105 protein-coding genes, 1 tRNA gene, 1 pseudogene and 1 riboswitch (2 of these 108 running past the window's edge) are annotated in these 112,861 nt (G+C 71.1%); of the genes and pseudogenes, 71 read left to right on the plus strand and 36 right to left on the minus strand.

The window, feature by feature from the left end:
- Positions 1–806 carry the 3' portion of an NUDIX hydrolase gene (locus OG866_RS38610; RefSeq protein WP_329342037.1) on the plus strand. Its footprint begins 238 nt before the window's first position, so only the last 806 of its 1,044 coding nucleotides appear in the window; its start codon lies beyond the left edge, outside the window; the stop codon is at positions 804–806.
- Here the strand turns inward: OG866_RS38610 and OG866_RS38615 are convergent.
- A complete protein-coding gene (locus OG866_RS38615) occupies positions 803–1,831 on the minus strand; it encodes a protein kinase family protein (RefSeq protein ID WP_443063607.1) in 1,029 nt (342 codons plus the stop codon). The genes OG866_RS38610 and OG866_RS38615 overlap by 4 nt on opposite strands.
- The gene (locus OG866_RS38620) at positions 1,828–3,183 is read right to left on the minus strand and encodes a dipeptidase (protein WP_329342040.1); all 1,356 of its coding nucleotides are present in this window, start codon (positions 3,181–3,183) and stop codon (positions 1,828–1,830) included. The genes OG866_RS38615 and OG866_RS38620 overlap by 4 nt, the downstream gene beginning before the upstream one ends.
- Before the next feature lie 132 nt (positions 3,184–3,315).
- Here OG866_RS38620 and OG866_RS38625 point away from each other — a divergent pair, with 132 nt between their 5' ends.
- Positions 3,316–4,575, plus strand: coding sequence for a geranylgeranyl reductase family protein (locus tag OG866_RS38625; RefSeq protein WP_329342041.1), 1,260 nt, complete (start codon positions 3,316–3,318; stop codon positions 4,573–4,575).
- 457 nt (positions 4,576–5,032) lie between these two features.
- Here OG866_RS38625 and OG866_RS38630 read toward each other — a convergent pair whose 3' ends face one another.
- Positions 5,033–5,488 carry a nitroreductase family deazaflavin-dependent oxidoreductase gene (locus tag OG866_RS38630; RefSeq protein WP_329342043.1) on the minus strand — a complete coding sequence of 152 codons (456 nt, stop codon included), beginning with the start codon at positions 5,486–5,488 and terminating at the stop codon, positions 5,033–5,035.
- A gap of 167 nt (positions 5,489–5,655) precedes the next feature.
- Between OG866_RS38630 and OG866_RS38635 the strand changes: the two genes are divergently transcribed.
- The 3 genes from OG866_RS38635 to OG866_RS38645 all read left to right on the plus strand — a co-directional run bounded on the left by OG866_RS38635 (position 5,656) and on the right by OG866_RS38645 (position 8,472).
- Positions 5,656–6,366 (plus strand): TetR/AcrR family transcriptional regulator, encoded by a 711-nt coding sequence (locus OG866_RS38635; protein WP_329342044.1) that lies wholly within the window; start codon positions 5,656–5,658, stop codon positions 6,364–6,366.
- Between the two features lie 205 nt (positions 6,367–6,571).
- On the plus strand, positions 6,572–7,810 hold the full coding sequence (locus OG866_RS38640) for a sensor histidine kinase (protein WP_329342046.1): 1,239 nt from the start codon (positions 6,572–6,574) through the stop codon (positions 7,808–7,810).
- Positions 7,807–8,472: a response regulator transcription factor gene (locus tag OG866_RS38645; protein ID WP_329342048.1), complete on the plus strand. Its 666-nt coding sequence runs from the start codon at positions 7,807–7,809 to the stop codon at positions 8,470–8,472. Before OG866_RS38640 ends, OG866_RS38645 begins: the two co-directional genes overlap by 4 nt.
- Here OG866_RS38645 and OG866_RS38650 read toward each other — a convergent pair.
- Positions 8,433–8,720: a DUF6332 family protein gene (locus tag OG866_RS38650; RefSeq protein ID WP_329342049.1), complete on the minus strand. Its 288-nt coding sequence runs from the start codon at positions 8,718–8,720 to the stop codon at positions 8,433–8,435. The genes OG866_RS38645 and OG866_RS38650 overlap by 40 nt on opposite strands.
- 93 nt (positions 8,721–8,813) lie before the next feature.
- Complete coding sequence (locus OG866_RS38655; protein WP_329342050.1) at positions 8,814–10,301, minus strand: MFS transporter; 1,488 nt, start codon at positions 10,299–10,301, stop codon at positions 8,814–8,816.
- 85 nt (positions 10,302–10,386) lie between these two features.
- Here OG866_RS38655 and OG866_RS38660 point away from each other — a divergent pair, with 85 nt between their 5' ends.
- Complete coding sequence (locus OG866_RS38660) at positions 10,387–10,782, plus strand: MarR family winged helix-turn-helix transcriptional regulator (RefSeq protein ID WP_329342051.1); 396 nt, start codon at positions 10,387–10,389, stop codon at positions 10,780–10,782.
- 38 nt (positions 10,783–10,820) lie between these two features.
- Here OG866_RS38660 and OG866_RS38665 read toward each other — a convergent pair whose 3' ends face one another.
- Positions 10,821–11,555: a maleylpyruvate isomerase family mycothiol-dependent enzyme gene (locus OG866_RS38665; RefSeq protein WP_329344504.1), complete on the minus strand. Its 735-nt coding sequence runs from the start codon at positions 11,553–11,555 to the stop codon at positions 10,821–10,823.
- Between the two features lie 263 nt (positions 11,556–11,818).
- Between OG866_RS38665 and OG866_RS38670 the strand changes: the two genes are divergently transcribed.
- Positions 11,819–12,271 carry a hypothetical protein gene (locus tag OG866_RS38670; protein WP_329342053.1) on the plus strand — a complete coding sequence of 151 codons (453 nt, stop codon included), beginning with the start codon at positions 11,819–11,821 and terminating at the stop codon, positions 12,269–12,271.
- Between the two features lie 24 nt (positions 12,272–12,295).
- Here the strand turns inward: OG866_RS38670 and OG866_RS38675 are convergent, their stop codons facing one another.
- Complete coding sequence (locus tag OG866_RS38675; protein ID WP_329342055.1) at positions 12,296–13,336, minus strand: zinc-dependent alcohol dehydrogenase; 1,041 nt, start codon at positions 13,334–13,336, stop codon at positions 12,296–12,298.
- 290 nt (positions 13,337–13,626) lie between these two features.
- Here OG866_RS38675 and OG866_RS38680 point away from each other — a divergent pair, with 290 nt between their 5' ends.
- Positions 13,627–14,130: a MarR family winged helix-turn-helix transcriptional regulator gene (locus tag OG866_RS38680; protein ID WP_329342056.1), complete on the plus strand. Its 504-nt coding sequence runs from the start codon at positions 13,627–13,629 to the stop codon at positions 14,128–14,130.
- A 46-nt stretch (positions 14,131–14,176) separates the two neighbouring features.
- The gene (locus tag OG866_RS38685; RefSeq protein ID WP_329342057.1) at positions 14,177–14,893 is read left to right on the plus strand and encodes a response regulator transcription factor; all 717 of its coding nucleotides are present in this window, start codon (positions 14,177–14,179) and stop codon (positions 14,891–14,893) included.
- 43 nt (positions 14,894–14,936) lie between these two features.
- Here the strand turns inward: OG866_RS38685 and OG866_RS38690 are convergent, their stop codons facing one another.
- On the minus strand, positions 14,937–15,839 hold the full coding sequence (locus OG866_RS38690) for an EamA family transporter (protein WP_443063608.1): 903 nt from the start codon (positions 15,837–15,839) through the stop codon (positions 14,937–14,939).
- 68 nt (positions 15,840–15,907) lie between these two features.
- On the opposite strand from OG866_RS38690, the gene OG866_RS38695 reads away from it, so the two are divergent.
- The 7 genes from OG866_RS38695 (at position 15,908) to OG866_RS38725 (ending at position 22,527) form a co-directional block, all read left to right on the plus strand.
- Positions 15,908–16,762: a LysR family transcriptional regulator gene (locus OG866_RS38695; protein ID WP_329342058.1), complete on the plus strand. Its 855-nt coding sequence runs from the start codon at positions 15,908–15,910 to the stop codon at positions 16,760–16,762.
- A 117-nt stretch (positions 16,763–16,879) separates the two neighbouring features.
- A complete protein-coding gene (locus OG866_RS38700) occupies positions 16,880–17,530 on the plus strand; it encodes a GntR family transcriptional regulator (RefSeq protein WP_329342059.1) in 651 nt (216 codons plus the stop codon).
- A gap of 52 nt (positions 17,531–17,582) precedes the next feature.
- The gene (locus tag OG866_RS38705) at positions 17,583–18,332 is read left to right on the plus strand and encodes a PIG-L deacetylase family protein (protein WP_329342060.1); all 750 of its coding nucleotides are present in this window, start codon (positions 17,583–17,585) and stop codon (positions 18,330–18,332) included.
- Positions 18,329–19,033 carry a 4-carboxy-4-hydroxy-2-oxoadipate aldolase/oxaloacetate decarboxylase gene (locus OG866_RS38710; protein WP_329342062.1) on the plus strand — a complete coding sequence of 235 codons (705 nt, stop codon included), beginning with the start codon at positions 18,329–18,331 and terminating at the stop codon, positions 19,031–19,033. Before OG866_RS38705 ends, OG866_RS38710 begins: the two co-directional genes overlap by 4 nt.
- A complete protein-coding gene (locus OG866_RS38715; protein WP_329342063.1) occupies positions 19,030–20,124 on the plus strand; it encodes a 4-oxalomesaconate tautomerase in 1,095 nt (364 codons plus the stop codon). The genes OG866_RS38710 and OG866_RS38715 overlap by 4 nt, the downstream gene beginning before the upstream one ends.
- Positions 20,121–21,071: a VOC family protein gene (locus OG866_RS38720; RefSeq protein ID WP_329342065.1), complete on the plus strand. Its 951-nt coding sequence runs from the start codon at positions 20,121–20,123 to the stop codon at positions 21,069–21,071. The genes OG866_RS38715 and OG866_RS38720 overlap by 4 nt, the downstream gene beginning before the upstream one ends.
- A 124-nt stretch (positions 21,072–21,195) precedes the next feature.
- Positions 21,196–22,527: an MFS transporter gene (locus OG866_RS38725; RefSeq protein ID WP_329342067.1), complete on the plus strand. Its 1,332-nt coding sequence runs from the start codon at positions 21,196–21,198 to the stop codon at positions 22,525–22,527.
- Positions 22,528–22,600: 73 nt separating this feature from the next.
- On the opposite strand, the gene OG866_RS38730 is transcribed toward OG866_RS38725, so the two are convergent.
- Together OG866_RS38730 and OG866_RS38735 are read right to left on the minus strand one after the other, a co-directional pair.
- Positions 22,601–23,341: an MBL fold metallo-hydrolase gene (locus tag OG866_RS38730; protein WP_329342069.1), complete on the minus strand. Its 741-nt coding sequence runs from the start codon at positions 23,339–23,341 to the stop codon at positions 22,601–22,603.
- Between the two features lie 59 nt (positions 23,342–23,400).
- Positions 23,401–23,811 (minus strand): cupin domain-containing protein, encoded by a 411-nt coding sequence (locus OG866_RS38735; RefSeq protein ID WP_329342071.1) that lies wholly within the window; start codon positions 23,809–23,811, stop codon positions 23,401–23,403.
- 233 nt (positions 23,812–24,044) lie between these two features.
- On the opposite strand from OG866_RS38735, the gene OG866_RS38740 reads away from it, so the two are divergent.
- From OG866_RS38740 to OG866_RS38795, 12 genes are all read left to right on the plus strand, one after another.
- Entirely contained in the window at positions 24,045–24,602 is a 558-nt protein-coding gene (locus tag OG866_RS38740) for a carboxymuconolactone decarboxylase family protein (protein WP_329342073.1), read from the plus strand.
- Positions 24,599–26,086, plus strand: a complete 1,488-nt coding sequence (locus OG866_RS38745) for a sugar ABC transporter ATP-binding protein (protein ID WP_329342075.1) — start codon at positions 24,599–24,601, stop codon at positions 26,084–26,086. Before OG866_RS38740 ends, OG866_RS38745 begins: the two co-directional genes overlap by 4 nt.
- Positions 26,083–27,090, plus strand: a complete 1,008-nt coding sequence (locus OG866_RS38750) for an ABC transporter permease (protein WP_329342076.1) — start codon at positions 26,083–26,085, stop codon at positions 27,088–27,090. The genes OG866_RS38745 and OG866_RS38750 overlap by 4 nt, the downstream gene beginning before the upstream one ends.
- 78 nt (positions 27,091–27,168) lie before the next feature.
- Positions 27,169–28,131, plus strand: coding sequence for a sugar ABC transporter substrate-binding protein (locus OG866_RS38755; protein WP_329342077.1), 963 nt, complete (start codon positions 27,169–27,171; stop codon positions 28,129–28,131).
- Positions 28,132–28,143: 12 nt separating this feature from the next.
- Positions 28,144–29,052, plus strand: a complete 909-nt coding sequence (locus OG866_RS38760; RefSeq protein WP_329342079.1) for a LysR family transcriptional regulator — start codon at positions 28,144–28,146, stop codon at positions 29,050–29,052.
- Positions 29,053–29,160: 108 nt separating this feature from the next.
- A complete protein-coding gene (locus OG866_RS38765; RefSeq protein WP_329342081.1) occupies positions 29,161–30,072 on the plus strand; it encodes a VOC family protein in 912 nt (303 codons plus the stop codon).
- Positions 30,073–30,086: 14 nt separating this feature from the next.
- Positions 30,087–31,535 (plus strand): NAD-dependent succinate-semialdehyde dehydrogenase, encoded by a 1,449-nt coding sequence (locus OG866_RS38770; RefSeq protein WP_329342082.1) that lies wholly within the window; start codon positions 30,087–30,089, stop codon positions 31,533–31,535.
- Positions 31,532–32,302, plus strand: coding sequence for a fumarylacetoacetate hydrolase family protein (locus OG866_RS38775; protein WP_329342083.1), 771 nt, complete (start codon positions 31,532–31,534; stop codon positions 32,300–32,302). The genes OG866_RS38770 and OG866_RS38775 overlap by 4 nt, the downstream gene beginning before the upstream one ends.
- Positions 32,299–32,670 (plus strand): VOC family protein, encoded by a 372-nt coding sequence (locus OG866_RS38780; protein WP_329342084.1) that lies wholly within the window; start codon positions 32,299–32,301, stop codon positions 32,668–32,670. Before OG866_RS38775 ends, OG866_RS38780 begins: the two co-directional genes overlap by 4 nt.
- A 25-nt stretch (positions 32,671–32,695) precedes the next feature.
- Entirely contained in the window at positions 32,696–33,481 is a 786-nt protein-coding gene (locus tag OG866_RS38785) for an alpha/beta fold hydrolase (protein WP_329342085.1), read from the plus strand.
- Complete coding sequence (locus OG866_RS38790; RefSeq protein WP_329342087.1) at positions 33,478–33,936, plus strand: GlcG/HbpS family heme-binding protein; 459 nt, start codon at positions 33,478–33,480, stop codon at positions 33,934–33,936. Before OG866_RS38785 ends, OG866_RS38790 begins: the two co-directional genes overlap by 4 nt.
- 6 nt (positions 33,937–33,942) lie before the next feature.
- Positions 33,943–34,920 (plus strand): methionine synthase II (cobalamin-independent)-like protein, encoded by a 978-nt coding sequence (locus OG866_RS38795; protein ID WP_329342088.1) that lies wholly within the window; start codon positions 33,943–33,945, stop codon positions 34,918–34,920.
- Between the two features lie 41 nt (positions 34,921–34,961).
- Here OG866_RS38795 and OG866_RS38800 read toward each other — a convergent pair whose 3' ends face one another.
- Positions 34,962–35,249: a putative quinol monooxygenase gene (locus tag OG866_RS38800; RefSeq protein ID WP_329342090.1), complete on the minus strand. Its 288-nt coding sequence runs from the start codon at positions 35,247–35,249 to the stop codon at positions 34,962–34,964.
- A 136-nt stretch (positions 35,250–35,385) separates the two neighbouring features.
- Between OG866_RS38800 and OG866_RS38805 the strand changes: the two genes are divergently transcribed.
- The 5 genes from OG866_RS38805 to OG866_RS38825 all read left to right on the plus strand — a co-directional run bounded on the left by OG866_RS38805 (position 35,386) and on the right by OG866_RS38825 (position 41,812).
- On the plus strand, positions 35,386–36,840 hold the full coding sequence (locus OG866_RS38805; RefSeq protein WP_329342092.1) for an aldehyde dehydrogenase family protein: 1,455 nt from the start codon (positions 35,386–35,388) through the stop codon (positions 36,838–36,840).
- Positions 36,833–38,041: an L-2-hydroxyglutarate oxidase gene (gene lhgO, locus OG866_RS38810; RefSeq protein WP_329342093.1), complete on the plus strand. Its 1,209-nt coding sequence runs from the start codon at positions 36,833–36,835 to the stop codon at positions 38,039–38,041. Before OG866_RS38805 ends, lhgO begins: the two co-directional genes overlap by 8 nt.
- Before the next feature lie 134 nt (positions 38,042–38,175).
- Complete coding sequence (locus tag OG866_RS38815; protein ID WP_329342096.1) at positions 38,176–39,036, plus strand: amidohydrolase family protein; 861 nt, start codon at positions 38,176–38,178, stop codon at positions 39,034–39,036.
- Positions 39,037–39,049: 13 nt separating this feature from the next.
- The gene (locus OG866_RS38820; RefSeq protein ID WP_329342098.1) at positions 39,050–40,759 is read left to right on the plus strand and encodes a thiamine pyrophosphate-dependent enzyme; all 1,710 of its coding nucleotides are present in this window, start codon (positions 39,050–39,052) and stop codon (positions 40,757–40,759) included.
- Positions 40,760–40,768: 9 nt separating this feature from the next.
- The gene (locus OG866_RS38825) at positions 40,769–41,812 is read left to right on the plus strand and encodes an Ldh family oxidoreductase (RefSeq protein WP_329342100.1); all 1,044 of its coding nucleotides are present in this window, start codon (positions 40,769–40,771) and stop codon (positions 41,810–41,812) included.
- A gap of 94 nt (positions 41,813–41,906) precedes the next feature.
- On the opposite strand, the gene OG866_RS38830 is transcribed toward OG866_RS38825, so the two are convergent.
- Positions 41,907–42,497, minus strand: coding sequence for a TetR/AcrR family transcriptional regulator (locus OG866_RS38830; protein WP_329342102.1), 591 nt, complete (start codon positions 42,495–42,497; stop codon positions 41,907–41,909).
- Positions 42,498–42,672: 175 nt separating this feature from the next.
- Between OG866_RS38830 and OG866_RS38835 the strand changes: the two genes are divergently transcribed.
- Together OG866_RS38835 and OG866_RS38840 are read left to right on the plus strand one after the other, a co-directional pair.
- Positions 42,673–44,100: an MFS transporter gene (locus tag OG866_RS38835; protein ID WP_329342104.1), complete on the plus strand. Its 1,428-nt coding sequence runs from the start codon at positions 42,673–42,675 to the stop codon at positions 44,098–44,100.
- An 81-nt stretch (positions 44,101–44,181) separates the two neighbouring features.
- Positions 44,182–44,255, plus strand: a tRNA-Pro gene (locus tag OG866_RS38840).
- Here OG866_RS38840 and OG866_RS38845 read toward each other — a convergent pair.
- From OG866_RS38845 to OG866_RS38855, 3 genes are all read right to left on the minus strand, one after another.
- Positions 44,237–45,085, minus strand: a complete 849-nt coding sequence (locus tag OG866_RS38845; protein ID WP_329342106.1) for an NPP1 family protein — start codon at positions 45,083–45,085, stop codon at positions 44,237–44,239. The two genes, OG866_RS38840 and OG866_RS38845, sit on opposite strands and share 19 nt — an antisense overlap.
- Before the next feature lie 15 nt (positions 45,086–45,100).
- Complete coding sequence (locus tag OG866_RS38850; RefSeq protein ID WP_329342107.1) at positions 45,101–46,216, minus strand: glycoside hydrolase family 19 protein; 1,116 nt, start codon at positions 46,214–46,216, stop codon at positions 45,101–45,103.
- A 142-nt stretch (positions 46,217–46,358) separates the two neighbouring features.
- Positions 46,359–46,646 (minus strand): DUF1905 domain-containing protein, encoded by a 288-nt coding sequence (locus tag OG866_RS38855; protein ID WP_329342109.1) that lies wholly within the window; start codon positions 46,644–46,646, stop codon positions 46,359–46,361.
- A gap of 143 nt (positions 46,647–46,789) precedes the next feature.
- On the opposite strand from OG866_RS38855, the gene OG866_RS38860 reads away from it, so the two are divergent.
- From OG866_RS38860 to OG866_RS38900, 9 genes are all read left to right on the plus strand, one after another.
- Complete coding sequence (locus tag OG866_RS38860; protein WP_329342110.1) at positions 46,790–46,912, plus strand: putative leader peptide; 123 nt, start codon at positions 46,790–46,792, stop codon at positions 46,910–46,912.
- 127 nt (positions 46,913–47,039) lie between these two features.
- A complete protein-coding gene (locus OG866_RS38865; protein ID WP_329342112.1) occupies positions 47,040–47,906 on the plus strand; it encodes a glutathione S-transferase C-terminal domain-containing protein in 867 nt (288 codons plus the stop codon).
- A 39-nt stretch (positions 47,907–47,945) separates the two neighbouring features.
- A riboswitch (SAM riboswitch) is annotated at positions 47,946–48,054 on the plus strand.
- 31 nt (positions 48,055–48,085) lie between these two features.
- Positions 48,086–48,235 (plus strand): hypothetical protein, encoded by a 150-nt coding sequence (locus tag OG866_RS38870; RefSeq protein WP_159059550.1) that lies wholly within the window; start codon positions 48,086–48,088, stop codon positions 48,233–48,235.
- 166 nt (positions 48,236–48,401) lie between these two features.
- Positions 48,402–49,394: an amino acid ABC transporter permease gene (locus tag OG866_RS38875; RefSeq protein ID WP_329342113.1), complete on the plus strand. Its 993-nt coding sequence runs from the start codon at positions 48,402–48,404 to the stop codon at positions 49,392–49,394.
- Positions 49,391–50,176 (plus strand): amino acid ABC transporter ATP-binding protein, encoded by a 786-nt coding sequence (locus tag OG866_RS38880; RefSeq protein WP_329342114.1) that lies wholly within the window; start codon positions 49,391–49,393, stop codon positions 50,174–50,176. The genes OG866_RS38875 and OG866_RS38880 overlap by 4 nt, the downstream gene beginning before the upstream one ends.
- A gap of 40 nt (positions 50,177–50,216) precedes the next feature.
- On the plus strand, positions 50,217–51,236 hold the full coding sequence (locus tag OG866_RS38885) for an ABC transporter substrate-binding protein (RefSeq protein ID WP_329342116.1): 1,020 nt from the start codon (positions 50,217–50,219) through the stop codon (positions 51,234–51,236).
- Between the two features lie 19 nt (positions 51,237–51,255).
- Positions 51,256–52,029, plus strand: coding sequence for a GNAT family N-acetyltransferase (locus OG866_RS38890; protein ID WP_329342118.1), 774 nt, complete (start codon positions 51,256–51,258; stop codon positions 52,027–52,029).
- Positions 52,030–52,220: 191 nt separating this feature from the next.
- Complete coding sequence (locus tag OG866_RS38895; protein ID WP_329342120.1) at positions 52,221–53,453, plus strand: LLM class flavin-dependent oxidoreductase; 1,233 nt, start codon at positions 52,221–52,223, stop codon at positions 53,451–53,453.
- 21 nt (positions 53,454–53,474) lie between these two features.
- Positions 53,475–54,848: an NtaA/DmoA family FMN-dependent monooxygenase gene (locus tag OG866_RS38900; protein WP_329342122.1), complete on the plus strand. Its 1,374-nt coding sequence runs from the start codon at positions 53,475–53,477 to the stop codon at positions 54,846–54,848.
- Positions 54,849–54,861: 13 nt separating this feature from the next.
- On the opposite strand, the gene OG866_RS38905 is transcribed toward OG866_RS38900, so the two are convergent.
- Positions 54,862–55,233: a hypothetical protein gene (locus OG866_RS38905; protein ID WP_329342124.1), complete on the minus strand. Its 372-nt coding sequence runs from the start codon at positions 55,231–55,233 to the stop codon at positions 54,862–54,864.
- A gap of 91 nt (positions 55,234–55,324) precedes the next feature.
- Between OG866_RS38905 and OG866_RS38910 the strand changes: the two genes are divergently transcribed.
- The gene (locus tag OG866_RS38910; protein ID WP_329342126.1) at positions 55,325–56,260 is read left to right on the plus strand and encodes a helix-turn-helix transcriptional regulator; all 936 of its coding nucleotides are present in this window, start codon (positions 55,325–55,327) and stop codon (positions 56,258–56,260) included.
- A gap of 22 nt (positions 56,261–56,282) precedes the next feature.
- Here OG866_RS38910 and OG866_RS38915 read toward each other — a convergent pair whose 3' ends face one another.
- Both OG866_RS38915 and absR1 read right to left on the minus strand, forming a co-directional pair.
- Positions 56,283–56,531: a hypothetical protein gene (locus tag OG866_RS38915; protein ID WP_329342128.1), complete on the minus strand. Its 249-nt coding sequence runs from the start codon at positions 56,529–56,531 to the stop codon at positions 56,283–56,285.
- A gap of 180 nt (positions 56,532–56,711) precedes the next feature.
- A complete protein-coding gene (gene absR1 / locus OG866_RS38920; RefSeq protein WP_329342129.1) occupies positions 56,712–57,797 on the minus strand; it encodes a beta-glucuronidase AbsR1 in 1,086 nt (361 codons plus the stop codon).
- Positions 57,798–57,894: 97 nt separating this feature from the next.
- Between absR1 and OG866_RS38925 the strand changes: the two genes are divergently transcribed.
- Positions 57,895–59,673, plus strand: a complete 1,779-nt coding sequence (locus OG866_RS38925) for a LuxR family transcriptional regulator AbsR2 (RefSeq protein ID WP_329342130.1) — start codon at positions 57,895–57,897, stop codon at positions 59,671–59,673.
- Between the two features lie 75 nt (positions 59,674–59,748).
- On the opposite strand, the gene OG866_RS38930 is transcribed toward OG866_RS38925, so the two are convergent.
- A complete protein-coding gene (locus OG866_RS38930; protein ID WP_329344507.1) occupies positions 59,749–62,316 on the minus strand; it encodes a CHAT domain-containing protein in 2,568 nt (855 codons plus the stop codon).
- 148 nt (positions 62,317–62,464) lie between these two features.
- Between OG866_RS38930 and OG866_RS38935 the strand changes: the two genes are divergently transcribed.
- From OG866_RS38935 to OG866_RS38945, 3 genes are read left to right on the plus strand one after another with little or no spacing between them, the layout of a single operon-like run.
- Entirely contained in the window at positions 62,465–63,895 is a 1,431-nt protein-coding gene (locus OG866_RS38935; protein ID WP_329342131.1) for a S8/S53 family peptidase, read from the plus strand.
- Between the two features lie 59 nt (positions 63,896–63,954).
- Positions 63,955–64,530, plus strand: a complete 576-nt coding sequence (locus OG866_RS38940) for an RNA polymerase sigma factor (protein ID WP_329342133.1) — start codon at positions 63,955–63,957, stop codon at positions 64,528–64,530.
- An 8-nt stretch (positions 64,531–64,538) separates the two neighbouring features.
- Positions 64,539–65,015, plus strand: coding sequence for a hypothetical protein (locus OG866_RS38945; RefSeq protein ID WP_329344508.1), 477 nt, complete (start codon positions 64,539–64,541; stop codon positions 65,013–65,015).
- A gap of 19 nt (positions 65,016–65,034) precedes the next feature.
- On the opposite strand, the gene OG866_RS38950 is transcribed toward OG866_RS38945, so the two are convergent.
- The 3 genes from OG866_RS38950 to OG866_RS38960 all read right to left on the minus strand — a co-directional run bounded on the left by OG866_RS38950 (position 65,035) and on the right by OG866_RS38960 (position 69,562).
- Complete coding sequence (locus tag OG866_RS38950; RefSeq protein WP_329342134.1) at positions 65,035–66,252, minus strand: cytochrome P450; 1,218 nt, start codon at positions 66,250–66,252, stop codon at positions 65,035–65,037.
- Positions 66,253–66,310: 58 nt separating this feature from the next.
- The gene (locus OG866_RS38955; RefSeq protein WP_329342136.1) at positions 66,311–67,099 is read right to left on the minus strand and encodes an N-formylglutamate amidohydrolase; all 789 of its coding nucleotides are present in this window, start codon (positions 67,097–67,099) and stop codon (positions 66,311–66,313) included.
- A gap of 243 nt (positions 67,100–67,342) precedes the next feature.
- The gene (locus OG866_RS38960; protein WP_329342137.1) at positions 67,343–69,562 is read right to left on the minus strand and encodes an NADP-dependent isocitrate dehydrogenase; all 2,220 of its coding nucleotides are present in this window, start codon (positions 69,560–69,562) and stop codon (positions 67,343–67,345) included.
- Positions 69,563–69,769: 207 nt separating this feature from the next.
- On the opposite strand from OG866_RS38960, the gene OG866_RS38965 reads away from it, so the two are divergent.
- Both OG866_RS38965 and OG866_RS38970 read left to right on the plus strand, forming a co-directional pair.
- Positions 69,770–71,305, plus strand: coding sequence for a M1 family metallopeptidase (locus OG866_RS38965; RefSeq protein ID WP_329342139.1), 1,536 nt, complete (start codon positions 69,770–69,772; stop codon positions 71,303–71,305).
- A gap of 101 nt (positions 71,306–71,406) precedes the next feature.
- Positions 71,407–72,480, plus strand: a complete 1,074-nt coding sequence (locus OG866_RS38970; RefSeq protein WP_329342141.1) for a preprotein translocase subunit SecD — start codon at positions 71,407–71,409, stop codon at positions 72,478–72,480.
- A gap of 9 nt (positions 72,481–72,489) precedes the next feature.
- Here the strand turns inward: OG866_RS38970 and OG866_RS38975 are convergent, their stop codons facing one another.
- The 3 genes from OG866_RS38975 to OG866_RS38985 form a co-directional block, all read right to left on the minus strand.
- Positions 72,490–73,545 (minus strand): mechanosensitive ion channel family protein, encoded by a 1,056-nt coding sequence (locus OG866_RS38975; protein ID WP_329344509.1) that lies wholly within the window; start codon positions 73,543–73,545, stop codon positions 72,490–72,492.
- A gap of 160 nt (positions 73,546–73,705) precedes the next feature.
- Positions 73,706–75,223, minus strand: coding sequence for an amino acid permease (locus tag OG866_RS38980; protein ID WP_329342142.1), 1,518 nt, complete (start codon positions 75,221–75,223; stop codon positions 73,706–73,708).
- A gap of 31 nt (positions 75,224–75,254) precedes the next feature.
- Entirely contained in the window at positions 75,255–76,232 is a 978-nt protein-coding gene (locus OG866_RS38985; protein WP_329342143.1) for a hypothetical protein, read from the minus strand.
- Between the two features lie 277 nt (positions 76,233–76,509).
- Here OG866_RS38985 and OG866_RS38990 point away from each other — a divergent pair, with 277 nt between their 5' ends.
- The 3 genes and pseudogenes from OG866_RS38990 to OG866_RS39000 form a co-directional block, all read left to right on the plus strand.
- Positions 76,510–77,949 (plus strand): FGGY family carbohydrate kinase, encoded by a 1,440-nt coding sequence (locus OG866_RS38990; RefSeq protein ID WP_329342144.1) that lies wholly within the window; start codon positions 76,510–76,512, stop codon positions 77,947–77,949.
- Positions 77,946–79,337, plus strand: a complete 1,392-nt coding sequence (locus tag OG866_RS38995; RefSeq protein ID WP_329342145.1) for an FAD-dependent oxidoreductase — start codon at positions 77,946–77,948, stop codon at positions 79,335–79,337. Before OG866_RS38990 ends, OG866_RS38995 begins: the two co-directional genes overlap by 4 nt.
- Positions 79,334–80,236, plus strand: a pseudogene (locus tag OG866_RS39000) (NAD(P)/FAD-dependent oxidoreductase); the annotation flags it as partial. The gene OG866_RS38995 and the pseudogene OG866_RS39000, both read left to right, overlap by 4 nt.
- Here OG866_RS39000 and OG866_RS45310 read toward each other — a convergent pair.
- Positions 80,138–80,413 carry a YxiG-like protein gene (locus OG866_RS45310; RefSeq protein WP_443063609.1) on the minus strand — a complete coding sequence of 92 codons (276 nt, stop codon included), beginning with the start codon at positions 80,411–80,413 and terminating at the stop codon, positions 80,138–80,140. The pseudogene OG866_RS39000 and the gene OG866_RS45310 overlap by 99 nt on opposite strands.
- Positions 80,414–80,448: 35 nt before the next feature.
- Positions 80,449–81,408 (minus strand): lysylphosphatidylglycerol synthase transmembrane domain-containing protein, encoded by a 960-nt coding sequence (locus OG866_RS39005; protein WP_443063610.1) that lies wholly within the window; start codon positions 81,406–81,408, stop codon positions 80,449–80,451.
- 219 nt (positions 81,409–81,627) lie between these two features.
- On the opposite strand from OG866_RS39005, the gene OG866_RS39010 reads away from it, so the two are divergent.
- Together OG866_RS39010 and OG866_RS39015 are read left to right on the plus strand one after the other, a co-directional pair.
- Entirely contained in the window at positions 81,628–83,553 is a 1,926-nt protein-coding gene (locus OG866_RS39010; RefSeq protein ID WP_329344511.1) for an ABC transporter ATP-binding protein, read from the plus strand.
- Between the two features lie 103 nt (positions 83,554–83,656).
- Positions 83,657–87,529, plus strand: a complete 3,873-nt coding sequence (locus tag OG866_RS39015; RefSeq protein WP_329342148.1) for a glycoside hydrolase family 2 TIM barrel-domain containing protein — start codon at positions 83,657–83,659, stop codon at positions 87,527–87,529.
- Here OG866_RS39015 and OG866_RS39020 read toward each other — a convergent pair.
- The gene (locus tag OG866_RS39020; RefSeq protein WP_329342150.1) at positions 87,457–87,948 is read right to left on the minus strand and encodes a hypothetical protein; all 492 of its coding nucleotides are present in this window, start codon (positions 87,946–87,948) and stop codon (positions 87,457–87,459) included. The two genes, OG866_RS39015 and OG866_RS39020, sit on opposite strands and share 73 nt — an antisense overlap.
- 153 nt (positions 87,949–88,101) lie before the next feature.
- On the opposite strand from OG866_RS39020, the gene panD reads away from it, so the two are divergent.
- Positions 88,102–88,521 (plus strand): aspartate 1-decarboxylase, encoded by a 420-nt coding sequence (panD, locus tag OG866_RS39025; protein ID WP_329342152.1) that lies wholly within the window; start codon positions 88,102–88,104, stop codon positions 88,519–88,521.
- A gap of 32 nt (positions 88,522–88,553) precedes the next feature.
- Complete coding sequence (locus OG866_RS39030) at positions 88,554–88,898, plus strand: GNAT family N-acetyltransferase (protein WP_329342154.1); 345 nt, start codon at positions 88,554–88,556, stop codon at positions 88,896–88,898.
- Positions 88,899–89,292: 394 nt separating this feature from the next.
- Here OG866_RS39030 and gndA read toward each other — a convergent pair whose 3' ends face one another.
- From gndA to OG866_RS39045, 3 genes are all read right to left on the minus strand, one after another.
- Entirely contained in the window at positions 89,293–90,732 is a 1,440-nt protein-coding gene (gene gndA, locus OG866_RS39035; RefSeq protein WP_329342156.1) for an NADP-dependent phosphogluconate dehydrogenase, read from the minus strand.
- Positions 90,733–90,845: 113 nt separating this feature from the next.
- The gene (locus OG866_RS39040; protein ID WP_329344512.1) at positions 90,846–92,687 is read right to left on the minus strand and encodes a KGGVGR-motif variant AAA ATPase; all 1,842 of its coding nucleotides are present in this window, start codon (positions 92,685–92,687) and stop codon (positions 90,846–90,848) included.
- A complete protein-coding gene (locus OG866_RS39045) occupies positions 92,687–93,286 on the minus strand; it encodes a TIR domain-containing protein (protein WP_329342158.1) in 600 nt (199 codons plus the stop codon). The genes OG866_RS39040 and OG866_RS39045 overlap by 1 nt, the downstream gene beginning before the upstream one ends.
- Before the next feature lie 164 nt (positions 93,287–93,450).
- On the opposite strand from OG866_RS39045, the gene OG866_RS39050 reads away from it, so the two are divergent.
- Positions 93,451–94,566: a transglycosylase family protein gene (locus tag OG866_RS39050; protein ID WP_329342159.1), complete on the plus strand. Its 1,116-nt coding sequence runs from the start codon at positions 93,451–93,453 to the stop codon at positions 94,564–94,566.
- 22 nt (positions 94,567–94,588) lie between these two features.
- Here OG866_RS39050 and OG866_RS39055 read toward each other — a convergent pair whose 3' ends face one another.
- Complete coding sequence (locus OG866_RS39055) at positions 94,589–95,821, minus strand: DMT family transporter (RefSeq protein WP_329342161.1); 1,233 nt, start codon at positions 95,819–95,821, stop codon at positions 94,589–94,591.
- A gap of 210 nt (positions 95,822–96,031) precedes the next feature.
- On the opposite strand from OG866_RS39055, the gene OG866_RS39060 reads away from it, so the two are divergent.
- From OG866_RS39060 to OG866_RS39085, 6 genes are all read left to right on the plus strand, one after another.
- Positions 96,032–96,787: a (2Fe-2S)-binding protein gene (locus OG866_RS39060; RefSeq protein ID WP_329342163.1), complete on the plus strand. Its 756-nt coding sequence runs from the start codon at positions 96,032–96,034 to the stop codon at positions 96,785–96,787.
- 40 nt (positions 96,788–96,827) lie between these two features.
- Complete coding sequence (gene glgA / locus OG866_RS39065) at positions 96,828–97,979, plus strand: glycogen synthase (protein WP_329342165.1); 1,152 nt, start codon at positions 96,828–96,830, stop codon at positions 97,977–97,979.
- A 53-nt stretch (positions 97,980–98,032) separates the two neighbouring features.
- On the plus strand, positions 98,033–99,253 hold the full coding sequence (gene glgC / locus OG866_RS39070) for a glucose-1-phosphate adenylyltransferase (RefSeq protein ID WP_329342167.1): 1,221 nt from the start codon (positions 98,033–98,035) through the stop codon (positions 99,251–99,253).
- 148 nt (positions 99,254–99,401) lie between these two features.
- The gene (locus tag OG866_RS39075; RefSeq protein ID WP_329342169.1) at positions 99,402–100,721 is read left to right on the plus strand and encodes a wax ester/triacylglycerol synthase family O-acyltransferase; all 1,320 of its coding nucleotides are present in this window, start codon (positions 99,402–99,404) and stop codon (positions 100,719–100,721) included.
- A 104-nt stretch (positions 100,722–100,825) separates the two neighbouring features.
- Positions 100,826–102,331, plus strand: coding sequence for an SDR family NAD(P)-dependent oxidoreductase (locus OG866_RS39080; RefSeq protein ID WP_329342170.1), 1,506 nt, complete (start codon positions 100,826–100,828; stop codon positions 102,329–102,331).
- A gap of 76 nt (positions 102,332–102,407) precedes the next feature.
- On the plus strand, positions 102,408–102,638 hold the full coding sequence (locus OG866_RS39085) for a hypothetical protein (RefSeq protein WP_329342171.1): 231 nt from the start codon (positions 102,408–102,410) through the stop codon (positions 102,636–102,638).
- 9 nt (positions 102,639–102,647) lie between these two features.
- On the opposite strand, the gene OG866_RS39090 is transcribed toward OG866_RS39085, so the two are convergent.
- Positions 102,648–103,451, minus strand: a complete 804-nt coding sequence (locus OG866_RS39090; RefSeq protein ID WP_329342172.1) for an SDR family oxidoreductase — start codon at positions 103,449–103,451, stop codon at positions 102,648–102,650.
- Between the two features lie 25 nt (positions 103,452–103,476).
- Entirely contained in the window at positions 103,477–103,872 is a 396-nt protein-coding gene (locus OG866_RS39095; protein ID WP_329342174.1) for a hypothetical protein, read from the minus strand.
- 470 nt (positions 103,873–104,342) lie between these two features.
- Here OG866_RS39095 and OG866_RS39100 point away from each other — a divergent pair, with 470 nt between their 5' ends.
- Positions 104,343–104,516, plus strand: a complete 174-nt coding sequence (locus OG866_RS39100; protein WP_329342176.1) for a hypothetical protein — start codon at positions 104,343–104,345, stop codon at positions 104,514–104,516.
- A gap of 100 nt (positions 104,517–104,616) precedes the next feature.
- Positions 104,617–105,180, plus strand: a complete 564-nt coding sequence (locus tag OG866_RS39105; RefSeq protein WP_329342178.1) for an SMI1/KNR4 family protein — start codon at positions 104,617–104,619, stop codon at positions 105,178–105,180.
- A gap of 6 nt (positions 105,181–105,186) precedes the next feature.
- Here the strand turns inward: OG866_RS39105 and OG866_RS39110 are convergent, their stop codons facing one another.
- Positions 105,187–106,530 carry an amidase gene (locus tag OG866_RS39110; protein WP_329342180.1) on the minus strand — a complete coding sequence of 448 codons (1,344 nt, stop codon included), beginning with the start codon at positions 106,528–106,530 and terminating at the stop codon, positions 105,187–105,189.
- A 257-nt stretch (positions 106,531–106,787) separates the two neighbouring features.
- Between OG866_RS39110 and OG866_RS39115 the strand changes: the two genes are divergently transcribed.
- Both OG866_RS39115 and OG866_RS39120 read left to right on the plus strand, forming a co-directional pair.
- Positions 106,788–108,626: a family 20 glycosylhydrolase gene (locus OG866_RS39115; RefSeq protein ID WP_329342182.1), complete on the plus strand. Its 1,839-nt coding sequence runs from the start codon at positions 106,788–106,790 to the stop codon at positions 108,624–108,626.
- A gap of 15 nt (positions 108,627–108,641) precedes the next feature.
- A complete protein-coding gene (locus OG866_RS39120) occupies positions 108,642–110,186 on the plus strand; it encodes an alpha-L-fucosidase (RefSeq protein WP_329342184.1) in 1,545 nt (514 codons plus the stop codon).
- A gap of 69 nt (positions 110,187–110,255) precedes the next feature.
- Here the strand turns inward: OG866_RS39120 and OG866_RS39125 are convergent, their stop codons facing one another.
- Complete coding sequence (locus OG866_RS39125) at positions 110,256–111,266, minus strand: LacI family DNA-binding transcriptional regulator (protein ID WP_329344513.1); 1,011 nt, start codon at positions 111,264–111,266, stop codon at positions 110,256–110,258.
- A gap of 218 nt (positions 111,267–111,484) precedes the next feature.
- On the opposite strand from OG866_RS39125, the gene OG866_RS39130 reads away from it, so the two are divergent.
- Positions 111,485–112,771 carry an ABC transporter substrate-binding protein gene (locus OG866_RS39130; protein ID WP_329342186.1) on the plus strand — a complete coding sequence of 429 codons (1,287 nt, stop codon included), beginning with the start codon at positions 111,485–111,487 and terminating at the stop codon, positions 112,769–112,771.
- A gap of 2 nt (positions 112,772–112,773) precedes the next feature.
- Positions 112,774–112,861, plus strand: the 5' end (the start) of a protein-coding gene (locus OG866_RS39135) for a carbohydrate ABC transporter permease (protein WP_329342188.1). The gene runs 824 nt beyond the window's last position; only the first 88 of its 912 coding nucleotides appear in the window; its start codon is at positions 112,774–112,776; its stop codon lies beyond the right edge, outside the window.

The raw sequence follows: 112,861 nt of genomic DNA on the forward strand, positions 1-112,861 counted from the left end.
TCGTGGTCCCCATGACCCTGCTGCGCCAGGAGTACCGCGACGAGATCTTCGGCGGCCTCGCGGCCCGCCGCATCAGTGTCCAACACCTCCTCCTCGCCCCGGCGGAAACGATCCTGCGCGAGCGAATAGCCGGGCGGGAGATCCCGCCCGACCTCCCGGACGGCGAGATACGGGTACGGCAGTGGTCGTACGACCACATCGAGCCGTACCGCGCCGCCCTCGCCTCCTGGCTCACCGCCGACGCCCATCTCGTCGACAACAGCGCCCTCACCCCCTACGAGACGGCTGCCCGGATCGCCGAGGCGGTCGGATCCGGCACCATGCCCGTCTGCGACATCGTGCAGACCCCCGAGCCGACCGCCGAGACGGTCGCCGCCGGCGTCCTCCTCTTCGACGAGCGGGACCGGGTGCTGCTCGTCGACCCCACCTACAAGGCCGGCTGGGAGTTTCCCGGCGGAGTCGTCGAACCCGGCGAGGCTCCCGCGCGCGCGGGCATGCGCGAGGTCACCGAGGAGACCGGGATCGAGCTGGACGACGTACCGCGCCTGCTGGTCGTCGACTGGGAACAGCCCGCGCCACCCGGATACGGCGGTCTGCGCCTCCTCTTCGACGGCGGCCGGCTCGATGCGGCCGAGGCCGGACGGTTGCTGCTGCCGGGGCCCGAACTGCGCGCATGGCGTTTCGTCAGCGAGGAGGAGGCCGCCGATCTGCTGCCTCCCGTCCGCTACGAGCGGCTGCGGTGGGCGCTGCGGGCGCGGGAACGCGGGGCGGCGCTGTACCTGGAGGCCGGTGTTCCGGTGGGTTAGGCGCTCGCCAGTCTCAGTTCGTCCGTCGGATACGGGGTCGTCCTGCTCTCCCACTGGAACCGGCGGTCGAAGTCACCCATCAAGGACGCTACGCGCGCGTGCCGGACGAGGATGCTCGCCGCGGCCCGGGGGATGCCCCTGGGCCGCATGCCCTCGGCACAGGCCTCGATGAACGACCGCCGGTCGTCCGGACCGTAGCCGTGCAGCGCGACGGTGAGCCAGTTCACCAGGTAGCTCGCCGTGTAGGCGCGGTCGTAGTGACGGTGCCGCGCGAAGAAGTCGCGCTCCTGCGGGGCCAGTTGGAAGCGGGCGGAGAGGGAGAGGCCGTAGTCGGCGAGGTAGAGCTGCCGGCCGTCGGTGAGGATGTTCTTGAAGTGGGCGTCGAAATGCAGGAGTTCGCGCGCGTGGAGGAAGTCGGTGACGGACCGCAGGCCCCGCTCCACGAGGGAGCAGGCGCGGTCGGCGTGACTGGTGCGCAACTGGGCGTCGAACCAGTCGTGCAGGGTGTACGGCACGTACTCCAGGAAGAGCGTCAGACTCGCGGACGCCGTCCGCAGCCCTTCGACGCGCTCGCGCACGCCCGGACCCCAGTACGCCACCGTCCGCTCCACATCGGCCAGTTCGGCCGGAAGCGGCTGGGGCGAGTCGGGCAGCACCCGCCAGTGGTGCAGCAGCGGGAACCCGGTGTACTTGCCGGACAGCACCCAGTCGGTCGTCATCGTGTGCACGGCCAGCTCACGCCACGCCCCGAAGCCCGGGGCTCCGACCGTTCCGATGCCGTAGTGGCAGTAGGTCGGCATGGCGAAGACGTTCGCCGTGGACCGCACATGGTTCGGGTGCCGCTCGATGTCGGTGAGCGGCACCCGTTTCACGAACACCGGTCTGCCGGCCACCTCGACGAGCGTGGCCCGGCCGCCGATTCCGGTGCCCAATGGCCGCCCCGACTCCACGAGGCCGGTGAGGTCGTGGTCGTCGAGGCGGGCCAGGGACAGGCCGATGTCGGAATGCGCGGTCAAGCGGTTCACATCGCCGCGTAGTTGCGCAGGAACAGGGCCTCCGCCACCGACAGCCGCTCCAACTCCTCAGGAGAGACGCTCTCGTTGACCGCATGGATCTGCGCCTCCGGCTCGCTCAGGCCGATCAGGAGGATCTCCGCGCCCGGGTAGAGCGCGGCGAGGGTGTTGCACAGCGGGATGGAGCCGCCCTGGCCGGCGTACTGCATCTCCTGACCCGGGTACGCCACCGACATCGCCTCGGCCATCGCCGTGTACGCCGGGCTGGTCGGGTCGGCGCTGAAGGGCTGGCCCTGGCCGACCTGCTCGGTGCGCACCCGGGCGCCCCACGGCGTACGCGTCTCCAGATGCGCCTGGAGCAGCTTCGTCGCCTCGGCGGCGTCCGTGCCCGGCGGCACCCGCAGGCTCACCAGCGCCCTGGCGCCCGCCTGCACGGACGGGGTGGCGCCGACGACCGGCGGGCAGTCGATGCCGAGGACCGTCACGGCCGGGCGCGCCCAGATACGGTCGGCGACCGTGCCGGAGCCGATCAGCTCCACTCCGTCCAGCACCTTCGCGTCCTGCCGGAACTGCTCCTCGTCGTACTGCAAACCGTCCCACGCCGTCTCGGGGGCGAGCCCGTCGACCGTCGTCGAACCGTCCTCCGCCCGCAGCGAGTCCAGTACGCGGATCAGCGCGGCCAGCGCGTCGGGCGCCGCGCCGCCGAACTGGCCGGAGTGCAGGTTGCCCGCGAGGGTGTCTACCTGGACGCGGACCAGGGTCATGCCGCGCAGGGTGGTCGTCACCGTCGGCAGGCCGACGCGGAAGTTGCCCGCGTCCCCGATCACGATGGTGTCGGCCTCCAGCAGGTCCGGGTGTGCCTCGGCGTACCGCTCCAGACCGCCCGTGCCCATCTCCTCCGAGCCCTCGGCGATCACCTTGACGTGCACCGGCACGCCGCCGTTCGCCTTCAGGGCGCGCAGGGCCAGTAGGTGCATGATCACGCCGCCCTTGCAGTCGGCGGCCCCGCGCCCGTACCAGCGGCCCTCCCGCTCGGTCAGCTCGAACGGCGGAGTCGTCCAGGCGTTCTCGTCCAGCGGCGGCTGCACGTCGTAGTGCGCGTACAGCAGGACCGTCTTCGCACCCTCGGGGCCGGGCAGGTAGCCGTACACGGACTGGGTGCCGTCCGGGGTGTCGAGCAGCGCCACGTCCTGGAAACCCTCGGCGGTGAGCGCGTCCGCGACCCAGCGGGCGGCGCCCTCGCTCTCGCTCCGAGGGAACTGGTCGAAGTCCGCCACCGACTTGAACGCCACCAGTTCGGTGAGCTCCGCCTTCGCCCGGGGCATCAGCGAGGCGACGGTCTCGGCGACCGGATTCGACGACATGGGCACGCTCCTTGTAGGTGCGACGTTGTACGTATGGGTGGGGAGATCCTCCCACAGTGGCCTGCGGCGATGGCGGTCGTAGGATGCACAAGGCAGCAGCGGCAAGCGGCTTGATCGGAGCAGTAGACCATCGTGACCAGCGAGAACTCTTCGGCGGACGACGCCCGGCAGGTGTGGGACGTCGTCGTGGTGGGCGCGGGACCCGCGGGGGCCTCGGCCGCCTATGCGGCGGCCGTCGCCGGGCGGCGTGTGCTGTTGCTGGAGAAGGCGGAGCTGCCCCGTTACAAAACGTGCGGCGGCGGCATCATCGGTCCCTCGCGCGACTCCCTGCCACCGGGCTTCGAACTGCCCTTCAGGGACCGGGTGCACGCGGTGACGTTCTCGCACAACGGCCGCTTCACCCGCACCCGCCGCTCCAAGCAGATGCTGTTCGGGCTGATCAACCGGCCCGAGTTCGACCAGCAGCTCGTCGAGCACGCCCAGAAGGCGGGCGCCGAGCTGCGTACGGGCGCCACCGTCCAGCGCGTCGAGCAGCACGGCTCGGCGGTCCCGGACCGGCGCACGGTCGCCGTCGTCCTCCAGGGCGGCGAGACGCTGCTCGCCCATGCCGTGGTCGGTGCGGACGGCAGCGCCAGCCGCATAGGAGCACATGTCGGGGTGAAGCTCGACCAGGTCGACCTCGGCCTGGAGGCGGAGATCCCGGTGCCGGACACCGTCGCGGAGGACTGGCGCGGGCGGGTGCTCATCGACTGGGGGCCGATGCCGGGCAGTTACGGCTGGGTGTTCCCCAAGGGCGACACCCTCACGGTCGGGGTCATCTCCGCGCGCGGTGAAGGCGCCGCCACCAAGCGGTACTTGGAGGACTTCATCGCCCGGCTCGGCCTCGCCGGCTTCGAACCGAGCATCTCCTCCGGGCATTTGACCCGCTGCCGCGCCGACGACTCGCCCCTGTCGCGGGGGCGGGTGCTGGTGTGCGGGGACGCGGCCGGGCTCCTTGAGCCGTGGACCCGCGAGGGCATCTCGTTCGCGCTGCGTTCGGGGCGGCTCGCGGGGGAGTGGGCGGTGCGGATCGCCGAGGCGCACGACGCCGTGGACACCCGGCGCCAGGCCCTGAACTACGCCTTCGCGATCAAGGCCGGGCTGGGCGTGGAGATGAGCGTCGGCAGGCGTCTGCTGCTGGCGTTCGAGCGTCGTCCGGGGCTGTTCCACGCCGCGCTGACCGGGCTCCGGCCGGCCTGGCGGGCGTTCATGGAGATCACCCGCGGGTCGACTTCGCTGGGTGAGATGGTGCGGGGGCGTCCGATGGCGCAGCGGGCGCTGGCGGCGCTGGACCGGCGGATCGGTCTTGCTGCGCCGACGGCTGCTCCCGCCGACGGTGAGGCGGGCTCCTGACGTACGGGGCCTGTGGGTGAGGTGGGGCGCCGGCCGGTGAGGCGGGCGCTGTGGCGCCGACCAGTGAGGCGGCGTCCGCCGGGGACGGGTGGGGTCAGCGGTGACGTGGTTGGTGCCGACCGCTGAAGCGTCGTACCGGCGGTGAAGCGTCGTGCCAGCGGTGAAGCGGCACGTCGGCCTCTCGTGCGGGGCGTCAGACTCGGCGCGTGGCGGCGGCCGAGGGTGGCCGGGGTCGGTGGCGGAGCGTGGTTCTGGCCGACTGGGGGCGCTTGGCCGGTGGCTGGGTGTCGAACACGCTGGACACGGCAGCCGGGCCGGTGGGCGTCGTCGCCCGTCCTTTGCCTGTCCCCGGTTTGGTCGGCCTGTTGTAGTGCGGGGTGTCGGCCTGTGGTGCGTACGCGTCCGCCGTGGAGGGGGCGTCACCGGCGGAGCGTCGCGGCGGTCGTGGTGAGCGGTGTCAGCTCGTGATCGTGATCCGGAAGACCGGGTGGTCGGGGGCGATGCGGCGCATGTCGGCGTCGGGGGAGTCGGGGCCGACGCCGTCGAAGAAGACGCCGACCTCGGCCTTCCAGCGCTTGAGGTAGGCGCGCAGCAGCGGGACCTTGTCGTCGTCGGCGACCTCGACGGCGGTGAACACGTCGACGTTCTTGCCGAGGTGCAGCTCTCCGCCGCCGGCGGCGCGCATGTTGTGCGTCCACTGGACGTGACCGCGCGGGGCGAGGAGGTACTGCTGTCCGTCGACGGTCAGCAGGTTCACGGGGGTGGTCCGCCATTCGCCGCTCTTGCGGCCGCGGACGGCGAGGACCCGGGAGCCCCAGACGCTGAGGCCGCGGCGGGTCAGCCAGGCCACGAGGCGGTTGAAGACGTTGACGGTGAACCAGCCGGGCTTCTTGACGTGCGTGGACTCGGACATGAGGTCCCCCAGGGTTTTGTGGAGCACCGCTCTCTTTTGTGAGCGGTGCTCTCGCTTGGCCTTCAGTCTGCACCGGATCGGTGCTCCAAAGCAAGAGCAGTGCTCTCGATTTATATCGGTGCTCTCGTTTGTGTGCACTGCTCTCCTTTCATGGGACACTTGCACTCATGAGCCCCGCAGACGACAGCACCCCCCGCGGCGCCCGAGCGCGCGCCCGCATCGAAGTCACCGCGGCCATCAAGGACGAGGCGCGCAGACAACTCGCGGTCGACGGCGCCGCCAAGCTCTCGCTGCGGGCCGTGGCACGCGAGCTCGGCATGGTCTCCTCCGCGCTCTACCGCTACTTCCCCAGCCGCGACGACCTCCTCACCGCGCTCATCATCGACGCCTACAACTCCCTCGGCGAGAGCGCGGAAGCCGCACATCACAAGACCGCGGGCGCCGCGCCCGCTCAGCGCTGGGTCACGGTCTGCGAGGCGGTGCGCGGCTGGGCGCTCGGGAACCCACACGAGTACGCGCTGATCTACGGTTCCCCGGTGCCCGGATACAGCGCCCCCCAGGCGACCGTCCCGGCCGCCTCCCGCGTCGGGCTGCTCCTCATCGCCATCACCCGCGAGGCGTATCAGGGCCGCGGCCTCGCCAAGCCCCGGCTGCCCGCCGAACTGCGCCCCGAGGCCGAGCGCATGACCGCCGACCTCGCCCCCGACCTCCCCCCGGAGACGGTCACCGCACTCGTGGCGGCCTGGGCCCAGCTGTACGGACTGATCGGGTTCGAACTGTTCGGGCAGTTCAACCGGGTGGTCGAGGACCGGGCGACGTTCTTCCGCCACGCGGTGGGCGAACTCGCCCATGGAGTCGGGCTGGTGTACGCCGCCTAGGGGACGTGGACCGGGCGCGGCCGAATGAGGGCGGTGGGTCCTGGAGGGCGGGGCCGAGGCCGCCGTACCTCGTGGTGATGACCGTCGTACTTCGTGGTCTGACCGCCGTACCTCGTGGTCAGACCCCCGTACTTCCCCGGGAGTACCCGTGATGACCTCGCCCGGCTGACGCCCCGCGCGGGCGGTGGCGTCTAGCGTGGCGGGCATGGACGAGCAGCGCGTGCGCGGAGGCGGTCCGCCGCTGTGGTGGCGGCACGGGCCGCCGTGGTGGAACCGGTGGGGCGACGAGGGCGGCGCCTCCCGCTGGCCCTGGCCCTCCACCGTGCTGATCACGGCCTTCGTGCTCGGCGGGTCCCGTTTCGCGGCCCAGGAGCAGATGGGCGACCGGGCGCCGCTCGACACCTTCGCGCGCGTGCTGCTCGTCCTCGCGGCGGGGCTGCTGCTGTGGCGGCACCGGTACCCGGTGGTCGTCGTGTTCGGCACGGCCGCCGCCACGATGCTCTATCTCGGCGCCGGATATCCCTATGGTCCCGTCTTCGTGGCCGTCGCGGTGGCCTGCTTCAGCGCCATCGTCGCCGGACACCGTACGGCCGCCTGGACCGCGCTCGGCCTGCTCTGGGTGGGGCATGTGCTGGTGGCCCACTGGCTCTACCAGTGGCTGCCGCCGTCCGGGGACGCGGCCGCCTCCTGGGGGTCGCAGGGCGTGGTCGCGGCGTGGGCCGTCGCGATCGTGGCGGTGGCGGAACTGGCCCGGACCCGGCGGGAGCAGCGGGCGCGGGAGCGGGCCGAGCGGGCGCAGGCGGCGCGGCGGCGGGCCGACGAGGAGCGGCTGCGGATCGCCCGCGAACTGCACGACGTCCTCGCCCACAGCATCTCCGTGATCAATGTGCAGGCCGGCGTCGGCCTCGCCCTCCTGGACAGTGATCCCGAACAGACCCGCACCGCGCTCACCACCATCAAGGCCGCCAGCAAGGAGGCGCTCGGCGAGGTCCGCCAGGTCCTCGACACCCTGCGCACGCCCGGAGACGCGCCCCGCGCCCCCGCCCCCGGGCTCGGCCGGCTGCCCGAGCTGGTGGAGCAGGCCGCGCGCACCGGCCTGACCGTGGCGGTCGAGGGCACGACGCCCGAGCTGCCGCCCGGCATGGACCTCGCCGCGTTCCGCATCGTCCAGGAAGCCCTCACCAACGTCGTACGGCACTCGGGATCGCGGCACGCGCGCGTGCGCCTCGATTCGGGGGACGGTACGGCGCTACGGCTGTGTGTCGACGACGACGGTCCCGCGACCGGCGCCGAGGCGGGCGGCAGCGGCAACGGGCTGGCCGGAATGCGGGAGCGGGCCGCCGCGCTGGGTGGCACGATCGAGGCGGGACCGCGGCCCGACGGGGGCTTCCGGGTGCTCGCCGTACTGCCGTTGCAGGTCAACGCCAAGGAGGACGACCGGTGATCCGCGTACTGCTCGCCGACGACCAGTCACTGGTACGGGCCGGATTCCGCGCGCTGCTCGACGCGCAGCCGGACATCGAGGTGGCCGGGGAGGCGTCCGACGGTGAGGAGGCGCTGCGGATGGTGCGCGAACTCCGCCCCGACGTCGTCCTGATGGACATCCGCATGCCGGTGCTCGACGGGCTCGCCGCGACCCGTGGGATCACGGGTGACGGCGAGCTGGGGGACGTGAAGGTGGTCATGCTGACGACCTTCGAGCTCGACGAGTACGTCTTCGAGGCGATCCGGTCGGGCGCCTCCGGGTTTCTGGTCAAGGACACCGAGCCGGAGGAACTCCTGCGCGCCGTACGGGCGGTGGTCGAGGGCGACGCGCTGCTGTCGCCGGGTGTGACGCGCCGGCTGATCGCCGAGTTCGCGGCCCGCTCCAAGGAACCCGCGGCCGAGGGCGCCCTCGCGGGGCTCACGGAACGGGAGCGTGAGGTGATGGCCCTGGTCGGCATCGGGCTGTCCAACGAGGAGATCGCCCGGCGCCTGGTGGTCAGCCCGCTCACCGCGAAGACCCATGTGAGCCGGACGATGGTGAAGCTGGGCGCCCGCGACCGGGCCCAACTCGTGGTGCTGGCCTACGAGTCGGGGTTGGTGCGGCCGGGCTGGCTGGGCTGAGAGGTGTCCCGGCGGAAGCGGAGCAGCACGCTGATGACCCGGGCCGCGAACAGCACGGGGGCGATCCCGAGTCCGAGGTGGATCAGCACCTTCTCCAACATCTCCGGCAGCTCGAAGAGCAACGCCGGCCCCGCGACCGCCCCGAACACGACGGCCGCCGCGAACACCGCGCTGAACAGGGCGTAACCGATCTCGACCGTGATCGCGTCGCGCCTGGCCTTGTCCGGCCGTCCCCCGTATGTGGTCATACGACGAGTCTCACAGCCGTGTGCCCGGCAGAGCAAGCAGGCTCCGCCGGGCACTCCGAAGGACACGGCCGACGCCTGTCCGCCGGACAGGTCCTAGTCGCGTACGACGACGCGCTCCGCCTCTTCCTGGGAGGTGGACTTGGCGACCACCACGGACGGCTGCCGCGGGCGACGGACGCGCAGACCCGTGAGGGAGATCAGCAGGCCCGCGACCGCGATGCCGGTGACGACGACCAGGCCGGGCAGATAGCCGTCGAGGACGGCCTGCTTCGAGGCGGCGGGGTCCTTCGGGGCGTTGGCGGTCATGACCGCTGCGACCACGGCCAGGAACAGCGCGCCGCCCACCTGCACCGAGGTGTTGAGCAGACCCGACACCATGCCCTGCTCGTGTTCGCCGACCCCGTTGGTGGCCTGGACGTTGAGGGAGGGGAAGGTCAGCGCGAAGGCTGCGCCGACGAGGAGCATGGTCGGCAGGATCACCGCGGCGTAGGCGGGGTCGAGATCGATGCGCAGGAAGAGCAGATAGCCGACGACCATCAGCGCGAAGCCGAGCACGATCAGCCGCGGGGTGCCGACACGGTCGATGACGGTGCCCACCTTCGTCGCGGAGAGCGCCACGAGCGCGCCCGCCGGCAGGAAGGCCAGGGCGGTGTGCAGCGCCGACCAGCCGAGCAGTTGCTGCATGTACAGCGTGACCAGGAACTGGAAGCCGATATAGCTGCCGAGGAACGTCAACGCGCCGAGCTGGGCGCGGACTTGAGGGCCGGAGCGCAGCACGCCGAGCCGGATCAGCGGGCTCGGGCTGCGCCGTTCGACGGCCACGAAGGCGGTGAGGAGGGCGGCAACCGTGAGGAAGGAAAGGATGGTTCGGGCGGAGCCCCAGCCGATTTCGGCCGCCTCTACGACGGTGAAGACCAGCAGCAGCATCGAGGCGGTGCCGAGAACGGCGCCCGGGATGTCGTAGCCACCCCTGTCCTTCTCGCGTGCGGTGCGCGGCAGCAGCTTCATGCCGACGACGAGGGCGATGAGCGCGACGGGGGCGGGCAGCAGCATCGTGTACCGCCAACTGGCCTCCGTCAGCAGGCCGGAGAAGACGAGGCCCATCGAGTAACCGGTGGCGCCGCAGGTGGTGTAGATCGACAGGGCGCGGTTGCGCAGCGGGCCCTCGGCGAAGGTCGTGGTGATGATGGACAGGCCGGCGGGCGCGGTGAACGCGGCGCTCAGGCCCTTGACGAAACGGCTGGCGATCAGCAGCGGCCCGGAGTCGACGAGTCCGCCGAGCAGCGAGGCGAGGGCGAAGACGGCGAGGGCGACCAGGAAGACCTGGCGGCGGCCCAACAGGTCGGCGGCGCGTCCACCGAGCAGCAGCAGCCCGCCGTAACCCAGGATGTAGCCGCTGACGATCCATTGCAGGGTCGAGGTGGACAGGCCGAGGTCGGCGCCGATGGACGGGAGGGCGACGCCGACCATCGACACGTCCAGCGCGTCCAGGAACATCGCGGCGCAGAGCACCAGCAGGGTGCCCCACAGCCGGGGGGTCCAACGCCCTTCGGGCGCGGGGGTGGTGAGCGGAGAGGTCATGCCGGAGACACTACATGCGCATGCATTGAATGCAAGGGCATTTAATTACGATGCAATAATTCATCGTCTCTGCTACGGTGCGCCCATGGCGGCGAAGAAGGCCGAGCAGGCGCTCGCGGAGCAGTGGCGGGACATCCTGGCGCTGCATGCGCGCACCCAGTGCGAGCTCGACCGCGCACTCCATCAACACGGCCTGTGCGCCAGCGACTTCGAGGTCCTCGACGTGCTCGCCGACGGGCGTGCGAAGGACGATGCCTGCTTCTACCGCGTCCAGGAGATCTCCGACCGGGTCCATCTCAGCCAGAGCGCGCTGTCGCGGCTGATCGCCCGCCTGGAGAAGGACGGACTCGTCGAGCGGGGCATGTGCCCCGAGGACCGGCGCGGTGTCCGGGTGGGCCTCACGGACAAGGGGCGCACGCTGCACGGCGAGGTGCTGCCGGTGCAGCGTGCGGTGTTGACGCGGATGTTGAACGCGGGCTGAGCCCGGCCTGGTTGAGGGCGGGCCGGGCTCGCCCCGGCTCAGCCGACGGCGGACCGATGGCGCCAGAGGTCGGCGAGCGATCCGTCACCGCTCACGTCCGGGAACGGCACACGGTTCCACAACGACAGGTACAACTCCCCTGCGGGCCCGGCGATCTCACACTCCGCGTCCCCCGCCTCACCCCGCTCGGCCTCGGGCGGCTCCTGAGTCAGCCGTACGGTCCACACGGCGTCGTCCACATCCGTCGCCCGCACCCGCAGCACGCGGGGCTCCTCGCTGCGCACCCTGCTCTTGGGCCGAGCGTGGAAGCCGCGCAGCAGTTCGTCGATGCCGTCGGCGGCGAACCGGGGGCTGAGGTCGCTCGGGGTGCCGCCGCGGGCGCTCTGCGCGTCGAACCGGTGCACGGCCGTCTCGTGCGCCTGCCTGCGCGCCCAGAACGCGAGCGGGGACGGGGCGGGCAGGAAATGCCAGCACTGCACGTCAGAGGGTGCGGCGGTCAGGGTGCGCACGAGGTTCGCGTGGCCCTCCCGGAACCACGTCATGAGTTCGGTGCCGTCGAGGTCGGGTCCGTCGCCGAGCGGGCGGGGGGACGGGTTCGCCTCGGCGACGAAAGCGGTCGCCCAGCGGTGCACCGCGCCGGTGTGCCGTACGAGATCCCGCACCTGCCACTCCGGGCAGGTCGGCACCTTGGCGTCCGTGCCGGCCTCCTCCGCGGCGTCGGCCAACAGGCGGCCCTCCCGGTCGAGGATCCGGATGAACTCGGCAGTGCCCAAGGGGGCGTCGGAGGGGGTGTCCATGGAGATGTCCATGGGGGTGAGTCTGCCGTATGCGGTGCGGAGTGTGCTCGAGAGACTGCTCGAAGGACGGTTGGGGACAATTACGGGGCCGACGTGCTCCAAGGGTGGGCCGGGCCGGGACTTTTGGGCACCTACGAGACGGAACGGCAAAGGACGCGTGAGGGGAGGAGTTCGGCCCCGCATTCGGCAAGCCGCCTCCAGGGGTGGCGTGTCCGAGGCGGCCAGTAGCCTCACGCGGTATGGGCATTGAGATCGACGTAGTGGTGGGGCAACCGGTCGACGACGAGATGGAGAGGGTGCTCGGGCTCGCCGAGGCGGTCGGTGAGCCCGTCACCGTCACGTTCCAGTTGGAGGGACGCGAGGAGGCGGAACGCGCGGTGCTCGTGCCCGCGGCGACGCTCGCGCTCTGGGAGCACTGGGCGCCCGCCGCCTACCCGGGGAGCGACGCGGGGGAGGAGCCTGAACTGGCCCACCCGTTGGAATTCGGCGCGTTCACGTTGTTCCGGCGCCGTGTGGGGGGACGTACGGCGGTCGCTCGCCGGGGCGTGGTGGTGGCCGAGCTGCTGGACCCCGAGGAGGCGTACTGGCTCCGGCAACAGGCCGACCGCGTCCGCCACGGCTTCATGGATCCGAAGCAACGGGCGGCGTTCGAGGAGTTCCTGGCCCGGCAGGAAGCTCTTGACGATCAGTGAAGCCCTCCACCGCCACGGCGGCGGTCATGCGCGGTCGTCGAAGGTGACCACGACCTTCTCCGCGGCGCCCGGGGCGAGGGCGAGTTCGAAGGCTCGGTGGACCTCGGTGAACGGCACGCGGTGGCTGATGAGGCGGGCGAAGCGTTCGTGGTGCTCGACGAGTTCGGGCGTCACCTCGAAGATCTCCGTGGGGTAGCCCTGCGAGGCGATCAGCGTGAGTTCGCTGCGCAACATGCCGCCGAGGTCGATCACGTCGGACTTCTTCTGTACGGCGACCATGACCAGCGTGGCGTGCCACTTGGCGTTGTCGACGACGGCCTGGAAGACGGCGGGCGCGCCGGCGGCGTCGATGTAGATGTCGGTGCCGGGGCGGGGCTGGCCGAGGGCGTTGGCGGCCTGGCCGTGGAGTTCGGTGAGACGCTCGGTGATGTTCTCGGTCGCCGAGTTGATGACGGCGTCGGCGCCGACGGCCAGCGCGGTTTCCAGCCGCTCGGGGATGACGTCGGCGACGACCACGTGCTCGACGCCGCGCAGCTTCAGCCAGATCGTCGCGCCCAGCCCGATGGGCCCGGCACCGAAGACCACGACCTTGTCGGCGGGCTTGGCCTCGGAGCGGTTGACGCAGTGCCGGGCCACCGCCATCGGCTCGTTGAGGGAGGCGACCTCGAAGGGGACGGTGTCGGGGAAGACGGTGACGTTCTTGCCGGTCTCGACGCCCTCGATCAGCAGATACTCGCTCATCGCCCCGTGCGCGCCGCCGCAACCGATGATGCCCGAGGGCACGCCCTGCGGATTGACGACGACCCGGTCACCGACCGCGACGTCAGTGACCTCGGCGCCGACCTCGACGATCTCGCCGGCCGGCTCGTGGCCCAGCGGGATGGCCCGCATGGACCCGTCGGCGCCGGCGGGCATGCCGCCCAGATGGAGGAAGAAGGTGTCGGTGCCGCAGATGCCGCAGGCGCGGATCCGCACGAGCGCGTCCTGGGGGCCGGGCGCGGGGCGCTCCACGTCCTGGACGTCGACCTTGTCCTTGGCGGTCAGGACGGACTTCATGGTGGCCATGGGCGGGGCTCGCTTTCTGGAGTGCCGGGACCTCTGGAAGTCCCGTGACGGACGTCGTCGGGACCTTCTGGCGTCCCGCGATGGATGTCACCGGGAACCGGCGGCGGACGGGGGAGTGTCCGGCCGCCGGCCCGGTGACCGCGCCGTACCCCGTCCCCACGGGCTGGGCGCGAGGGTCGCATCCGCTCAATGCGACCCCGTTACTTGAGTTAGGCAAACATGGGAGTGTTACTTAAGTCAAGCAATCAAATGCGTTGCTTAAGTTAGGCAAGCACCTCTAGGCTGGGGACATGACCGCAGAGCCGCCCGCCGCAGCGCCCGCGTCCACCACCCTGACCGAGATCGAGCGCGTGCTGACCCGCGTCGCCTATCTGGCGGGCCGGTCCCGACGGCACGAGCGGCTGATGGCGGTGACCGGTCTGCGCCTCGACCGGGCGGCCGTGGGGATCCTGCGGCACATCGCCGAGAGCGATCCGATGCGGCCCGGCGTGCTGGCTGTCCGGCTCTCCGTGGAGGCCTCCCATGTCACCCGCCAGCTACGGCAGTTGGAGCGGGGAGGGTATGTGATCCGGGTCGCCGACCCCGACGACCGGCGTGCCCAGCGCGTCCAGATCACCGACGAGGGACTCGCCGCGGTCGCCCGTATCCGCGAGGTCGGCCGTCGCACGCTCGAAGTGGCCCTGGCCGACTGGTCCGACGACGACCTGTGCCGACTGGCCGCGCTCTTCCGTCGGCTCGTCGACGACTTCGTCGGCCATGCCGAGGTCCGTGTCGATCCCACGCCCTCCGCCTGACCCCACCGGCGTCCAGGCGTCCGCCCCCCCCACGATTGGTCATGCCATGTACGCGGATCTCATGGAGAAACCGTCGCCGCACCGCGGCAGCGGGCAGCATGTCCTGGTCGTCGCCGACGACCCCGGCGACACCGAACTGCTCACCACCACCCTGGAGTTGGCCGGCTACCAGGTCGGCACCGCGGGCAGCGGCACCGAGGGCATGGCCCGCCTCACCCGGCAGCGGTTCGATCTGGTGGTCCTGGACGCCGCGCTGCCGGACCTCAGGCACCTCGCCCGGGGCCGCCGTATCGCCCCCGCCGACCGCCCTCCGCTCCTCTACCTCGCCTCCTGCGACTCCCTCCACCGTCTGCTGCCCGAACTCGGTCTGGGCGGGGAGGACTACGTCGTCAAACCGGTGCGCGTCGCCGAGGTCCTGGCCAGGGCGCAGGTGCTGCTGCGCCGGCGTGGCCCTGGATCGCGCGACGCCATGCGGGGCCACGGCGGCCTGGTCCTGGACGACATCACGTGCCGGGCCCGCCGCGGACCGCGGCCGCTCGACCTCACCCCCGCCGAGTACCGACTGCTGCGCCACCTGCTCGCCAACGCGGGACGGGTGCTGTCGAAGGAGCAGATCAGCCGGCATGTGTGGGGGGAGTTCCGTGGGCACCAGGCGATCGAGAAGCTCGTCTCACGGCTGCGGCACAAGGTGGACCTGGAGGAGCCCGCGCTGATCCACACCCGGCGGGGATTCGGTTACTGGCTGGGGAGTTGGACCCTCTGAGGGGCGGTAGCACAGCCGACCACGCGGTCGCTCACGCAGCCGTTCACGCAGTCGGGCGTGCCGTGAGAATCCCGGTCGCGTTCGCCCCGACCACCGCCGCGATGCCCGCCCACTCGGGCCACCCCAGCCCTTCCCCGAGGATCACCCACCCGACCACGGCCGCCAGGACCGGGTTGACGCTCATGAACAGGCCGAACACCGGGGCCGGCACCCGCCGCAGGGTGAACAGGTCGGCGAGGTAGGGGACCGCCGAGGACAGGAGACCGGCGGCCACCGCGCACCCCGCCGCCCCCAGGGTCGGCGGATGGCGCAGGGCGACCACGATCCCGACCGGCAGGAACAGCAGGGCCGACACCGCCGCCGCGGCCGCCGAGCCCTGCGCTCCGGGCAGGCGGCCGCCGACGGTGCGGTTGAGCAGGATGTACGACGCCCAGCAGACCGCGGCGAGCAGACCGAGCCCCATGCCGAGGTAGTCCGTGGAGGGCTGCGGTCGCATTAGCGTCACGACCCCCGCGGTCGCGAGGAGCGCGCAGAACGCGTCCACGCGCCGCCGGGTCGCCGCCAGGGCGATGCCCAGCGGACCCAGGAACTCCAGGGCCACCGCCAGCCCCAGGCCGACGCGGTCGACGGCCGTGTAAAGCGACAGGTTCATCGTCCCGAACACCACGGCCAGCAGCAGCACCGGCCACCACTGGCGCCAGGTGAACGAGCTCAGGCGTGGTCTTCCGACCGCCAACAGGACGGCTGCCGCAACATACTGACGTACCGTCACGACACCCACGGGGCCGATGACGGGGAAGGCGAGCGAGCCGATCGCGGCGCCGACCTGGTTCGACAGACCGCTGCCGGCCATCGTGGCCACCCCGGCGACGGAGACACCGGAGCGCTCCCGGGCGGTGACGGGCAGGGGAGGGGCTGCGGCGGGGCGTGCGGGGGCTCCTTGCATACGCCGATCGTGGGTGCTCGACATGCTTGCGCAAAATGCATCCGATCAGGGATCTATACGATTGCGTCATGGATGTGGAGCTCCGGCAGCTGCGCTGTCTCGTCGCCATCGTCGACGAGGGCACCTTCACCGACGCCGCCCTCACCCTCGGCGTCTCCCAGGCGGCCGTCTCCCGCACCCTGGCCTCCCTCGAACGCGCCCTGGGCGTACGGCTGTTGCGGCGCACCTCGCGTGAGGTGACCCCGACCGGGACCGGCGTACGGGTCGTCGCGCACGCCCGCCGGGTGCTCGCCGAGGTGGACGACCTGGTCCGTGACGCCACCTCGGGCCACGCCCAGCTGCGGATCGGCTACGCCTGGGCGGCGCTCGGCCGGCACACGCTGCCCTTCCAGCGCCGCTGGGGGAGGGAGCGTGCGGAGACCGAGCTGCACCTGGTGCGCGTCAACTCGACGACGGCCGGCCTCGCGGAGGGCGCGTGCGATCTGGCCGTCGTACGCCGCGCCCTGGACGACCGGCGGTTCGAGTCGGCCATCGTCGGCCTTGAGCGGCGGCTGTGTGCCATGGCCGCCGATGATCCGCTGGCCCGGCGCAGGTCGGTGCGGATGGCCGACCTCGCGGGGCGGACGTTCCTGGTCGACCGGCGTACCGGCACCACCATCCCGGACCTGTGGCCGCCCGAGACCCGGCCGGCCACCGAGGAGACGCATGACGTCGACGACTGGCTGAACGTGATCTCCACCGGCCGGTGTGTCGGGATGACGGCCGAGTCGACCGCCAACCAGTACCCGAGGCCCGGGGTCGTCTACCGGCCGGTGCGCGACGGCGAGCCGATCGCCGTGCGGCTCGCCTGGTGGCGGGACGATCCGCATCCGGCGACGCAGGCCGTGATGGAGCTGCTCACGGCGTTGTACCGGGAGGGCTGAGCGCGGGGTGGGCCGGGTATCGGTCCGCGTGATGCAAGCAATACGGCAGACAAAATTGTTGACAATCTTGTTTGGCTAGATTTAGGTTCGACAGGCACTCACTCAGGGAGGGCAACGATGCCGAAAGAAGCCCGTCCGAGCACCGGGGAGCAGGCCAAGCAGCATGCGCTCGCGCAGCTGCGGCAGGCGATCCTGCACGGCGAGATGGCACCGGCACAGCGGCTGGTGGAGAACGAGCTCGCCGAGCAGTTCGGTGTGACACGGGCCAGCATCCGGGCCGCACTCATCGATCTGGAGGCCCAGGGTCTCGTCGAGCGGATCCGCAACCGGGGTTCCCGGGTGCGGGTGGTGACCGTGGAAGAAGCGGTCGCCATCACCGAGTGCCGGATGGTCCTCGAGGGGCTCTGCGCGGCCAAGGCCGCCGTCGCCGCCAGCGACGAGCAGCTCGCCGAGCTGACCGAGCTGGGCACGGCGATGACCAAGGCCGTGGCCGACGGCGAGCCGGTGACCTACTCCGAGCTCAACCAGGAGCTCCACGCCAAGGTCCGGGAGTTCTCCGGCCAGCGGACCGCATTGGACCTGCTGGAGCGGCTCAACGCCCAACTGGTGCGCCACCGGTTCCAGTTGGCGCTGCGGCCCGGGCGTCCCCAGCACTCCCTGAACGAGCACCTGGCGATGATCGAGGCGATCAGGACCAGGGACCCGCAGGCGGCCGAGGAGGCCGTCCGCGCCCACCTCACCAGTGTGATCGAGGCGCTGCGCGACTGATCGCGACGGACCCGGGGCGGGCGCTCACCTGTTACCAAGGGAGATTGCAGCAATGACCCAGGCCAACGCGCCCGCCCCCCCACGCTCCACGCTCGTGGTCACCGCGCACGCCGGCGACTTCGTGTGGCGGGCCGGCGGGGCCATCGCCCTCGCGGCCTCGCGCGGCGAGAAGGTCACCATCGCCTGTCTGACCTTCGGTGAACGCGGCGAGTCCGCCAAGGCGTGGCGCGAGGGGAAGAAACTCGAGGAGATCAAGGCGATACGCCGCGACGAGGCCGAGCGCGCCGCCGCCACCCTGGGCGCCGAGGTCCGCTTCTTCGACGCCGGCGACTACCCGCTGCTGGTCACCCCGGAGCTGACCGACCAACTCGTCGAGGTGTACCGCGACACCCAGCCCGACGTCGTGCTCACCCACCCCACCGACGACCCGTACAACGGCGACCACCCGGCCGCCAACCGTATGGCCCTGGAGGCCCGGGTCCTCGCCCAGGCCATCGGCTACCCCGGCCCCGGCGAGATCATCGGTGCCCCGCCGGTGTTCTTCTTCGAGCCGCACCAGCCCGAGATGAGCGGCTTCAAGCCCGAGGTCCTCCTCGACATCACCGAGGTGTGGGACACCAAGCGCAAGGCCATGGAATGCCTCGGCGCCCAGCAGCACCTGTGGGACTACTACACCGACCTCGCCGTCCGCCGTGGCGTCCAGCTCAAGCGCAACGCCGGTCCGAACCTGGGCCTCGCGCACAAGACCATGGCCGAGGCGTACATGCGCCCCTACCCGCAGATCGCGAAGGAGCTGGCATGAGCGGCGTGATCGTCACCGACCCGCCGAAGGCGGAGCTGAAGGACGTCGACGCGCTGGCCGGGTACGGCGTGGCGACGGTGAGCGAGGCGATGGGGCGAACGGGCCTGCTGGGCCCGGCCATTCGCCCCGTGCAGCAGGGCGTACGGGTCGCGGGTACGGCGGTGACCGTGCTCAGCTGGCCGGGCGACAACCTCATGATCCACGCAGCCGTCGAGCAGTGCGGCGAGGGCGACATCCTGGTCGTCACCACCACCTCCCCGTGCACGGACGGCCTGTTCGGCGAGCTGTTCGCGACCGCCCTCCAGCAGCGCGGCGTTCGTGGCGTCGTGACGAACACCGGCATCCGGGACACCCAGGAGCTGCGGGACATGGGCTTCGCCGCCTGGTCGCGCGCCGTCTCCTCGCAGGGCACCGTCAAGGCCACCGGCGGCTCGGTCAACGTGCCGATCGCCGTCGACGGCCAGGTGATCCGCCCCGGCGACGCGATCCTCGCCGACGACGACGGTGTGGTGGTCGTCCCGCGTGAGCGCGTCCGGGAGACGGTCGAGAGGTCCGAGGCCCGCGAGGCCAAGGAGGCCGCCACTCGGGCCGCCTTCCTCGACGGCCAACTCGGCCTGGACCGCTACGGGTTGCGGGAGACCCTCACACGGCTCGGCGTCGAGTACCGGACGTACGAGGAGTACGAGGGAGAGCGGCCGTGACCTCCGTGCCCGAGGAGGTGCCCTGTCTGCTGATGCGCGGCGGCACCTCCAAGGGCGCCTACTTCCTGGCCGACGACCTCCCCGCCGACCCCGTCGTCCGTGACGAGCTGCTCCTGCGCATCATGGGCAGCCCCGACGAGCGGCAGATCGACGGCCTCGGCGGGGCGCACCCGCTCACCAGCAAGGTGGCGGTGGTCTCCCCCTCGTCCGAACCGGACACCGACGTCGACTACCTCTTCCTCCAAGTAGCCGTGGACGTACCCGAGGTGAGCGACCGTCAGAACTGCGGGAACATCCTCGCCGGCGTCGGCCCGTTCGCCGTCGAGCGCGGACTGGTCCCGGCGGGTCAGGAGCGCACCTCCGTCCGTATCCGCATGGTCAACTCCGGTGATCGCGCCACCGCGACCTTCCCCACGCCGGGCGGGCGGGTCGACTACACGGGCGAGGCACAGATCTCCGGGGTGCCGGGTACGGCCGCTGCGGTGACCATCGAATTCCCGGGCGGGGCGGGGGAGTTGCTGCCCACCGGCAACGTCCGTGACGTCATCGCCGGGGTCCCGGTCACATGTGTGGACAACGGCATGCCGACCGTGCTGATCGCCGCCACCGAACTGAAGGTCACCGGGTACGAGACGCCCAAGGACCTGGAGGAGGATCTGACGCTCGCCGACCGGCTGCGGGAGATCCGCCTGGCGGCCGGGCGGCTGATGGGGCTCGGTGATGTGTCGAACACGACCGTCCCCAAGCTCACCCTGCTCGCCCCGCCCCGCGAGGGCGGCGCGGTCTGCACCCGCACCTTCATACCGGTCCGCTGCCACACCTCGATCGGTGTCCTCGGCGCCGCCAGCGTGGCCTCCGGGCTGCGGATCACCGGCGGGGTGGGCGCGGACCTGGCGGAGCTTTCTGGTGAAAGTGACCGAATTCGCATAGAGCATCCCACCGGATTCCTGGATATCGAAAGTAGCCTCGGCGTCACGTCCGACGGCCTGCCCTCCGCCCGCCGCACCGCCGTGGTGCGCACGGCCCGCAAGATCTTCGACGGCACCGTCTTTCCCCGGGCCGCCTCACGACCCCAAGGAGGTCACCGATGACTCCGCCCCTCGGCGACATCGCGCACATCGGACACGCCCAGCTGTTCACCCCCGACCTGGACGCCAGCGTCGCCTTCTTCACCGGCTATCTGGGCCTCACGGTCAACGGTCAGGACGGTGACACGGTCTATCTGCGGACCTTCGACGACTACGAGCATCACAGCCTTGTCCTGACCGCCCGCGAGCAGCCCGGCCTCGGCCGGCTCGCCCTGCGCACCTCCAGCGAGGAGGCCCTCCACCGCCGTATCAAGGCGAACGAGGAGGCGGGCGGCACCGGCACCTGGGTCGAGGACGAACCCGGCCTCGGGAAGCTCTATGTCACCACCGACCCGGACGGGCATGAACACGCCCTCTACTGGGAGAGCGAGCACTACCGGGCGCCCGAGGAGCTCAGGCCAGCGCTGAAGAACCAGCCGCAGGCCAAGCCCAACAGGGGAGTGGGCGTACGGCGGTTGGACCACATCAACTTCCTCGCCGCCGACGTCCTCGCCAACGCCGAGTTCCAGCGACACGTCCTCGGCGCCCGGCCCACCGAGCAGATCCAGCTCGACAGCGGGAAGATCGCGGCGCGCTGGCTGACGTACACGAACAAGTCGTACGACGTCGTCTACACCTCGGACTGGACCGGGAGCGAGGGGCGGCTGCACCACATCGCCTTCGCGACCGACACCCGCGAGGACATCCTGCGCGCGGCCGATCTCGCCATCGACAGCGGGGTGTTCATCGAGACGGGGCCGCACAAGCACGCCATCCAGCAGACGTTCTTCCTCTACGTCTACGAGCCGGGCGGCAACCGGATCGAGCTGTGCAACCCGCTCACGCGGCTGGTGCTCGCGCCTGACTGGCCGCTGATCACCTGGACCGAGGAGGAGCGGAAGAAGGGGCAGGCCTGGGGCCTGAAGACCATCGAGTCGTTCCATACGCACGGGACACCGCCGGTCGCCTGAGCTGGGCAAAAGGGCATCCGCCAAGGGGCGTCGGTGATTGTCGATGAGATTGTTGACAAAAACGTTGACTCTTGGCGGACGGCTCCTTAGCGTCTAGCGCACCAAGTACGAGAGGTAACCAACGATGTCTTCCTCCCCCTCCCCCGTCGCATCCGCTCGCGGCGCCAGACTCGCCAAGCTGGTCGTCGGACTGTGCTGGCTGGCTGTCCTCTTCGACGGCCTCGACATGTTCATCTACGGCTCCGTGCTGCCGCACCTGCTCGCCACCAAGACCTTCGGCCTCACCGCCGACCAGGCCGGCGACCTCGGCTCCTACGCCACCTTCGGCATGCTGGTCGGCGCGCTGACCGCGGGCACCGTCGCCGACCGGATCGGCCGCAAGAAGCTGATGGTCGTCTGCGTGACCCTCTTCTCGCTCGCCTCCGGCCTGTGCGCCGTCTCCGGCAGCGTCGAGGTCTTCGGCCTCGGCCGCACCCTCGCCGGCGTCGGCCTCGGCGGTCTGCTGCCCACCGCGATCAGCATGGTCTCGGACTACGCCCCGCGCGGCCGCGGCGCCATCATCATCGGCGTCCTGATGACCGCCCACCACGCGGGCGGCATCCTCTCCGCCTACGTCGCCAAGTGGCTCATCGACCCGGTGGGCTGGCGCGCGGCGTTCTGGGTCTGCGTGCTGCCGCTGCTGTTCGCGCCGGTGCTCGCCAAGTTCCTGCCCGAGTCACTGAGCTTCCTGGTCGCCAAGGGCCGCACCGACGAGGCCGCCGCGCTGGCCGCCAAGTACGACGTCGAACTGCCCGCCGCGGCCGGCAAGAAGTCCGCCGCCGACCGCTGGGACGCGCTGGTCGGCCTGTTCCGCGGCGGCGAGTGGTTGCAGACCCTGCTGTACTGGTTCGCCTCCTTCGGCGGACTGCTCCTGGTCTACGGCGTCGCCACCTGGCTGCCGACCCTGATGCGCACCGAAGGCTACGCGCTCGCCGACGCCCTCACCTTCGTGGTCGTCTTCAACATCGGCGGCATCGTGGGCATGCTGGTCGCCGGCCGGGCCGCCGACAAGTTCGGAGCCCCGCGCATCTCGGCGCTGTGGTTCGCGCTGACCGCGGTGGGCGTCTTCCTCCTCGGCACCCACATGAACCAGACCCTGACCATGGTCGTCGTCTTCCTCACCGGCGTCTTCCTCAACAGCGCCCAGACGATGATCTACGCGACGGTCTCGATCCGTTCCCAGCCGGCCAACCGCGCCACCGCCGTGGGCTGGACGTCCGGCATGGGCCGCTTCGGCGCCGTCTTCGGCCCCTGGCTCGGCGGCCAGCTGCTCGCGGGCGGCCACGGCGACTGGGGCTTCACCGCCTTCGCCATCACCGGCGTCTGGTCGATGTGCTTCATCGGCTTCGCCGCGCTGCGCAGCGCCAAGCAGAGTGCGCAGCCCGTCAGCGAGCAGGAGCTGGTCGGCTCGCACTGACCTGAGTCACCACAGGGGGAAGGCCGAAGCCGGCCACCGCGGAGTCAGGGGCGGTGGCCGGCTTCCTTCGTGCTCAGAGGGTGATCATGAGGTCGGGGCCGGCGATGTCGATGGCGCCGGGGAAGACCTCGGCGGCGGTGCGGAGCGCGGCTGCGCGGTCCGTGCCGGGCCACAGATGGGTCAGCAACAGCCTTTGAACGCCGGCCTGTTGGGCGTACTCACCCGCGAGGCGTGCGGTGAGGAGATACGGCTCGTCGGCGTCCGGCACCTTGTCCACATACGTCGCCTCCGACACGAACAGGTCCGCGCCCGCCGCCAGGCGCGGGATGTCGGGGCTCGGGCCGGTGTCACCGGTGTACGCGAGCACGGCGTCCGGGGTGGCCAGCCGCAGGCCCGCGTCGGGCACGAAGTGCGGCAGGAGGCAGGTCTCGGCCGTGAACGGGCCGATGGCCAGCCGGTCGCCCGGCCGGAACGCGTGGAGGTCGTACGCCGCCGCCAGCATGCCCGGCCTGTCGAGCGCGAGGACGGCGTCCAGCGCCCCGTGCGGGGCGTACACCGGCAGCGCGGGTGGCGGAACGTCACTCAACCCCCGTGCACGCAGCAGGGGGTTGAGGTCGGCGCAGTGATCGGGGTGCCCGTGGCTGACCCACACGGCGTCGACCGCGTCGACCTGGATGTGCCGGAGCAGCCTGGGCATCGTCGCGTAACCGGGATCGATCAGCAGGCGGAAACCCTCGTACTCGACGAGATAACCGCTGCACGCCTGCTCCGCGGTGGGCCAGGCACCGCAGCCGCCGAGAACCGTCAATCGCATGCCACGGCAGCTTAGTTGTGGTCAGTGCACGGAGTTGCGGTCAGCCCTCGGAGTTGCCGTCAGTCCTTGCCCATCTGGTCCTCGGCCGACAGGTGTTCCACCGTCTTGCCCGTCTCGGTGAACGTCCGGGTGACGTGGCCCGAGGAGTACACCCACAGGATGCGCAGCGGGGTGTCCCCGACGTTGCGGAACAGGTGAGGGACGGGGGAGGGGATGTACGTGGTGTCGAAGCGCTCCAGCTTCGTCACCTCGCCGTCGACCCACACCTCCGCCTCGCCGTCGAGGATCGTCACGTGCTCGTCGCAGTTGTGCGAGTGCAGCGGCGCCCCGGAGCCGACCGGATACACGCTCATCCCGCTGGTGATCAGGTTCTCCCCGTCGGCCGAGGGCGTGGTGATCAGCGGTGTCGTCACCACGGCCCCGCCCCGGTCGAGCAGGGGTACCGACGCGGCCTTGATGATCGTGGTCATCCGGAGTTCCTCTCCACATCACGGTGCTGTGTCGACCGACGTTAGGTCGCGCGCGCTCCGACCGGTGCCCTCTGGCGTGCACCTTTACCTTGCGTTTCGGGAGGGGTGAGCTTCGCGAACCCGGCTGTACGGTCGGCTCGCATCGCACGGCTTTCGGATCCGTGCCGGAAACGCGCCGGAAAGAAAAGGCAGGTATCGGCCACATGAGGCTCCCCGTTCTCAGCCAAGAGGAAATGGACCAGCGGCAGCAGGAGCTGGCCGCGCGCATCGCCGGCCGCCGAGGTGCCGTCCGTGGGCCGTTCCGGGTCTGGCTGCACAGCCCGGAGATGTGCGAGCGGGCCGAGTCGCTCGGCGCGTTCGCCCGGTTCGATTGCAGCCTGCCCAAGCATCTGCGCGAGCTGACGCTGCTGATGGCCGCCCGCAACTGGGACGCCCAGTACTCCTGGAACGCGCACGTCCACCAGGCGATCGAGGCCGGCATCCCGGAGTCCGCCGTCAAGGCCATCGCGGAGAAGCGCGAAGCGGTCCTCGACAGCGAGGCCGACCAGGCGTTCTACCAGTTCTGCCGGGAAGTGCTCGAAGAGCACTTCGTCAGCGACGAGACCTTCGCCCGGGCGCTTGAGTACTTCGGCTCCAAGGGGCTCGTGGACGCCATCGGCGCGCTCGGCAACTTCACGATGCTCGGCATGTGTCTGAACACCTTCCAGGTGGACCTCCAGGCCGACAAGGAGCCCCCGTTCCCCGACGTCCGCGGCTACGGACGCGTGGCCCCCGAGGGTGACCGGCCGTGACTGCGGTACTCCGCGTCCGGGGTGTCACCAAGAGCTTCGGCGGGGCCGCCGCCCTCAAAGGAGTCGACCTCGACCTGTACCCCGGTGAGATCCACGCCCTGATGGGCATGAACGGCGCCGGCAAGTCGACCCTGGTGCAGATCCTCTCCGGCGCCCACCCGGCCGACGGCGGCACGATCGAGGTCGGCGGCGAGCGGTACTCCGCGCTCACCGTCCGCAAGGCGCGCAAGCTCGGCATCGCCTGCGTCCCGCAGCGCCGCGAGCTGGCCATGGGGCTGACCGTCGCCGAGAACGTCCTGCTCGGCGACCTGCCCACCCGGGGCCGTACCGTCCACTGGAAGGCGGTGAAGGACGGCGCTCGCGCCGCCCTGTCCGGGCTCGGCATCGACATCGACGTGGAGCGTGTCGCCGGCACCCTCACCGTCGCCGAGCAGACCATGGTCGAGGTGGCCCGTGAGGTCCGCCGCGGCGGACGCATCCTCATCCTCGACGAGCCGACTGCCTGTCTGAGCGCCAAGGACGCCGACCGGATACGGGAGTTGGTGCGGACGCTGCGGGACGACGGGGTCGCCGTCGTCTACATCTCGCACTACATCGACGAGGTCATGGCGGTCGCCGATCGGCTCACCGTGCTGCGCGACGGCGCGGTGGTGACCAGCGCCCCGGCCGCCGAGATGGACCCCGCTTCACTGGTGCGCAGCATGGTCGGGCGCGACGTCGTCTCGCGGCGTCCGGAGCGGCCCGCTCCGAAGCCGGAGAGCGGCCTCACCGTCCGTGGGCTGAGCCATGGCCGGGCCATCGAGGACTTCACCGTCGACGTCCGCAAGGGCGAGATCGTCGCCGTCCTCGGGCCCGCGGGCGACGCCCAGTCGCGGCTGTTCGACCTGCTGTCGGGACGCCAGCGCCCCGACGCCGGTGAACTGCGGGTCGACGGGCGGGCCGTGCCCTTCGGGCGGGTGCCGGCCTCGCTCGCCAGCGGGCTGCGCTGTGTCACCGGTGACCGTCGCACCCTCGGCCTGGTCCAGGGCATGACGGTCGACGAGAACCTGATGCTGGCCGGTGACCGCTTCGCCGGGCGCCGACTCCACCGTCGTGGCGAACTCGCCCGCCGGGCCGCCCCGTTGCGCGGCAGCTACGGTGTGGTCGCCCTCACCGGCAACCCGCCCGTCGGCACCCTGTCCGGCGGCAACCAGCAGAAGGTGCTGCTCGGCAAGTGGCTGGAGACCGAGCCGGTCGCCTGCTTCCTCGAAGACCCCACCAACGGGGTCGATGTCGCGGCCATGGCCGACATCCACACCCTCGTCGACGAACTCGCCTCGCGAGGCGTCGCCGTGCTGCTCGCCTCCTCCTCCGCCGAGGAGGTCATGCGCCTCGCCGACCGGGTCGTCGTCGTCAGCGCCGGGCGCACCGTCGCCGCACACGACATCACCGCCATCACCCGCGACGAGCTCGTCGCCACCGCACTCGGAGGTCAGCCGAAGTGAGCCTCAAGACCCCCTCGGCCGCCCCGGACACCACGGTCGAACCCACCGCACCCCGCAGGTCCCCCCGGGCACTGCTGCACATCCCGCACGGCGGACTCGTCGTCGTCCTGGTCCTGGTCGCCGTGTTCACCGCCGTCCAGGCCGACTCCTTCACCACCTCTCAGAACCTGCTCAACGTGCTCCGCCAGATCAGCGTGAACGCCGTCATCGCGGCCGGACTCACCCTGCTGATGACGGCCGGCGGCATGGACTTCTCCATGGGCAGCAACGCCGCCGTCACCCTCTCGGTCGCGGCCCAACTCCTGCACGACGGCTGGTCCACGACCGCCGCCGTCCTGGTGAGCCTGCTCCTGGCGACCCTGATAGGCCTGGTCAACGGCCTCGTCGTGACCTTCACCCGGGTCGCGCCCTTCGTCGCCACCCTCGCCTCCGCCATGCTGCTCGACGGGGTCGCCCTGCTTGTCCTCGACGGTATGAGCGTCACCATCGGGGACAAGCTCACGTCCCTCGGCAACGACAAGCTCCTCGGCATCCCCTATCTGACGGTCGTGGCCGTCCTGGTGCTCACGGGCGTCGGCCTGTCCATGCGGTTCACCACCTTCGGCCGCGACGCCTACGCCATGGGCGGCAACGAACACGTCGCCCGGCTCAGCGGCATCAACGTCGTCGGCCGCAAACTCGCGTTGTACGCCCTCGCCGGTGTCCTCGCGGGCCTGGCCGGTCTGATGCTGCTGTCCCGGCTGGGCGCCGCCGCCCCCAACACGGCAGGTCTGATGACCCAGTTGACGGCCGTCGCCGCGGTCGTCATCGGCGGCACCTCGCTGGCGGGCGGGCACGGCAGCATCGTCGGCACGGTCCTCGGCGTGGTGCTCCTCGGCGTGGTCGCCAATGCCCTCAACCTCCTTCAGGTCGACGGCAATTACCAGTACGTCGTGACCGGCGGCGTGCTGCTCGTCGCGGCCGTCATCAACGAGTTCCAGCGGAAGTCGTCGCCGGGCCATTGAGCCCCCGCTGCCGCAACTCCCCTTGATTTCCCCCCACGTGTCGCCCCTTCTCTTCAACGTTGCAGGAAAGGCGTACCCATGAACCGCACTCCCCGCAGGCGCCGAGCCGCCGCGGTCTCCCTCCTCGGCGCCGCCGCGCTGATGCTCTCCGGCTGCGGCACCGAGGACGACGCCGCGGGCGCCGCCGACGGCGCGGTCACCCTCGGATTCGTCAACGGCGCCGCCACCCACTTCCACACCTGTCTGCTGAAGTCGGTGGAACAGACGGCCAAGGCCGAGGACGCCAAGCTCTACTCGGCCAACTCCAAGCAGGACGCCGGGACCGAGCTGTCCAACATCGAGGACATGATCTCCCGCAACGTGGACGCGCTCATCGTCCAGACCGTCAACGTCGATGCCCTGGAAGGCGACATAGCCAAGGCCAAGAGCGCCGGCATCCCGGTCTTCCTCACCTCCGTCGCCACGGACGACATGTCCGACGTACTCGGTGCCGCCAAGGTCGACCTGAAGAAGGTCGGCGCGCTGGACGCCGACTGGGTCGAGAAGGACGCCGCCGGCAAGGACGTCAAGGTCGGGATCGTCGCCGGTGCGCCCGGTGCGGCCTCCGATCTGCTGGTGGGCGGCTTCAAGGACGCGCTGCCGAGCACCGCGAAGGTGGTCGCGAACCAGCCGGGCATGTTCAACCCGGTCAAGGCCCAGGACGTCGCCGAGAACATGATCCAGGCGCACCCGGACCTCGACTACGCCTTCGTCGCCAACGAGGAGATGGCCTTCGCGGTCCGCAAGGCCTTCGACGCGGCCGGCGCCAAGGATGTGAAGATCGTCACCGTCAACGGCACGGAGGACGGCGTCGCCGCGGTGAAGAGCGGCGAGTTCTCCGCGACCGTCGCGAACTCGGCGATGGCCATCGGGCAGACAGCGGTCAAGAACACGATCGCCCTGCTCAACAAGGACAAGACCGTTGACAAAATTGCCAACATTCCTCTTGTCTTGGTCACCAAGGACAACGTGGACGAAGCGCCGCAGTACTGCCCCAAGTAAAAGGAGCCACCCATGGACCGCCTGCTCCTCATGCACAGCTTCGTCACCGTCGCACAGGTGGGCAGCTTCAGCGGAGCCGCCAAGAAGCTGGGCTCCTCCGGCTCGCTGGTGTCCCGGCACGTCGCCGAGCTGGAACGGCAGGTGGGCGTCCGACTGGTCAACCGTACGGCCCGCTCGGTGAGCCTCACCGAGCCGGGCCAGCGGTACGCCGAGTTCGCCGCCCGCATCCTCGACGAGATCGAGGCCGAGGACGCGGGAATCGCGCAGTCGCACGACCGCGCCGAGGGCACGCTCAGCATCATCTGCCCGAAATGGATAGGCAGCCTGGATCTCGGTGATGCCATAGCGGCGTTCTCCGCCGCTTATCCCAAAATCCAGGTGCGTTTCGAACTCGGCGGTATGTCGGACCGGACGTACGACTTTCTGGACAGCGGATTCGACATCGCGTTCCACACCCGGGATCTACGGGATTCGAGCGTCCGCCTGAAAAAGATCTCGTCCCTGCCGTTCGTCCTGTGCGCCTCGGAGGCGTACATCGAGCGGCACGGGGCGCTCACCCACCCCAACGACCTCGCCGGCCACGACTGCCTGGTCCACGTCAACGACCCGGTCTGGCGCATCGGCCACGGCCACGCGAGCACCCTGCACAAGATCCGTAACATCGCGTTCTCGTCCAACTCCTACATCGCCCTGCAGAAGGCCGCCGTCCACGGCCGCGGCATCGCCCTGCTCCCGCAGCGCCCGGCCTACGACGACCTCGTCTCCGGCGCCCTCCAGGTGCTGCTGCCGGAGCTGGCGGTCCCGGACCGCCCGCTGTACGCGATCTACGGCCCCGGGCAGGACACGCCCCGCAAGGTCAGCGTCTTCCTGGACTTCCTCGCCGACTGGTTCTCGCAGAACCCCATTCCAGCCCTGCATTAATCCGGCGCCGACTGCAAGAAACGATTGCGCACCTCGTGAAGCTCGGGCCATTGAGGCCCGGGCGTACGGAAACCTACGCTCACGAGGCGACCCGGAAACGAGGAATCCATGGGAATCCAGAGAATCGAATCGGTCATCTACAGCATCGCCGACCTCGACGAATGCGTCCGGTTCTACGACGATTTCGGACTGTTCCTGGTGGAGCGGACCGACGATCACGCGGTGTTCGAGACCCGCACCGGGCAGACCCTGCTCCTCGACGCCTGGCCGAGCCCGCTGCTGCCTCCCCCGGTGGAGGACGGGCCGACCCTGCGCGAGGTCGTGTGGGGCGTCGACACCCAGGAGGAGCTGGACCGGCTCGTCGCCGCCGCCGGCAAGGACCGCGAGGTCCGCGCGAGCGCCGACGGCGTCCACCACACCGTCGACGAGACGGGCTTCGGCGTCGGACTGACCCTGGCCCGCCCGAAACCGGCGCCGGTCACCCCACGCCCCGCCAACGCCCTGGGCAGCGTCACCCGCTGGAACACCGCCCTGGAGCCGATCGAGCGGGTCCGCCCGCTGAGGATGTGCCACGTCGCCCTCAACATCCCGAAGCCCGGCAAGGACGAGGCCATCGCCTTCTACACCGACCGCCTCGGCTTCCGGCCCACGGACGTCGTCGAACCCATGGGCGTCTTCATGCAGGCCCCCGGCGACGACGACCAGCACACCGCGCTGCTGTGCCACCGCCCCGACCGGGCCGGGATCAACCACATCGCCTACGAGGTGCCCGGCTTCGACGACGTCATCGAGGGCGGCAACTACATGATCGAGCACGGCTGGCGCGAGGCCCGCAGGCTCGGTCGGCACACCGTCGGCTCCAACGTCTTCCGCTTCCTGCACGCCCCGAGCGGCGGCCGCGTCGAGTACGCCGCCGACATGGACCGGGTCGACGACTCCTACGAGACCCGTGTGCACGCCACCACCCCGCCCCATCACATCTGGGCCCTGCGCACCAACCGCGACAACGAAGCCTCTTGAGAGGGCACCCACCCATGACGACCGACCACGGCTACCCCGCCGTCCGCATGTACATAGCGGGCGAGTGGTGCCAGGGCGGCACCGGACGTACCGCCCCGATCGTGAACCCGGCCACCGAGGAGGTGATCGGCGAGGTACCCCTCGCCACCACCGCCGACCTGGACCGCGCGCTCGCCGCCGCCGACGAGGGTTTCCGCGTCTGGCGTGCCACGCCGATCGCGCGACGTACCGCGATCCTGCACGCCGCCGCCGACCTGATCGCCGAGCGCGCCCCCGAGATCGGCCGCGTCAGCACCCTGGAGCAGGGCAAGCCGCTCGCGGAGTCCACCGACGAGGCCCGCCGCACCGCCGACACCCTGCGCTGGCACGCCGACGACGCCCGCCGCGCCTACGGCCGCATCATCCCGGCGGAGCCCGGCACCGTACTGACCGTACGGCGCGAGCCCATCGGCCCGGTCGCCGCCTTCGTACCGTGGAACTTCCCCGTCGGCGGCCCCAACCGCAAGATCTCCTCGGCCCTTTCGGTAGGCTGCTCGATCATCATCAAGGGCTCCGAGGAGACGCCCGCCACCGCCGCCGCGCTGGTCAGGTGCTACGAGGACGCGGGCCTGCCCGCCGGTGTCCTCAACCTCGTCTTCGGCGAGCCCGCCGAGGTCTCCGCGCACCTCATCGCCTCACCCGTCACCCGGCTGATCGCCTTCACCGGCTCGGTCCCGGTCGGCAAGCTGCTCGCGGCCCAGGCCGGCGAGGTCATGAAGCCCTCGCTGATGGAGCTCGGCGGCCATGCCCCGGTGATCGTCTGCGCCGACGCCGACCCCGTGCGGGCCGCCCGCAAGGCCGCCCAGGCGAAGTTCGCCAACGCCGGCCAGGTGTGCACCTCGCCGAGCCGCTTCTTCGTCCACGAGAGCCTCGTCGAGGAGTTCACCGCCGAGTTCGTGAAGGCCGCCGAGGCGGTGGTCGTGGGGGACGGGCTGGCCGAGGGCACGAAGATGGGACCGCTGGCCAACGAGCGCCGCCTCAAAGCGCTGGAGCGGCTCGTCGCCGATGCCGTCGCGCGTGGTGCCAGGATCCTGACCGGCGGCGCCGCCCTCGACCGCGCAGGCTACTTCTTCGCGCCGACCGTCCTGATCGACGTGCCCGAGGACGCAGAGCTGCTGCACGAGGAGCCGTTCGCGCCGGTCGCCCCGATCGTGCCCTTCAGTGACCTGGACGAGGTGCTCACCCGGGCGAACGCGCTGCCCTACGGCCTCGCCGCCTACGGCTTCACCGGCTCCTCCGCCACTGCCGAGAAGCTCTCCGCGGAGCTGGAGGCCGGCATCCTCTCGATCAACCACTGCGGCGGCTCCGTGCACGAGGCGCCGTCCGGCGGGGTCAAGGAGAGCGGCTACGGCCGTGAGGGCGGCCCCGAGGCCCTCGACGCCTACCTGGTCACCAAGCGCGTCTCCCACCTGCTGGTGCCATGAGGTACGCACGCCTCTCGGTGGGCGGACGGCCGGTCTGGGGCCGGGTGGGGGAGACGGACGTCGAGCTCCTGTCCGGCTCCCCGCTGGAGGACGCTCCCGACGTCATCGGCACGGTGCCGCGGGCGACGGCCGTCTGGCTGCCGCCGGTCGTGCCCGGCGTCTTCTACGCGGTCGGCATGAACTACCCCCGGCACATCACCCACGCCGGAGTCGCCACCCCGGACCGCCCCGAGGTCGGCTACCGCGCCAACAACGCGCTCACCGGGCACCTTTCGCCGATCGTCAAACCGCGCGAGGTGACGGGACGGTTCGAGGCCGAGCCCGAGCTCGTCGCCGTCATCGGCCGGACGCTGCGCCACGCGAGCTACGACGAGGCCCGCAAGTCCGTCTTCGGCTGGACGATCGGCAACGACGTCAGTGCCCGCACCTGGCAGCACCAGGACCGCACCTTCTGGCGCAGCAAGAACAGCGACACGTTCAAGCCGATGGGCCCCTGGATCGAGACGGACGTCGACGCGCTCGCCCAGACGACGACGCTGCGGGTCAACGGGGAGACACGCGCCTCCTTCCCCACCGGCGACATGGTGTTCGACCCCTTCGACTACCTGGTCGAGATGACCAAGCACGTCACCGTCCATCCCGGGGACGTGCTCTGGACGGGCGCCGAGTCCACCTGCCAGCTGGAGCCGGGCGACACCGTGGACGTCGAGATCAGCGGCATCGGCGTGCTCTCCAACCCCGTACACCTCGAAGGGAATCAGCAATGACCGCAGCACCTCGCTACATCCACCACGTCAACTTCCCCACCACCGACCCCGACCGCACCGCCGAGTGGTACGCGAAGGTCTTCGGGATGAAGCGGATCATGCCCAAGTCCAACACCCGTGTGGTGCTGATGACCCGGGGCAACTTCGACCTCCACTTCACGCCCGTGGAGGAGATGGAGCGCATGGCGCCCTATCACTTCGCCGTCGAGGTCGACGACTGGGACGACTTCCTGGCACATCTCAAGGAGCTGGGCATCCGGCACACCCGCCCGATCCAGCGCCCCGAGAACCAGTCCAAGTTCTGCTACATCCACGACCCCGACCACACCATGATCGAGCTCGTCTACCACGCCAAGCGCCCCAACTGAGCCTGCACCCACGGGAGTTCACCCCATGCCTATTGCCGACTCCGACGGCACCTCCATCTACTACGAGCGCCACGGCAGCGGTCCGGCGATCCTCTTCGTGCACGGCAGCGGCGGCCACCACGCCGCCTGGTGGCAGCAAGTCGCCGCACTGCGCGACGAGTTCACCGTCGTCACCATCGACCTGCGCGGCTTCGGCAAGTCCGACTCGTCCATGACGGAGTTCGACGGCCAGGACTTCCCCGGTGACGTCGTCGCCGTCCTGGACCAGGAGGACCTCACCGACGCGATGCTCGTCGGCCAGTCCATCGGCTCCGTCGCCGCACTGCGCGCCGGCCTCCTGCGCCCCGAGCGCGTCTCCTCGGTCGTCCTCGGCCACTCCCTGGGCGGCATCAGCCACCCGGAACTCAAGGAACTGGCGGCGGCCGACCGCGCCGAAGCCGTCAAACTCCCGGTCATCGACCGCCTGCTGACCAAGGAGTTCCAGGCCGGCCGCGCCGATCTGACGTTCCTGTTCCAGCAGATGGGGACGTTCAACGTCGCCCGGATGCAGGACCTGCGCAACCTCGACACCGACGGCCCGTCCCTGGAGGACATCCAGGCCTCCGGAGTGAAGGTCGCCTTCCTCGCCGGCGAGAAGGACGCGGTGCTCAGCGTCAAGACCGTCACCCGCGCCCACGAACTGCTGCCCGGCTCGCACCTGGAGATCGTCGAGGGCGCCCCGCACTCCATGTACTGGGAGACGCCCGGCCCCTACAACGCGGCGATCGCCCGTCTGCGCCGCACCCTCACCGCACCGAAGGACTCCGCATGACCAGCCTCACCCTGGACGCCGCCGAGAAGATCCTCGACGCCGCCCATCAGCGCGCCCAGGCGATCGGCAAGGCGGTGAGCGTGGCCGTGGTCGACGCCGGCGGCTTCCCCATCGCCATCCGCCGCCCCGACGGCGCCCGCCCCCTCACCCCCGACATCGCCCGCGCCAAGGCCTACACCGCGGCGATCATGCAGCGCCCCGGCACGATGCTGAAGAAGTGGCAGGAGAGCCAGCCCGTCTTCTTCTCCCAGCTCTCCCAACTCCCCGGCGCCGCCATGCCGATCATGGCGACCGAGGGCAGCGTCACCATCAAGAAGGACGGCGAGATCATCGGCGGCCTCGGCATCGCCGGCGGTACCGCGGCCGAGGACCAGCAGATCGCCGAGGACGTCCTCAAGTCCCTCGGCTACGAACTGGAGTTCGCCGCGTGGGGCGTCTCGGGCGGAAAGGGCTGAGGAACCATGGCAGACACGTTCAACTACCGCATCGACCACCACGGCAGCCTGGTCCGTCCGGCCGACCTCGCGACGATCGGCGCGGAGCAGGGGGTCCAGGACGCGGTGGTCTTCCAGCGCAAGCTGCGCTCCACGGTCGTCACCGACGGCGACTTCCCGCGAGAGGACTTCCGCAGCGCGGTCCTTGACGGAGTGTCAGGATTCCGCCGCACGGACGAGACGAACGCCGACGGTATGGTCCGCTGGGTGGCCGAGTCCCTGCCCAAGGCCAACGGCCCGCTGGTGGCGGACTGGGCCGCCAAACTCTCCGAGCTGACGGTGATCGCCCCGAAGGTCTCCCTGCCGTCCCCCGCGTACCTGGCCGCCACGACGTTCCAGCCAGGCCTCGGAGTCGCCTCCGCACGCGAGTTGGGGGAGGCGCTGGCCGAGATCATCGCGACGGAGATCGCGCTGCTGGTCTCGAAGGGCGTCCGCCTGATCCAGCTCAGCAACCCGCTCCTGCTCGACGCCGACCTCGGCCCCCTGTCCTTCGGGGACGCCCTGGCGGTCGACGCGCTCGCGGTACGACTCGACGAACGCCCCGAGGGCGTACGCATCGGCGTCTGCCCCGGCTGGACGGCCCCGGCGGAGGTGGACCGGTCGCGACTGGAGAAGCTGTACGGCGAAGTCCCCGCCGACCGCTGGATCCTGCCCCTCCTGGAGGGCACCGAGGCCGAGCTGGCCCTGGTCAGGGCCCTGCCGGAGGACCGGGACGTCTGCCTGGGAGTGGTCGACGCGACGGTGCCCGATCTGGAGGACCTCGACACCGTACTGACCCGCATCGACGCGGTGGGCGAACTGAAGGACCTGGAGGACGCGGCCCTGTCCCCGTCGAGGGGGTTCGCGGACGTGGCGAACAGCCCCCTGCTCACCACCGAGGAACAGCGCAAGAAGCTGGTCCTGGTCGAGACACTCGCCCGGTACGTCTGGGGCAACGAGTTCTGACACATGCCGGGCAACTCGAGGGAGTTGCCCGGCATGTCGTTTCACAGCACTTCGGCGAACGTCACCGACCGCTCGGTGAGCAGGGGCCACACCGTCTCCACGATCAGCTCCTTGAAGTGGCTCGCCACCTTGTGTGCCTCGAAGCCCGCCTGGTCGGCGTACTGCTCGTACAGCACAAAACTTCCGGTCCCGCCCGCTTCCGTGTGCACCTCGTACGCCAGATTCGCGGGCTCGGCACGGGTCTGCTCGCGCACCTTCAGCAGCGCGGCACGCACGGTCGCCTCGTCGGCGGGAGCGCAGTGGTACCGGGCGATGACTGCGTAGGCCATCGGGTTCCTCCTCAGAGTTCGTCCAGCCCGCCGATTCCACCATGAATGCCCTGATCAGCGGCTCGCGCGGCGTGCAACCAATGTCTGCCGCCCCGGGGCTGGTCCCCTTACCGTCCAGTGAGGTGTCGTGAACGGCATGCGTACTCTCGAAACCCTGTCGGGCGGCGAGTGGGTGACGACCGGCGAGTGGATCGACGTCCACGACCCGGCCGACGTCCGCACCCCGTTCGCCCGCGTCCCCGCCCTCGCCGCCAAGGACGTCACCCGCGCCTACGACCACGCGGAGCGCGCCTTCGCCCGCTGGAAGCGCACCAGCCCCTTCGAACGGGCGCAGGTCTTCACGGACGCGGCCCGGCTGATCCGCGAGCGCGTCGACGAGATCGCCGCCGACGTGACCGCCGAGAACGGCAAGACGCGCGCCGAGGCCCGCGGTGAGACCCTCAAGGCCGCCGACTTCCTCGACTACTACGCCGGTCTGGCCCGCCAGGGCTACGGCACCCTGCTGCACGACGTACGCCCGAACCACCGTACGCACACCCAGCGCGAGCCCCTCGGCGTGATCCTGGTGATCAGCCCGTGGAACGACCCGCTGATCACCCCGGCCCGCAAGCTCGCCCCGCTGCTCGCGGCCGGCAACGCCGCCGTGTTCAAGCCGGCCGGCGAAACCCCCGTCTCCGGCCTGCACTTCGCCCGCGCCCTGCATGACGCGGGTCTGCCGGCCGGGGTCCTCAACGTCGTCACGGGCCGCACCTCCGAGCTGGAGGAAGCCCTCCTCGACGACCCGCGGATCACCGGCATCACCTTCACCGGCTCCAACGCCGTGGGCAACCGCATCCGCCGCCGCCTCGCCGACCGCAACGTCCGCTTCCAGGGCGAACTCGGCGGCAAGAACGCGTCCGTGGTCCTCGCGGACGCCGATCTGGAGGCCACCGCGAAGGCCGTGGTCGCCGCCTCCTTCGGGCAGGCGGGCCAGCGCTGCACCGCCACCAGCCGGGTCGTCGTCGAGCGTCCCGTGTACGACGAGTTCGCCCGCCTGCTGCTCGCCGAGGTCGAGGCGCTGACGGTCGGCCCGGGCAGCGACCCGGCGACGACCCTGTGTCCCCTGTCGAGCCCGAGGCAGCGCGACAGTGTCCTCGCCGACATCGACAAGGCGATCGAGGAAGGGGCGACCCTCTTCACCGGTGGCACGGCCGACACCGACCGCCCGCACGGCTGTTACGTCCGGCCGACCGTACTGGCCGACGTCACACCGGACATGGCGATCTGGCGCGAGGAGGTCTTCGGGCCCGTCCTCGCCCTCCGCGCGGTGGACGACTTCAGCGCGGCCGTCGACGCGGTCAACGACTCCGACTTCGGGCTCGCGGCGGCCGTGTTCACCCGCGACCTGGGCAACGCGTACCGGTTCGCCGACGAGGTCGAGTGCGGGCAGGTCGCGGTCAACACGACCACCACAGGCTGGGACGTCCACCTGCCCTTCGGCGGCTTCCGCGACTCCGGTACGGCGTACAAGGAACAGGGCGACGAGGTGCTCCGCTTCTCCACCCGGGTGAAGACCGTCGCCGTCCATTTCGGGGAGGCGGCGCGTGGCTGACGAGACCGTCGGCGTCGTCGGCGCCGGGATCGTGGGGCTGGCCACCGCCCGGGAGATCGCCCTGCGCCGCCCCGGCACCCGGGTCGTGGTGCTGGAGAAGGAACAGGAAGTCGCCGTCCACCAGACCGGCCACAACTCCGGCGTCGTGCACGCGGGCATCTACTACGCGCCGGGCAGCCTGAAGGCGGACCTGTGCGTACGGGGTGTGTCGCTGCTGCGGGAGTACTGCCAGGAACGGGCGCTGCCGTACGAGGAGATCGGCAAGCTCGTCATGGCGGTCCGCGAGGACGAACTCGGCCGCATGGAGAACCTCTACGAGCGGGCGAGGAACAACCACGTCCCCGATCTGCGGAAGGTCTCCAAGGACGAGATCAAGGAGATCGAGCCCCACACCGGCGGCATCGCGGCCCTGCACTCACCGCGCACCGCGATCACCGACTACAAGGCGATCGCCCGGGAGTTCGCCAAGGACATCGAGGCCTCCGGCGGTGAGGTACGACTGGGCTTCGCCGTCACCTCGATCACCAACGTCCCGGGCGGCATCGAGGTCGCCTCCGGCCAGGAACGGATCAGGGTCGACCGGCTGATCCTGTGCGCGGGCCTCCAGTCGGACGCCGTCGCGAAACTCGCGCAGGACAAGCAGGAGCCGAAGATCATCCCGTTCCGCGGGGAGTACATGCTCCTCAAGCCGGACCGGACGCACCTCGTGCGCGGCCTCGTCTACCCGGTCCCCGACCCCCGCTACCCCTTCCTCGGCGTGCACTTCACGCCACGCGTCGACGGCTCGGTCGAGGTCGGCCCGAACGCCGTCCTGGCCCTGGCCAGGGAGGGCTACACGCTCGGCAGGATCTCCCCGAAGGACCTCCTGGGCATCGCCGCCTACCCCGGCACCTGGCGGATGGCGGCCCAGCACTGGCGTACCGGCATCAAGGAGTACCGCGGCGCCCTGTCCGCGGCGGCCTTCATGAAGGACGCGGGGCTCTACGTCCCCGGCGTCGGCGTCACGGACGTCGTGCGTGGCGGGGCGGGTGTACGGGCCCAGGCGCTGGACCGGGACGGCACCCTCGTCGACGACTTCCGCATCCATGGCGCCGGCCGGATCACCGCCGTACGCAACGCGCCCTCGCCCGCCGCGACGGCCTCGATGGCGATCGCGGAGCACATCGTCGACGCGGTCTTCCACCATGGCGGCGCAACCTGAAAGTGCCCTGCTGAGAGGGCACTTGAGCGCAACAAGTGGTTGCGCTCCCAGGGGCTCCGCAGGGGTTCGGAACCCGCCTAGCGTTCCACCCGCACCACAGCGTCACCCCTCCTTCGAAGAGAAAGAGTCCCACGATGTTCGTTGTCGACACGCAGATCCACATCTGGCTGGAAGAGTCCGCGGACCGCCCCTGGGTGCCCGGCGCCCGGGAGCGCATCCGCCTCAACGGCCACCGCGAGGACCCCTTCTCGTACGAGGAGGCCCTGGAGCTGATGGACGAGGCCGGCGTGAACCGCGCGCTGATCCTGCCGCCGTCCTGGGAGGGCGACCGCATCGACTACGCCCTGGAGGCCTGCGAGGCACACCCCGACCGCTTCGGCATCATGGCCCGCGTCCCGCAGAACAAGCCCGAAGAGGGCAAGGCCATGCTCAAGGACTTCGCGCAGAACCCGCACGTCAAGGGCACCCGGCTCACCTTCCACCGGCCGCAGGACCGCAACTGGATGATCGACGGCACCAACGACTGGTACTGGCCGATCGCCGAGGAGCTCGGCATTGCGACGATGGTCCACGCGCCCATCTGGAAGCGGGAGCTGGGCGAGATCGCCACCAAGCACCCCGAGCTGAAGATCATCATCGACCACATGGGCATCATGGCCCGCTGTGTGGACGACGCGATCGGCTACTGGGTCGCGGAGACCGCCGACCTGGCCGCCCACCCCAACATCTACGTCAAGGTCTCGGCACTGCCCGGCTACTCCACCCAGCCCTTCCCGAACAACAACATCCAGAAGTACGTGCGCGAGATGGTCGACAAGATGGGCCCGCAGCGCTGCTTCTACGGCACCGACATCACCCGCCTGCTCGGCCACGGCATCACCTACACCGACACGATCGAGCAGTTCACCAAGCACTGGGACTTCACGCCCGAGGAGCTTGAATGGATCATGGGCCGCGGTATCTCCGAGGTCCTGAACTGGCCGATCGAGGGCTGAGGAAACACGAGAGATGACCGACACCACCACTTCCCCCGGCGCCGACGGCGGCGACGCTCTCGTCACCGCCTTCAACGCCGTCGGCGCCGACTACCTCTTCTGCTCCTCGGGGTCCGAATGGGCCCCGGTGTGGGAGTCCCTGGCCCGCCGCCACCGGGACGGGCTGCCCTGCCCCGAGTACCTCGACCTCACCCACGAGACGGTCGCGGTCGGCATGGCCACCGGCTACGGCCTGATCAAGCGCCGCCCCCAGGGGGTACTCCTGCACGCGGCGCCCGGACTCCTCCAGGGCTCGATGGCGGTCCACGGGGCGCTGCTCGCCGGCGTCCCGATGGTGGTCAGCTCCTCGGAGTCGACCACGTACGGCGACGGGCCCGGTCAGGATCCGGGCGGCCAGTGGTACCGCAACCTGTCCATCGTGGGAGGCCCGCACTCGGTGGCCCAGCCGTTCACCAAGTGGTCCACCGAGGCGGCGAGCGTCCACACGCTCCCCACGATGGTCACCCGGGCGGCGGAACTGTCCTGGCGGGCCCCGGCGGGACCGGCGTACCTCAACATCCCGCTGGAGATCCTCCTGGAGGAGTGGGTCGGCCGCGAGGCCAAGCCCCTCGTCGCCCCCGGCTCCACCCACAGCTCACCGGAAGAGGTCGACCCGGTCGCGCAGCTGATCAGGGACGCGAAGAACCCGGTCGTCGTCACCGAGACGGCCGGTCGTGAGGCGGGCGGTTTCGAGGCCCTCGTCGCCTTCGCCGAGGCCTGGAACATCCCGGTCGTCGAGCCCGACTCGGCGGTCTGCGGCAACTTCCCGCGCACCCACCCGCTGCACGCCGGCAGCGACATCGGCCCCTGGATGGACGAGGCCGACCTCATCCTCCTCGTCAACTGCCGCGCCCCGTTCTACCCGCCGTCGCGCCGCCCCTCGAAGGCGAAGATCGTGGTGATCGACGAGGTGCCGCAACGCCCGCACGTCGTCTACCAAGTCCTGTTCGCGGACCGGTACTTGGAAGGCAACGTCGCCAACACCCTGCGCCAGCTGGCGAAGCGGGCGAAGGACCTGGACGAGAACGCGGTGGCTGTCCGCCGGGCGGCACAGGAGGAGCGGCACGCCGCCGAAGAGCAGGCCATCGCCGCCGCCGAGTCGAAGGCCGCCGACGCCCAGGGCATCGACCCGGTACTGGTCGCGGCGACCCTGCGCGAACTGCTCGACGGCCAGGACGCGATCGTCGTCGACGAGACCATCACCCACAGCCGCGTGGTGAAGCGGCACGTGCAGACCGCCGACCCCGACTCGTACTTCTACGTCCAGGGCGGACTGGGCCAGGGCATCGCGGTGGCGCTGGGCGTCAAACTGGCCGCACGCGAACGCCCGGTGGTTCTGACGATCGGGGACGGTGCCTTCACCTACAACCCGGTCATCCCGTCGTACGACGCGTCGAAGGCGTACGAACTCCCGCTGCTGATCGTCGTGTTCAACAACCGTGTCTACAAGTCGATGAATCTCAACCACCGTCGCTTCTACCCCGAGGGCGCCGCCGCCGAGACGGGGGAGTGGCTCGGCACCGATCTGCACCGGCTGCCCCGACTGGCGTCCTTCGCCGAACCGTTCGGCCTGCACACCGAGACCGTCGACACCCCGGACGCGCTCACCCCCGCGCTGGAGCGCGCCCTCAAGTCCGTGGCCGAGGGCACGACCGCGGTCGTCGACGTCCTCGTCACCCGCTAGGAGACCCTCATGTCCACCACCCCGCAGAAGGTGCTCGTCCCCGCCGACGAGCTGCGCACCTTCGCCGCCGCCCTCCTGGAGAAGGGCGGCCTGAGCCCCGAGCACGCCCGGACCACGGCCGACGTGTTCGTCTGGGCCGCCCGGCGCGGCGTCGACTCCCACGGCACCGCCCGCGTCCCGGCCTACCTGGACCTGCTCGCCAAGGGCGTCGCGAACGCCACGCCCGAGATCAAGGTCGAGTCGACCACCCCGGCAGCCGCAGTCCTCCACGCCGACCGCGCCCCCGGCCCGGTGGCCCTGAGCGCGGCGGCGGAAGAGGCGGTACGACGGGCCCGTACGACCGGCATCGCCACCGTGGGCGTACGCGAGACCGTCCACACCGGCGCCATCGGCTACTACGTCTCCAAGATCGCCGAACAGGGCCTGGTCGGCCTCGGCTTCGTGGCCGGCATGCCCAACATGGGCTACACGGGCGTCAAGGGGGCGGCGGTGGCCACGAGCCCGCTCGCGATCGCCGTACCGGCCCGCACCCACGCCCCGCTGCTCCTAGACATGGCCACCGCCACCATCGCCCTCGGCAAGATCCGCCAGGCGAAGGCGAGCGGCACCCCGCTCCCGGAGGGCGCCGCCGCCACGGCGGACGGCACCCCGACGACCGACCCGGAGCAGGCGGTCATGCCTCTGCCGCTGGGCGGCGCGAAGGGGTCCGGGATGTCCCTCGCCTTCGAACTCCTCACCAGCGTCCTGGTCGGCGCCCCGATCTTCGCGTCCTTCCACTCGGACGACCCGAAGGGCCGCAAGCACCGCCAGAACGCGCTGCTGATCGCGATCGATCCGGTGGCTTTCGGCGGAGCGGATTCCTTCACGGCGGCGGTCGACGAAACCCTGAGCACCCTGAAGGGGTTGCCGAGTGAGGACGGCGTCTACTACCCGGGCGAGCGCAGTGCGGCGGTCGCCGAGGAGCGAGGTGAGAAGGGCATCCCGGTGGCCCCGAAGGTATGGCGTGAGCTGACGGAGCGAGCCGAACAACTAGGGGTACCTGTACCTGCCTAGGGGCGCGGGGCTGTATCGATCGGCGGCTCGGCCGCGTGGGCGAGACAAGCCCCCCACGACCCGCACCCGCGCACGACGCGAAGGACCCGAGCTCTCAGGCGCCCGGGTCCTTCCGCATGCGCACACCATCCAACGCGATCCCCAGCACCCGGTCCCGCTGCGCCTCGTCCTCGAACGCGGTCGCCATGATCCCCGCGACCATCCGCAGCAGATCCCCGAACTCCATGTCCCCCCGCACGGCCCCCGCCTCCTGCGCCCGCGTGAACAGCGGCCCCCCACCCGCGTACATCGACTCGCGGCACGCCACGAAGATCTCCGACTCGCCGTCGAGAGCCTCCCGCACCGCCCGCTTCGTCACCATGTACCCCGCGAACCGGTCGAGCCAGACCGTCAGCGCCTCCCACGGCTCCCGGTCCGCCAGCTCCACCGCCAGCCGGCACAGCGCGTTGACCTCGTCCGCGTAGACCGTCTCGAAGAGTTGCCGCCGGGTCGGGAAGTTCCGGTACAGCGTGCCGATGCCGACCCCCGCGCGCCGCGCGATGTCCTCCAGCGACGCCTCGGAGCCGTGCTCGGCGAACGCCTCCCGTGCGGCGGCCAGCAGCGCGTCGTAGTTGCGGGCGGCGTCTTTGCGGGTGGGGCGGCGCGCCGCGACGAGCTCGGTGACGGGGAAGGACTGGGTGGTCACGGACGCCTCCCGAAGGTAAAGCGGAGGTTTACCTCCGTTACGGGTTGAAGCGGAGGCATGCCTCCGATAGAGTGGAGGCGTACCTCCACTTTAGCAGTCGAGGTGCCTCCTCATTCTTTCCGCGACCGCTCCCCAGAGGCTCCGGCCGCATCCTCGTGCTCGGAGAGGCTTCTCCATGCCCCGCAATTCCACCCGCCTCACCTTCGCGGTCCTCGCGACCGGTGCGGGCGTGTTCGCCATGCTCCAGTCGCTGATCGCGCCGGCCCTGCCGACCGTCCAGCAAGCTCTGCACACCTCGCAGTCCACCGCGACCTGGGTGATGACGGCGTACCTGCTCTCCGCGTCGATCTTCACCCCGATCCTCGGCCGCGTCGGCGACCTGATCGGCAAGAAGCGCACCCTTGTCGCCGTCCTGGTGACCGTGGCGGTCGGCTGTCTGCTGGCCGCGCTGGCGCCGACCATCGGCGTCCTGATCGTGGCCCGGGTCGTCCAGGGCGTCGGCGGCGCCCTGTTCCCGCTCTCCTTCGGCATCATCCGGGACGAGTTCGCCCCGGCGCAGGTGAGCAAGAGCATCAGCAACCTGTCCGCCGTGATCGCCGCCGGCGGTGGCGTCGGCATCGTCGCCGCCGGACCCATCGTCTCCGCGCTCGACTTCCGCTGGCTGTTCTGGATCCCGGTCGGCGTCGTCGCGGCCGCCACGCTGATCGCCGTACGGTATGTGCCCGAGTCGCCCAACAGGGCCGAGGGCAGTGTCAATTGGCTCGGTGCCGGGCTGCTGTCGGCCTGGCTGGTGGCGTTGCTGCTGCCGCTCAGTCAGGCGACCACGTGGGGATGGGGATCGACGCGGGTGATCGGCCTGTTCGCCCTGGCCGTCGCCCTGTTCGCGCTGTGGCTGTACTCCGAAGCTCGCTCCCGCACGCCGCTGATCGATCTGCGGGTGATGCGCCTGCCCGCCGTGTGGACCACGAACACCGTGGCGCTGCTGTTCGGCGCGGGCATGTACGCGCTGTGGTCCTTCCTGCCGGGCTTCGTCCAGACGCCGACGGCGGCCGGGTACGGCTTCGGCGCGAGCGTCACGGCGGCCGGCCTCCTCATGCTGCCGATGCTGGTGGCGATGTTCCTCTCCGGTGTGCTCGGCGGCCGTCTGGAGCCGGTGCTCGGTGCGAAGGCGCTGCTGGTGACGGGCGCCGCGCTCGGTGCGGCGGCCTGTGGCGTGCTCGCCCTCTGGCATGACGAACAGTGGCAGGTCGCCGTCGTCGCGGGCCTGTTCGGCCTTGGTATCGGCCTCGCCTTCGCCTCCATGGCCAACCTGATCGTGGGCAGCGTCCCGGCCGACCAGACGGGCGCCGCGACCGGCATGAACGCCAACATCCGCACCATCGGCGGCTCCATCGGCGCCGCCGTCACCAGCGTCCTGGTGACCGGGCACCTCCAGCCCTCCGGACTGCCGTACGAGTCCGGATACACCCACGGCTTCACGCTGCTGGCGCTGCTGTTGCTCGGGGCGGCCCTGGCCGCGCTGCTCGTCCCCGTCGGGCGGGCCGTCCGCCGGGTCACCGTGGACACCCCGGCCCGCCCGGAGACGGTCTCCACCCGGGGCTGACGTCCCGCCAGTCGGATCGGCCGCGCGCGTGCGGTAGGGTTTACCTGCGCGTTCACACGGAAGACTCGTGACGATCGCGGCCGGGACGTGGCGCAGCTTGGTAGCGCACTTGACTGGGGGTCAAGGGGTCGCAGGTTCAAATCCTGTCGTCCCGACGGCAGAAGAGGGGCCCCGCGGGCGGAAGCTCGCGGGGCCCCTCTCTTTGTGCCTGTCTTTTGTGCTTGGCTCGGGCGTTCGGGTCGAAGGGGATGCCGGACGGCTTCGCCAGGCCGAGGGCGTACTGGAAGTCGCCGTCGTCGATCTTGATGGTGGCCGAGCCGAAGTCGGCGCCGAGGAGCTTGTCGCGGTAGCCGGCCGGATAGCCGTTCCAGCCGACCAGGCGCGGGAAGAACCAGCCGCCCGTGACGTTCTCCGGCGGTTCGTCATTGCCGCCGGCGAAGCGGAAGCAGTGGGTGGACACCCCGTCCTTGTGGTAGACGATCTTCGGATGGGTGCCGTCGAAGCGGACCGAGGTGCGGGCGGCCACCTGGTAGCCGCTGTGCTGGGACACCGACACGTACTGGACCTGGTCGCCGCTGATCCACACCACGACGTGCTCCCAGTCGTGCCGGTGCCCGATGGCCGCCGGCCCGAGCGTGGCCTGGTCCTTCTCGAAGTAGCTGGCGTACATCACCGCGCACCAGCCGTTGTTGCACTTCGCGCGCGAGTAGGTGTTGGCGTTGGCGAGCTGGGCGTAGTCGTGGCAGTGGCCGTTGACGTCGCCGCCCGGCTTCAGACCGGGGTTGAGGGTGCCGTCGGCGCCGATCGCGGCGGTCGCGTAGCAGCCGTCGCCGTCGTAGTCGTAGGCCGGGGAGTAGGTCTGCTCCAGGCCGTCGGCGTTCTGCGGGAGGAGGGTCAGGACGTTCGCGTGGGCGGACGTGGGGACGGCGACGACGAGGGCCAGCGCGCCGAGGAGTGCCGAGCCGAACGATCTCAACTTGGGCATGACAGCGGCTCCTTGTCAGCAGTAGAGGTTGCCGCCCGGGGCGACGCCGAGGATCGAGGTGAACCGGTTGTAGGCGTCGACGCGGCTCTGCACCTGCGCCGGGTTCCTGCCGTCGCACTCCAGGGAGCCGTTGATGGAACGGATCGTCTGGCCGAAGCCGGCCTGGTTGACCATGGCGTTGTGCGGGGTCATGGTGCCGGGTCCCGTCTGGGTGTTCCAGTACCACAGGCCGGTCCGCCAGGCCACGGACGCGTCGTTCTGCACCAGCCAGGGGTTGCCCAGCAGATCCAGGCCCAACGCGTCACCGGCGGCCTTGTAGTTGAAGTTCCAGCTGAGCTGGATGGGCCCGCGACCGTAGTAGGCGGCCTGGCCGGCCGGGCAGCCGTACGACTGGCTCCAGTCGCAGTAGTGGGGGTAGTTGGCGGTGTTCTGCTCGACCACGTGGACCAGGCCGCCGGTCTCGTGGTTGACGTTGGCGAGGAAGGCGGCGGCCTCCTGCTTCTTCACGGTGTCGCCGCCGGTGTTCGCGAAGCCGGGGTAGGAGCTGAGGGCCGCGACCAGCCCGCTGTAGGTGTAGAACGAATTCCGGCTCGGGAACATCTGGTTGAACTGCGCCTCGGAGACCACGAACCCGGACGGGGTGCTGCCGCCGCCGCTCGCGGGCGCGTTCCACTTCTGGTTGGCCGTGCCGGCACAGGTCCAGATCTGTAGCCGGGTGCCGTTGGCGCTGTTGTTGTCCCGGACGTCCAGGCACTTGTTCGCGGCCGGGTTGACGATGTCGCGCGCCGCGCTCACCACCCACTGCTGGTTGGCGCCGCCGGAGCAGTCCCACAGCTGGACGGCGGCCCCGTCGGCGGTGCTGCGTTCGACGACGTCCAGACATTTGCCGAGCGCCCGGAGCGTGCCGTCGCCGGAGTTGGACCAGATCTGGGCACCGGTTCCGTTGCAGTCGTAGAGCTGTACCGGGGTGCCGTTGGCGCTGCTCGCGCCCGCCACGTCGACACACTTGCCGGCGAGCCCGGATATCGACCCACTGGCGGCGTGCGCCGGGGTCACCGTCAAGAGTGCTGCGAGGACGGCCAGCAGCGCGGCGAGGAGCGGGAGTCGGGCGAGGCGCAGGGAGAAGGGCATGGTGGGGACGCTCCTGAGGGGGGTGTTGGGGGCGAGCGGGCGTCACACGGGGCGTTGCTGACCCGGAACCTAAAGGTATGGACCATTTCCGTCAAGAGGTGAAGTAAGCCTTGAGGGAAGGGAGTTGTCGACCGCGCCGGCGTCAGAGCAGGACGGTGATCCGGACGCTCACGTCGGAGTCGGTCGTCAGGCTGAGTGGCGTGCGCACGGCGGCCTTGAGCGGCAGCAGATAGCGGCCGTCCTTGGGGAAGAGCGACGTGGTGAAGGCGGTCTCGCCGATCGTCGCCTCGACCGGGATGACCCCCCAGCCGTACGAGGCCGCCGTAGCCACCTCACGGATGTCGGCGGACTCCTCGTCCGGCACGGGGACGAAGTAGTACGGCGCCGGACCGCGCCATTCGATCACCCGACCGGTGAAGACCAGTTCCATGGGGCGTCAGAGTACGGGGTCTCCGGGTCACTTCGGACGGAGCTCTCGCCGGGGTCGGTGACCGGCCTGTGGACGCCCTCTTGACGTCGACCGCGACTCGATCGACACTCCAGAAGGGAATCCTAGTGAACAGGTAGGGAAACATGAGGCGCCTTGAACCGGCCGTCGGCCGAGTGAGCCGTACGTCCCGGCCGTCGCCTCTTCTCACCTCCCGCCGGCACATCGACCTCCAGCGCGTGTGCAGCGCCATCGGCGCCCGCGGCTGACCCGGTCGCCGTTCCCTGTCGCGTCCGGCGTGCCCCTGCCGCCCCGGGCCCGGGCACGCCTCCCTCCTCACGGCCCGACGTCGCTTCCGCCGCGCGTACGTCCGCGCGCCCACACCCAGGGAGACCCATGTCCGTCACTCCGCTCACCCGCGTCTCGATCGCGCAGCCCGCCCCCGCCTTCCGGGGCCGCATCGGCCGGGACGCGCGCAGCGGGCACTACGCCGTGCCGCGCCGCTACCGGCTCCATCTGTCGACGTCATGTCCCGACGGCCTGCGCATCGCCGTCGTGCACAGCCTGCTCGGCCTCGCCGAAGCCTGTCCCGTGACCTTCCTGGACGCCGTCCCCGACTGTCCCGACGGCGGACACTCCGCGCTGCGCCCCCTCTACGAGGCGAGCGCGCACCACTACACCGGTGCCGCCTGCGGACCCGTCCTCAGCGACGACTGGTCGGGACGCATCGTCAGCACCCACGTCCCGGACATCACCCGCGACCTGGCCCGCCGCTTCGGCGGCGACCGCGCGGATCTGTACCCGTGCGGCTCGGAGTCGGAGACCGAGGCCGTCGAGCGGCTGTGTGCCGACGGCATCGAGCGGGCCGCCCAGCTCGCCGGATCGGCCGGCGGCGACCCGGCCGCCCTCGACAAGCTGCTGGAGACCCTCGGCTCGCTGGAGCGCTGGCTCGTCGGACGCGAGTACCTGATCCGCGATCAGATCACCGCGGCCGACGTCGAGTTGTGGGCCGCCCTGGTGCAGCTCGACACCGTGCACCGCCATCACCTGGACGCCTCCGCCGTCCAGCGGATCGCCGACCACCCCGAACTGTGGTCCTACGCCCGCCGGTTGACCGCCCACCCCGCCTTCGGCACCCACCTCGACCTCGACGGCATCGCCCGCCGCCATCACGCCCGCTGTCGTGGCCTGGAGGCCGCCGGGTCGGCCGTACAGATCCTGGACTGGGCCGCGCACACCGCCCACGTGGCGGAACGGCGTTGACATCCGTTCGGGCAAGTGTCTTAACTTACGCCCCAGAACGGTCATGAGCGTCAGCGACAAGCCCTGGCTTGCTGACCGGCAACCCTCGCTCCGCGGTGGGGTGCCCCAGGTGACGACCGGGCCGACGACATATCGGTAAGCGCGAGGGCCCGACGGGCCGGAAGAACACGGTGACGGACATGTACGCAGCCCCCAGGACGGCCCCGCGCCGCTCCCACGGCTGCGTACTGCCGTACGTGGACCTGCTCGTCGCCGACCGGGCCGTCGATCTGCTCCGCGTGAACAGCGCACTGTGTACCGCACCGGGCCGTGCCCGCTGTCGGGGCTGACCTCTCCGCCTCCGCAGCCCCGCCCCCGAAGACGAACACCGCCCTCGCGGTGTGCCGTCGTCCACCAAGCCCCGGTGCCCGTGCGTCCATGTGTGTCACGCCCCTCAGGTCGTAGCACGCCTCGTTCGCCGTACCCGGGGAATCCGACTCCCGCCGGAGCCCCACCATGAGTGAACCCCCAGGCGTCGCCGTGTCCCTCACCGAGGCACCGCCGCCGCCCTCCGCCACTGACACGCCCTCAAAGTCCTTTTCCGCCCAGCGAGTTCTGCCCCTGCGCCGCCCCGGCCGGTGGATCGCCACCGCCGTCGTCCTGGTCCTCACGGCCCAGTTCGTGCACGGCCTGGTGACCAACCCCTTCTACCAGTGGGACCGGTTCGGCTACTGGTTCCTGCGCCCGACGATCCTCGACGGACTGCTCGTCACGCTCGAAGTCACCGCCTACAGCGCGGTGTTGGGTCTCCTCGGCGGCATCCTGCTCGCACTGGCCCGGCTCTCGAAGAGCCCCGTCCTGCGGGCGGTCAGCTGGATCTACATCTGGACGTTCCGTTCCATCCCGCTGATCGTCATCCTGCTCTTCCTCTACAACTTCAGCGCCCTCTACCAGACGCTCAGCGTGGGCGTCCCCTTCGGACCGGCCTTCTTCTCCTTCGACGAGTCCCGGCTCGCCACCGACATCGTCGTCGCCGTCGTCGGCCTGAGCCTCAACCAGGCGGCGTACGCGGCCGAGGCGGTCCGCGGCGGCATCCTCTCCGTCGACCAGGGCCAGCACGAAGCCGCCGCCGCACTAGGACTGCCCAAGGGCTACCAGTTCCGCAAGGTCGTCTTCCCGCAGGCCCTGCGCTCCATCACGCCGAACTACGTCAACCAGCTGATCGACCTGGTGAAGGCCACCTCGCTGGTGTTCTACGTGTCGCTGCTCGACCTGTTCGGCGCCGCCCAGACGATGGGCGCCACCTACCCCGGCGACATCGTGCCGCTGCTGCTGGTCGTCACCGTCTGGTACCTGATCCTGACCACCGTCGTCTCCGTCGTCCAGTTCTACGTCGAGCGGTACTTCGCCCGGGGCGCCACCCGCACGCTGCCCCCGACCCCGCTTCAGAAACTGCGCACCGGAGCGAGCGACCTGCGCGCCCGTATCCGCAGGGAGGCCGCCGTATGACCACCGAGACCCTCCAGATCGTGCCCGCCGCCGTCGAGGTCCACGACGTGCACAAGTGGTACGGCACCCACCGGGTCCTGGACGGCGTCGACCTGACCGTCCGGGCCGGCGAGGTCACCGTCATCCTCGGCCCGTCCGGCTCGGGCAAGTCCACCCTGCTCCGGGTCGTCAACCACCTGGAGAAGCCCGAGATCGGGTACGTCAGCGTCAGCGGCGAGCTCATCGGCGTACGAAAGCAGGGCGAACACCTCAAGGAGCTGAGCGAGCGGGCGATCCTGGCCCAGCGCGGCAACATCGGGTTCGTCTTCCAGAACTTCAACCTCTTCCCGCACCTGACCGTGCTGGAGAACGTCGCCGCGGCCCCGGTGGCGACCGGAAGGCTGGACCGGGACGCGGCCCACACGCTCGCCCGTGAACTCCTGGACCGGGTCGGCCTCGCCGACAAGGAGAGCGCCTACCCGCGGCAGCTGTCCGGCGGACAGCAGCAGCGCGTCGCCATCGCCCGCGCCCTCGCGCTGCGGCCCGGCGTCATCCTCTTCGACGAGCCCACCTCCGCCCTCGACCCGGAGCTGGTGGGCGAAGTCCTCGCCGTCATCAAGGACTTGGCGAAGAGCGGCACCACCCTGGTGATCGTCACCCACGAGATCGGGTTCGCCCGCGAGATCGCCGACCGGGTCGTCTTCATCGACGGCGGAAAGATCGTCGAACAGGGCCCGCCCTCCGAGGTGCTGGACAAGCCGCGGCACGAGCGGACCCGGGACTTCCTCAGCAAGGTCCTCTGACACCCCCTGCCTCACCTTCACCCACAAGACAAGGACAGTCATGCGCACGCATCTCACCCGACGCAGCCTGATACGCGGCCTCACCGCGGCGACCGCCGTCGCCACCCTCGCCACCGGGCTCGCCGCCTGCGGGGGCGAGAGCGACGCCGCCACCACGACCGACACCGCCGGCACGATCACGGTCGGCCGGCTGTCCAACGGCGCGGCCACCGAGACCGCCCTCAGGGTTTCCGAGGTGAAGTCCATCAGCTCCCTGCTCCCGGACGACGTCAAGAAGAGCGGCAAGCTGGTCATCGGCTCCGGCACCCTGCCCTCCGGGGCCCCGCCGCTCGGCTTCGTCGGCAGCGACCAGAAGACGCTCACCGGCTCCGAGATCGACCTCGCCCGCCTGGTCTCCGCCGTCCTCGGCCTCAAGCCCGAGGTGCAGCGCTCCACTTGGGAGAACCTCTTCATCGGTCTCGACAGCGGCAAGGTGGACGTGGCCTTCTCCAACGTCACCGACACCGAGGAACGCAAGCAGAAGTACGAGTTCGCCTCCTACCGCAAGGACGATCTCGCGTTCGAGGTGAAGAAGGACAACACCTGGAACTTCGACGACAACTACGAGAACCTCGCCGGCAAGACCGTCTCCGTCGGCAACGGCACCAACCAGGAGAAGCTCCTCCTGGAGTGGAAGGCGAAGCTGGAGAAGGAGGGCAAGAAGCTCACGGTCAAGTACTTCCAGGAGACCAACAGCCTCTATCTGGCCCTGAACAGCGGCAAGATCGACGCCTACTTCGGCCCCAGCCCGAACCTCTCGTACCACACCACCCAGACCGCGAAGACGCCCCAGGCGACCCGGATCGCGGGCCGGTTCTCCGGTGCGGGGGAGAGCCTCCAGGGCCTGATCGCCGCGACCGCCAAGAAGGACAGCGGCCTCGCCGAGCCGCTCGCCGCCGCGATCAACCACCTGATCGAGAACGGGCAGTACGCGAAGTGGCTCAAGGCCTGGAACCTCTCCGGCGAGGCCGTCGCCAAGTCCGAGGTCAACCCGCCCGGGCTGCCCCTCACCAACTCCTGATCATCCGTCAGAACCGTTTGTGAGAAAGGCCGTCGTGGTCCACCAGCTCGCCCTTGGAACCCCTCTCCTGGACAACCCCGTCTGGGCCGCCCTGGACGGACCGCACGCGCCCTTCGCCGAGCGCAGCGAGAGGGGGGTCACCCCGGCCGAAGGCTGGGGGAGGGTCGGCCGGGCGGCGCGCTACCCGGCGGACGTGTACGCGTTCGCCGCGCTCGCCGACCCGGCGGACCCGGCCGCCTGGGCCGACCTGCACTCCCTGCTGGGCCCGGGCGCCACCACCAAGCTCAAGGGGGTCGAGAGCGTGCCCGACGGCTGGGACGTCATCGGCGGCGGACAGGGCGTCCAGCTCGTCGACACCCGACTGCGGGCCGAACCCGACCCCGAGGCCGTACCGCTCGGGCCCGACGACGTCCCCGACATCCTGGACCTCGTCGCCCGCACCGGGCCCGGCCCCTTCCTCGCCCGCACTGTCCTCCTCGGCACCTACCTCGGCATCCGCCACCGCGGCCGGCTGATCGCCCTGGCCGGGGAACGGCTCCGCCTGCCCGGCTGGACCGAGATCAGCGCCGTCTGCACCGACCCGGACCACCGCGGCCGTGGCCTCGGCACCCGGCTGGTGCGCGCGGTCGCCGCGGGCATCGTGGAGCGCGGCGAGACGCCGTTCCTGCACGCCGCCGCCCACAACACCACCGCGATCCGGCTGTACCAGTCGCTCGGCTTCACCCTGCGCCGCCGCATGACCATCCTCCACGTGCGCACCCCAGGAACAGACGCCTCGGCGGAGGCGTTGTGACCTCTGACGAGGCGCGCGCCGGCGGAACGGGAGGCAGGGACATGTGTATCCCCTACCTCCGGCTGCACATCGACCTCCAGCGTGTCGCCGGCGCTCTCTGTCGCCCCTGACCCCGTCTCCTCCCCGCCGTGCCCTGAGTGCTGTGTGCCCGGGCCGGTGTTCTCGTACGGACCTCCAGGAAGGCACCCCTCGTGTCCCCCTCATCTCCGCTGCATCTCGCCGTCGCCCTCGACGGCACCGGCTGGCACCCCGCCTCCTGGCGCGAGCCGGTCGCCCGCCCCCGGGACCTGTTCACCGCCGGCTACTGGGCCGACCTGGTCGCCGAGGCCGAGCGCGGACTGCTCGACTTCGTCACCTTCGAGGACGGCCTCGGCCTCCAGTCCTCCCACCACCTGGACCCGGACGACCGCACCGACCAGGTCCGCGGCCGTCTCGACGCCGTGCTGCTCGCCGCCCGGATCGCCCCGCTGACCCGGCACATCGGCCTGGTCCCGACCGCGGTCGTCACCCACACCGAGCCGTTCCACCTCTCCAAGGCGATCGCGACGCTGGACTACGTCAGCACCGGCCGCGCGGGTGTCCGCGTCCAGATCACCGCCCGCCCCCACGAGGCCGACCACTTCGGCCGCCGCACGATCCCGCGCATCGACTCCTACGACAGCCCCGTGGTGACCGACCTCTTCGACGAGGCCGCCGACTACGTCGAGGCCGTGCGCAGGCTCTGGGACAGCTGGGAGGACGACGCCGAGATCAGGGACGTCGCCACCGGCCGCTTCATCGACCGCGACAAGCTCCACTACATCGACTTCGAGGGCCGCCACTTCAGCGTCAAGGGCCCCTCCATCACCCCGCGCCCGCCGCAGGGCCAGCCCCTCGTCACCGCCCTCGCCCACCAGACCGTGCCCTACCGGCTGGTGGCCCGGCAGACCGACGTCGGCTACGTCACCCCGCGCGACGCCGAGCACGCCCGCGAGATCGTCGCGGAGATCCACGCCGAGCGGGAGGCGGCGGGTCGCGCCGAGCGGGAGGCGTCGAGTGGGGGCGACCAGCCCGTCCATGTCTTCGGCGACCAGCCCATCCACGTCTTCGGCGACCTCGTGGTCTTCCTCGACGACGACCCCGCGGCGGCCACGGCCCGCCGGGAACGCCTCGACGAGGCGGCGGGGGAGCCGTACGAGAGCGACGCGCGCATCTTCGCCGGAAGCCCCGCCCAACTCGCCGATCTGCTTCAGGAGTTGCAGGCAGCCGGGCTGACCGGGTTCCGGCTTCGGCCCGCCGTCCTCGGCCACGACCTCCCGGCGATCACCCGCGCACTGGTCCCCGAGCTCCAGCGCCGGGACGCCTTCCGACGGGCCTACGAAGCCGACACCCTGCGCGGTCTGCTGGGCCTCGCCCGCCCCGCCAACCGCTACGCCGCCGCCTGAGACGGGAAGGACCGCACAGCCATGACCAAGCCGCTGAAGCAGATCCATCTGGCCGCCCACTTCCCGGGCGTCAACAACACCACCGTGTGGAGCGACCCCGAGGCCGGCAGTCACATCGAGTTCAGCTCCTTCGCCCACTTCGCCCGCACCGCCGAACGGGCCAAGTTCGACTTCCTGTTCCTCGCCGAGGGTCTCAGGCTCCGCGAACAGGGTGGCCACATATACGACTTGGACGTCGTGGGCCGCCCCGACACCTTCACGATCCTGACCGCGCTCGCCGCCGTCACCGAACACCTCGGGCTGACCGGCACCATCAACTCCACCTTCAACGAGCCCTACGAGGTGGCCCGCCAGTTCGCCAGCCTCGACCACCTCTCCGGCGGCCGCTCCGCCTGGAACGTGGTCACCTCCTGGGACGCCTTCACCGGCGAGAACTTCCGCCGCGGCGGCTTCCTCCCGCAGGACGAGCGCTACTCCCGGGCCAAGGAGTTCCTCGCCACGGCCGGTGAGCTCTTCGACTCCTGGCACGGCGACGAGATCCTGGCCGACCAGGAGACCGGTGTCTTCCTGCGCGACGCGAAGGCCGGATCCTTCGTCCACACCGGCCAACACTTCGACATCCACGGCCAGTTCAACGTCCCTCGCTCCCCGCAGGGCCGTCCGGTGATCTTCCAGGCCGGTGACTCCGAGGAGGGCCGCGAGTTCGCCGCCTCCTCCGCCGACGCCATCTTCAGCCGGTACGCCGCCCTCAAGGAGGGCCAGGCCTTCTACACGGACGTCAAGAACCGCCTCGCCAAGTACGGGCGCGGCCACCGCGACCTGCTCATCCTGCCCGCCGCCACCTTCGCGCTCGGCGACACCGACGCCGAGGCCGAGGAGCTCGCGAGGGAGGTGCGCCGACAGCAGGTCAGCGGGGCCACCGCCCTCAGGCACCTGGAGTTCGTCTGGAACCGGGACCTGTCCTCGTACGACCCGGAGGGCCCGCTGCCCGAGATCGATCCCCTGGTGAGCGACGAGCACATCTCGCGCGGCCGTGCCCAGGTCCGTATGTACCGCGACCCGCTCGCCACCGCCCGCGAGTGGCGCGAACTGGCCGCCGCCAACCAGTGGTCCATCCGCGACCTGGTCATCCACACCGGCAACCGGCAGACCTTCGTCGGCTCCCCGGAGACGGTCGCCAGGACCATCAACGAGTACGTCCAGGCCGACGCGAGCGACGGCTTCATCCTCGTCCCGCACATCACCCCCACCGGCCTCGACGTCTTCGCCGACAAGGTCGTCCCGCTCCTCCAGGAACAGGGCGTCTTCCGCACCGAGTACGAGGGCACGACCCTGCGCGACCACCTCGGCCTCGCCCACCCGGACGACGTGCGGGGTGAGCGGGCGGCCTCGTGAAGGAACGGCGGCATCACTCCCTCCAGTCGAGCTGATGCTCCGGGGTTCCCACGGACCTGCCGTACGCGATCGCCTCGGCGCGGCCTCGCCGGTCGCCGCGTCGATACCGGAACACCCTTCCGGCGAAGACGACGACGTGCTCGTCACCGGCGGTGAAGTCGGCGTACCACCCGTGCGCCGGCTCCAGCGCCGCGGCGAGCGCGTCGGCGATCGACGCCGAGAGAGAGCCGTCCGCCTCCCACTCGACCAGTGTCCACAAGGGCGGTTGACCGGCCGCGGCACTGTCCGAGACATCGAGCCGGCGCACGGCACGGACGCGGAGCCCGGGTGGGGCGAACTCGGCACCGGGGCGGAGGCTCTCGCCGAGAACATAACCGTTGATCATGTGCAGTCTCCTCTGCGGGGTCCGGAGAGAGAGGCTAGGGCCCGATGGCTGACATCCTTTGTCAGTCGTACGGCGATGAGGTGATCGGGAGATGCGAGCGGACCGGCTGCTGTCCCTGCTGCTCGTCCTCCAGGCCCGGGGACGGATGACGGCCCGTCAACTCGCCGCCGAGCTGGAGGTGTCGGTCCGTACCGTCTACCGCGACCTGGAGGCGCTGAGCGCGGCCGGTGTGCCGGTCGTGGCGAGCGGTGGACCGGGTGGCGGGTGTCGGCTGATGGAGGGCTGGCGCAGCCCGCTGCTCGGGATCAGCGCGGAGGAGGCGACGGCGCTCCTCGCGGTGTCGGCGGGCGGGCCGCTGGAGCGGATCGCGCTCGGTGACGCGCTCACCCAGGCGCGGCTGAAGCTGCTGGCCGCGCTGCCCGCGTCCGGCCGCGACGACACGCGTGCCGCGGCGGCCCGTTTCCACCTCGACAGCCAGGCCTGGTTCAAGCCCGCGGAACCGGTGCCGACCCTGCCGGTCCTGGTGGACGCCGTACGAGGAGACCGCCGCCTGCGCCTCACCCATGGGGACCGGACCCGCACCGTGGATCCCCTCGGCCTCGTCGCCAAGGCGGGCGTCTGGTATCTCGTCGTCGCCTCGGACCGGGGCGTCCGCGCTCACCGGGCGGCCAGGATCACCGGCGCCGAGATGCTGTCCGAGTCCTTCCGCCGGCCCTCCGGGTTCGACCTGGCCGACTTCTGGACAGGCTGGACGGCGGAGTTCGAGGCGAGCCTCGATCAACTCCGGGTCACCGTGAGGCTGTCGGACGCGGGGCTCGCCGCGCTCCCCGCGGTGCTGGGCGACACGCGGTCAGCCGCGGGGGCGGTCCCGGACGCGGGAGGCCACCGGCTCGACCTCTGCTTCGACGACGCCCGGGCCGCCTGCCGACGCCTGCTCGGCTTCGGACCGGACGTCGAGGTTCTCGAACCGCCGGAGGTACGGGAGTTGGTGGCCGACACGGCACGCCGCACGGCTGCCCGCTACTGAGGCGGCAAAGCGGGACCGCCCGCTACTGAAGCAGCAGGGCGGCGCCGCCCCAGCACGAGGCCAGGAACGCGGCGAGCAGCGCGGTCGCCAGCGCGTTGCGCCCCTTGGCCGTGGCGACCCGCGCCTCACCGGCGGCCCTGGAGCGACGCATCGCGCCGAGGAAGGACACACAGAACGCGGCACACAGCACCGCGGTGATCGGCAACAGCCAAAGAGTCAGCCGGACGTACTGCTCCAGGTCCGGGACCGTGCTGCCCTCCGTCGCAAGCATGAGCGGATCGTAGACCGCGCCTGTCGCCCCGCGCGACCCCCGAACCACTCCGCCCGAGTTGGCCTGCAACGCCGCCTGGCCGGCCGATCGTCTCCCTCCCCCGAAGGTGACGATCGGCCGGCCATTCCCCCGGCGCCGGACAGTGGTCCAGCCTCGCCCGTGTGCGGCCCGTATGTGCTGTCACCAGCACATGACCGCGGTTTCCCCCGAACCCCACGCGGAGTACAGGCGCACACGGACGAAGTAGCGGCGGCCCTTGACGAGACGGGCCCTGACGGTGGCGTTGTGCGGTGTTCCCCCGTCGTCGTGGCCGCCGAGATAGCGGGGTTCCCCGTCCCGCTCCTCGAAGACCACGACCACGGTGTCGCTGTCGCCGAAGGTGCCCACGCTGTACTCGCGGGTCTCCGGCGGCTCGACGGTGAAGTCCGCCTGCTCGCCCGGGCCGAGCCCGAGCGGCGCCGAGCGGAACGGCATCAGTGCGGGCGGCAGTGTGGGACCGACCGACGGATACCAGCGCTGGACGTACTCCTTGTCGGAGGGTGAGAGCGTGCCGGGCGGGGTCAGACCCGCACGGAACTGCTCCGGCTCCAGGATCAGCCCCGCCGAGAACGGATACTCCATGATCGACTGGTGGTCCCAGGCGGAGCCGCTCACCTCGTTGGGGTCGAGCTTGCGCAGAATGTTGAAGAACGTCTTGTCCCGGGTCCAGAAGTTCGGCGGGCCCGCCAGCTCGGCGTAGACGGCCTCGTCGTCCCAGTGGATCCCGGCGAACGGGTTCTGGTGCTCGTGGTGCATGCCGAGCGCGTGCCCGATCTCGTGCAGGGCCGTCCCGCGCTCCCCCGGCGCGGTCAGGTCCCACCCGAAGTTCATCGTGCGCTCGTGCAGTCCGACCTGGAGCGCGTCCTTGCCCACCGTCGACCAGGAACCGTCGCCGAGCTGGAACCCGATCCGCAGCTCCGCCTCGGAACGGTCGCCGACCTCGGCGAACGTGACCCCGATACCGAGGTCCTGCCACTCCAGGAAGCACTCCCGTACGACGTCCCGCTGCTCCTGCGCGCCGACCCACGACACCCGGCGGGTCGCCCCGCTGCCGGGTACCGCGATCACCGAGGCGTCCGAGTCGCCGTCGAAGAAGTAGTAGTGCAGGACGGTGTTGTTGACCCACTTCCGGCTCCCGCTGATGAGCGCGCTCAGCCGCTCGGCGGTCAACCCCGGTGTGAAGACGGGGGCCGACTGCTGCGCGAGGGAGCAGTAGCGGGAAGCCATGCGCCAAGAGTGCCGTCGGCCCTCGGCGGGCGCCTGAGTCGAAGGCTACTCAAGTCCCCGTGTATCAGGCGTGAGTACTCGCGCTCTTGTAGGTGTGATGACTTGGGAACGGGACGCGAAGACCCTGGAGCTGCCCTGGCCGTTCACCGGCCGGGAGGACGAACTCGAGCTGATCCGCCGCTCGTCGGCCGCAGGTCACCACGGCATCGTGGTCACCGGCCCGGCGGGCTGCGGCAAGACCCGGCTCGTCACGGAAGCCGTCCGCGGCACCGACTGCGCCAGGGTGGCCGGGACGCCCGAGACCCGGCACATCCCGTTCGCCGCGTTCGCCCATCTGCTGCCCGAGACGGTGAACCTGCACCGGGCGGTGCAACTTCTGTCCGCCGTACGGCTGTTGCTGGTCGACGACGCTCATCTGCTCGATGACGCCTCGGCCGCCCTCGTCCACCAGCTCGCCGTGCACGGCCGCACCCGGCTGCTGGTCGTCGCCACCGACGGCGCCCCCGCCCCCGGCGCCGTCTCCCGGCTGTGGACCGGCGAGCTGCTGCCGCGCCTCGCCCTGGAACCGCTGCCCCACGAGGAGACGGCCCAGCTGGCCGCGGCGGGCGTCGGGGGAAGCCTGGAACCGCTCACCGTCAACCGGCTGCACCGGCTGTGCCGCGGCGACCTGCGACTGCTGCGCGAGCTGCTCGGCGCCGTCCGCGAGAGCGGGCTGCTCACCCGGCTGCCCGGGTCGGACGACTGGGCGTGGCGGGGCCCGATGCCGGTCACGACGACCGTGCGGGAACGGACGGCGCGGGTCCTGGAGCGCGCGGACCGCGAGACGCTCGAACTCCTCGCGTTCGCCGAGCCGTTGCCGCGGTCCATGGACGACCTCGACCTGCCCGCCCTCGAACGCCTCGAAGCCGACGGCCTGGTGCACGTCGACGACGACGGTGCCGTACGTCTCGCCCACCCCCTGCACGGCCCGGTGCTGCGGGCCGCGGCCGGCCGGCTGCGGGCGAGGCGGCTGGCGCGCGGGCCGGAGCAGTGCTCGGCGGCCCTGGCGGCGGAGACCGCCGCGCTGGCGGCCAGGATCGAGCGCGCCGACGTACGGGAGACGGACGCGCCCGTGGGGGAGTGGCTCGTCGCGGAGGGACAGCCGGTCCCGGCGCGGTACGCGGCCGTCCGGGCGAGGTTCGCCCGGCTGCGCGGAGAGCTGCGGGAGGCGGCGGCCTGGGCGAGGGAGGGACTGCGGGAGACGGCGGGCGACCCGTCCTGCCGTGCCGAACTCGCCCTGGCGGCCGCGCAGTCGGGAGAGACGACCGGCCTCGACGGCGATGCCGGCGGCCCGGTCGCGGCCTGGCTGGCGGCGGCGCGCGGCGACGTCGACACCGCGCTGGAAACGGTCACCGACGCCTACGACGCCGTACGCCTCGGAGCTCCCCACGCGCGGCCGGGCACCGGGGTGTTCGCCCTGCACGCCGACGCGCTCGCCCGGAACGACGGGCCGGCGCTGGACCGGGCCGCCGAGCGGCTGGAGGAGCGCGGGTTCCTGCTGTTCGCCGCCGAGGCGCACGCACAGGCCGTCCGCGCCCACCGCGACCCGCGCGCCGCCCGCACCTCACGCACCCGGGCCGTCGCCCTCGCCCGCCGCTGCCAAGGGGCCCGCACCCCGGCCCTGTCCGGACTGGTCCTCGGCGAACTCACCGCACGCCAACGGCAGATCGTCACACTCGCCGCCGCCGGACTCAGCAACCGGCAGATCGCGGAGAAGCTGACGCTGTCCATCCGCACCGTCGGCAACCACCTCTACAGCGCGTACGCCCGCCTCGGTGCGAACGACCGCGGAGCGCTGCCGTGGCTGGTGGAACTGCCCGCCGCACAGCCGGCCTGAGCCGGCCCATCGACCGGCGGTCTGACCCCCGTAATCGGGGGAGGGGTCAGGCCGCCGCCCTGACCGGCACCGCGCTCACGCCGCGCCGAACGCCGAGAACGCCCACCCCGTCGCCTGGTGCGTCGCATCCCCCGGCAGTGCCGCACGCGCGTCGCGCAGCGCCTCGGCCAGGGACAGGCCGGTGCTCAGCGCCTTGTGCAGGGCGAGCATCAGCGGGACCACCGCCGCGTCGTTGACCGGCGCGGTGCACGCCACCACGCCCGCCGTGCCCAGCGGCAGCAGCGCGGTGACCAGGCCGAGCAGCTCGTCCGCGCCGACCGAGGCGAACCGGGCGGTGTCGCAGCAGGACAGGATGATCCGGTACGGGCTGCGGTCGAGGCGCTCGAAGTCGTGCACGACGATCGGCCCGTCGGCCATCCGCAGCGAGGAGAACAGCGGGCTGTCGGCGCGGAAGGTGCCGTGCGCGGCGATGTGCGCCAGCGCGGCTCCGTCGAGCTCCGTCAACACCCGTGGCACCCGCGCCTCGTCCTCCTCCAGGACGGTCGACCCGCCGTACCGGCCCGCCAGTTCGGGCACTTCGGCGCCCTCGGTCGCCAACCCCGGCCCACGGACCAGCACATGGCGGCCCCCGGGCGGCGGTTCGGTCTCGCGGGCCCGCAGCCAGCTGCTCGCCGACGGCGACACACTGAGCACCCGCTCCCGCAGCGACGGCAGCAGCGCCCACGGCACCCGGTGCAGCCGGCCCGGCGGTACGACGACGACCGGCCCGGAGCCGAGGTGGGCCGCGGCCGGACCGAGCAGCAGCTCCTCCAGACGCCGCCCCGCCGCCTCCACCACCGGCAGCCGCCCCTCCGCCCCCGGATGCGCCAGCCGGCGCAGCCCGGCCTGCACATGCTCGGCCTCGGTCTCCGCCTCGTGCAGCAGCCCGGCCTCGAACCGCCGCACTCGTCCCTGCCCGCACAGCAGTACCTGAACACGCCCGTCGAGCACCGCCAGTTCGACCAGGCGTACGTCATCACCCAGCCGCTCCAGCAGCCGGCCCGGTTCGAAGCGGCTGCCGTCGCCGGGGTTGTCCCCGCGGATGTGCAGGGTGCGGGCGCGGATCTCCCGTTCCAGGCGCCGCTGTTCGCGCTCCAGTACAGGCAGCGGACGGCCCTCCCTGCGGGCGGCCTCCGCGCGGGCCGCGATCTCCCGGAACGCCGTCAGATCGCTCAGCAGCGCCGGGTCGTCGGGCGGGCGGGTCGGCGGCGCGGAGAGAGCGGTGGCCCGCCAGCGTTCGCTCCACACCAGCAGCCGGCGCGGGTTGCCGGAGTCCAGGCTCGCCCGCTGCGCCAACGCGGCCAGTTCCGCGCCCTGTTCGGTGGCCCGGGCCCTGAGCTCCGAGGCGCCCAGCGTCATCCGGTGGTCGTCGAGGACGTCCAGGCCACGTCGGCACGCCTCCAGGATGCCCCGCCCCGACCCGGCCGCCCGGGCCCGCAGCGCCTGCGCCGCCCAGCCGGTCATCCGCGCCAGCGGAGGGCCGCTGTGCCGGCTGCGGGCGGCGATCGCCAGATGCCGTTCGGCATCCTCCGTCCAGCCCAGCCCCAGTGCGATCCGCCCCGCCAGCAGCGAGGCCTCGGGCGCGGCCGGCGCCCCGAACCCGGCCAGGCGCTCGGCGACTTCGGCCGCGTCGGCCACCAGCCGCCCCGAACCGCGTCCGGCGGCCAGCCGCGCCTCGACCAGCACCAGCCGGGCATGCGTCTCCCACCAGGACCGCCGCTGCGCGGCGAACAGCCGCACCGCGAGCGCCGCCCGCGCGATCGCGGTGTGCGGATCGCCCGCCCGCCGCGCGGCCCGCGCCGCCGCCAGCAGCAGCTCCGCCTTGAGGGTGGACTGTCCGCCGATCCCGTCCAGCACGGCGATCGCCGCGTCCGCCTCCGCCAGCGCCTCCGGCGCGAGACCGGCCGCCATCAGCACCTCGCAGCGCCGGATGTACCACATGAACGACGGCGTGCCGAGCTTGGCGTACCGCTCCCCGGCCTCGTCGAACAGGCGCAGCGCCGCCGGGATGTCGCCGGACCGGAACGCGGCGAGCCCCCGGCTCTCCACCCCGTCCGCCTTGTCGTGCTCCTGGCCCGTGGTGTCGAACAGCGTCTCGGCCGCCGCGAAGTCCGCCTCGGCCCGCTCCACCGCGCCGACCGCCAGATGCACGGTCGCGCGCAGCGTCAGCGCCCGCGCGGTCCAGATCACGTCGTCCACCTGGCGCAGCACGGGAATCGCCCGGCGTACGTCCTCCAGCGCCTCCCGGTGCCGGCCGAGCACCCACGAGGCGTAGGCCCGCCTGAACAGCACCCGGGCGCGGGTGTGCCCGCTGCTCACCGCGACCCCGCGCTCCAGCGCGTCCAGGCCCTGCCGGGTACGCCCCGCGGTCACGAGCGCCACGCCGAGCGCGGCCAGCACATCGGCCTCGCGGTCGGCGGACTCGGCGCGTACGGCGAGGTCGCGGGCGCGCCGCAGATGGTGCAGCGCGATCTTCATGTCGCCCCAGTCGCGCTGCCAGATACCGATCACCTGATGGGCGACGGAGGCATGCAGCGGTGAGGGATCGGAGCCGATTACCTCCTCTGCCCTCGCCAGCGCCTGCTTGGGGGCGGCGAACACCATGGGCAGCAGTTCGAGAACCGTGTCGCTTCCCGCCATCACTCAACGGATGGTAGTGCTCCGGGTCGTACGGCACACAGGGGTGGCGCTGTATCAATCGGCGGACCCGAGACTCTGACTGACGACCACCGCTCAAGTGGGAGGACACGCCATGGCACCTCAGCGATTCCCGGAGCAGTTCGACCAGATCCAGCGATCGATGCCCGACGTCCCCCTCGCGATGGGACCGGACGACGCGGCCGAGTTCATCTATGAGAAGGGTGTGGTCCTCGCGAGGGACGGTGAGGAGGCGGCGCTCGTCGAGAACGCCGTGCGCGACCACTTCACCGCGGCGACCGGTCTCAGCGGCGACCAGGTGCGCCGCGCGGGGCCGCAGACCAACCGCTCGGGCATCACCCGTATCCAGGTCGGCGACCCCGGCCACGGCGACCGGCGCGCCGACCGGGCCGTCGCCAACGCCCTGCGGGCCATGCGCGAACCGGAGGGACGCGCCGGACGCCGGCTGGTCAGCCGCAACCACGTGGTGTCCATCGCCGTCAACTCCTGTCCCGGCGACGAACCCGTGCCCGCCCCGCTCACCGGCGGCACCAACCCGGCGCCCGCGGAGGCCGGTTACGACGCCGACACCGCGGTCGGCGTCCTCGTCATCGACAACGGCCTCACCCACGACCACACGCTGGTTCCGCTCCTGACGCACGTCCAGGGCGACCTGCACGGCACCGAGACCGACGACCAGGGCAACCTGAAGATCTACCTCGGGCACGGCACGTTCATCGCGGGCATCCTCGCGTCCGTCGCGCCCAACACGGACATCACCGTGCGCAACACCCTCAACGACGCCGGTGCCATCCTCGAATCCGACTTCGGCGAGGCCCTGTTCGCCGCCGTCGACCGCGACGGCTGGCCCGACATCATCAGCCTCTCCGCGGGCACCTCCAACGGCCGCACCGACGGTCTGCTCGGCGTGGACGCCTTTATGCAGGAACTGCGGCAGCAGCGCACCCTGTTGGTCGCCGCGGCCGGCAACAACGCCAGCGCGACCCCCTTCTGGCCCGCCGCCTACGCCTCCCTGCCCGACTACGCGAGCAGCGTCCTGTCGATCGGCGCCCTGCGCACCGACGGCGACCACGGCGCCTGCTTCAGCAACCACGGCTCGTGGGTCAACGCCTACGCCCCCGGCGAGCGCCTCACCAGCACCCTCACCGGTTTCGACGCACCCATCCCGTACGTCTACCAGCACTCCACCTACGACGCCTGCCGCTTCAACTTCACCTACCTCTGCACCTGCCAACACCCCCGCCACAGCGGCGTGTTGAGCGACGACGGCAGTTCCGCCAAGCCGGACCAGGTGATGTTCGACGGCTACGCGCACTGGAGCGGCACCTCCTTCGCCACCCCGGCCGCCGCCGCCCTGGTCGCCGCCCACATGACCGCCCACAAGGAGACCGACCCGCGCGCCGCCCGCCGGCAACTGCTGGCCGCCAACACCGAGTTCGCGGAAGTGCGCGGGGCGCACGTGCCGGCGCTCATACCGCCCACCTGGCGCCAGGGGACGGTCGTACAGCTCTCTCCCGGGGCATGAGGGCCGAACTCGCCCCCTCCACGGCGTACGATGACTTGCCGTACACGAGGGGTGGGGCCGTGGACCGAGCAGATGTCGGCGCGCTGGTCCAGTCCGCCGTCGACGGCGACGCGGCGGCCTGGAAGGCGCTCGTGGAAGGGCTGAGCCCACTGGTGTGGTCCGTCGTGCGCGCACACCGGCTGAGCGACGCCGACGCGCACGAGGTGTACCAGACGGTGTGGTTCCGCTTCGCTCAGCACCTGGGCCGGATCCGGGAACCGCAGAAGGCCGGATCGTGGCTGGCCAGCACCGCGCGGCACGAATGCCTGAAGGTGCTCAAGAGCTTACGGCGACTGACACCCACCGACGATCCGCAACTGCTCGACCGGGTCAGCGAGGACCGTACGCCGGAGCAGTCCCTCCTCGACTCCGAGGAGGCGGCCGTGCAGAGCGAACGCATCCGCCATCTGTGGCAGGAGTTCGAGGAACTCGGCGACCGGTGCCGGCAGTTGCTGCGCATCCTGATGGCCTCGCCGCCGCCCAGTTACCAGGAGGTGTCCGCCGCGCTGGGCATCGCCGTGGGCAGCATCGGACCACTGCGCCAGCGCTGTCTGCGCCGGCTGCGGGCCCGACTCGAAGCGCGGGGAGCGGTATGAGGGACGAGATGAACGACGACGACACGTTCGACGAGGACCACGACGGCCTGGACACCGACGCGGACCTGCTGGAGGAGGAACTCCGCAGGGCCGCCGGCATCCTCGACCCGGTGCCGGCCCAGCTGCGGCAGATCGCCGTGGAGGCCTATGCCCTGCACGACCTCGACTCCCGGATCGCGGAGCTGACCTTCGACTCGGTGGTGGACGCCATCCCCGTCAGGGGAGCCACGGACGTAGCGCGGATGCTGACCTTCCGCGCCGGCGAGGTCACCGTGGACGTGGAGGTCACCGGGGAGGGACTGCTGGGGCAGGTGTTGCCGCCCCAGGAGGCGTTGATCGAGGTGCTCAGCGGGCCGCAGGCCGGCGCCCCGCTGACCACCGACGACATGGGACGCTTCACCTACGGCGCACCCCCCACCGGTCCTTTCGCGCTGCGGCTGCGGACCGGCAGGGAGGCGATCGTCACCGACTGGCTGACGGTCTGAGCCGGCCGCGTCTCCTGAGTCAGTCCCAGGTCACGGGCAGGGACTGCGGCCCGCGGATCATCGTCTTCCGGCGCCAGGCCACCTGGTCGGCCGGGACCGCGAGCCGCAGCCCCGGCAGCCGGTCCAGGAGCGTGCCCACCATGAGCTCGATCTGGAGACGCGCCAGCACCGCGCCCGTGCAGTAGTGCGAGCCGTTGCCGAAGGACAGGTGCGGGTTGGGGTCCCGGTCGAGGTCGATGCGGTCCGGGTCGGGGAAGACGTCCGGATCGCGGTTGGCGGCCAGATAGGAGACGTACACCGGATCGCCCGCGCGGATCCGCTGCCCGCCCAGTTCGACGTCCTCCAGGGCGATCCGGGCGAGCCCGACCGCGGTGCGGTGCGGGACATAGCGCATCAGCTCGTCCAAGGCGCCCGCGCGGGCCTCGGGCTGATGCCGCATCCGCTCCATCAGCTCGGGGCGGGTCAGCAACAGGTACAGCGTCTGCCCGCAGTTGTGGGTGACCGCCTCACCGCCGATCTGCAACGGCGCGGCGAGGCCGACCGCCTCCGCCTCGCTGATCTCACCCCGCCGCAGCGCCGCGCCGATCAGCGAGTACACGTCCTCACCGTCGCTGTGGGCGCGGGCCCCGACGGTGTCCGCGATCCAGCCGAACATGCCCTTCTTGGCCTCGGCGGAGGCCTCGGCCCCGCCCTTCGTGGAGACGATCTGCGCCGCCCAGGCGTGCATCCGGGGCCGGTCGGCGGCGGGCACCCCCATGACCTCGCAGATCAGGGTCACCGGGAAGGGTTCGAGCACGCGCTCGACGAGATCGGCGGGCGGGCCGTCCCGCAGGAGCCCCGCCACCAGCGGGTCGAGGAGCTCCTGCGCGCGAGGTCGCAGCCGTTTCATCGCGCTCACCGTGAACGCGCTCGCCACGGCCTTGCGCAGCCGGTTGTGGTCGGGCTGGTCGGCCCAGGCGGGGGAGCCCGGCCGCGGAGCGAAGTGCGGGGCGAGCCGGGTCACCTGACGGTCCATCCCCGCGGTACGGCTGAACCGCGGATCGTTGGTGATCAGCCTGACGTCCTCGTAGCGGGTGGCCAGCCATGCCCACCCCTCCCCGAACGGCAGCCGGATCCGGGTCAGCGGCCCCTCCCGCATCAGCTCCGCCAGCACCGGGTCGAACTCCGTCCCGGCCAGGTCGTGGGCGGGCCAGTCCCGTACGGGAGGGCCGGTGAGCGTGGTGGTCTCCTCGGTCATGCCCTCCACCCTCGCCGCGTGACGGCCGGGTGTCGCGCGGAAGTGCTCCAGCCGGAGGTCAGCGGGACACGGCGTCGACGAACGTCGCGACCGCCGAGGCCAGCCGCCCCAGCCCGGGTCCGGCGGCCCCGCCCGGCTCCTTCATGTACGTGTCCCGCCGGATCTCCACCATCAACGCGGACACCCGCGCATCACGGCCGTAGAACTCCAACGGCACGTACGTCCCGCCGAACGGACTGTCCACCCCGGTCTCCCCGAAGGCATCGCGAGCGGCGGCGAGCAGCTCCGGCGGGGTGTGGAAGGAGTCGGTGCCGAGACAGACGGGCGGTCGCGGGCCCTCGCCGTGCAGCTCGTAGGGCAGCGCCTCACTGGGATACGAGTGCACATCGACGATCACGGCCCGTCCGACGGCGGCCAGCCGCCCGGCGACAGCCTCGGCCATGGCCTGTGCGTACGGCCGGAAGTAGCGCGCGAGCAGCGGCTCGGGGTCGGTGTCCGCGGGCCGCAGCACCTTCCGGTGCGTGGTCCGTGTGTATACGGCGCCCATCCCGACGGCGAGCATCTCCTCCCGCTCGTCCGGGAACCGCTCCGGGTCGACGACCAGCCGCGACAGCCGGTTCACGAACCGCCACGGCGTCACCGCCGACAGCCCGGCCGCCCGCTCGGCCAGCTCAGCGGTGTGCGCGTCGACGATGTGGTCGAGTTCGCGCTCAAGTGCGGAGTCGTCCAGGACGATGTCCGCGCGCACCTCGGCCGGTATCTCCCGCGCGGAGTGCGGCACATGCAGGATCACGGGGGACTCCGCGGCCCCCGGCACCAGCTCGAAGGACGGTACGACGGAGGTCATGCGGCAGCTCCCGCGGCGTTGTCAGTGGTGTGGTGCACGATCACAGCATGACGACCGGCAAGGACCAGGTGCCGGACCGGGGCAGGGGAGCCTGGTGGCGCTGTGCGAGCGCCGTGCGCGGAGCGTCCCTCTGAGATCACGACGCCGGAGTGAGGGAAGCCGGAGTGGTGGACGCCGCACCGAACGCCCCCGCCCCGGCCGGGCAGTTGCCGACCGGGGCGGGAGTCGTCTGTGAGGTGTGCGTCAGCTCAGGGACGCCAGGGCCTCGTTCCACGTGCTGGACGGGCGCATGATCGCGGCGGCCTTGGCCGGGTCGGGCTGGTAGTAGCCGCCGATGTCGGCCGGCTTGCCCTGGACGGCGTTCAGCTCGTCGACGATCTTCTGCTCGTTCGAGGCGAGGGTCTCGGCGAGCGGGGCGAAGGCCTTCGCCAGGTCGGCGTCCTCGGTCTGCGCGGCCAGCTCCTGCGCCCAGTACAGGGACAGGAAGAAGTGGCTGCCGCGGTTGTCGATGCCGCCGACGCGACGGGTCGGGGACTTGTCCTCGTTGAGGAAGGTCGCCGTGGCGCGGTCCAGGGTGTCGGCGAGGACCTTGGCCTTGGGGTTGTTCGTGGCCGTGGCGTATTGCTCCAGGGACGGGACCAGCGCGAAGAACTCACCGAGGGAGTCCCAGCGCAGGTAGTCCTCCTTGACCAGCTGCTGGACGTGCTTCGGCGCGGAGCCGCCGGCGCCCGTCTCGAACAGGCCGCCGCCCGCCATCAGCGGGACGACCGACAGCATCTTGGCGCTGGTGCCCAGCTCCAGGATCGGGAAGAGGTCGGTGAGGTAGTCACGCAGCACGTTGCCGGTCACTGAGATGGTGTCCTCACCGCGGCGGATGCGCTCCACCGACAGCTTGGTCGCCTCGACCGGGTTGAGGATCCGGATGTCCAGGCCCTCGGTGTCGTGCTCCGCGAGGTAGGTGTTGACCTTGGCGATCAGGTTGGCGTCGTGCGCGCGGGTCTCGTCCAGCCAGAACACGGCCGGGTTGCCGGTGGCGCGGGCGCGGGTGACGGCCAGCTTCACCCAGTCGCGGATCGGCGCGTCCTTGGTCTGGCAGGCGCGGAAGATGTCGCCGGCGGAGACCGTCTGCTCGATGACGGCGTTGCCGTTCTGGTCGACGAGGCGGACCGTGCCGGTCGTCCGGATCTCGAAGGTCTTGTCGTGCGAGCCGTATTCCTCGGCCTTCTGCGCCATCAGGCCGACGTTCGGCACCGAGCCCATGGTCGAGGGGTCGTACGCGCCGTTGGCACGGCAGTCCTCGATCACGGCCTGGTAGACACCGGCGTACGACGAGTCCGGCAGGACCGCGAGGGTGTCGGCCTCCTGGCCGTCCGGGCCCCACATGTGACCGGAGGTGCGGATCATCGCCGGCATCGAGGCGTCGACGATGACGTCGGACGGCACGTGCAGGTTGGTGATGCCCTTGTCGGAGTCGACCATCGCCAGGGCCGGGCCCTCGGCGAGCTCGGCGTCGAAGGACGCCTTGATCTCGGCACCCTCGGGCAGCGACTCCAGGCCCTTGTAGATGCCGCCCAGACCGTCGTTCGGGGTCAGGCCGGCCGCGGCGAGCGTCTGGCCGTACTGCGCGAAGGTCTTCGGGAAGAACGCGCGCACCACGTGACCGAAGATGATCGGGTCCGAGACCTTCATCATCGTGGCCTTGAGGTGCACGGAGAACAGCACGTCCTCGGCCTTGGCGCGGGCGATCTGCGCGGTGAGGAACTCCCGCAGCGGGGCCACGTGCAGCACCGAGGCGTCGACGACCTCGCCCTCGAGGACCGGTACCGACTCGCGCAGCACGGTGGTGGAGCCGTCGTCGCCGACCAGCTCGATCCGCAGCGAGCCGGCCTCGGAGATCACGACGGACTTCTCGGTGGAGCGGAAGTCGTCCACGCCCATGGTCGCGACGTTGGTCTTCGACTCCGACGACCAGGCGCCCATGCGGTGCGGGTGGGTCTTGGCGTAGTTCTTGACCGAGGCGGGGGCGCGCCGGTCGGAGTTGCCCTCACGCAGGACCGGGTTGACCGCGGAGCCCTTGACCTTGTCGTAGCGGGCCTGGACGTCCCGCTCCTCGTCGGTCTTCGGGGCGTCCGGGTAGTCCGGCAGCGCGTAGCCCTGCGCCTGAAGCTCGGCGATCGCGGCCTTGAGCTGCGGGATCGACGCCGAGATGTTCGGCAGCTTGATGATGTTGGCCTCGGGCGTCTTCGCCAGTTCGCCCAGCTCGTGCAGGGCGTCCGGGATGCGCTGGTCCTCGGTCAGGTACTCCGGGAACACCGCGATGATGCGCCCGGCCAGCGAGATGTCCCGCGTCTCCACGGCGACACCCGCCTGCGAGGCGTACGCCTGGACCACCGGCAGGAAGGAATACGTCGCCAGGGCCGGGGCCTCGTCAGTGTGCGTATAGATGATGGTCGAGTCAGTCACCGGGTGCTCCGCTCCACGTCTGCAACATTGCTCGACATCAAGATATCTCGTGATCGAGCCCGGCTCGACAGGGGTCCTCGCACACGCTCTCGGATTTGGTCCGCCCTCGCATGCAACCCGAGCACCCGATCTTGGAGTGAAGGAGGGTGATCACACTCATCCGACGGCCGGAACCGACCACCCCGGCCGCCCGAGCGAAAGCGGACCATGAGATATCGCACCAGAGTGACGGCACCCGCCGCCCTGATCGGTACGGCCGCGGCACTGACCATCGGGGGAGTCCCGGCGCAGGCCGCCACCGCGAGCGGCGTCCCCGGCGCGGAGACCCTGGGGGACCCCGTCTACCCGGGCCTCGGCAATGACGGCTACCGCGTGTCGGCCTACCACCTCGACCTGGCCTACGACGCCGCGACCAAGCTGGTCGACGCCACCGCCACCCTGCGGATCACCACCACCGAGGCCCTGACCCGCTTCTCCCTGGACGCGCTCGGCCTCGACATACGCACCGTGACCGTGGCGGGGAGGACGGCGACCTTCGAGCAGGCCGACGAGAAGCTGCGGATCACGCCCGCCCGCTGCCTGCCGCCCCGGCGCCGGGTCACCGTCACCGTGACCTACTCCGCCGATCCGCGCCGCACCCTCGCGCACACCGCCTGGGTGCCCACGCCGGACGGTTTCGCCATCTGCCCGCAGCCGAACTCGGCGCACACCGTCTTCCCGTGCAACGACCACCCTGTGGACAAGGCGGACTTCACCTTCCGCATCACCGTCCCCACGGGTCTCAAGGGCGTCGCGAGCGGCTCCCTGACGGGCACCGAGGACCTGGGCGACGGCCGGACCGCGTACAGCTACCGCTCCCGTGAGCCGATAGCCACCGAGCTGGTCCAGGTCACGGTCGGCGACTACGTCGTCAAGGACCGCCAGGGCCCGAACGGACTGCCGCTGCGTGATGTCGTCCCCACCGCCCGCGCCGAGGCCCTGGAGCCCGCCCTCGGCCTCACCCCCAACCTGGTGAGCTGGATCGAACAGCGGCTGGGCGCCTACCCGTTCGAGACGTACGGCCTGCTGCCGTGCAACAACGACTCCTCGACGGCCTTCGACTTCACGGGCCTGGAGACCCAGACCCTGACCCTCTACAAGCCGAACTACCTCCTCCAGGCCGAGCCGAAGATCGGCTCGCACATGATGCACGAGCTGGTCCACTCCTACTTCGGCAACAGCGTCAGCCCCGCCACCTGGGCCGACCTGTGGATCAACGAGGGCCACGCCGACTTCTACGGATTGCTCTACCGCTATGAGCGCGGCTGGGCCGACTCGATCGGCCTGACCACCATGGAAGCCCGGATGAAGGACACCTACGCCAAGGGTGACCAGTGGCGCCAGAGCTCGGGCCCGGTCGCCGCCCCGAACGAGGCCAACCTCTTCGACTCCCAGCGCTACCTCGGCGGCGTCCTCGTCCTGTACGCGCTGCGCCAGCAGGTCGGCGAGACGGTCTTCGCCACCGTCGAGCGCACCTTCCTGGACCGCTTCCGCAACTCCTCGGCGTCCACCGACGACTACATCGCCGTCGCCTCCGAGGTCTCCGGCTCGGACCAGTCCGGCTTCCTGCGGGACTGGCTCTACGGCACGAAGACCCCGCGCATGCCCGGCCACCCGGACTGGACGGTGACGCCGGTGAGCTCGTCGCTGCGCCGGCCGCAGAGCCGGCCGAGCGGTCACCACGACAACTCGGCCACGCTCTGAGGCGCGTATAGCACGGGGCGTCCCGGTTGGGGTGGGTTCGTGTCAACATAAAGGTCCTGGGGGCGAGTTGGTGCCACGGTGAGGCATCGATCGGGGGACCCATGGAAGACGACACGGCGGTCAGCCCGCCTGCCGACGGCGGCGACACCCCGACGGCGTGCGTGCCGACGGAGAAGGTGACGACCCGGGTGACGGTCACGGCGACCGGCACCCGGGAATTTTCGGCGGCACCTCCCACGCCGGTGGCCCGCGCGGACCTCGTCGACGCGAGCGCCCTCGGGGATCGGATGGCCATGGAGAGGCGTGGAGCCTGGCGTGCGCTCGTCGTGGCGGGTGCGCTGGTCATGGTCCTCGGTGGCTGCGGCGGACCGGACGGGCGGGCCTCGGCGGCGAGATCGCCGAGCGGGGACGCGGAAACCGGTGCGCGCGGTGGCGCCCCGCGGTCACCCACGCCCGCGCCCACGTCCTCGGCGCAGGCGAAGGTCTTCAGCACGTTCCGCCCCGTGGAGCCGCGGGACGCGCGAGCGCTGGAGGAGACCGCCGAGCTGATGCGGCAGCGGGCGGTGGACGCGGGTCTGACAGGGGCCGACGTCCAGGTCGCGGGGGAGGGGTCGGCCGCGACGATCACGGTCTCGGGCCCATGGAGCCGGCAGGAAGGGCTCAGGACGCTGGGCCGGACGGCACAGCTGGACTTTTGGCCCGTACGGGCCACCGCGGCGCTCGGGGAATCGGCCTGTCCGCGACCCGACGCGACGGCCTCGCCGGACGAACCGCTGACCGCCTGCGAGAAGAAGGACGGCGGCCACGCCACGTACTCCCTCGACACCGTCGCGGTCCCCGGCACCGACGTGGCCGACGCGGAGGCGGTCAACGACGAACAGACGCGACACGGCTGGCTCGTCCGGCTCCGGTTCACCGCCGCCGGAGCCGAGAGGTTCGCGGCTGTCACCGGACGGCTCGCCCAACAGCAGAGCCCCGCCAACCAGTTCGCGATCGTCCTCGACGGGACCGTGCTGTCTGCCCCGTCCGTCAGCCAGGCGATCACCGGCGGAAAAGCGGAGATCTACGGCTCCTTCACCGAGGCGTCGGCACGCGAACTCGCCGCCCAACTGCGCACCGGCGCCCTTCCGGTACGCCTCACGGAGCAGAGCGTCACTCGGCTGCCGCCGGGCTGACGGCACCCGCTACGGCGTCATGTCGAGCGCGTCCCGCTGCTGCGGGATCACCACCGCGCCCTGCTGGAGGGAGACCGTCCGCGTCGGCGCCGGGACCCTGATGCCCTCCTGGCGGTAGCGCTTGTGGAGCTGCTTGATGAACTCGTGCTTGATCCGGAACTGGTCGCTGAACTCGCCGACCCCGAGGATCACCGTGAAGCCGATCCGGGAGTCGCCGAACGTGTGGAAACGCACCAGCGGTTCGTGCTCCGGGACGGCGCCCTCGATCCGCGTCATCACCTCGGTGACGACCTCGCAGGTGACCCGCTCGACATGCTCCAGATCGCTGTCGTAGGCCACACCGACCTGGACCAGGATCGTCAACTGCTGCTCGGGGCGCATGAAGTTGGTCATGTTCGACTTGGCGAGCTCCCCGTTGGGGATCACGATCAGGTTGTTGGAGAGCGCGCGCACGGTCGTCTGACGCCAGTTGATGTCCTCGACGTAGCCCTCCTCGCCGCTGCTCAGCCGAATGTAGTCGCCGGGCTGGACGGTCTTGGAGGCGAGGATGTGGACGCCCGCGAAGAGATTGGCGAGGGTGTCCTGGAGCGCGAGGGCGACCGCCAGACCGCCGACGCCGAGGGCGGTGAGCATCGGCGCTATCGAGATGCCCAGCGTCTGGAGCACCACCAGGAAACCGATCGCCAGGACCAATACCCGGGTGATGTTCACGAAGATCGTGGCCGAGCCCGCGACCCCGGAACGGGACTGGGTGACCGTCCGCACCAGACCGGCGACAAGACGGGCCGCCGCCATCGTGACCACGAAGATCATCAGCACGGTCAGCACCTGGTTGGTGTTGCGCTGGTATCCCGAGCGCAGCGGCAGGGCCGCCGCCGCGATGGCGACACCGCCCACCACCGCACCCCACGGCACCACCGTCCGCAGCGCGGCCACGATGACGTCGTCACCGGTCCACTTGGTGCGGTCGGCGTGCTTGCCCAGCCACTTGAGCAGCATGCGCAGCAGGAACGCCGCCAGCAAGCCCGCGACCACGGGGATGCCGGCGACGACCAGGTCGTCCATGGTGAGATCCCGTTGAAATGCCGTCACGTCGCCACCTGTTCGAGTTGCCGCTGGATGTGCGCTCGCGTCGACCGCGCGGGTGCGGTGGTCGGCGCGACCGCTCATCCTGCCGTATCCGGCACAGGGATTCGTACCCGGTCCGGGGCCGGACGGCGGGGTTTCAGACGATGCCCTCCGCCAGTTCGGCCTGTTCCTGGTCGGAGTAGGCGGCCGTGGTGGGCGTCCCGTACGAACGACGGGCGGCGTACCACCACACGGTGGCGAGAAGCAGTACGACGGCCAGCGCGACGGACGCGTAGTTCATCGTGTCGACCGTCACCGGCGACGACTGCGGCAGACAGAACAGCACCGTCACGAACGCCACCCACACCACGGCCGTCCAGCCGATCGGCTTGCTCCACCGCCCCAGGCTCCATGGACCAGGCTGGAAACGATCCCCCGCGCGCAGCCGCAGCAGCACCGGGATGGCGTACGCCGGGGTGATGCCGATGACGTTGATGGCGGTCACCGCGCCGTACGCCGTCGCCGAGTACAGGGACGGCAGCGCGAGCAGGGCCGCGACCACCACCGACAACCAGACCGCGGTGACCGGCGTCTGGGTGCGGGCGCTGACCTTGCGCCAGAGACCGGAACCCGGCAGCGCCCCGTCCCGGCTGAACGCGAACACCATGCGGCTGGCGGCGGCCACCTCGGCGTTGCCGCAGAACAGCTGGGCGACGATCACCACGATGAGCAGCGCGCTCGCCCCGTCCGTGCCGAGGCCGTCGAGGAGGATCTGCGCGGGCGGCACCCCGGTGTCGGTGGCCCGGGTGGCGTCGTAGTCCTGGATGGCGAAGGTCAGTCCCGTCAGCAGCACGAAACCGGCGATCCAGGAGACCCAGATGGAGCGGACGATGCCGCGGGCCGCCGACACCGACGCGTTGGACGTTTCCTCGGACAGGTGCGCCGAGGCGTCGTAGCCGGAGAACGTGTACTGGGCGAGGAGGAGGCCGATCGCCGCCACGTACAAGGGGCTTGACCAGCCGGTGTCGTTGACGAACTCGGTGAAGACGAAGGACGGCGACTGGTGGTGGTCGGGGACGATCGCGAGCGCGCCGACGATGAGTGCCACGCCCGCCAAGTGCCACCAGACACTGATGGAGTTGAGGAGGCTGACCAGACGGACGCCGAACAGGTTCAGCACGGCGTGCAGCAGCAGGATCACCAGGAAGATCAGCATCGTCTTCTCCGGTGTCGGCTCGAAGCCCCACTGGAGGTTCATGAACGCGCCGGTGAACAGGGCGGCGCCGTAGTCGATACCGGCGATCGCGCCCAGCAGACCCAGCAGGTTGAGCCAGCCGGTGTACCAGCCCCAGCGGCGCCCGCCGAGCCGGTCGGCCATGTAGTACAGGGCGCCCGAGGTCGGATAGGCGCTGGTGACCTCCGCCAGCGCGAGGCCCACGCACAGCACGAACAGGCCGACGCCCGCCCAGCCCCACAGCATCACCGCGGGGCCGCCCGCGCCGAGGCCGAAGCCGTACAGGGTCATGCAGCCGGACAGGATCGAGATCACCGAGAAGCTGATCGCGAAGTTGCCGAAGCCGCCCATACGGCGGGCGAGGACGGGCCGGTAGCCGAGTTCCCGCAGACGTTGTTCCTCGTCGTGCGGTTTCGACGGACCGTGGGTGGTACGGGACATGCGGAAACCTCCGGAAGGACGGGATGGTGGGTCACGCGGGGCGGCAGCGCGCCCGGGCCTGGAGGAACACCTCCACGGCCTGGCCGCGGTCGCCGGTCTCGGGGATGCGGTAGGCCCAGGGCAGGGGCGTCCAGTACGGGCCGAGCGCGTCGAACACGCGGGCCGCCTCCGGGAACCGGAGGGCGCCCCACAGGGCGTGCGCGAGATGGTTCAGGTCCAGCGGGGAGCGCTCGGCGGCGAAGGTCTGCTCGAACCAGGCGTACAGCGTCCGCTGTGCCTCCCGCGTGGCGTCCTCGGCCACCCAGTGCAGGTCGAGAGCGGCGTCCCGGCCGCCCGCGCGGCGGTAACGCTCCACCCGGACGTACAGCGGCAGGACATGGAGGGCGGAGCCGGGTGGCGCGGTGTCGGCCGCCCAGTGGGCGTAGCCGACCGCCTCGGCGAGCCGGCCTGAGGTGCCGTGCTCGTACAGGAACTGGAGCATCCGGTGGTGTGCCTCGCGGTTGTACGGGTCCCGCTTGTCGGCCTCCGCCAGCAGCCCCCACGGCCCCGGCGGCAGCATCGGCCCGGGCGGCGCCACCCGGTGCTCCTCCCAGCGCCGGTCCCGGTCGAGCCGCGCCAGCGCCAGCAGACACACCCAGGGGACGGGGTCCAAAGGCGCCGCCCGGGTCGCCGTGTGGCTCGCCTGCCAGGCCTCCCGCCACAGGTCGAGGGTGCGGGAGTGCTGCTCGCGGTGGGCCCGTAACGCCCGCTCGACGGCGACCCTGGCGTGCATGACCGCGGCCGGGACGCTGTGCGGCTCCTCGGTCAGCCAGGCCCGCACCACGTCGGTGCCGGCGGCAGCGGCGGCGAGTACCTGGGTGCGCTGCGTCCACTGCCACCAGGCCGTCGTCTCACCGAGCAGCCGGCGCATCGACATCCAGCGTCCGGTGCGCACCTCCTGGAGGGTGGCCCGCAGGGCGGCGTCATGGCCCGCGGGATCGTAGACGGGGCGTGCTCCTTCTCTGGCCATCAGCCGTCCGTCCCGGTCGGCGGGCGGGGCGGGACGGCGGGGTGGAGTAACAACAGCCCTCCTCAGGGCGGTGGTTGGGGAGCTTGTGCCGGTCGGCGGTCACTATAGAGGCGCAGGTTCCGCATCTCCCGCGGTTTCCCGATCTTTTCGAACTCCGTTGCGAGGCAAGGGTGTTGAGCGGTGTGGTGGTTGAAGATTCATCGACGGTCGGGGTCGCTTGACGTGGCGCGGCGGGCGGCGGCAGGCTGGCGGCCTGTTGATCGCCGAGGAGGGCTCGATGACCGGTCCGGTGCTGGCCGTGGACCAGGGCACGTCCGGCACCAAGGCGCTCGTCGTCTGCCCCGAACGCGGTGTCATCGGCGCGGGCTTCGCCGAGGTGCGTCCGCGGCACCTGCCCGGGGGGCTGGTCGAGGTCGACCCCGAGGAGCTGTACGCGTCCGTCGTCGAGGCCGGCCGCCGCGCCCTCGCCGAGGCGCGCGAACCGGTGGTGGCCCTGGGCCTGGCCAACCAGGGCGAGACCGTGCTCGCCTGGGACCGCGCCACCGGCCGCCCGCTCACCGACGCCCTCGTCTGGCAGGACCGCCGCGCCGAGAGCGTCTGCGAGGAACTCGCCCCGCACGCCGACGAGTTGCGCGACCTGACCGGCCTGCCGCTCGACCCGTACTTCGCCGCCCCCAAGATGGCCTGGATACGCTGCCACCTCACCCGTGAGGGCGTCGTCACCACCACCGACGCCTGGCTCGTCCACCGCCTCACCGGCGCCTACGTCACCGACGCGGCGACCGCCGGCCGCACCCAGCTCCTCGACCTCGACCACGCCACCTGGTCACCCCGCGCCCTCGATCTCTACGGCCTGACGGACGAACGCCTCCCCGAGGTCGTCGACAACGCCCAGCCCATCGGCACCACACGGGAGTTCGGCCCGGAGATACCGCTCACCGGCCTCGCCGTCGACCAGCAGGCGGCCCTGCTCGCCCAGCGCGTCACCGAGCCCGGCGGCGCCAAGTGCACCTACGGAACCGGCGCGTTCCTCCTCGCCCACACCGGCGACACCCCGAGGCGAGGCAGCACCGGCCTGGTCGGCTGCGTCGCCTGGCGGCTCGCCGGACGCACCAGCTACTGCCTCGACGGCCAGGTCTACACCGCCGCCTCCGCCGTGCGCTGGCTCACCGACCTCGGCGTCATCGGCGGCGCCGCCGACCTCGACAGCGTGGGTGGCACGGTCGCCGACAGCGGCGGCGTCACCTTCGTACCGGCCCTCGCCGGACTCGCCGCCCCCTGGTGGCGCGGCGACCTGCGCGGCTCGCTCACCGGACTCGGCCTCGACACCACCGCCGGACACCTGGTCCGCGCCCTGTGCGAGGGCATCGCCGCCCAGGTCGCCGAACTCGCCGACGCGGCCGAGACCGACCTGAAGGCGCCGCTCACCACGCTGCGCGTCGACGGCGGCCTGACCCGCTCCGCCCTCCTCATGCAGACCCAGGCCGACCTGCTGCAACGCCCCGTCGAAGTGTCTGCCCTGCCCGACGCGACCGCCCTCGGCGTCGCCGCCCTGGCCCGCCTCGGCGCGGCTCCCGGACAGACCGTGGACACGGTGCTCCCGGACGGGAAGCCGGCCGCCCTCTACGAGCCGCTGATCTCCGCCGACGAGGCCGCGGACCGCCGCGCCCGCTTCCGCGGCGAAGTCACCGCCCTTCTCGCCCGGACCCCCGCATGACGGTCACCACCCACGGACCACTGCCCACCACGCCGTACGACGTGATCGTCATCGGCGCGGGAGTCGTCGGCAGCGCCATCGCCCGCGCACTGGCCGGCTATCCCTCTCTGCGCACAGCGGTCGTCGAGGCACAGGACGACGTCGGCCAGGGCAGCTCCAAGGCCAACACCGCCATCCTCCACACCGGCTTCGACGCCGCCCCCGGCTCCCTGGAGGCCCGGCTCGTCCGCGAGGGCTCCCGTCAACTCGCCGCGTACGCCGCCGAGTCGGGGATCCCCGTCGAGCTGGTCGGCGCCCTCCTCGTCGCCTGGGACGAGGAGCAACACGCCGCACTGCCCCGCCTCGCGGAGAAGGCCGAGCGCAACGGCCACAAGGAGACCCGACTGATCGATCGGGCCGAACTGTACGAGCGTGAGCCCCACCTCGGCCCCGGAGCGCTGGGCGCCCTCCACGTCCCCGGCGAGAGCATCATCTGCTCCTGGACGACGACCCTGGCCTACGCCACCCAGGCCGTCCGGAACGGCGTGGACCTGCACCTCAACTGCCGGGTGGAACAGGTCGGTCAGGGACTGCTGGCGACCGACCGGGGCGAGCTCCGCACCCGTTGGGTGATCAACGCGGCCGGTCTCCACGCCGACACCCTCGACCGCGACCTCGGCCACCACGACTTCACCGTCACCCCGCGCCGCGGCCAGCTCATCGTCTTCGACAAGTTCGCCCGCCCCCTCGTCCGGCACATCCTGCTGCCTGTCCCGACCGCACTCGGCAAGGGAGTCCTGGTCGCGCCCACCGTGTACGGCAACGTCCTGCTCGGCCCCACCGCCGAGGACCTCGACGACAAACGGGCCACCCAGTCGACCGCCGACGGTCTGGCGAGCCTGCGGGAGAAGGGCCGCCGCATCCTGCCCGAGCTCCTCGACGAGGAGGTCACCGCCGTCTACGCGGGCCTGCGCGCCGCCACCGAGTACGACGACTACCGCATCACGGCCCACCCCGAGCAGGCGTACCTCACGGTGGGCGGCATCCGCTCGACGGGGCTGACGGCGTCACTCGCCATCGCCGAGTACGTGGTGGGCCAACTTGCCGTGAACGGGCTGGAGCTGGGCCCGCCGCGCGAGCTGGAGCCGGTGCGCATGCCCAACCTGGGCGAGGCGTTCCCGCGCCCGTACCAACGCCCCGACCTCATCACCGCCGACCCGGAGTACGGCACCCTCGTCTGCCACTGCGAACGCGTGTCCCGCGGGGAGATCCGGGACGCCCTCGCCAGTACGGTGCCGCCGGGCAGCCTGGATGGACTGCGCCGCCGGACCAGGGCACGCGCGGGGCGTTGCCAGGGGTTCTCCTGCGGGGCGGCGGTGCGACAGCTGTTCGAGGAGGCCCGCGGGTGACGCGACAGGTCGACGTGCTCGTCATCGGCGCGGGCCCCGCCGGGCTCACCGCCGCCGCCCGTCTCGCCGCCGCCGGCGCCGGACGGGTCGAGGTCCTTGACCGTGAACAGCGGGCCGGGGGAGTGCCGCGGCACTGCGCCCACGGCGGCTTCGGCACCTGGCGGCACCCCCTGACCGGCCCGGCGTACGCCCGCCGGCTCCTCGATGCGGCACGGAACGCCGGGGCGGTCGTCCGGACCGGCGTGACCGCCCTCGACTGGGCGGGCCCCCTGGCGCTGAACACCGTGAGCCCGGGCGGGCCGGAGACGATCGAGGCCCACGCGATCGTCCTGGCCACCGGCGCCCGCGAACGCCCCCGCGCCGCACGCCTGGTGCCGGGCACCCGCCCGGCCGGCGTGTACACCACCGGTGAACTCCAGCAGGCGGTGCACCTGTTCGGGCAGCGCATCGGCACCCGTGCGGTGATCGTGGGCGCGGAGCCCGTGTCGTACCGGGCCGCCGACACCGTACGGGCGGCGGGAGCGGAGGTCGTCGCCATGGTCACGGAGAGGGAACGCGCGCAGGCGCACCCCGTTCGCGCCCAGGACGCCCGGCTGCGTCGCCGTGTCCCGCTGCTCACCGGTACCACCGTCGCCGAACTCCTCGGCCACGGACGCCTGTCGGGCGTGCGCGTCCGGCGCCAGGACGGTCGTACGGCCGAACTCGCCTGTGACACGGTCGTGTTCACCGGCGACTTCGTTGCCGAACAGGAGCTGGTGCGGCGGGGCGGGCTGACGCTCGGCACCGGGACGCCAGGAACCTCACGGCCCGGCGTGTTCGCCGTCGGAGGCCTGGCTCACCCCGGGCAGAGCGCGGCCGAGGCCGCACGTGCGGGTGCGCAGGTCGCCGCCGCCGTCATGCGCCCTTGAACGACCCGTGCACAGATGGCGCAGATGGGCCGGAGGGACGCCGGTGCGCGGATCGGCCGTCATGTGGACGACGACCTCGTAGTCCCGCATGCAGTCGGTGCAGCCGTGGTGCACGACAGCGCGATCCTCGATCCGGTCGAGGGCCTCGGCGAGAGCGGTGATGTCCATGCGGCCGTTCCACCGCAGACGATCTTCAGGGGCCGTCAGATGACCTTCAGCCGCACCAGGGCCCCCAGTGTCAGCGCCCCGGGCAGCAGCGGCAGCCACACGGTGATGATCCGGTAGGCCAGCACCACGGCCGTCGCCGCCGCCGCCGGGCCGCCCGCCGCCACCAGCGCCATGACGAGCGCCGCCTCCACCGAGCCGAGCCCGCCCGGCGTGGGTACGAGGGCGACGGCGACCGTCGCGGCCAGATACGCCACCGCCATGTGCAGCGGCGGCACCGGCAGCCCCAGCGCCTGCCCCACCGCGGCCAACCCGGCCGCCTGGAGTGCGGGAAAGGCCAGGGACCCGCCCCACAGCGCCAGCGCCCGGGACGGCCGGGTGTGCACCTCGCGCAGCTCGCCGAGCGCGGTCCGCAGGAACGCCGACACGGCCGTACGCACCCGTCGTACGAGGACGAGCACGCCGACCGCCACGAGCAGCACCGCCCCCAGCGCCGGCAGCAGCGCGCCCACCGCCTCCTCGGGAAGGAGCGAACCGAGGCTCAGCGCGTCGGGGAACGCGAGGAGCAGGACCGCCAGCAGGCCCAGCCTGCCCACCGACTCCGCCAGCAGATACAGCGCGAGGGCGGCCGAGGAGCGGGCCAGCGGAACCCCGCACACCGCCATGAACCGCAGATTGACCGCGCTCGCGCCGAGACCCGTCGGCAGCAGATGGTTCGCGGCACCGGCCGCGAACTGCGTGGCCAGCAGCCGCCGCTTCGGCAGCCGCTCCACCACCGCGCCCTGTCGGGTACAGGCCGCGGCGACCCAGGTCAGACAGGTGGCGCAGACCGCGACCAGCAGCCACGGCCACTCGGCGGACTCCAGCTGACCGAAGCCCTCGGCGAGCACCGAGCGGTGTTGCAGGGCGACCACGGAGACGAGCAGCAGCGGCAGCAGACACAGGATCTGGCGGATCCGGCGGCCGGGGAGGGGGACGGACAGACGGCGGGGGCTCACGTCCAAAGAGGCTTTTCCCAGCGCGCCAACTGCGGGTTGCGGAGGGGCGGACGGGGCATGGCGTACGGTCATCGGATCCTTCGGGGAGCAGGAAGGGGAGCGGGAAGGGGAGGGGGAAAGGGAGCGGGACGAGGCAGGCGAGGGGGACGTACGGTGCGTGATTCTTTCGGGAACGTTGACCTCAACAACGCTTGAGGTCCTACGTTCGCTCCCATGAGCATGGAAACCACAGCCTGGACACAACTGCACAGCGTGATGAACGCGCAGACGGAGACCCGCCCCTTCGCCCGCGCCACGCTGCGCCGCATCGGCGCCTTCGCCCGCCCGCACCGCACCCGCATCGCCCAGTTCGTGGTGCTCGGGGTGGCCACCGCACTGCTCGCCGTCGCCACCCCGGTGCTCGCCGGGCATGTGGTGGACGCGATCGTGACGGGCGACGACGAGGGCACGGTGGTACGGCTGGCCCTGCTCATCGCGCTGATCGCGGTCGCCGAAGCGGCGCTGGGCATCCTCGGACGACGGCTCTCGGCCACGCTCGGGGAGGGACTCATCCTCGATCTGCGGACGGCTGTGTTCGATCATGTGCAGCGCATGCCGGTCGCGTTCTTCACACGGACACGTACGGGGGCGCTGGTCTCCCGACTCAACAACGACGTCATCGGGGCGCAGCGGGCGTTCAGCAACACCCTCTCCGGCGTGGTCAGCAACTTCGTCACCCTGCTGCTGACGCTCGCCGTCATGCTCACCCTGTCCTGGCAGATCACCCTGCTCGCGCTCGTCCTGCTCCCGGTCTTCGTGATCCCGGCCCGCCGCATGGGCAGCCGGATGGCCCGGATGCAGCGGGAGGCGGCGGCCCTGAACGCGGCGATGGGCACCCGGATGACCGAGCGCTTCTCCGCGCCCGGCGCCACCCTGATCAAGCTGTTCGGCCGCCCGGAGCAGGAGTCCGAGGAGTTCGCGGCCCGCGCGAGGCGGGTGGCCGACATCGGCGTCCGCACGGCCACCGCGCAGTCCGTCTTCATCACCGCCCTGACCCTGGTCTCCGCCCTGGCCCTCGCCCTCGTCTACGGCCTCGGTGGCTGGTTCGCCCTGCGCGGCACCCTGGAACCGGGCGCCGTCGTCTCCCTCGCCCTGCTCCTGACCCGGCTCTACGCCCCGCTCACCGCCCTCGCCGGGGCCCGCGTCGAGGTGATGAGCGCCCTGGTGAGCTTCGAGCGGGTCTTCGAGGTGCTGGACCTGAAGCCCCTCATCGAGGACAAGCAGGACGCCCGCGAGATCGGGGACGGCCCGGTCGCGGTCGAGTTCGACGACGTCCGCTTCGGCTACCCGTCCGCCGACAAGGTCTCCCTGGCCTCCCTGGAGGAGGTCGCGTCCCTCGACACCCGGGGCGGCGAGGAGGTCCTCAAGGGCATCTCCTTCCGCGCCGAACCCGGTCAGACCGTCGCCCTCGTCGGCTCCTCCGGCGCCGGCAAGTCGACCATCGCGCAGCTGCTGCCGCGGCTGTACGACGTCGACGAGGGCGCCGTGCGCGTCGGGGACGCGGACCTGCGCGACCTCACCGCCCGCTCCCTGCGGGAGACGATCGGCATGGTCACCCAGGACGGCCACCTCTTCCACGACACCGTCCGCGCCAACCTGCTGCTGGCCCGCCCCACGGCGACCGAGGAAGACCTGTGGGACGCCCTGCACCGCTCCCGCCTCGATGCTCTCGTACGGTCCCTGCCCGACGGCCTGGACACCGTGGTCGGCGAGCGCGGCTACCGTCTCTCCGGCGGCGAACGCCAACGGATGACCATCGCCCGGCTGTTGCTGGCCCGCCAGCGTGTCGTCATCCTCGACGAGGCCACCGCCCACCTCGACAACACCTCGGAGGCGGCGGTCCAGGAGGCGCTGACGGAGGCGCTGGAGGGCAGGACCGCGATCGTCATCGCCCACCGGCTCTCCACGATCCGCGCGGCCGACCAGATCCTGGTCGTCGAGGCCGGACAGATCGTCGAACGCGGCACGCACGACGAGCTGCTGGCGGCCGGCGGGCGCTACGCCGAACTGCACCGGACCCAGTTCGAGGAGCGGGATTCGGCCAAGGTCGGCCAGGTCATCGATCAGAAGGACACAAAGCTCGACAACATCATTGCCACCATCTGACGCAGAACTTAGTGTGCGTTCGGTTTCCCAACATCACCGAACAAGATCTGACGCTCCCTCAAAGCCGCACGGTCACACGGCCGTACCGAGGAAGGCAACGGTCATGTCGCACACTTCGGAGTCCCCCGCCCACCCCGCATGGGCGCCCGTCAGCCGCCGCCGACTCCTGGAGGGCGGGGCCGCCCTCGTCGGCGCCCTCGCCCTCCCCGGATGGGCCGCCGGCGAGGCCCGCGCCGCCGCCGAGTCCCCCGAGTGGAACGGCCGCATCGACGTCTTCCGGCTCGGCACCGAGCCGCCCCACAGCACCCTGATGCCGTACGCCAACCTCCGCCAGGCACTCACGGCCGACCGCACCGACTCGCCGTACCGGCTCAGCCTGGACGGCAGCTGGAGGTTCGCCCACGCGGACCGCCCGGCCGACCGCGACCCCGACTTCTACGGAACGGACGTCGACGACAGCGACTGGGACACCATCCCGGTCCCGTCCGTGTGGCAGAAACACGGCTACGACCGCCCGATCTACGTCAACATCACCTACCCCTACTGGGGCCCCAACGGACTGGGCGAGGAGCCGCAGCCGCCCGCCGCGCCGACCCGCTACAACCCCGTCGGCCAGTACCGAAGGACCTTCACCGTCCCCCGCGCCTGGTCCGGGCGACGCACCTTCCTGCACTTCGAGGGCGTGAAGTCGGCCCACTACGTGTGGATCAACGGCACGCTCGTCGGCTACCACGAGGACTCCTTCGCCCCCGCCGAGTACGACATCACCGACCACCTGAAGCCGGGCACCAACCAGATCGCCGTCGAGGTCTACCGCTACTCCGACGGCGACTGGCTGGAGGACCAGGACATGATCCGGCTGAGCGGCATCTTCCGCTCGGTCCACCTCTACTCCACGCCGCCCGTCCACCTGCGCGACTTCAAACTCGACACCCCGCTCTCCGACGACTACGCGTCCGCCGAGCTGGCGGTGACCGCGAGCGTCCGCGCCTACGCGGCGGGCCATGCAGGCTCCTACACCGTCGAGACCCAGCTGTACGACGCCGACGGCCACCCCGTCTGGGCCCGCCCGCTCCAGCAGACCGCCGACGTGACGGCGACCGGCGAGGACACGACCGTACGGAGTGCGAGAGCCGTGCCCGAGCCGCGCCTCTGGTCGGCCGAGCACCCGTACCTCTACACGGCCGTGCTGCGGCTGCGCGACCCGGCCGGCAAGGTGATCGAGACGCTGTCCCACCGGGTCGGCCTGCGCGAGTTCGCGCTCAAGGACGGCCTGATGCGTATCAACGGCCGGCCGGTGTCCTTCCGCGGCACCAACCGCCACGAGATGCACCCCGACCGCGGCACCGCCCTCACCCGCGCCGACATGGTCCAGGACATCAGGATCATCAAGCGGATGAACATGAACTCGGTCCGCACCTCGCACTACCCCAACAACCCGCAGTGGCTCGAACTCGCCGACGAGTACGGCCTCTACCTCGTCGACGAGACCAACCTCGAGACCCATGGCATCCGCGGCGAGTACCCCGGCAACCACACCGACTGGGCCGCCGCCTGCGTCGCCCGCGCCCAGAACATGGTCCACCGCGACAAGAACCACGCCTCGGTCGTCATCTGGTCCCTCGGCAACGAGGCGGGCGCGGGCAGCACGTTCGTCGCCATGCACGACTGGATCAAGTCCTACGACACGACCCGCGTCGTGCAGTACGAGGGCGACGACAGTCCGGGCGTCAGCGACATCCGCTCCGAGATGTACGAGAGCCCCGCCCGCGTCGAGGCACGCGCCAAGGACACGGCGGACACCCGGCCGTACGTCATGATCGAGTACTGCCACGCGATGGGGAACTCCAACGGCAACTTCAAGAAGTACTGGGACCTGGTCCGCAGTCACGACGTCCTCCAGGGCGGCTGGATCTGGGACTTCGTGGACCAGTCCCTGAACTGGCCGACGCCGCCGCGCCGCCGGTTCACGGAGGAGGGCCCCGGCGCCCTGCGCGGCGAACTCATCGCCCCCGGCGGCTCGTTCGACCGCGAGAAGGGTGTCGCCGGCGGCACGGTCTTCGCACGCGACGACCGCCTCGACCTCACCGGCTCCCTCACCCTGGAAGCCTGGATCACCCCGCACGTCCTCGGGTACCACCAGCCGATCATCGCCAAGGGCGACACCCAGTACGCCCTCAAGCAGAGCGACAACAACCTGGAGTTCTTCATCCACGGCGGCGGGCAGTGGGTCTCCGCCAGTTGGGCCCTGCCGAGCGACTGGACCGGCGGCGAACACCACATCGCCGGAGTCTTCGACGCGGCGGCGGGCACCCTCGCCCTCCATGTCGACGGCACGCTCCGGGCCACCCGCACCACCACCCGGCGGCCCGGCAGCAACACCGCGCCCCTCGCCCTCGCCACCGACGTCGACAACATCACCCGCGAGTTCAGCGGCACCATCCGCAGGGCGCGGGTGTACGACCGTGCCCTGAGCGCGACCGAGCTGGCCTCCGACAGCCGGGGCCCCGGCGGCGAGGGCGTGCGGTTCTGGTTCGACGCGGCGAGCGTCGGCCTCGACGAACTCCGCCCCCGGGAGAAGACCTTCCTCGCCTACGGCGGTGACTGGGGCGACAACCCCAACGACGGCAACTTCGTCGCCGACGGCATCGTCACCGCCGACCGCGGCCACACCGGCAAGGCGGCGGAGATCAAGCGGATCTACCAGGCGATCAACGCCACCGGCGACGCGCAGTCGGTGACCCTGACCAACGAATTCCTCTTCACCAACCTTCGCGAATTCGCGGGCAGTTGGACGCTGGTGGCCGACGGTGTACCGGTCCGGCGCGGCAGGCTGACGCGCGACCAGCTGGACGTGGCCCCCCTGTCCAGCAAGAAGATCACCGTCCCCGTACGGCTGCCGTCCGACCCGCCGCCCGGCACGGAGTACTTCCTGGAACTGTCCTTCACCACCAAGGAACGCACGCGATGGGCCGAGCCCGGCTTCGAGGTGGCCAAGGCCCAACTCCCGCTCGACGCGGGGAGCCCCGCCGTCACCCCGGTGCCGCTCGACGACGTGCCGACGCTGACGTACGACGACAGCGCGACGAGCGTCACCGTCACCGGCGGGAAGTTCACCGTCACCGTCGACAAGAGCAGCGGCGTCATCAGCTCCTACGAGGCGGCCGGCGTCCAGCTGATCAGCTCCGGTCCCGCCCCCAATTTCTGGCGGGCGCCGACCGACAACGACCACGGCAACGGCCAGCACACCCGCAACCAGACATGGCGCGACGCGGGCGCCCGCCGCAAGGTCACCGACGTCACGGTGAGCGCGGTCCGCGACAGGGCCGTCGAGATCAAGGTCGCCGGCACGCTCCCGACGACCACGGAATCGACGTACACCACCACCTACACCGTCTTCGGCAACGGTGAGATCAAGGTCGACAGCACCCTTCACCCGGGGGCGAGTTCACTGCCGTACCTCCCGGAGGTCGGCACCCTGCTCCTCCTCCCCGGCAGCCTGGACCGCATCCACTACTACGGCCGGGGCCCCGAGGAGAACCACTGGGACCGCAACAACGGCACCGACGTCGGCCTGTACTCCGGCGCGGTCGCCGACCAGTGGACCTCCTACATCCGCCCGCAGGAGAACGGCAACAAGACCGACGTCCGCTGGGCCGCCCTCACCGACCGGCACGGCAGAGGCCTGCTGGTGAGCGGTGAACCCCTCCTGGAGATCAACGCCTCGCACCTCACCCCCGAGGACCTGTCCGTCGGTGCCCGCCACGACTACCAGCTCACCCCGCGCAAGGAGGTCGTCCTGCGGGTGAACCACCGGCAGATGGGCGTCGGCGGCGACAACAGCTGGGGCGCCCACACGCACGACGAGTACAAACTCTTCGCCGACCGCGACTACGCCTACACCTACCGGCTGCGCCCGATCACGGACGTGGCACGGGCGACCGCGGTCTCGCGACGGCCCACGGCGACGGACTGACCGGCCGCGGCCCGGTGACACCGCGCGGGCGGCGTCACCGGGCCGTGCACTGGGTCCGACAGCCGCCGAGCACGTCGAAGCGCTGCCATCCCGCACGCGTGAGCTCCCGCTCCGCCAACTTCCTCCGGCGAGGCCAGGAGAACGAAGTGCCGGGAGCGCGACAGCGCGTCCTGGATCGTCGGCCACAGCCCCGGATTGGCCGACATGCTGGACTCGTCCTGGAACACCCGCACCGCCCGCAGCCGGTACCAGGGCCGGGCGAAGTGGTGCAGCCCGTCGCGCAGGGCCGCGGTGCGGGCGCGGTCGGCCTTGTGGTTGTACGAGATGAAGGCGTCGAAGCCGGCAGCCGCCGCATCGGGCCGTGCCGCCCTTCGCCGCCACCTCCACCAGGACCGTCCAGGCAGCGGACGCGGAGCCATGACGCCTCCCCCGAGCACGACGCAACCCGGCCGCGGAGTGATCCGCGTTTCATTTCCACGCCCGGGGCCGCTGCGTATCCTGAGGGCATCGTCCGTCGTAACAGGCCCTTGACCTGCGGAGCAGGCAGGGAGCCACGACTCGGGAGTCGCTTGATGCTGCGCACCATGTTCAAATCCAAGATCCACCGCGCCACCGTCACCCAGGCCGACCTGCACTACGTGGGATCGGTGACCATCGACGCGGACCTGCTCGACGCCGCCGACCTGCTGCCCGGTGAGCTGGTCCACATCGTGGACATCACCAATGGCGCCCGCCTGGAGACGTACGTCATCGAGGGCGAGCGGGGCTCCGGTGTGATCGGGATCAACGGGGCCGCCGCCCATCTCGTCCACCCCGATGATCTGGTGATCATCATCAGCTACGCTCAGGTGACCGACGCCGAGGCGCGGGCACTCGTACCGCGGGTCGTGCACGTGGACCGCGACAACCGGGTCGTGGCCCTGGGCGCGGACCCGTCGGAGCCGGTGCCGGGCTCGGACCAGGAGCGCAGCCCGCAGGCCGTACCGGCCTGAGTTCAGAGACGGTCGAGACCAGGAGTGTGCCCGTGAGCGACATCGAGATCCGCGACGACCGGGCGGCCGGCCGCCTGGAGGCCGTCGGCGCCGGCGAAGTCGTCGGCCACATCGAGTACTTCGTCCTCGAATCGCCCCGGCGCGCCCTGGTCCCCGTCCACACGATCGTGGAACCGGCCCACGAGGGAAAGGGCATCGCGGGCTCCCTGGCCCGCGAGCTGTACGGCATCGCCGCCCGCGAGGGCATTGTCGTCGCCCCGCTCTGCCCCTACGTCGTCAAGTGGGCCGAACGCCACCCCGACGAGGCCCCGGCCGCCGACCCCGAGCTGCTGCGTGCGGCGAAGGAGTGGCTGGTGGCGCACCCCGGCCGGTTCTGACCCGGCCGAACGGGTGACTGGCCCGACGCGCACCGGGTAGGCGGGGGAGAAGTCCAGAGCCGACGTTCACCACAGGCTGGAGGACACGATGACCAACCCCCCGACCCCCTACCCGGATCCGGTCCACCCGGACCCGGTCCACCCTGACCCGACCCCGGGCCCGATGCCGGAACCCCCACAGCCGCCGGCGCCGACGCCTCCGCAGCCACCGGCCCCGCAGCCCCCGGGCCCGACCCCGGTCCCCCCGGGGCCGGAGCCGGTCCCGAACCCGGAACCCGGGCCTCCGCTCACTTGACGGCAGGGGCTGGGCCGAGATGCTTCCAGGGGGCGTGGGGAACTGCGCGACCAGTCCCCACGCCCCCGCACTTGCCCTACAACCGAACCGAGCGCCCCACTAGGCGCCGATCTCCGACCGGTCCCCGCCCCACAACGTGTGGAACGACCCGTCCCGGTCCACCCTCCGATACGTGTGCGCCCCGAAGAAGTCCCGCTGCCCCTGCGTGAGCGCCGCGGGCAACCGCTCGGCACGCAGCGCGTCGTAGTACGCGAGCGCCGCCGAGAAGCCCGGCGTGGGCACCCCCTGGCGCGTCGCCGCGACGATCACCTCACGCCAGTCGTCCTGCGCGTCGGCGATCTCCTGGGCGAACGTCTCGTCGGACAGCAGGCTCGGCAGATCGGCGCGGGCGTCGTACGCGGCGCGGATCCGGTCCAGGAACGCGGCCCGGATGATGCAGCCGCCGCGCCAGATCGCGGAGACGGCACCCAGGTCGATGTCCCAGTCGTACTCGTCCCGCGCGGCCGCGATCTCGTGGAATCCCTGCGTGTACGACACGATCTTGGAGGCGTACAGCGCCTGCTCGACCCGGTCGGCGAACGCGCCCGCCTCGGCCTCGCTCAGCGGCGTGGCCGAGGGCCCGGCGAGGCCGCGCGAGGCGTCCCGGAGCGCCGCGTGCCCGGACAGTGAGCGGGCGAAGACGGCCTCGGCGATACCCGAGACCGGAACGCCCAGGTCGAGGGCGATCTGCACGGTCCAGCGACCGGTGCCCTTCTGCTCGGCCTGGTCCACGACCACGTCCACGAAGGGCTTGCCGGTGGCCTCGTCCACGTGCGACAGCACCTCGGCGGTGATCTCGATGAGATAGGAGTCGAGCCGGCCGGTGTTCCAGGTCCGGAAGATCTCCGCGATCTGCGCGGGCGAGTAGCCGGCGACATCGCGCAGCAGCTGGTACGCCTCGCCGATCAGCTGCATGTCGGCGTACTCGATGCCGTTGTGCACCATCTTCACGAAGTGCCCGGCACCGTCCGCGCCGACGTGCGTCACACAGGGCGCGCCGTCCTTCGCCTTCGCGGAGATCTTCTCCAGCATCGGGCCGAGAGAGTCGTACGACTCCTTCGAACCGCCCGGCATGATGCTGGGCCCGTTGAGCGCGCCCTCCTCGCCGCCGGAGATGCCGGTGCCGACGAAGTGGATCCCCTGCTCGCGCAGCTCGCGCTCGCGGCGCCGGGTGTCGGCGAAGTGCGCGTTGCCACCGTCGATGATCATGTCGCCGGGTTCGAGCAGCGGGGCGAACTCCTGGATCACCGCGTCGGTCGGGTCACCGGCCTTCACCATGATGACGAGGCGCCGGGGGCGCTCCAGCGCGGCGACGAACTCCTTGGCGGTCTCGGCGGCGATGAAGTCGCCCTCGCTCCCGTGCTCCTCCACCAGGGCGTGGGTACGGGACGCCGTCCGGTTGTGCACCGCGACCGTATAGCCGTTGCGGGCGAAGTTGCGGGCGAGGTTACTGCCCATGACCGCGAGGCCCGTGACGCCGATCTGCGCTGTAGTGCTCATACCGTCTGCTCCCAAGGATCCGGTGGATCAGGTAGGTCGTGTGTCGGTGGTGCCGTTCGTGCTCGTCAGCAGCCTACGCAGATACGGTTCGCGGGCCCTGTTGTGTTCAGCACCTAGAACAGGGTGTCCGGCAGGACGACGGAGGCGCTGCGGGGGAGCGGCTCGCCCTCGCGCAGGTGCAGGATCGCCCGCGCCAGCAGCCGGACCTGGTCCACGTACGCCCGTGGAGTCAGGGCGTGGCGGAAGTCGACGTAGTTCCGCTCGGCCACGTGCGGCGGGGGGACGACGTCGCCCACCAGGACGGGGATCAACTGCTGGCGTTCGGCCCGCCGGGCGGCCAGCTCGTACTCCTGCAAGGTGTACTCGGAGCGGTTCCAGGACGTACTGACCACCGCCACCACCGTGTCGGCGCTGCTGAGACCGGCCTCCAGCCGCGAGGGCCAGTGGTCTCCCGGCTGCACCTCCCACTCGTCCACGAACACGGTGAGCCCGAGCCGCTTGAGGTTCTCCGCGAGCGCCAGGGTCCAGTTCGAGTCGGCGTGGGCGTAGGACAGGTAGGCGTCGTACCGGCCGCTTCCGCTTCGGGAGGAGTGCGGGCGCAGGCTGCGGGAGTCCTGCCGAACACGTGCGGCGATGGCGCGGGCGGCCTGCGGCGGGGTGCCGTCCTCCAGGTTGAACACCTGCAAGGACTGGGCGAGACGCGGCAGTTCGCGGATGGCGGCCGACGAAGTGACCACGGGCAAGGTGAGCCGTTCGGTCGCCGCGTTGACCGAGCGGCGCAGAAAGAGGCTGTTGTCGTGGTTCTGGAACGAGTCCTCGCCCGTCTCGTCCACGATCATGACGAGGTGACGGCACCTGTTCACGAACTCCGACCGGTGCAGGGGGTTCTCGCCCGCGATCCAGCTCGTCACGCCGTTCTCCAGGAACAGCTGTTGCAGCGTCCGCGCCAGCGGCTCCTGCGCCCGGGTGTGACTGATGAACACATCGACCTCGAAGTCCTGCCGCGCGGCCTGCTCGGCCGTCTCCACATAGGAGTCACGGTTCTCGATGAGCAGGCCCACGTCCTCCAGCCGGCGCGCCAGCAGCGCGGCGAGGCTCGCGATGCTGTAGGTCACCTGATCCGCGTTGCGGGGGCTCTCGGTGAGCGCGGGCAGGAGCTCGCCGAAGGACCAGACGGGGAAGTAGGGGATCGTCACCCGCTGGAGCAGCTCCCCGGGGGAGCTGCCGCGCGGAGCCCAGTCCCGCAGGCGTGGCCCCATCACCTCGGCCAGCGTGCGTCGCCAGTGCTCGCCCTGCTTGTACTCGGGCTGGGCGTCGAACCGGCTCAGCAGCGGCACCGTCAGCAGCCGGGGCCGGTCGTACGGCAGTCCGTCCCTCGCCTTCATGGCGCGGTCGACGATGTCCAGCACACCGTCCACGTTCTGCTGGTTGGCGGTGTAGGCGAAGACCAGCACGTCGGGCACCTGGGCGGTGCAGATGCCGCCGGCGTCGGTGATGCCCGTGCGGCTGTCGACGAGGACGAGGTCGTAGTTGTTCATCCACTCCTCCCGCCAGGCCTCCAGCGTCGCGCCGAAGTCGTGGTCCTCGTACAGCTCCTCCCAGTCGACCCGTTGGAGGCGGGAGATGTACGTCCTGTCGTCCTTCTTGCCGGCCGTGATCAGATCCAGGTGGGCATTCTCCGGAAGCCGGACCGAGGTGCGATGCCGCAGGGCCGTCTGGGCTCCCGTGCCGGGTGTCGCCCGGGCCTCCTCGATCATCTCCAGCAGACCCGCGGTCGGTGGGGAGGCCAGGTACTCGTCGAAGTAGTACGACAGTCCCGGCGCCTCCAGGTCCCAGTCGACGCACAGCACGCGATAGCCCCAACGCGCCAGCACCACGGCGGTGTTGGCGAGCGCGAAGCTACGGCCCACCCCGCCCTTGTAGGAGTAGAACGTAATGATCTGTCCGGTGTCCATCACGCTCCAAAGCGTGGAAGTCGGCCGGGAGCCGGCGTGGCGGCGGCGGGCGGTCTGAGGGCCGGCCAGTCGGCGCGCCAGTCGGGTACCTCCGCGAGGCGCGCGGCGATGAGCTGGGCGAGACGCTGCACCTCCTGATGGAAGTGCGGATACGCCTCGGATTCCTGGTACTTGGGATAGGGGACGTTGTAGTTCTTGAATTCCTGGTGCAGTTGGCGTCGGCGCACCGGCTCCGGAAAGCTGGTCCCGTCAGCGAACACCACCGGAAAGATCAGCCCCTTGGCCTGTGCCTGTTCCTCGCGCTCCTCCATCGTGGCCCATTCGGCGGTGCACCACGGCGAGCGGAAATAGGGCGCGGACAGCACGGGAACGAGAAGTCGGCTCCGGCCCAGGGACGTGGCGAGCTGATCCGGCCAGGGCACGCCGAACCGTTCGTCCAGCTGCTGGTCGAGGAATATCTCGGCCTTCCCGGTCTCGTCCTCCAGACAGCCTTTGAGTGCCGGGTAGAAGTGGTTCCGTACCCACGCGCTGACGTGACCCGCGCTTCTGCTGTAACTGACGAACACGTCGAACTCGTAATCCACCGCCGCCCCGTTCACCTGCGCAGTCCCCCGGATGACACGGAGTGTAGCCGTGTGTGCGCTCCTCAACATCCCTTTGCGCGGGCGGTATTCGGCAAGGAGGAGGCCGATTGCCGTCTTGTCATGGCCTGTTCGGGGCGCTTATTTTTGGCCCTCCTGACGTACGTCGTAGGGGGAGCTCCATGGCCGTACGCGGCCGGCACCGCCGGTATCAGCCGAACAGGATCAACCGAGCCTCGCTCACCGTCACGGCGGGCGGTGCCGGAATGGCGATCCCGCTCATCGGCGCCGGCACGGCACAGGCCGCCGACGTGGACACCTGGAACAAGGTCGCCGCGTGCGAGTCGACCAACAACTGGAGCATCAACACCGGCAACGGCTACTACGGCGGCCTACAGTTCACCCAGTCCACCTGGGAGGCCTACGGAGGCACCCGGTACGCGCCGCGGGCCGATCTCGCCACCAAGGACCAGCAGATCGCCGTGGCCGAGAAGGTGCTGGACGGGCAGGGGCCGGGAGCCTGGCCGGTGTGCTCGGTGCGGGCGGGGCTCACCCGGGGCGGGGACACCCCCGACATCCACCCGGCCGGGGGCACCAAGGCCGCCGTCCCGGACGTACAGCCGCAGACCACGCCCCAGTCCAGGGCCGGCTCGGCCGAGATGTACACCGTGGTGCACGGCGACACCCTCTCCGGCATCGCCGAACGGGAGGACGTCAAGGGCGGGTGGCGGGGCCTGTACGCCGCCAACCGGAAGACCATCGGGGCCGACCCCGACCTCATCATGCCCGGGCAGCGGCTCGGCCTGCGCGGCAAGGCGGCCACGGTCACGACGCAGACGTCCACGGCGCCGGCGAAGGAGAAGAAGGAGAAGCCGGCCTCCGAGGAGAGCGGGCACTCGCTCGTCGCCCCGGTGGACGCGCCGACCGGCACGCCGTACCACAAGGCGGGTTCCTCCTGGTCGAAGGGCTACCACACGGGCGTCGACTTCGCCGTTCCCACGGGCACGTCCGTGAAGGCGGTCGCCGCCGGGCGGGTGGTCGCCTCCGGATGGGCCGGGTCGTTCGGGTACCAGGTGGTGATCCGGCACTCCGACGGGCGCTACACCCAGTACGCCCATCTCTCCGCGATCTCGGTGAAGAGCGGGCAGAGCGTCGCTGCCGGACAGCGGATCGGCCGCTCGGGGTCCACAGGCAACAGCACGGGCCCGCATCTGCACTTCGAGGTGCGGACGGGGCCCGGCTTCGGTACGGACGTCGACCCGGTCGCCTATCTCCGGGCCGGTGGGGTCAGGGTCTGACCTCGCGATCAGGACCTGACCCTCAGGATTTGACCCTCGTGCGGTGTCGGTCGAGGACCGGCATCGGGATGTAGGAGGCGCCGTAGAGGGGGCCGACGTAGAAGATCGGCTGTTCCTCAGGGTCGGCCGGGTCGGCGGGGTCCTCCCGGACCGCCGACTCCGCCACCGTGACCAGTGCCTCTTCGACCAGTGCCTCTTCGCGAGGCGTCGTCTGCCCGGGCAGGACCGCGAGCAGCTCCTCGGCCGAGGCGGGCACACGCACGTGCACGTCGTCGACCTGCACGCCCTGAACCTGTACGTCCTGAACCTGCACGTCTGGGACCTGTATGTCTCGGACCTGCACGTCCTGGACCCGCGTCGGCTCCAGCTCGGTCGGCTGGGGCTGGGCCGGTACCCGAACCGTCTCCGGCTCCGGCACGGACTCCGTACGGGAGATCCGCTCCGAGGTCAGCAGTATCAGGCCGCCCGCCGCCACCACACCGCAGCTCAGGGCGAGCGCGGTGCCCGTGGTGCCGTAGCGGAAGGTTTCGCCGAACATCGTGATGCCGACGACGGCCGCCACCACCGGGTTCACGACGGTCAGCGTGGCCAGCGGGGCCGCGAGGCCCGCGCCGCGGTAGGAGGCCTGGGAGAGCAGCATGCCGGCCGTGGCCAGGACGCCGATCACGGCGAGGGAGGGCACGTCGGCGACGGAGACGCCGCCGGTCCAGTCGACCGCGACGGTCTTGGTGAACACCGAGGACATGCCGAAGGCGATGCCGGACGCGGTGGCGAGCAGGATGCTGCGCACCGCCGGGTGCCGGTGGGCCGCCCGGCCCGCGATCATCAGGGCGACGACCGCGACGCCGGTGACCGTGGCGACGGCCACCCGCTGCGTGGTGTCCAGGGACTGCGCGTCGGAGGCGCCGACCAGCGACAGCAGACCGGCGAGGCCGACGGTCGCCATGATCGCGCCGCGCCACGCGGTCGCCCCGGCCCTGCGGCCGACGAGGAGCGCGGCCATGGGGAGGGCGAACACGATGGTCAGGGCGCCCAGTGGCTGGACCAGGCTGAGGGGGCCGAAGGCCAGCGCCACCACGTGCAGCAGCCCGCCGAGGCCGTTCAGCGCGACCGCCGCCCACCAGCTCGGCCGACGCAGCGGCGCGAACTGCTGCTCGGGGGAGGACACCGCGACCTGCTCCTGGACGATCGCCCCGCCCGCGTACGCCACGGCGGAGACGAGCGACAGGACGACGGACAACGCGAGGGCGCTCATCAGCAGCTCCTCTGCGTGAAGCAGGGGTAATGACCCCGGCGCGGCGAACGGTCGGCTTCCATGTCCAACACGATGCCGTGAAAAGACATTCCCGTCGTCGTACCTGAGCAGGCAATGGGTCCTACTGCCGATGGAGTACTACGGAGGGTCAGTCCTCCCCAGGGTGGGTGACACTGCCCCCCGCCCCCCTGCTGGCCTCCCCTAGGGGCCTTGGTACTACTGCTCTTCGTGGACCTCGACGCCGATCTCGCCGCGCTCCGCCCGCTCGGCGGCTTCTTCCTACTACGCACGGGCGCGCCGCCGCGTTCAACGCTACCCACCCTCGCACGGGCGTACGGCATCGAAAAGTCGGACGTTTACGAAGAATCCGTGACTTTTCGTGTCCTCAAAGTGGCCAGGTCCCTTCAGGCTCCGGAGTTGCGGATCGCCGCCTCGATCGCCCAGCAGGGCCTGGCGGCCCGGCTCTGGTCGGCGGCCCTCGGCTGCGCCGTGCTGTACGGCCAGGTCCCCGACCTCGACGCCCGGCTCCTGCGCTGGGACGCCGACGGCAGCGCACCCGACGACTTGTGGCTGACCGAGGTGCGCGCGCTGCCCGGCGACGCGGGAACCCTGGCCGCGGTCGTGCTGGAAGGGCACCTGGAGCCTCTGGCGGCGGCCCTGCGGGCCCGCTACCGCCTCGCCTCCGGCCTGCTCCGCGGCAACGCCGCCTCCGCCCTCGCCGGGGCCGCCCGGCAGCTGTCGGGCTGGGCCCGCGCGCACGGCCGTACCGAGGCCGCGACCCGCACCCGCGCCCTCGCCGCGGATCTCCTCGCCCACCCCCTCCTCGCCGGCACCGGAACCCTCACCGGCACCGCCTTCCGGCGCCGCAGCTGCTGCCTCTACTACCGCGTCCCCGGCGGCGGCGTGTGCGGGGACTGCTGCTTCACCCGGCCCCCGCGGTCTTCCCCGCACGCCGCATCTGGGTGACCATGAAGGGCAACCAGCCGTTGAGAACAGGGGGTTCCGGGTGCGAGTGGGACTGCTGACCCGGGAGTACCCGCCGGACGTGTACGGCGGCGCGGGCGTCCATGTCGAGTTCCTGGCCCGGGAGTTGGCCTCCCTGGTCGATGTCGAGGTGCACTGCTGGGGCGAGGGCCGCGGAGTGGGCGTGGTGCGCCACCGCCCCTGGCCCGTGCTCGACACCGCCAACGACGCGCTGCGCACCTTCTCCGTGGACCTCGCGATGACCGCGGGCCTCGAAGGCCGCGAACTCGTCCATTCCCACACCTGGTACGCCAATCTCGCCGGCCACCTCGGCAAGCTCCTGTACGGCATCCCGCATGTGATGACCGCCCACTCCCTGGAGCCGCTGCGCCCCTGGAAGGCCGAGCAACTCGGCGGTGGATACGCCCTGTCGAGCTGGGCCGAGCGCACCGCGATCGAGGCCGCCGACGCGGTGATCGCCGTGTCGGGAGCCATGCGCGAGGACATCCTCGCCTGCTACCCGGCCCTCGACCCGGCCCGGGTGCACATCGTGCACAACGGCATCGACACCGCTCTCTACCGCCCCGACCACGGCACCGAGGCCCTCACCCGCGTCGGCCTCGACCCGGACCGCCCTTTCGTGCTCTTCGTCGGCCGCATCACCCGCCAGAAGGGCGTGCCCCATCTGCTGCGCGCGGTACGGGACATCGACCCCGCCGCGCAGGTCGTGCTGTGCGCCGGAGCCCCGGACACCCCGGAGATCGACCGTGAGTTCCGGGAGCTGTACGAGGAGTTGAGCCGGGTCCGCGAGGGCGTGCACTGGATCCCGCAGATGCTGCCGCGCCCGGATGTGATCCAACTCCTCACGCACGCCGCCGTGTTCGTCTGCCCCTCGGTGTACGAACCGCTCGGCATCGTCAACCTCGAAGCCATGGCGTGCGGAACTCCCGTCGTGGCCTCGAAGGTCGGCGGCATCCCGGAGGTCGTCGACGACGGCAAGACCGGTCTGCTCGTCCCGGTGGACGACGACTTCGAGCCCGCCCTGGCCCGCGCGCTGGACTCGGTCCTCGGCGATCCGGAGGGCGCCCGGCGGATGGGTGAGGCCGGACGGGAGCGCGCGGTGGGGGAGTTCGGCTGGGACGCGGTCGCCCGGCGCACGGTGCGGCTCTACGAGGAGATCCTCAAACAGGCGTAGTGCGCCCCGGGCAGGGGCAGGCATGGGTCACAACCAGGGTGAGGGGAGCGACCATGCGTCGTGGCGGACCTTCGGTGCTCGGGATCGTACTGGCGGGCGGGGAGGGCAAGCGCCTGATGCCCCTGACCGGTGATCGCGCGAAACCCGCGGTCACCTTCGGCGGAACGTATCGCCTGGTGGACTTCGTCCTGTCCAACCTCGTCAACGGAGACATCCTGCGCATCTGCGTCCTCACGCAGTACAAGTCGCACTCGCTCGACCGCCACATCACCACGACCTGGCGGATGTCCAGTCTGCTCGGCAACTACGTCACCCCCGTCCCCGCCCAGCAGCGGCTCGGCCCCCGCTGGTACCTGGGCAGTGCCGACGCGATCCTTCAGTCCCTCAACCTCGTCTACGACGAACGGCCCGAGTACGTCGCGGTGTTCGGCGCCGACCACGTGTACCGCATGGACCCGCGCCAGATGCTCGCCCAGCACATCGAGAGCGGCGCGGGCGTGACCGTGGCAGGGATCCGCGTCCCGCGCTCCGAGTCCCCGCAGTTCGGGGTGATCACGCCCGGCTCGGACGGGCTCACGGTGGACCGCTTCCTGGAGAAGCCCGCCGACCCGCCCGGCCTCGCGGACGACCCGGAGTGCGTGTTCGCCTCCATGGGCAACTACATCTTCACCACCAAGGCGCTGATAGAGGCCCTCCAGCGGGACGCCGAGGACGAACGCTCCGTCCACGACATGGGTGGCTCGATACTTCCCCAGCTCACCGAGCGCGGCGAGGCCCAGCTCTACGACTTCAGCGCCAACCACGTCCCCGGCGAGACCAGCCGGGACCGCGGCTACTGGCGGGACGTCGGCACCCTGGACGCGTACTACGACGCCCACATGGACCTCATCGCCGAGCGTCCCGCGTTCAACCTCTACAACCGGCAGTGGCCCATCTACACCCACTCCGGCCAGCTGTCCCCGGCCCGCTTCAACGCGGGCGGCATCGCCAGCGAGTCCATCATCAGCGCGGGCTGCCTCATTCGGGGGCAGGTCACCCGGTCGGTGCTGTCGCCGGGGGTGGTGGTCGACCCGGGGGCGGTCGTGCAGGGGTCGGTGCTGCACGACAACGTCAAGATCGGGCGGGGCGCGGTGGTGCGGGGCGCGGTCCTCGACAAGAACGTCGAGGTACCTCCCGGCGCGACGATAGGGGTGAATCCGGAGCGGGACGCCGAGCTCTACACCGTCTCCAAGGGCGGGGTGATCGCGCTCGGAAAGGGCCAGCAGGTGTCCTGAGGCACACCGAGGACACCCCTGTGGCCCCTGGGGTGCGGACGGCTGGACTTAATCTGCTGTTAACTGTGCGTAGCTTGATCGTACTTGACCGTAATCGCCAGAGGGCGATTGACTGCTTGCCCACCCGTCGTCGACGCGAGGCAAGCCATTGACTTCCGACCCGCTCGCCCCTCTCGACCTGGCGTTCTGGAACATCGAGTCCGCCGAGCACCCCATGCACCTGGGCGCCCTCGGCGTCTTCGCGGCCCACTCGCCCACCGCGGGCGCCCACGCGGCCGACCTGCTCGCCGCGCGGGCCGCCGCCGTGCCCGGCCTCAGGATGCGGATCCGGGACGTCTGGCAGCCGCTGTCCTTCGGCGGGGCGACACGCGAGCCCGCCCCCGACTTCGACCCCCTCGACCACGTTCGGCTGCACGCGCCCACCGCCGACTTCCACGCCGAGGCCGGCCGGCTCATGGAGTGCCCGCTGGAGCGCGGCCGTCCGCCGTGGGAGGCACACGTCCTGCCGGGGGAGGACGGCGACTCCTTCGCCGTGCTCTTCAAGTTCCACCACGCCCTCGCCGACGGTCTGCGCGCCCTGACGCTCGCCGCGGCGATCCTGGACCCGATGGACCTGCCCGAGCGCAAACCGCGCCCCGAGGCGCCGTCCACGGGCTTCCTGCCGGACGTGCGCAAGCTGCCCGGACTGGTCCGCGGCGCTGTCTCCGACGTGGGCCGGGCCCTCGACATCGGCGCGTCCGTCGCCCTGTCCGGCCTCGGGGTGCGTTCCTCGTCGGCCCTGACCGCCGAACCGAGCGGCACCCGCCGCACGGCGGGCGTGGTCATCGACCTCGACGACGTGCACCGCGTGCGCAAGGCCCAGGGCGGCACCGTCAACGACGTCCTCATCGCGGTCGTCGCGGGCGCCCTGCGCCGCTGGCTCGACGAGCGCGGCGACGGCAGCGACGGCGTCGCGCCCCGCGCCCTGATCCCCGTCTCCAAGCGCCGCCCGCGCACCGCGCACCCCCAGGGCAACCGGCTCTCCGGGTACTTGATAAGGCTCCCGGTCGACGACCCCGACCCCCTCGCACGCCTCGACACGGTCCGCACCGCCATGGACCGCAACAAGGACGCCGGACCCAACCGGGGTGCCGGAGCCGTCGCGCTGCTCGCCGACCACGTCCCCGCGCTCGGCCACCGGCTCGGCGGGCCCCTGGTCAGCCAGGCCGCCCGGCTCTGGTTCGACATCCTCGTCACCAGCGTCCCGCTGCCCAGCCTCGGCCTGAAGCTCGGCGGCAACCCGGTCACCCAGGTCTTCCCGTTCGCCCCGCTGGCCCGCGGCCAGTCCCTGGCGATCGCCGTCTCGACGTACCGCGGCCACGTCCACTACGGCCTCGTCGCCGACGCGGAAGCCGTACCGGACCTGGACGTCCTGGCCAGGGCCCTCACCGAGGAAGTGGAGACGCTCATCACCGCCTGCGAGGCTTGACCCCCTCCGTTTTTGGAGGACGGGCCCGGTGCTCCGTAGAATTCCCTGTTCGAAAGCGGACGCGGTCGGAGCGCCGCACGGGGCAGCAGGGAAACGGCAGCGCGATGACGGTGACAGAGGACGGCTCGGCGATCACGGACGAGGCCGTGGACGAGGTCGTGTACGGCCCCGGGATCGACCCCGAGCGGCTGGCTGTCTGCCTCGCCGTGCTCGACGAGCTCGACCAGCTGGAGGTCGACCACCCCGACGCCATCGCCGTGCGCCGGGCCACCGCCGGGGTCTACCGCACCGTCAAGCAGCGCCGCCGCCAGGAGCGCCGGGCCGCCAAGACCGCCCACGACAAGGCGGTCACCGAGGCCACCGCGACGGGCTCCGCCCAGCGCATCGACGACGAGACCGAGGGCATCCTCCCCTCGTCGGTCACCGAGGAGGGCCGGATCGCGGGGATACTCCAGCGCCCGCGCTCCTGCTACACCTGCAAGACCCGGTACGTGGAAGTCGACTACTTCTACCACCAGCTCTGTCCGGACTGCGCCCGGCTGAACCGCGACAGGCGCGACGCCCGCGCCGACCTCACCGGCAAGCGCGCCCTGCTCACCGGCGGTCGCGCCAAGATCGGCATGTACATCGCGCTCAGGCTGCTGCGCGACGGCGCCCACACCACCATCACCACGCGCTTCCCCAAGGACGCCATCCGCCGCTTCAAGGCCATGGACGACTCCGGGGACTGGATGCACCGCCTGGAGGTCGTCGGCATCGACCTGCGCGACCCGGCCCAGGCCGTCGCCCTCGCCGAGCAGGTCGCCGAGGCCGGTCCGCTCGACATCCTGGTCAACAACGCGACCCAGACCGTACGCCGGCTGCCCTCCGCCTACGCCGCCCTGGTCGACGGCGAGAGCGCCCCGCTGCCCGCCGGTGAGCTGCCCGCCCACCACGTCATCGGCGCCTTCGGCTCCGGCGCCGTCGACGGCCTGGCCTCCCTTCCCGCCGGGATCTCCGGCATCGACGCCCAGCAGGTCGCCGACCTCGCCCTGGTCGCGGGCAACGCCAGCGTCGCCAGGCACCTCGACGGCACCGCCATCGACGCGGGCGGCCTCGTCCCCGACGTCGTCGACACCAACACCTGGGTGCAGACCATCGAGCAGATCTCCCCGGTCGAGCTCCTCGAGACCCAGCTGTGCAACTACACGGCGCCCTTCATCCTGATCAGCGCGCTGCGCCCGAGCATGGCCGAGGCCGCGAAGAAGGCCGCGAGCGGACGCGCCTACGTCGTGAACGTGTCCGCGATGGAGGGCGTCTTCGGCCGCGGCTACAAGGGCGCGGGACACCCCAACACCAACGCCGCCAAGGCCGCCATGAACATGGTCACGCGGACCAGCGGCCAGGAGATGTTCCAGACCGACGGCATCCTGATGACCTCCGTCGACACCGGCTGGATCACCGACGAACGCCCCCACTTCGACAAGCTGCGCCTCGCCGAGGAGGGCTTCCACGCCCCGCTCGACCTGGTCGACGGCGCGGCCCGGGTCTACGATCCGATTGTGCGCGGTGAACAGGGCGAGGACCTGTACGGCGTCTTCCTCAAGGACTACGCGCCCGGGAAGTGGTGACGCGCCGGCCGTGACGTGTACCCCGGTGTCCGTAGGGGAACCCGGACCCTGGTGAGTACCGCGCCAGAGGTGAGTCATGGCCAGTCCGCACAGCATCGATCCGCGCGCTCTCAACGACCCGCGCAACCACTACCCGACCGACGAGGAGTTCTACGCGAGCGACCGCCCGGCCCACCCCGTCCTCCCCGAGGACCGGCCCCGCGGCGGCGCCCACGACCCCTACAAGCACCCTTGGACGTGGGGCACGATCGCGTTCGTCGCCTTCGTCGTGCTGATCGTCCTCATGGGGATCGCGCTCTTCCCGTAGAGAGGTCCTTCAGGGCTGCGGCGGCGCGTACGACCGCAGCCGGTCATGGACGGCGTACCCGCCCGGCTGCGCCGCCCTGACCCGCGTCCCGCCGTCCACGAGCAGATCCGCGCCGGTGATCCACTCGGCCGCGTCGGAGGCCAGCCACACGACGGCCCGTGCCACGTCCGCCGGCTCCCCGATCCGCCCCAGCGGCAGCCCCGCCGCGAGCTCCGCCTCACCCGGCTCCCACACGAAGCGGGCCATCTCGGTGCGGACGAGGCCGGGCGAGACGGAGTTGACGCGGACCCGCGGTGCCAGTTCCCCCGCGAGCTGCCGGGTGAGATGGAGCAGGGCCGCCTTGCTGGTGCCGTAGGCGCCGATGTGCGGCCCGACGTGCGTGGCACCCTCCGTGCAGACGTTGATCACGGAGCCGCCGTGCTCCCGCATCCACGCCCGCCACGCGCACCGCACCAGCCGCAGCGGTGCCTCGACGTTGACCGTGAACGCCTCGCGCCAGGCGTCCGGGTCGACGTCCATCAGCGGTCCGTACGGCTGGTTGGTCGCGGCGTTGTTGACGACGACGTCGATCCGCCCGAACGCGCGGAGGGTGAGCGCGCTGACCTCCTGGAGATGAGCGGGGTCGGCGACGCTGCCCGCCACTCCGATCCCGCCCAGCTCGGCGGCGGTCCGCCGGACGTCCGCCGCGTCCCGGGCCGTCACGCACACCAGCGCCCCGGCGTCCGCCAGCTGCCGGGCGACCTCGCGCCCGATCCCGCGCGTCCCGCCGGTGACGACGGCGGCCTTCCCGCTCAGCCCGTACGGTGACGTCATCGGCGTACCGTCTCATGACGGACCGTCAGTCGACAGCCCCGAGCCGTGAGTTCCGCGTCGCCAGCAGCTCCAGCACGGTGCGCCAGTCCTCCAGGACCCCGGCGTCGAAGGCGGTGGCCCGGCTCTCCTGCTCCGCGAGGCGCAGCCGCAGCAGGTCGTCGTCGCCGGCGGGGCCTTCGCGTCGTACGAGACGGTGGACGCGTTCGCCGAGCAGGGGCCGGACGGCTTGCGCCGCCCGCTCGTGCCGGTGGGCCTCGTCGCCCGGGCACAGGACCTGCCCGATGTCCTGCACCAGACCCGCCACTTGGAGTTCCTTGTCGGCGGGGCGGCCGCGGCGCAGCAGCGCGGCGGTCCGCAGGCCGTGCCGGTCCCGGCAGGCGTACAGCAGATCCATCAGCTCCTCGACACTGCGCAGCTCCACGCGTAGTCCTCTCGCCGGACAGGCCGTTGCCGCCCCTCAGCAGATCATGGCCGCCTTGCGAATCGGCCAACGGGACCTGAACTGCGTGACCGAGGGCGGATCTCCTCGAAGGCGCGGCCGTGCGTGTAGGCCGAACGGGTGAGCTTGCCGACAGGGCATTTCAGGTCAAATGCCTGGATAAAGGACCCAATGAACACGGGGGACTTGTGATAGTTACCCCTTGTTTTCAGCCCCATCGAGCGGGCCCCTGCTCATCTGGTTAATCTGTAGCGGACGGACAGCAGTACGGGGTCCTACCCACACCCACGGTCCGTCCTGGGGCAAGCCGATCACCACGGTCTGTTCTCACCAGAGTTACCGGCGCCACCGCGTCCGAACTGTTCTCGACTCAGACCCGAGCGGGCGTCCGGTGCCAGGCCGCATCCTGGCTGGTACGCCCCGAGGGTGACCCGACACATAAGGAGTGCGCGGTGACACCGGAGAAGACGAATCGCGAGCAACGCCCCAAGGAACGCCAGGAGCGCGCCGGCCAAAGGCCCGGACAGCTCGGCAGCCTCGACGTGTGGGCGCGCTCCGCCCCCATCCGCCTCGCGGGCTACGAGGAAGACCTCGCCGAACCCCACATCCTGCCCAGCGTGGACTGACGCCGGCAGACCCCTTCGCGATCGCCGACGGCATGGGCGTGCGAGACTCACGCCCATGCCGATGGACCCCGCGGAGCACATGACGCACGGGGCGCCGTAGGTGGCGCCGATACCGCCGCCCCTCTCCGAGGCCGAGGTCGCCGAGGCCGAACGGGAGCTGGGGATCACCTTCCCCGCCGAGTACCGCGCGTACCTGCTGGACGTGAGCGCCGGCGGCGCCGTGTCACGGCTGGCCCGGACGGAGCGCGGCTGGTGGTGGGAGAACAACGGCGCCCCCGCCCGCGAGTCGCTCTCATCCCCGTTTCCGCACCCCGACTCCTACGCCGCCGAGGACGACGCGCTGGGCGAGCGTGAGCCGCGCGTCGAGGACTTCGCCGATCAGCGCGCCCACGCGGCTGCCTGGCAGGCATGGGACGAGGAGTGCGAGGCGTTCGAGGAGCGCAGGACGGCCGGTGCCGTCGTCGCCCAGGAACACGGCTGCGGCTTCGCCACTCTGCTGGCGCTGACCGGCCCGCTCGCCGGCACCCTGTGGTGGGACGGGCGGGCCACCTGCGGCCTGATCCTGCCGCTCTCCCTCGACCGGCTCCGGGGAACGCCGCCGATCACCTTCGCCGCATGGCTCGGCCGCAGCTCCTGGGACCTTCTGCCGCCCGGCTGGGGCTGACCGGCCTCAGTCCAGCGGTGCCGTCCGCTGCCACGGGTGCCGCATCTCCAACTCCTGCGCCGTCTCCAGCAGCAGCGCCTCCGAACCCGGGCGGCCGACCAGTTGTACGGCGGTGGGGGCGCCGGACGGCAGGGTGCCGAAGGGGACGGACATCGCGGGCCAGCCGGTCAGGTTCCAGGGCGGGGTCATGGGCGAGTAGGTGGTGTTGGCCAGGACGTTGCGGAGCCAGCCGCGCTCGTGCCAGGGCGCCGAGGCCGGGGAGCGGCGGGCCAGCGCCGGGGTGAGCAGGACGTCGTACTCCTCGAAGAACGGCTCCAGGCGGCGGCGCAACTCCTCGCGGCCCCTGCCGGTGCCGACCCCCTTCACGAAGCGCCGCCCGATCGCCGCGTGGACCCGGGTGCGCCGGGTCAGCAGGGTGCGGTCGAGACCCTGGGCGTCCTCCGAGGTGCCCGCCGTCCAGTGGGTGAGCGAGGTGAAGCTCAGCGACATCGGGTACGCCGGGTCGGCGCGGCGCACCTGATGGCCGGCCTTCATCAGCACCTCGGCGGCGTCCCGGGCGGCGGTCCTGTAGGGCGCGGTGATCGCGATGCCGGCGATCGGGCTGCGCAGGGAGACGGCCACCTTGCGCATACCGGACTCGGGCGGTCGTCCGAACTCCGTGTCCGCCAGGATGCCCAGCATCAGCCGCGCGTCCTCGACCGTCGTCGCCAGCGGCCCGTTCTCGGACATGCCGAACCAGTCGCCGTCGCTGACGCCCGCCGGGACCACGCCGTGACCCGGCTTGATGGTGACCAGGCCGCAGTTGGCCGCCGGGATGCGCAGCGAACCCATGCCGTCGTTGCCGAGGGCGATCGGGACCAGCCCTGCGGCGACCGCGGCAGCGCTGCCGCCGGAGGAGCCGCCCGCCGTGCGTGAGGTGTCCCACGGGTTGCGGGCGGTGCCGTGGACGCCCTCGGTCGTGCCGAAGACGCAGAGTTCGGGCACGTTCGTCAGGCCCACGACCACCGCGCCCGCGGCGCGCAGCCGGGCGACCGTCACATGGTCCTCGGCCGACGGCGTGTCCGGCGTGGCCGCCGACCCGACGCGCTTGGACTCGCCGCGTACCGCGAGGTTGTCCTTGACGGCCACCGGCACCCCGGCGAGGGGCAGTTCGGCGAGGTCGGCACGGGCGCCGACCTCGTCGGCCTCGGCGAGCGCGGCCTCGGCCCGTACCGTCCGGAAGGCGCCGACGCGGCCGTCCAGCCGCTCGATCCTGGCGAGGTGCTCGGCCACCACCTCGCGGGGCGTCGCCCGCTTCTCCCGCACGGCGGCGGCGATCTCGGCGGCGGTCCGGCCGATCCAGCTGGTCACGGGTCTCTCCTCGTACTGGCGAGTATGTAGGGAGAACTGTGCCCCGGCTCGGTCGCGGAGTCGAGAGGGGGGCCTGCCGGGGCACTCCACGGACACGTTCTTGGACAATCGCGCCGGGGTTGTTGGACTTTTCGCGAAGCGGCTTCCAAGGACGCGCAGGTCATCCGATCAATGAGCCAACTTGACTGATTTCTGGTCCCATTGACAGCTCCTGGGGGCCGTCCAATGATCAGCCATCCGATGAATTGGAGTGGCGTGTGAGTACGTTTCCCAGACGCCGGTTCGTGGGTGTCGCCGCGGCACTGGCCCTGCTCCTGTCGCCCGTTCCCGCGGTCGCCGGGCAGCGGGCCGCGGAGCCGCCGGTCACCGTCCCGGCCCTCACCGACTGGACCCCGGAGTCCGGCAGCTACGTCTTCCGGTCCGGCACCCGGCTCGTCGCGGACAGCCCTGCCGAGGTCCGGGTCGCCGACACCCTCGCCGACGATCTGCGGGCGGCCGGTCACGGCGATGTCCCGGTGGTCGGCGGCACGGCCCGCGGCGGAGACATCGTTGTCGACGTCCAGCCGGCCAGGAAGTCGCTCGGCGCCGAGGGCTACGAACTGCGCGCCGGCCGGCGGCTGTCGGTGACCGGCGCGACCGAGACCGGCGCCTTCTACGGCACCCGCACCCTCCTGCAACTCCTCGCGCAGGGCGACCGCGTCCCCGCCGGACACACCGTGGACGTACCGCGCTACAAGGAGCGGGGCGTCGGTGTCTGCGCCTGCTACATCCACGTCTCCGTGCCCTGGCTGGAGAACCTCGTCCGCGAGATGGCGTACCACAAGCTCAACCAGCTGCTCCTGGAGCTGAAGGTGAAGAGCGACGCCCATCCCGAGGCCAACACCTGGGGCTACTACAGCAAGGACGAGATACGCCGCCTCGTCGCCCTCGGCGAGAAGTGCCACGTCGAGATCATCCCGGAGATCAACTCCCCGGGACACATGGACCCGTGGATCGAGAACCGTCCCGACCTCCAGCTCACCGACTCCGACGGCGACAAGCAGCCGTCCCGGCTCGACATCACACAACCCGCCGCCTTCGACTACTACACGAGCCTGATCGACGAGTACGCCGAGGTCTTCAAGGCCCCGGCCTGGCACATGGGCGCCGACGAGTACATGCTCGGCTCCGACTTCGCCAAGTACCCGCAGATCCTCAAGTACGCCCAGGACACGTACGGTTCCGGCGCCACCCCGCAGGACGCCTTCATCGACTTCGTCAACCGCGTCCACGCCTACGCCGCCGCAAAGGGCAAGAGGCTGCGCATCTGGAACGACGGACTCACCGGCGCCAACACCGTCCCGGTGACAGCGGGCACCACCGTCGAGCACTGGCTGAACGTGACGACCAAGCCCAGCCAACTCATCGCCCAGGGCTATCCGGTGATGAACGCCTCCTACTCGCTCTATCTCATCCGCGGCGGCTTCCACAGCGACACCGCGGGCCTGTACGACCAGAGTTGGGACCCCCGCAGCTTCGAGGGCGAGAAGCTCACCTCCGCCCGGGGCGTCACCGGCGCGAAGATCAGCCTGTGGCCGGACAACGGGCGCGGCGAGACCGAGAACGAGGTCGCCGTACGGCTCTGGACCGCCCTGCGCCACCTCGCCCAGGCCACCTGGGGCGACCCTCACCCCGACGCCACCTACGCCGAGTTCACCGCGCGCGGCACCGCCGTCGGGCACGCGCCCGGCCGGCGGGACCTGACGTCGGTGCCGGTGCCGGACGGGTCGTACACCTTCAAGGCCGACGGCGTCACCTTCGACGCCGACCTCGCGCGCACCCCGGACGGCTATGCCACCCTGCTCGGCCCGGCCGGCTGCCTCGCGGTGAGCGGCGGCAAGCTCACCCTCAACGTGCCGCTCCAGCCGGGCGTCCAGGCCACCTGGGACAGCTGCTCCGCCACGAACACCTTGCAGCGCTGGCAGTTGCAGCCGACGGAGGGCGGATATCGCCTCGTCGACGTCATCACGCAGATGGCGCTGAGTGTGACGGCCGACGGTCGGATCGTGCAGTACCCGCCCGACCAGCACCCGCCCGCCGTATGGCAGTTGACCTGAGGAGCCACGCCCCCCATGACCGTCTCCAGACGCACCTTCGTCGCCGGCTCGGTCTCCGCGCTCATCGCGACCGGCCTCACCTCGACCTCGGCGCTCGGCTCCCCGTTGCCGGCCGAGCCCGCGTACCGCATCCCCGTCAGTCCCGACGACACTCCCGACGACCTCGTCCGCAAGGCCTCCCAAGTCCGGCCCACCGCACGGCAGATCGCCTGGCAGGCGCTGGAACGCACCGCGTTCCTGCACTTCGGCGTCAACACCTTCACCGGCCTGGAGTGGGGCACCGGGGACGAGGACCCGGACGTCTTCCAGCCCACCGGCCTGGACACCGACCAGTGGGCCAGGGCCCTGCGGGACGGCGGCTTCAGGCTCGCCATCCTCACCGTCAAGCACCATGACGGCTTCGTCCTCTATCCCTCCCGCTACACCGACCACTCGGTCGCGTCGAGCAGTTGGCGTGATGGACAGGGCGACGTGCTGCGGTCGTTCGCCGACTCGATGCGCCGGTACGGCCTCAAGGTCGGCGTCTACATCTCGCCCGCCGACGAGAACCAGTACCTCGACGGCGTCTACGCCAACGGCAGCGCCCGCTCGACCCGCACCGTCCCCACGCTCGTCGAAGGCGACGACCGTACCCCGCCGAAGACCTACACCCTGGGCGCCACCGACTACGGCGCCCACATGCTCAACCAGCTCTACGAAGTCCTCACCGAGTACGGCCCGGTCGACGAGGTGTGGTTCGACGGCGCCCAGGGACGCATCCCGTCCGACAAGGTGGAGAGCTACGACTGGGACAGCTGGTACACCCTGGTCCGCGACCTCGCCCCGGACGCGGCGATCGCCGTCACCGGACCCGACCTGCGCTGGGTCGGCAACGAGAGCGGACTGGCCCGCGAGGACGAGTGGAGTGTCGTCCCGGTCAAGGAGAACCAGTACGGGCGCACCGACTGGGCCCTGTCCTACGACACCCCCGACGAGGGCAGCCGCGCCGCCCTGGTCGCCGCCCGGCCGAAGACGGATTACCTCCAGTGGTGGCCCGCGGAGTGCGATGTGTCCATCCGGGACGGCTGGTTCTACCACGCCGAGCAACAGCCCAAGACCGTCGACCAGTTGACCGACATCTACTTCGGGTCCGTCGGCCGCAACGCGGTGCTGCTGCTCAACGTCCCGCCGGACACGGACGGGTTGCTGGCCGCCGCGGACGTGACGCGGTTGCGTGAGTTCCGGGAGCGTGTGGACCGGGAACTGCCCGAGGACCTGGCGCGCGGTGCTCGTACGGCGATTTCCGAGGGCGTGGTGACCGTCGACCTCGGGGCGGTCCGCGCGGTGGACCGGATCCGGCTGGCGGAGGACATCCGGCACGGCCAGCAGATCGAGGGCTTCGTGGTGGAGGCGTACCGCGACGGGGCCTGGCGGGAGGTCGTGGCGGCCGGCACGGTCGGCGCGAGCCGGATTCTGCTGCTGCCGACGGCGGTCCGGGCACGGCGGTGGCGGCTGAGGGTCACCGCGGCCCGGAGCGCGGTGCACGTCTCGGCGTTCGGGCTGTACAAGTCGCGGGTCTGAGGGGGTACTTGGGTAGAGCGGTCACCAGACCGTCGGTGATCTGGTGACCGCTCCCGGTGAGTCCTCAAGTCAGGTCTCCCGTGCGACGCCCGTACTGCCCCGCTCGATCAGCCGCGGCACCGGCACCCGTACGGTGCGTGCCGGGCCGCCGTCCAGCAGGGCCGTCAGCTCCCTGGCCGCCGTACGCCCGAACTCGACGCTGTCCCGGGACAGGGCGGACAGCCATGGCCTGACCATGCGGCACAGCGCCGAGTCCTCCCAGGAGACCACCGACACGTCCCCGGGCACGGACCGGCCCAGCTCGGTCGCGGCGGCGGCGCCGGCGACGGCCATCACGTCGTTGTCGTAGATCAGCGCGGTCGGCGGGTCGGTGGCCTCCAGGACCCGGCGGGTGACGGCGGCGCCCTCGGCGTCGGAGTAGTCGGTGGTCACCGACCGCACCCCGGTGAGGCCGCGCCGCTCGGCCTCGGCGCGCAGGGTGCGGATCCGGCGTTCGGTGTGGGCGAGCCCCGGCAGGCCCGCGATGTGCACGATCCGGCGGTGGCCGAGGGTGGACAGCCCGTCCACCACCGAGGCCATCGCGCCCGCGTCGTCCGCCCACACCGTCGACAGACCGGGGTGGCGGTCGTCGGGCGCGCCGCCGATCACCACGGCGGGCAGGCCGAGTTCGTCGAGGACGTCGGGGCGCGGGTCGGCGGTGCGCGGGTCGACCACCAGCACTCCGTCCACCCGGTGCTCGGCCCACCAGCGCCGGTACACCGCGCACTCGTCGGCGACGTCCTCCACCACCTGGAAGAGGAGCCCGAGATGGCGCTCCGCGAGCACTTCCTGGATGCCGGAGACGAGTTGGAGGAAGAAGGAGTCCACGCCGAGGGTGTCCGCCGGACGGGCGAGCACGAAGCCGACCGTCGCCGCGCCCTCGCCCGACAGGGCGCGCGCCGCCGTACTGGGCCGCCAGCCCAGTTCCTCGGCGACCTGCCGCACCCGATCCCGGGTGTCCTCGGAGACGCCGGGCCGGCCGTTGAGGGCGAAGGAGACCGCGCTCTGGGACACGCCGGCATGCCGCGCGATGTCCTTCATCGTGGGCCGTCGGGCTGGTGAGCGCTTGCCTGACACGTGCTTCCCCATTCCCGCGAAGATTCCGCGCCAGCATGCACTAATGCGGTTCAGCTCTCAAGTGGCTAAACCGCATTAGTCACTAATTCGATTAGCCCTGCGAGAGTCATTGACGGGCCCTCGGCGTGGCGTGCAAGGTCTCCGTCGTTGGCCAACTCCCCCCTAGAGGAGACCGGTTCACCATGCCCGTATCCCGTAGAAACGCCCTTGCCGCCCTCTGTCTCCTCCTGCCGTTGAGCGCCTGCGGCTCCGGAGGCGACGACGGAGGCTCGACCGACGCCTCCGGCAAGGTCCAGGGCGACATCACCTTCCAGACCTGGAACCTCAGGGCCAATTTCAAGCCGTATTTCGAAGGCCTGATCGCCGACTTCGAGAAGAAGTACCCCGGAACCCAGGTGAAGTGGGTCGACCAGCCCGCCGAGGGCTACGCCGACAAGATCAGCGCCGACGCCGCCGGTGGCACCCTGCCCGACGTCGTCAACGTCTCCCCGGACCTCGTCGCCCCGCTCGCCAAGGCCGGCCTCGCGCTCGACCTCGACAAGGCGGCGGCGCAGTACAAGAAGGAGTACCTGGAGGGCGCCTGGGCCAGCCATCAGATACCGGGCATGACCGGCACCTACGCCTTCCCCTGGTACCTCAACACCGGACCGCTGTTCTACAACAAGTCCCTCTTCGAGAAGGCCGGCCTCGACCCCGACCAGCCGCCGAAGACGTACGACGAACTCTTCACCGACGCCCTCCAGATCGCCGAGAACAGCGACGGCGAGGTCTCCACCCTCGCCAACGTCCCCACCATCGAGGACTTCGGCCGCTACGGCGTCGAGCTCATGAACCCGGCCGGCACCGCCTTCGCCTTCAACGATGCCAAGGGCGTCGAACTCCTCAGTAAGTACAAGGAGTTGTACGACGCCAAGGCCCTGGACCCGCAGGCGCTCACCGCCACCCCCGAGTCGTCCGGCAAGAAGTTCCTCACCGAGGCCGTCGCCATGAACCCGGGCAGCGCCCTCGACCTCGGCAACTTCAAGAAGCAGGCGCCGAACCTCTACAAGAACATCGGCATCACCGACCAGATCACCAGCACCGGCCACGTCAACATGTACGTGATGGGCGTGATGGTGAACGCGCAGACCAAGAAGAAGCCCGCCGCGGTCGCCTTCGCGCACTACGTCACCGACGCCACGCACCAGATGTCCTTCGCCAAGCAGGTCGCCATCTTCCCCAGCACCGCCGGCTCACTCGACGACCCGTACTTCACCGAGGAGGACGGGACGGACGAGACGCGGGTGCGGATCGCGGCCGCCAAGTCGCTGAAGAACGCGGTCAATTACACGCCGGTGCTGTTCAGTGAGCAGATGAAGACGGCGCTGCGCAACGAGGTCGCCAAGGCGCTCCAGGGCAAGGAGAGCCCCCGGGAAGCCCTCGACAACGCTGTCAAGGCCTGCGACACGCTGCTCCGGCAGCAGGGTTAGCCATGCTGATGCCGTCGACCGGGCCCCGGACCCGTCCGGTGCGTGTCCGGCGCCAACTGCCCACCAGCCCCTGGCTGTTCGCCGCGCCCG

This window comes from Streptomyces sp. NBC_00663, from assembly GCF_036226885.1.
GTDB lineage: Bacteria > Actinomycetota > Actinomycetes > Streptomycetales > Streptomycetaceae > Streptomyces.

Excerpts from the sequence above, each read along its gene's own strand:
- OG866_RS38730 (WP_329342069.1), bottom strand. The coding sequence starts at position 23,341 with ATGCGATTGACGGTTCTCGGCGGCTGCGGTGCCTGGCCCACCGCGGAG.
- OG866_RS39130 (WP_329342186.1), top strand. The coding sequence starts at position 111,485 with ATGCCCGTATCCCGTAGAAACGCCCTTGCCGCCCTCTGTCTCCTCCTG.
- OG866_RS39085 (WP_329342171.1), top strand. The coding sequence starts at position 102,408 with ATGGCCAGTCCGCACAGCATCGATCCGCGCGCTCTCAACGACCCGCGC.
- OG866_RS38760 (WP_329342079.1), top strand. The coding sequence starts at position 28,144 with ATGGACCGCCTGCTCCTCATGCACAGCTTCGTCACCGTCGCACAGGTG.
- OG866_RS38785 (WP_329342085.1), top strand. The coding sequence starts at position 32,696 with ATGCCTATTGCCGACTCCGACGGCACCTCCATCTACTACGAGCGCCAC.
- OG866_RS39050 (WP_329342159.1), top strand. The coding sequence starts at position 93,451 with ATGGCCGTACGCGGCCGGCACCGCCGGTATCAGCCGAACAGGATCAAC.
- OG866_RS38820 (WP_329342098.1), top strand. The coding sequence starts at position 39,050 with ATGACCGACACCACCACTTCCCCCGGCGCCGACGGCGGCGACGCTCTC.
- OG866_RS38710 (WP_329342062.1), top strand. The coding sequence starts at position 18,329 with ATGAGCGGCGTGATCGTCACCGACCCGCCGAAGGCGGAGCTGAAGGAC.
- OG866_RS38685 (WP_329342057.1), top strand. The coding sequence starts at position 14,177 with ATGTACGCGGATCTCATGGAGAAACCGTCGCCGCACCGCGGCAGCGGG.
- OG866_RS38860 (WP_329342110.1), top strand. The coding sequence starts at position 46,790 with ATGAGGCGCCTTGAACCGGCCGTCGGCCGAGTGAGCCGTACGTCCCGG.
- OG866_RS39040 (WP_329344512.1), bottom strand. The coding sequence starts at position 92,687 with ATGGACACCGGACAGATCATTACGTTCTACTCCTACAAGGGCGGGGTG.
- OG866_RS38680 (WP_329342056.1), top strand. The coding sequence starts at position 13,627 with ATGACCGCAGAGCCGCCCGCCGCAGCGCCCGCGTCCACCACCCTGACC.
- OG866_RS39120 (WP_329342184.1), top strand. The coding sequence starts at position 108,642 with ATGACCGTCTCCAGACGCACCTTCGTCGCCGGCTCGGTCTCCGCGCTC.
- OG866_RS38875 (WP_329342113.1), top strand. The coding sequence starts at position 48,402 with ATGAGTGAACCCCCAGGCGTCGCCGTGTCCCTCACCGAGGCACCGCCG.
- OG866_RS39020 (WP_329342150.1), bottom strand. The coding sequence starts at position 87,948 with ATGGCTCCGCGTCCGCTGCCTGGACGGTCCTGGTGGAGGTGGCGGCGA.
- OG866_RS38775 (WP_329342083.1), top strand. The coding sequence starts at position 31,532 with ATGAGGTACGCACGCCTCTCGGTGGGCGGACGGCCGGTCTGGGGCCGG.
- OG866_RS38805 (WP_329342092.1), top strand. The coding sequence starts at position 35,386 with ATGCGTACTCTCGAAACCCTGTCGGGCGGCGAGTGGGTGACGACCGGC.
- OG866_RS38765 (WP_329342081.1), top strand. The coding sequence starts at position 29,161 with ATGGGAATCCAGAGAATCGAATCGGTCATCTACAGCATCGCCGACCTC.
- OG866_RS39055 (WP_329342161.1), bottom strand. The coding sequence starts at position 95,821 with ATGAGCGCCCTCGCGTTGTCCGTCGTCCTGTCGCTCGTCTCCGCCGTG.
- OG866_RS38780 (WP_329342084.1), top strand. The coding sequence starts at position 32,299 with ATGACCGCAGCACCTCGCTACATCCACCACGTCAACTTCCCCACCACC.
- OG866_RS38795 (WP_329342088.1), top strand. The coding sequence starts at position 33,943 with ATGGCAGACACGTTCAACTACCGCATCGACCACCACGGCAGCCTGGTC.
- OG866_RS39125 (WP_329344513.1), bottom strand. The coding sequence starts at position 111,266 with ATGAAGGACATCGCGCGGCATGCCGGCGTGTCCCAGAGCGCGGTCTCC.
- OG866_RS38965 (WP_329342139.1), top strand. The coding sequence starts at position 69,770 with ATGAGATATCGCACCAGAGTGACGGCACCCGCCGCCCTGATCGGTACG.
- OG866_RS38670 (WP_329342053.1), top strand. The coding sequence starts at position 11,819 with ATGGGCATTGAGATCGACGTAGTGGTGGGGCAACCGGTCGACGACGAG.
- OG866_RS39090 (WP_329342172.1), bottom strand. The coding sequence starts at position 103,451 with ATGACGTCACCGTACGGGCTGAGCGGGAAGGCCGCCGTCGTCACCGGC.
- OG866_RS38955 (WP_329342136.1), bottom strand. The coding sequence starts at position 67,099 with ATGACCTCCGTCGTACCGTCCTTCGAGCTGGTGCCGGGGGCCGCGGAG.
- OG866_RS38770 (WP_329342082.1), top strand. The coding sequence starts at position 30,087 with ATGACGACCGACCACGGCTACCCCGCCGTCCGCATGTACATAGCGGGC.
- OG866_RS38635 (WP_329342044.1), top strand. The coding sequence starts at position 5,656 with ATGAGCCCCGCAGACGACAGCACCCCCCGCGGCGCCCGAGCGCGCGCC.
- OG866_RS38630 (WP_329342043.1), bottom strand. The coding sequence starts at position 5,488 with ATGTCCGAGTCCACGCACGTCAAGAAGCCCGGCTGGTTCACCGTCAAC.
- OG866_RS38950 (WP_329342134.1), bottom strand. The coding sequence starts at position 66,252 with ATGACCGAGGAGACCACCACGCTCACCGGCCCTCCCGTACGGGACTGG.
- OG866_RS38825 (WP_329342100.1), top strand. The coding sequence starts at position 40,769 with ATGTCCACCACCCCGCAGAAGGTGCTCGTCCCCGCCGACGAGCTGCGC.
- OG866_RS38885 (WP_329342116.1), top strand. The coding sequence starts at position 50,217 with ATGCGCACGCATCTCACCCGACGCAGCCTGATACGCGGCCTCACCGCG.
- OG866_RS39080 (WP_329342170.1), top strand. The coding sequence starts at position 100,826 with ATGACGGTGACAGAGGACGGCTCGGCGATCACGGACGAGGCCGTGGAC.
- OG866_RS38930 (WP_329344507.1), bottom strand. The coding sequence starts at position 62,316 with ATGGTGTTCGCCGCCCCCAAGCAGGCGCTGGCGAGGGCAGAGGAGGTA.
- OG866_RS38815 (WP_329342096.1), top strand. The coding sequence starts at position 38,176 with ATGTTCGTTGTCGACACGCAGATCCACATCTGGCTGGAAGAGTCCGCG.
- OG866_RS38880 (WP_329342114.1), top strand. The coding sequence starts at position 49,391 with ATGACCACCGAGACCCTCCAGATCGTGCCCGCCGCCGTCGAGGTCCAC.
- OG866_RS38695 (WP_329342058.1), top strand. The coding sequence starts at position 15,908 with ATGGATGTGGAGCTCCGGCAGCTGCGCTGTCTCGTCGCCATCGTCGAC.
- glgC (WP_329342167.1), top strand. The coding sequence starts at position 98,033 with ATGCGTCGTGGCGGACCTTCGGTGCTCGGGATCGTACTGGCGGGCGGG.
- gndA (WP_329342156.1), bottom strand. The coding sequence starts at position 90,732 with ATGAGCACTACAGCGCAGATCGGCGTCACGGGCCTCGCGGTCATGGGC.
- OG866_RS38740 (WP_329342073.1), top strand. The coding sequence starts at position 24,045 with ATGGACCAGCGGCAGCAGGAGCTGGCCGCGCGCATCGCCGGCCGCCGA.
- OG866_RS38690 (WP_443063608.1), bottom strand. The coding sequence starts at position 15,839 with ATGCAAGGAGCCCCCGCACGCCCCGCCGCAGCCCCTCCCCTGCCCGTC.
- OG866_RS38865 (WP_329342112.1), top strand. The coding sequence starts at position 47,040 with ATGTCCGTCACTCCGCTCACCCGCGTCTCGATCGCGCAGCCCGCCCCC.
- OG866_RS45310 (WP_443063609.1), bottom strand. The coding sequence starts at position 80,413 with ATGGACATCACCGCTCTCGCCGAGGCCCTCGACCGGATCGAGGATCGC.
- OG866_RS39015 (WP_329342148.1), top strand. The coding sequence starts at position 83,657 with ATGTCGCACACTTCGGAGTCCCCCGCCCACCCCGCATGGGCGCCCGTC.
- OG866_RS38720 (WP_329342065.1), top strand. The coding sequence starts at position 20,121 with ATGACTCCGCCCCTCGGCGACATCGCGCACATCGGACACGCCCAGCTG.
- OG866_RS38985 (WP_329342143.1), bottom strand. The coding sequence starts at position 76,232 with ATGGCCAGAGAAGGAGCACGCCCCGTCTACGATCCCGCGGGCCATGAC.
- OG866_RS38855 (WP_329342109.1), bottom strand. The coding sequence starts at position 46,646 with ATGGAACTGGTCTTCACCGGTCGGGTGATCGAATGGCGCGGTCCGGCG.
- OG866_RS38800 (WP_329342090.1), bottom strand. The coding sequence starts at position 35,249 with ATGGCCTACGCAGTCATCGCCCGGTACCACTGCGCTCCCGCCGACGAG.
- OG866_RS38675 (WP_329342055.1), bottom strand. The coding sequence starts at position 13,336 with ATGGCCACCATGAAGTCCGTCCTGACCGCCAAGGACAAGGTCGACGTC.
- OG866_RS38870 (WP_159059550.1), top strand. The coding sequence starts at position 48,086 with ATGTACGCAGCCCCCAGGACGGCCCCGCGCCGCTCCCACGGCTGCGTA.
- OG866_RS38995 (WP_329342145.1), top strand. The coding sequence starts at position 77,946 with ATGACGGTCACCACCCACGGACCACTGCCCACCACGCCGTACGACGTG.
- OG866_RS38980 (WP_329342142.1), bottom strand. The coding sequence starts at position 75,223 with ATGTCCCGTACCACCCACGGTCCGTCGAAACCGCACGACGAGGAACAA.
- panD (WP_329342152.1), top strand. The coding sequence starts at position 88,102 with ATGCTGCGCACCATGTTCAAATCCAAGATCCACCGCGCCACCGTCACC.
- OG866_RS38990 (WP_329342144.1), top strand. The coding sequence starts at position 76,510 with ATGACCGGTCCGGTGCTGGCCGTGGACCAGGGCACGTCCGGCACCAAG.
- OG866_RS38945 (WP_329344508.1), top strand. The coding sequence starts at position 64,539 with ATGAACGACGACGACACGTTCGACGAGGACCACGACGGCCTGGACACC.
- OG866_RS38655 (WP_329342050.1), bottom strand. The coding sequence starts at position 10,301 with ATGACCTCTCCGCTCACCACCCCCGCGCCCGAAGGGCGTTGGACCCCC.
- absR1 (WP_329342129.1), bottom strand. The coding sequence starts at position 57,797 with ATGGCTTCCCGCTACTGCTCCCTCGCGCAGCAGTCGGCCCCCGTCTTC.
- OG866_RS38900 (WP_329342122.1), top strand. The coding sequence starts at position 53,475 with ATGACCAAGCCGCTGAAGCAGATCCATCTGGCCGCCCACTTCCCGGGC.
- OG866_RS38850 (WP_329342107.1), bottom strand. The coding sequence starts at position 46,216 with ATGCCCTTCTCCCTGCGCCTCGCCCGACTCCCGCTCCTCGCCGCGCTG.
- OG866_RS38725 (WP_329342067.1), top strand. The coding sequence starts at position 21,196 with ATGTCTTCCTCCCCCTCCCCCGTCGCATCCGCTCGCGGCGCCAGACTC.
- OG866_RS38910 (WP_329342126.1), top strand. The coding sequence starts at position 55,325 with ATGCGAGCGGACCGGCTGCTGTCCCTGCTGCTCGTCCTCCAGGCCCGG.
- OG866_RS38755 (WP_329342077.1), top strand. The coding sequence starts at position 27,169 with ATGAACCGCACTCCCCGCAGGCGCCGAGCCGCCGCGGTCTCCCTCCTC.
- OG866_RS38925 (WP_329342130.1), top strand. The coding sequence starts at position 57,895 with ATGACTTGGGAACGGGACGCGAAGACCCTGGAGCTGCCCTGGCCGTTC.
- OG866_RS38700 (WP_329342059.1), top strand. The coding sequence starts at position 16,880 with ATGCCGAAAGAAGCCCGTCCGAGCACCGGGGAGCAGGCCAAGCAGCAT.
- OG866_RS38705 (WP_329342060.1), top strand. The coding sequence starts at position 17,583 with ATGACCCAGGCCAACGCGCCCGCCCCCCCACGCTCCACGCTCGTGGTC.
- OG866_RS38845 (WP_329342106.1), bottom strand. The coding sequence starts at position 45,085 with ATGCCCAAGTTGAGATCGTTCGGCTCGGCACTCCTCGGCGCGCTGGCC.
- OG866_RS38915 (WP_329342128.1), bottom strand. The coding sequence starts at position 56,531 with ATGCTTGCGACGGAGGGCAGCACGGTCCCGGACCTGGAGCAGTACGTC.
- OG866_RS38640 (WP_329342046.1), top strand. The coding sequence starts at position 6,572 with ATGGACGAGCAGCGCGTGCGCGGAGGCGGTCCGCCGCTGTGGTGGCGG.
- OG866_RS38835 (WP_329342104.1), top strand. The coding sequence starts at position 42,673 with ATGCCCCGCAATTCCACCCGCCTCACCTTCGCGGTCCTCGCGACCGGT.
- OG866_RS38790 (WP_329342087.1), top strand. The coding sequence starts at position 33,478 with ATGACCAGCCTCACCCTGGACGCCGCCGAGAAGATCCTCGACGCCGCC.
- OG866_RS38660 (WP_329342051.1), top strand. The coding sequence starts at position 10,387 with ATGGCGGCGAAGAAGGCCGAGCAGGCGCTCGCGGAGCAGTGGCGGGAC.
- OG866_RS38975 (WP_329344509.1), bottom strand. The coding sequence starts at position 73,545 with ATGGACGACCTGGTCGTCGCCGGCATCCCCGTGGTCGCGGGCTTGCTG.
- OG866_RS38970 (WP_329342141.1), top strand. The coding sequence starts at position 71,407 with ATGGAAGACGACACGGCGGTCAGCCCGCCTGCCGACGGCGGCGACACC.
- OG866_RS38905 (WP_329342124.1), bottom strand. The coding sequence starts at position 55,233 with ATGATCAACGGTTATGTTCTCGGCGAGAGCCTCCGCCCCGGTGCCGAG.
- OG866_RS38650 (WP_329342049.1), bottom strand. The coding sequence starts at position 8,720 with ATGACCACATACGGGGGACGGCCGGACAAGGCCAGGCGCGACGCGATC.
- OG866_RS38620 (WP_329342040.1), bottom strand. The coding sequence starts at position 3,183 with ATGTCGTCGAATCCGGTCGCCGAGACCGTCGCCTCGCTGATGCCCCGG.
- OG866_RS39010 (WP_329344511.1), top strand. The coding sequence starts at position 81,628 with ATGGAAACCACAGCCTGGACACAACTGCACAGCGTGATGAACGCGCAG.
- OG866_RS38935 (WP_329342131.1), top strand. The coding sequence starts at position 62,465 with ATGGCACCTCAGCGATTCCCGGAGCAGTTCGACCAGATCCAGCGATCG.
- OG866_RS38735 (WP_329342071.1), bottom strand. The coding sequence starts at position 23,811 with ATGACCACGATCATCAAGGCCGCGTCGGTACCCCTGCTCGACCGGGGC.